The 92,042-nt window shown below is 44.0% G+C and carries 84 protein-coding genes and 1 tRNA gene (1 of these 85 only partly in view); 44 read left to right on the top strand and 41 right to left on the bottom strand.

Features of this window, described 5'->3' with window-relative positions:
* Nucleotides 1-881 precede the first annotated feature (881 nt).
* A complete protein-coding gene (locus PHF18_RS02070) occupies nt 882-1,934 on the bottom strand; it encodes a metal-dependent hydrolase (RefSeq protein ID WP_300097651.1) in 1,053 nt (350 codons plus the stop codon).
* 251 nt (nt 1,935-2,185) lie between these two features.
* Here PHF18_RS02070 and PHF18_RS02065 point away from each other — a divergent pair, with 251 nt between their 5' ends.
* Nucleotides 2,186-2,314: a Fe-Mn family superoxide dismutase gene (locus PHF18_RS02065; protein WP_367279125.1), complete on the top strand. Its 129-nt coding sequence runs from the start codon at nt 2,186-2,188 to the stop codon at nt 2,312-2,314.
* Between the two features lie 203 nt (nt 2,315-2,517).
* On the opposite strand, the gene PHF18_RS02060 is transcribed toward PHF18_RS02065, so the two are convergent.
* From PHF18_RS02060 to PHF18_RS02040, 5 genes are all read right to left on the bottom strand, one after another.
* Nucleotides 2,518-3,666 (bottom strand): RNA-guided endonuclease TnpB family protein, encoded by a 1,149-nt coding sequence (locus tag PHF18_RS02060; protein WP_300097649.1) that lies wholly within the window; start codon nt 3,664-3,666, stop codon nt 2,518-2,520.
* Nucleotides 3,667-3,886: 220 nt separating this feature from the next.
* A complete protein-coding gene (locus PHF18_RS02055; RefSeq protein ID WP_300097648.1) occupies nt 3,887-4,729 on the bottom strand; it encodes a dienelactone hydrolase family protein in 843 nt (280 codons plus the stop codon).
* A gap of 139 nt (nt 4,730-4,868) precedes the next feature.
* Nucleotides 4,869-5,963 (bottom strand): SWIM zinc finger family protein, encoded by a 1,095-nt coding sequence (locus tag PHF18_RS02050; protein ID WP_300097646.1) that lies wholly within the window; start codon nt 5,961-5,963, stop codon nt 4,869-4,871.
* A 2-nt stretch (nt 5,964-5,965) separates the two neighbouring features.
* Entirely contained in the window at nt 5,966-9,217 is a 3,252-nt protein-coding gene (locus tag PHF18_RS02045) for a DEAD/DEAH box helicase (protein WP_300097644.1), read from the bottom strand.
* A gap of 52 nt (nt 9,218-9,269) precedes the next feature.
* Nucleotides 9,270-9,848, bottom strand: a complete 579-nt coding sequence (locus tag PHF18_RS02040) for a hypothetical protein (RefSeq protein WP_300097643.1) — start codon at nt 9,846-9,848, stop codon at nt 9,270-9,272.
* A 381-nt stretch (nt 9,849-10,229) separates the two neighbouring features.
* Between PHF18_RS02040 and PHF18_RS02035 the strand changes: the two genes are divergently transcribed.
* From PHF18_RS02035 to PHF18_RS02020, 4 genes are all read left to right on the top strand, one after another.
* Complete coding sequence (locus PHF18_RS02035) at nt 10,230-11,285, top strand: phosphatase PAP2 family protein (RefSeq protein WP_300097642.1); 1,056 nt, start codon at nt 10,230-10,232, stop codon at nt 11,283-11,285.
* A gap of 1,522 nt (nt 11,286-12,807) precedes the next feature.
* Entirely contained in the window at nt 12,808-13,704 is an 897-nt protein-coding gene (pdxS, locus tag PHF18_RS02030; protein WP_300097640.1) for a pyridoxal 5'-phosphate synthase lyase subunit PdxS, read from the top strand.
* Nucleotides 13,705-13,957: 253 nt separating this feature from the next.
* Entirely contained in the window at nt 13,958-14,557 is a 600-nt protein-coding gene (gene pdxT, locus PHF18_RS02025) for a pyridoxal 5'-phosphate synthase glutaminase subunit PdxT (RefSeq protein ID WP_300097639.1), read from the top strand.
* Nucleotides 14,558-14,745: 188 nt separating this feature from the next.
* Nucleotides 14,746-15,153, top strand: coding sequence for a pyridoxamine 5'-phosphate oxidase family protein (locus PHF18_RS02020; RefSeq protein ID WP_300097637.1), 408 nt, complete (start codon nt 14,746-14,748; stop codon nt 15,151-15,153).
* A 268-nt stretch (nt 15,154-15,421) separates the two neighbouring features.
* On the opposite strand, the gene PHF18_RS02015 is transcribed toward PHF18_RS02020, so the two are convergent.
* From PHF18_RS02015 to rpl7ae, 6 genes are all read right to left on the bottom strand, one after another.
* Nucleotides 15,422-15,829, bottom strand: coding sequence for a 30S ribosomal protein S6e (locus PHF18_RS02015; RefSeq protein ID WP_300097636.1), 408 nt, complete (start codon nt 15,827-15,829; stop codon nt 15,422-15,424).
* Between the two features lie 152 nt (nt 15,830-15,981).
* Complete coding sequence (gene infB, locus PHF18_RS02010; RefSeq protein WP_300097635.1) at nt 15,982-17,757, bottom strand: translation initiation factor IF-2; 1,776 nt, start codon at nt 17,755-17,757, stop codon at nt 15,982-15,984.
* A 159-nt stretch (nt 17,758-17,916) separates the two neighbouring features.
* On the bottom strand, nt 17,917-18,366 hold the full coding sequence (ndk, locus tag PHF18_RS02005) for a nucleoside-diphosphate kinase (protein ID WP_300097633.1): 450 nt from the start codon (nt 18,364-18,366) through the stop codon (nt 17,917-17,919).
* A gap of 37 nt (nt 18,367-18,403) precedes the next feature.
* Nucleotides 18,404-18,610, bottom strand: coding sequence for a 50S ribosomal protein L24e (locus tag PHF18_RS02000; protein WP_048124903.1), 207 nt, complete (start codon nt 18,608-18,610; stop codon nt 18,404-18,406).
* 21 nt (nt 18,611-18,631) lie between these two features.
* Nucleotides 18,632-18,853 carry a 30S ribosomal protein S28e gene (locus tag PHF18_RS01995; RefSeq protein ID WP_048134243.1) on the bottom strand — a complete coding sequence of 74 codons (222 nt, stop codon included), beginning with the start codon at nt 18,851-18,853 and terminating at the stop codon, nt 18,632-18,634.
* A gap of 24 nt (nt 18,854-18,877) precedes the next feature.
* Nucleotides 18,878-19,240, bottom strand: a complete 363-nt coding sequence (rpl7ae, locus tag PHF18_RS01990; RefSeq protein WP_300097620.1) for a 50S ribosomal protein L7Ae — start codon at nt 19,238-19,240, stop codon at nt 18,878-18,880.
* 308 nt (nt 19,241-19,548) lie between these two features.
* On the opposite strand from rpl7ae, the gene PHF18_RS01985 reads away from it, so the two are divergent.
* Entirely contained in the window at nt 19,549-20,202 is a 654-nt protein-coding gene (locus tag PHF18_RS01985) for a TatD family nuclease-associated radical SAM protein (protein WP_300097618.1), read from the top strand.
* A gap of 146 nt (nt 20,203-20,348) precedes the next feature.
* Here the strand turns inward: PHF18_RS01985 and PHF18_RS01980 are convergent, their stop codons facing one another.
* From PHF18_RS01980 to PHF18_RS01960, 5 genes are all read right to left on the bottom strand, one after another.
* Nucleotides 20,349-21,812 carry a DUF5711 family protein gene (locus PHF18_RS01980; RefSeq protein ID WP_300097616.1) on the bottom strand — a complete coding sequence of 488 codons (1,464 nt, stop codon included), beginning with the start codon at nt 21,810-21,812 and terminating at the stop codon, nt 20,349-20,351.
* Nucleotides 21,813-22,159: 347 nt separating this feature from the next.
* The gene (gene nudC / locus PHF18_RS01975) at nt 22,160-23,026 is read right to left on the bottom strand and encodes an NAD(+) diphosphatase (protein WP_300097614.1); all 867 of its coding nucleotides are present in this window, start codon (nt 23,024-23,026) and stop codon (nt 22,160-22,162) included.
* A gap of 456 nt (nt 23,027-23,482) precedes the next feature.
* A complete protein-coding gene (locus tag PHF18_RS01970) occupies nt 23,483-24,091 on the bottom strand; it encodes a HemK2/MTQ2 family protein methyltransferase (RefSeq protein ID WP_300097612.1) in 609 nt (202 codons plus the stop codon).
* 3 nt (nt 24,092-24,094) lie between these two features.
* A complete protein-coding gene (gene rsmA, locus PHF18_RS01965) occupies nt 24,095-24,817 on the bottom strand; it encodes a 16S rRNA (adenine(1518)-N(6)/adenine(1519)-N(6))-dimethyltransferase RsmA (protein ID WP_300097665.1) in 723 nt (240 codons plus the stop codon).
* Nucleotides 24,818-25,194: 377 nt separating this feature from the next.
* Nucleotides 25,195-25,788, bottom strand: a complete 594-nt coding sequence (locus tag PHF18_RS01960) for a DUF655 domain-containing protein (RefSeq protein ID WP_300097610.1) — start codon at nt 25,786-25,788, stop codon at nt 25,195-25,197.
* On the opposite strand from PHF18_RS01960, the gene PHF18_RS01955 reads away from it, so the two are divergent.
* Nucleotides 25,787-26,071, top strand: coding sequence for a hypothetical protein (locus tag PHF18_RS01955; RefSeq protein WP_300097608.1), 285 nt, complete (start codon nt 25,787-25,789; stop codon nt 26,069-26,071). The genes PHF18_RS01960 and PHF18_RS01955 overlap by 2 nt on opposite strands.
* A 215-nt stretch (nt 26,072-26,286) precedes the next feature.
* Here the strand turns inward: PHF18_RS01955 and PHF18_RS01950 are convergent, their stop codons facing one another.
* The 4 genes from PHF18_RS01950 to trmY form a co-directional block, all read right to left on the bottom strand.
* Complete coding sequence (locus PHF18_RS01950; RefSeq protein ID WP_300097606.1) at nt 26,287-26,640, bottom strand: RNA polymerase Rpb4 family protein; 354 nt, start codon at nt 26,638-26,640, stop codon at nt 26,287-26,289.
* A 463-nt stretch (nt 26,641-27,103) separates the two neighbouring features.
* Entirely contained in the window at nt 27,104-27,397 is a 294-nt protein-coding gene (locus tag PHF18_RS01945) for a 50S ribosomal protein L21e (protein ID WP_300097604.1), read from the bottom strand.
* A gap of 295 nt (nt 27,398-27,692) precedes the next feature.
* The gene (locus PHF18_RS01940) at nt 27,693-28,988 is read right to left on the bottom strand and encodes a tRNA pseudouridine(54/55) synthase Pus10 (RefSeq protein ID WP_300097602.1); all 1,296 of its coding nucleotides are present in this window, start codon (nt 28,986-28,988) and stop codon (nt 27,693-27,695) included.
* A gap of 246 nt (nt 28,989-29,234) precedes the next feature.
* Entirely contained in the window at nt 29,235-29,870 is a 636-nt protein-coding gene (gene trmY / locus PHF18_RS01935) for a tRNA (pseudouridine(54)-N(1))-methyltransferase TrmY (protein ID WP_300097601.1), read from the bottom strand.
* 237 nt (nt 29,871-30,107) lie between these two features.
* On the opposite strand from trmY, the gene PHF18_RS01930 reads away from it, so the two are divergent.
* From PHF18_RS01930 to PHF18_RS01895, 8 genes are all read left to right on the top strand, one after another.
* Nucleotides 30,108-30,764, top strand: coding sequence for a metallophosphoesterase (locus PHF18_RS01930; protein ID WP_300097599.1), 657 nt, complete (start codon nt 30,108-30,110; stop codon nt 30,762-30,764).
* A 335-nt stretch (nt 30,765-31,099) separates the two neighbouring features.
* Nucleotides 31,100-32,341, top strand: coding sequence for an MgtC/SapB family protein (locus tag PHF18_RS01925; RefSeq protein ID WP_300097597.1), 1,242 nt, complete (start codon nt 31,100-31,102; stop codon nt 32,339-32,341).
* A gap of 576 nt (nt 32,342-32,917) precedes the next feature.
* Nucleotides 32,918-34,078, top strand: a complete 1,161-nt coding sequence (locus PHF18_RS01920; RefSeq protein WP_300097595.1) for a hypothetical protein — start codon at nt 32,918-32,920, stop codon at nt 34,076-34,078.
* 597 nt (nt 34,079-34,675) lie between these two features.
* The gene (locus PHF18_RS01915; protein ID WP_300097593.1) at nt 34,676-35,203 is read left to right on the top strand and encodes a hypothetical protein; all 528 of its coding nucleotides are present in this window, start codon (nt 34,676-34,678) and stop codon (nt 35,201-35,203) included.
* Nucleotides 35,204-35,602: 399 nt separating this feature from the next.
* Nucleotides 35,603-36,241, top strand: coding sequence for a cell surface lipoprotein (locus PHF18_RS01910; protein ID WP_300097591.1), 639 nt, complete (start codon nt 35,603-35,605; stop codon nt 36,239-36,241).
* A 25-nt stretch (nt 36,242-36,266) separates the two neighbouring features.
* Entirely contained in the window at nt 36,267-37,433 is a 1,167-nt protein-coding gene (locus tag PHF18_RS01905) for a tRNA (guanine(10)-N(2))-dimethyltransferase (protein WP_300097589.1), read from the top strand.
* Between the two features lie 122 nt (nt 37,434-37,555).
* Nucleotides 37,556-38,227 (top strand): MarR family transcriptional regulator, encoded by a 672-nt coding sequence (locus PHF18_RS01900; RefSeq protein WP_300097587.1) that lies wholly within the window; start codon nt 37,556-37,558, stop codon nt 38,225-38,227.
* Nucleotides 38,228-38,271: 44 nt separating this feature from the next.
* Complete coding sequence (locus tag PHF18_RS01895; protein WP_300097585.1) at nt 38,272-38,970, top strand: DUF2110 family protein; 699 nt, start codon at nt 38,272-38,274, stop codon at nt 38,968-38,970.
* 65 nt (nt 38,971-39,035) lie between these two features.
* On the opposite strand, the gene PHF18_RS01890 is transcribed toward PHF18_RS01895, so the two are convergent.
* Nucleotides 39,036-39,776: a V4R domain-containing protein gene (locus PHF18_RS01890; RefSeq protein WP_300097583.1), complete on the bottom strand. Its 741-nt coding sequence runs from the start codon at nt 39,774-39,776 to the stop codon at nt 39,036-39,038.
* Between the two features lie 297 nt (nt 39,777-40,073).
* Between PHF18_RS01890 and PHF18_RS01885 the strand changes: the two genes are divergently transcribed.
* Together PHF18_RS01885 and PHF18_RS01880 are read left to right on the top strand one after the other, a co-directional pair.
* Complete coding sequence (locus tag PHF18_RS01885) at nt 40,074-40,832, top strand: PspA/IM30 family protein (RefSeq protein ID WP_300097581.1); 759 nt, start codon at nt 40,074-40,076, stop codon at nt 40,830-40,832.
* Between the two features lie 2 nt (nt 40,833-40,834).
* Entirely contained in the window at nt 40,835-41,113 is a 279-nt protein-coding gene (locus PHF18_RS01880) for a hypothetical protein (RefSeq protein ID WP_300097579.1), read from the top strand.
* 220 nt (nt 41,114-41,333) lie between these two features.
* Here PHF18_RS01880 and PHF18_RS01875 read toward each other — a convergent pair whose 3' ends face one another.
* Nucleotides 41,334-41,774, bottom strand: a complete 441-nt coding sequence (locus tag PHF18_RS01875) for a universal stress protein (RefSeq protein WP_300097578.1) — start codon at nt 41,772-41,774, stop codon at nt 41,334-41,336.
* Nucleotides 41,775-42,198: 424 nt separating this feature from the next.
* Between PHF18_RS01875 and PHF18_RS01870 the strand changes: the two genes are divergently transcribed.
* A complete protein-coding gene (locus tag PHF18_RS01870) occupies nt 42,199-42,645 on the top strand; it encodes a hypothetical protein (protein ID WP_300097576.1) in 447 nt (148 codons plus the stop codon).
* Nucleotides 42,646-43,155: 510 nt separating this feature from the next.
* On the opposite strand, the gene PHF18_RS01865 is transcribed toward PHF18_RS01870, so the two are convergent.
* Nucleotides 43,156-43,335, bottom strand: coding sequence for a hypothetical protein (locus PHF18_RS01865; RefSeq protein WP_300097574.1), 180 nt, complete (start codon nt 43,333-43,335; stop codon nt 43,156-43,158).
* 493 nt (nt 43,336-43,828) lie between these two features.
* On the opposite strand from PHF18_RS01865, the gene thiI reads away from it, so the two are divergent.
* Complete coding sequence (gene thiI, locus PHF18_RS01860; RefSeq protein WP_300097664.1) at nt 43,829-45,067, top strand: tRNA uracil 4-sulfurtransferase ThiI; 1,239 nt, start codon at nt 43,829-43,831, stop codon at nt 45,065-45,067.
* Between the two features lie 436 nt (nt 45,068-45,503).
* Nucleotides 45,504-45,737: a hypothetical protein gene (locus PHF18_RS01855; protein WP_300097572.1), complete on the top strand. Its 234-nt coding sequence runs from the start codon at nt 45,504-45,506 to the stop codon at nt 45,735-45,737.
* 396 nt (nt 45,738-46,133) lie between these two features.
* Here the strand turns inward: PHF18_RS01855 and PHF18_RS01850 are convergent, their stop codons facing one another.
* The 8 genes from PHF18_RS01850 to PHF18_RS01815 form a co-directional block, all read right to left on the bottom strand.
* Nucleotides 46,134-46,547, bottom strand: coding sequence for a response regulator (locus PHF18_RS01850; protein WP_300097570.1), 414 nt, complete (start codon nt 46,545-46,547; stop codon nt 46,134-46,136).
* 35 nt (nt 46,548-46,582) lie between these two features.
* Nucleotides 46,583-50,086, bottom strand: coding sequence for a PAS domain-containing protein (locus PHF18_RS01845; RefSeq protein ID WP_300097568.1), 3,504 nt, complete (start codon nt 50,084-50,086; stop codon nt 46,583-46,585).
* Nucleotides 50,087-51,036: 950 nt separating this feature from the next.
* Nucleotides 51,037-51,108: transfer RNA gene (locus PHF18_RS01840), tRNA-Ala, on the bottom strand.
* A 66-nt stretch (nt 51,109-51,174) separates the two neighbouring features.
* Nucleotides 51,175-51,444 (bottom strand): elongation factor 1-beta, encoded by a 270-nt coding sequence (locus PHF18_RS01835; protein WP_300097566.1) that lies wholly within the window; start codon nt 51,442-51,444, stop codon nt 51,175-51,177.
* 93 nt (nt 51,445-51,537) lie between these two features.
* Nucleotides 51,538-51,708 carry a zinc finger domain-containing protein gene (locus tag PHF18_RS01830; protein WP_300097564.1) on the bottom strand — a complete coding sequence of 57 codons (171 nt, stop codon included), beginning with the start codon at nt 51,706-51,708 and terminating at the stop codon, nt 51,538-51,540.
* Between the two features lie 206 nt (nt 51,709-51,914).
* A complete protein-coding gene (locus PHF18_RS01825; RefSeq protein WP_367279124.1) occupies nt 51,915-52,592 on the bottom strand; it encodes an amino acid kinase in 678 nt (225 codons plus the stop codon).
* A 94-nt stretch (nt 52,593-52,686) separates the two neighbouring features.
* The gene (locus tag PHF18_RS01820; RefSeq protein ID WP_300097562.1) at nt 52,687-53,667 is read right to left on the bottom strand and encodes a hydantoinase/oxoprolinase family protein; all 981 of its coding nucleotides are present in this window, start codon (nt 53,665-53,667) and stop codon (nt 52,687-52,689) included.
* A gap of 94 nt (nt 53,668-53,761) precedes the next feature.
* Nucleotides 53,762-54,754, bottom strand: coding sequence for an ATP-grasp domain-containing protein (locus tag PHF18_RS01815; RefSeq protein ID WP_300097560.1), 993 nt, complete (start codon nt 54,752-54,754; stop codon nt 53,762-53,764).
* A gap of 502 nt (nt 54,755-55,256) precedes the next feature.
* On the opposite strand from PHF18_RS01815, the gene PHF18_RS01810 reads away from it, so the two are divergent.
* The 8 genes from PHF18_RS01810 (at nt 55,257) to PHF18_RS01775 (ending at nt 64,943) form a co-directional block, all read left to right on the top strand.
* Nucleotides 55,257-55,613 carry a heat-shock protein gene (locus PHF18_RS01810; protein WP_300097558.1) on the top strand — a complete coding sequence of 119 codons (357 nt, stop codon included), beginning with the start codon at nt 55,257-55,259 and terminating at the stop codon, nt 55,611-55,613.
* A 126-nt stretch (nt 55,614-55,739) separates the two neighbouring features.
* Nucleotides 55,740-56,333: a nucleotide exchange factor GrpE gene (gene grpE, locus PHF18_RS01805; RefSeq protein ID WP_300097556.1), complete on the top strand. Its 594-nt coding sequence runs from the start codon at nt 55,740-55,742 to the stop codon at nt 56,331-56,333.
* Between the two features lie 405 nt (nt 56,334-56,738).
* Nucleotides 56,739-58,589: a molecular chaperone DnaK gene (gene dnaK / locus PHF18_RS01800; RefSeq protein WP_300097554.1), complete on the top strand. Its 1,851-nt coding sequence runs from the start codon at nt 56,739-56,741 to the stop codon at nt 58,587-58,589.
* Between the two features lie 112 nt (nt 58,590-58,701).
* A complete protein-coding gene (gene dnaJ, locus PHF18_RS01795) occupies nt 58,702-59,871 on the top strand; it encodes a molecular chaperone DnaJ (RefSeq protein ID WP_300097552.1) in 1,170 nt (389 codons plus the stop codon).
* A gap of 250 nt (nt 59,872-60,121) precedes the next feature.
* A complete protein-coding gene (locus tag PHF18_RS01790) occupies nt 60,122-60,388 on the top strand; it encodes a hypothetical protein (protein ID WP_300097550.1) in 267 nt (88 codons plus the stop codon).
* Nucleotides 60,385-61,731 (top strand): Trk system potassium transporter TrkA, encoded by a 1,347-nt coding sequence (trkA, locus tag PHF18_RS01785; RefSeq protein ID WP_300097548.1) that lies wholly within the window; start codon nt 60,385-60,387, stop codon nt 61,729-61,731. The genes PHF18_RS01790 and trkA (PHF18_RS01785) overlap by 4 nt, the downstream gene beginning before the upstream one ends.
* Nucleotides 61,732-62,085: 354 nt before the next feature.
* The gene (gene trkA, locus PHF18_RS01780) at nt 62,086-63,432 is read left to right on the top strand and encodes a Trk system potassium transporter TrkA (RefSeq protein WP_300097546.1); all 1,347 of its coding nucleotides are present in this window, start codon (nt 62,086-62,088) and stop codon (nt 63,430-63,432) included.
* Between the two features lie 80 nt (nt 63,433-63,512).
* Nucleotides 63,513-64,943, top strand: a complete 1,431-nt coding sequence (locus PHF18_RS01775) for a TrkH family potassium uptake protein (protein WP_300097544.1) — start codon at nt 63,513-63,515, stop codon at nt 64,941-64,943.
* 693 nt (nt 64,944-65,636) lie between these two features.
* On the opposite strand, the gene PHF18_RS01770 is transcribed toward PHF18_RS01775, so the two are convergent.
* The 9 genes from PHF18_RS01770 to PHF18_RS01730 form a co-directional block, all read right to left on the bottom strand.
* Nucleotides 65,637-66,860 carry a digeranylgeranylglycerophospholipid reductase gene (locus PHF18_RS01770; RefSeq protein ID WP_300097542.1) on the bottom strand — a complete coding sequence of 408 codons (1,224 nt, stop codon included), beginning with the start codon at nt 66,858-66,860 and terminating at the stop codon, nt 65,637-65,639.
* Nucleotides 66,857-67,033 (bottom strand): 4Fe-4S binding protein, encoded by a 177-nt coding sequence (locus PHF18_RS01765; RefSeq protein ID WP_048130397.1) that lies wholly within the window; start codon nt 67,031-67,033, stop codon nt 66,857-66,859. Before PHF18_RS01765 ends, PHF18_RS01770 begins: the two co-directional genes overlap by 4 nt.
* Nucleotides 67,034-67,616: 583 nt before the next feature.
* A complete protein-coding gene (locus tag PHF18_RS01760; RefSeq protein ID WP_300097538.1) occupies nt 67,617-68,228 on the bottom strand; it encodes a TetR/AcrR family transcriptional regulator in 612 nt (203 codons plus the stop codon).
* A gap of 380 nt (nt 68,229-68,608) precedes the next feature.
* The gene (gene cofC / locus PHF18_RS01755; RefSeq protein WP_300097536.1) at nt 68,609-69,235 is read right to left on the bottom strand and encodes a 2-phospho-L-lactate guanylyltransferase; all 627 of its coding nucleotides are present in this window, start codon (nt 69,233-69,235) and stop codon (nt 68,609-68,611) included.
* Between the two features lie 54 nt (nt 69,236-69,289).
* Nucleotides 69,290-70,444 (bottom strand): 7,8-didemethyl-8-hydroxy-5-deazariboflavin synthase subunit CofH, encoded by a 1,155-nt coding sequence (gene cofH, locus PHF18_RS01750; RefSeq protein ID WP_300097534.1) that lies wholly within the window; start codon nt 70,442-70,444, stop codon nt 69,290-69,292.
* 58 nt (nt 70,445-70,502) lie between these two features.
* Complete coding sequence (cofH, locus tag PHF18_RS01745; protein WP_300097532.1) at nt 70,503-71,633, bottom strand: 5-amino-6-(D-ribitylamino)uracil--L-tyrosine 4-hydroxyphenyl transferase CofH; 1,131 nt, start codon at nt 71,631-71,633, stop codon at nt 70,503-70,505.
* Nucleotides 71,634-71,659: 26 nt separating this feature from the next.
* Nucleotides 71,660-72,661 (bottom strand): 7,8-didemethyl-8-hydroxy-5-deazariboflavin synthase CofG, encoded by a 1,002-nt coding sequence (gene cofG, locus PHF18_RS01740; RefSeq protein ID WP_300097661.1) that lies wholly within the window; start codon nt 72,659-72,661, stop codon nt 71,660-71,662.
* Between the two features lie 39 nt (nt 72,662-72,700).
* Nucleotides 72,701-73,978: an NAD(P)/FAD-dependent oxidoreductase gene (locus PHF18_RS01735; protein ID WP_300097530.1), complete on the bottom strand. Its 1,278-nt coding sequence runs from the start codon at nt 73,976-73,978 to the stop codon at nt 72,701-72,703.
* Nucleotides 73,975-74,136 carry a DUF362 domain-containing protein gene (locus PHF18_RS01730; RefSeq protein WP_300097528.1) on the bottom strand — a complete coding sequence of 54 codons (162 nt, stop codon included), beginning with the start codon at nt 74,134-74,136 and terminating at the stop codon, nt 73,975-73,977. Before PHF18_RS01730 ends, PHF18_RS01735 begins: the two co-directional genes overlap by 4 nt.
* A gap of 1,163 nt (nt 74,137-75,299) precedes the next feature.
* Between PHF18_RS01730 and fpoA the strand changes: the two genes are divergently transcribed.
* From fpoA to PHF18_RS01650, 16 genes are all read left to right on the top strand, one after another.
* Nucleotides 75,300-75,689, top strand: coding sequence for a F420H2 dehydrogenase subunit FpoA (gene fpoA, locus PHF18_RS01725; protein ID WP_300097659.1), 390 nt, complete (start codon nt 75,300-75,302; stop codon nt 75,687-75,689).
* Nucleotides 75,677-76,228, top strand: a complete 552-nt coding sequence (gene fpoB / locus PHF18_RS01720; protein WP_300097526.1) for a F(420)H(2) dehydrogenase subunit B — start codon at nt 75,677-75,679, stop codon at nt 76,226-76,228. The genes fpoA and fpoB overlap by 13 nt, the downstream gene beginning before the upstream one ends.
* 30 nt (nt 76,229-76,258) lie before the next feature.
* A complete protein-coding gene (gene fpoC, locus PHF18_RS01715) occupies nt 76,259-76,735 on the top strand; it encodes a F420H2 dehydrogenase subunit FpoC (protein WP_300097524.1) in 477 nt (158 codons plus the stop codon).
* 10 nt (nt 76,736-76,745) lie between these two features.
* Nucleotides 76,746-77,870 (top strand): F420H2 dehydrogenase subunit FpoD, encoded by a 1,125-nt coding sequence (gene fpoD, locus PHF18_RS01710; protein WP_300097523.1) that lies wholly within the window; start codon nt 76,746-76,748, stop codon nt 77,868-77,870.
* A gap of 5 nt (nt 77,871-77,875) precedes the next feature.
* Nucleotides 77,876-78,913: a F420H2 dehydrogenase subunit FpoH gene (gene fpoH / locus PHF18_RS01705; RefSeq protein WP_300097521.1), complete on the top strand. Its 1,038-nt coding sequence runs from the start codon at nt 77,876-77,878 to the stop codon at nt 78,911-78,913.
* A 4-nt stretch (nt 78,914-78,917) separates the two neighbouring features.
* Complete coding sequence (fpoI, locus tag PHF18_RS01700; protein ID WP_300097519.1) at nt 78,918-79,328, top strand: F420H2 dehydrogenase subunit FpoI; 411 nt, start codon at nt 78,918-78,920, stop codon at nt 79,326-79,328.
* Nucleotides 79,325-79,615 (top strand): NADH-quinone oxidoreductase subunit J, encoded by a 291-nt coding sequence (locus PHF18_RS01695; protein ID WP_300097517.1) that lies wholly within the window; start codon nt 79,325-79,327, stop codon nt 79,613-79,615. Before fpoI ends, PHF18_RS01695 begins: the two co-directional genes overlap by 4 nt.
* A complete protein-coding gene (gene fpoJ / locus PHF18_RS01690) occupies nt 79,605-79,856 on the top strand; it encodes a F420H2 dehydrogenase subunit FpoJ (RefSeq protein ID WP_300097516.1) in 252 nt (83 codons plus the stop codon). Before PHF18_RS01695 ends, fpoJ begins: the two co-directional genes overlap by 11 nt.
* The gene (gene fpoK, locus PHF18_RS01685) at nt 79,853-80,161 is read left to right on the top strand and encodes a F420H2 dehydrogenase subunit FpoK (protein WP_011021517.1); all 309 of its coding nucleotides are present in this window, start codon (nt 79,853-79,855) and stop codon (nt 80,159-80,161) included. Before fpoJ ends, fpoK begins: the two co-directional genes overlap by 4 nt.
* A complete protein-coding gene (gene fpoL / locus PHF18_RS01680; protein WP_300097508.1) occupies nt 80,155-82,173 on the top strand; it encodes a F420H2 dehydrogenase subunit FpoL in 2,019 nt (672 codons plus the stop codon). The genes fpoK and fpoL overlap by 7 nt, the downstream gene beginning before the upstream one ends.
* Nucleotides 82,173-83,660: a F(420)H(2) dehydrogenase subunit M gene (gene fpoM / locus PHF18_RS01675; protein ID WP_300097506.1), complete on the top strand. Its 1,488-nt coding sequence runs from the start codon at nt 82,173-82,175 to the stop codon at nt 83,658-83,660. The genes fpoL and fpoM overlap by 1 nt, the downstream gene beginning before the upstream one ends.
* A gap of 3 nt (nt 83,661-83,663) precedes the next feature.
* On the top strand, nt 83,664-85,139 hold the full coding sequence (gene fpoN / locus PHF18_RS01670; protein WP_300097504.1) for a F(420)H(2) dehydrogenase subunit N: 1,476 nt from the start codon (nt 83,664-83,666) through the stop codon (nt 85,137-85,139).
* A gap of 13 nt (nt 85,140-85,152) precedes the next feature.
* Nucleotides 85,153-85,515 (top strand): F420H2 dehydrogenase subunit FpoO, encoded by a 363-nt coding sequence (locus tag PHF18_RS01665; protein WP_300097502.1) that lies wholly within the window; start codon nt 85,153-85,155, stop codon nt 85,513-85,515.
* 779 nt (nt 85,516-86,294) lie between these two features.
* Complete coding sequence (locus tag PHF18_RS01660) at nt 86,295-91,280, top strand: PKD domain-containing protein (RefSeq protein ID WP_300097500.1); 4,986 nt, start codon at nt 86,295-86,297, stop codon at nt 91,278-91,280.
* 154 nt (nt 91,281-91,434) lie between these two features.
* On the top strand, nt 91,435-91,674 hold the full coding sequence (locus PHF18_RS01655) for an antitoxin VapB family protein (RefSeq protein WP_300097498.1): 240 nt from the start codon (nt 91,435-91,437) through the stop codon (nt 91,672-91,674).
* Nucleotides 91,661-92,042, top strand: the 5' portion of a protein-coding gene (locus PHF18_RS01650) for a type II toxin-antitoxin system VapC family toxin (RefSeq protein WP_300097497.1). It continues 11 nt past the right edge of the window; 382 of the gene's 393 nt are visible here — the first part of the coding sequence; its start codon is at nt 91,661-91,663; its stop codon lies beyond the right edge, outside the window. The genes PHF18_RS01655 and PHF18_RS01650 overlap by 14 nt, the downstream gene beginning before the upstream one ends.

The raw sequence follows: 92,042 nt of genomic DNA, 5'->3' as shown, positions 1-92,042 counted from the left end.
AAAGGGCTTCACGTTCATCTTCGGTAAGTGTCACAGTGTATCTATTCATGATTGATCCTCTTGGATTCATTATGAACAGTATACAATATATTCTTCACGACATTTCGCTGTTGACTCGACACTAGCTTATTGGTGAAAACGCTTCTTTCATGACTGCTACACTTGAAAGTTTGATTAGCTTTTTGATGAATTTTCCGAATTCTGTTCGACTCAACAATCAGGCACTCAGATAAGAACTTTCCATTATATGATTTCAGATCATCACAAACTTCAAAAGGATAAATTACAATCCCTTCGCTTTCTTTTGAAAACCAACTGATTAGCCCAAGTATAAAAATAAGAACAACAATAATTATAAACAACTCTATAAAAGATACTAGTAAAGAGATTACTTTGTCTAGAAAAAAAGTAAAAGATATAAGTATTCCATTTATGTGTAATATCCAAAACTTTATGGAAATTATTACTAGAAAGATTACTGTGTATAGAAAAGAAGTAACAAAGGTAAATACTCCATTTATATACGATATATTAACCGGAAATGAAATTTGAAGGAATAATCCATTCGAAAAATATACTAAAGTAAATAACCGAGTCAGATATTCGAGAAAACTGTTAGCATAAATAGAGTTCTCAGAAATTGTAAAAAACAGTAGTTCCTCAAACATGTTCCCCACACGAATATATTAATTCATATTTTATAATTGACTGAATCATATATTAAATTATCAGATAATTTTTATAAAAAAAGAAACATTTTTAGGTTTGGCAGGAACGTTTTTTATCTCCACATCCTTTATATATATACTAATCTGAAATCAATGAAACTTTTTTGAGAATATATAATATTTCAGATCGAAAACACATAAACCAATCTTGATTTATCCAAACCAGTTATTCCCCAATTTCTCTTCCTTTTCCCCCTGCATACTTGCATATGCCACATAATCCCCGCTCTCCGTATCAAAAACAAACCTGTAAACCGTTCTAAAATACGCCCACATCCCAACATAGGGATTCCTGGCATCACTCAGCATGACAGTTACCGAGCCGTTTTCTTCCGAAACCGAATAAACAGGATAATCGACTTCCTGAGGGACACCTGTCAGGTACAGATTTTCGGATCTTTCGGTGTAAGCGGAGGCACCGGGGACATCGCCGGTCACGTTGATTTTTTCAATATAATCGCTTCTTTCGATCCCTGACCAGTAGCTGACTTCCATAATCTTGTAGTATGTGGAGTTATAGGAATATGCGGTAAGGAACTTTCCGGGCGAGGAAGGGTAGGTATCCTGATAGCTGATTTTTGTACCCTCTGCGTCGGAAATATTATTCACAAGAAATATTTTTGCCACCGGCAGCACTGTAAGCCAGACCACCAGCACAACTGCAAGGGTTTTATAGAAGCTGCGCCGGTTTTCGGTGACAAAGGTACAGAAGTTCTTGAATTTGCCGTTCCATTTCCCCCGGCTTTTCAAATATCCCACAAATACGACAAAAAGGGGCAGCAGAGGAAGGAGGTTTGCCAGTGGGTCGAAGAAGTAAACTGCTCCCATGATGGACGTATCAGTGCTGAAAGGGTATAAGGGGCGCATTTTCCAGCTGGTGGCGTAATCCAGATAGACGTGGGAGAAGATGGCTGCAAACCCGGCAGCCGTAAAAAGGTGGTCTTTTGTCTTAAGCCAGATAAGAGACGTGACAAGCAGGATGAAAAGAATGGAATGCATGAACTCCCTGTGGCCCAGCAGGTAAAAGAGCTGGTTTCGGGTCTCATGGCTTACGCTGTCGCTGACGAGGGTGAACAGGATGTACGGGATGAAATCCAGGTCAGGGAGGATTGACAGGAATCCCAGAACGTTACGTTTTTTTCCTTTGAAGCCAAGAGCCAGAGCAATCAGAAAGCCGACTCCCAGGTGGGAGAATGTGTTTACCATTTTTTATCCCTGAATGAATTTTCGTTTTCACTTTTTATAAAGCACAATTAGTTGGTGAATAACCCGAATACATTTCTACAAAAGTATCTCATAGTTTGTATCTTTTACCTTTAATCTTTTATCTTTGATCTGTTATCTTTAACATTTTATATTTGATCTTTTATATTTAGACAGATGCGACATACAACTATATTCTTCATTTAAAATTACCGTATGGCGATTTAACATGTATTTGAATCGATAAAACAGTCATGGCTCTTGATGTGTGGGAGCATGCCTACTATATTGATTACAAGAATGATAGGGGCAAATTCATAGAAGGATTCTGGAACATTGTCGACTGGGAAGAACTCGACAAGTACTTTAAAAATATTAAATAATAATCGGAAAGTTATTTTTTAAATATATTTATTCCATTCCGATTACATTTTTTAATTACAGTTTTTTAAAAAGTAATCGGAAATTACATTTATTCGAAAGTGAACTACCCCTCCCTAAAACTTTCGCTTAATAGCTCAAGTTTTTGAGGAAGGAGCTTCCTGCTTCATACTTGACGGTTGCCGTTTTTTCCAAGTCCACAGGCTCAAACTGTAGTCCCTACAGCAATTTTCTTAATATTGATAGCGGCATTAATGTCTCTATCATGGAAAGTTCCACATTCAGGACATTGCCACTCTCTAATATCTAAACTTAATTCGGAATTATGATAACCACAAACATTACAATTTTTAGAGGAAGGTTCCCATTGACCTATCTTTATTATTGTTTTTCCAACCCATTCAGCTTTATACATTAACTTCTGTACGAAACTATACCATGCTGAATCTGATATTGCTTGCGCTAATTTGTGGTTCTTTTTCATTCCACTAATATTTAAAGTTTCTACAGCTATTGCTTGGTTTTCGCTTATTAGCTTAGTTGAAACTTTATGTTGAAAATCATGTCTCTGGTTACTTATTTTCTCATGAATTAACGCCAATTTTCTTACTGCTTTTCTCCGGTTATTTGATCCTATTACTTTCCTTGATACTTCCCTTTGTAAGAATTTTAACCTCTGCAAAGAAGCTTTCAAGAATCTAGGATTATCTATTTTTTCCCCATTAGAACAGGCGGCAAAAGTATTAATTCCTACATCTACCCCTACCATTGTAGCATGAGAATATTCTTGTTTTTCTTGAAGTTTTTCTCCATCCTCAGTTAAAATACTAACATAATATTTCCCTGTAGGAGTTCTGGAAACAGTTAATGTTCTCAGAAATTCAGCATTATTATCATGTTTAATAATATCGCTTTCTAGTTCCATTTCTTTAAAAAGCGGTCTGTGCATCTTAACTTTTATCCAACCCAACTTCGGTAACAATATTTTGGAAGTTGCAAAGTTAATGCTATAGTGTTGAGGAATTTGAAAGGAAAAATGGTGATCTTTCTTGTGTTTCTTTTGAGGATACCTTAATTCATCTTTGAAAAAATGATTAAACGCTGAATTAAGGTTTCTACTTGCTTGTTGCAATGCTCCTGCATTAACTTCTTTCAACCAGGGATACACTTCTTTCAAAACTAAGAGGTAATTATTAAGGTCAAATTCCGAGAGACTTATTCTGAATTTTTTATACATTAACGATTTGATTTCAAGGAGTTTATTATAGACAAAACGACAGCTACCGAAGTGTTTTTCCATAAGAGATTTTTGCTCCTTATTAGGGTAAATTCGGTATCTGTTACCTCGAAGCATCTTTATAATATACTCTTTGTAACTATATGGAGATATACGAAATTATTATCTTCGGATTGTGGGGAAGTTGACGCTCTCATCTACCGGATTGTCCGAGGAAGGAGTCTTCCCGCTTCGGGAGATAAACCTGTAACCCTATTTAAAATAAGCTCGCCAGATAAAATAAATCGATGAGAGGGATTACCCTCTCAGGTCACTGAGATGAATTATCCAGGGTCTCTTAATTCAGCGTCCTGTTAAAGAAATCTGTCATCTCCCCATATGCGTCCTGTGCGACAAAACTCTCTGAAAGCCTGCCGTCTTTGATCATGAAGCCGTGAGGTTCCCCCTGGTAAACTTTCAGTTCGAAGTATTTGTCAGCAGCATCCAGTTCGCCGGCGTATCTGTAGATGTCTGTGATATTGCTTGGTTCGTCACGGGTTCCGTGAATGATAAGCATAGGCACATCAAGCTGGTTTATCAGGCTTGCCGGCTCATTTGGCTGGATCTCAGACCCGCCTGAGTAAGGGAAACCATACCAGGCAACTCCTGACTTGAACTCCTTGATCTGGGGCAGGAAGAGCATAGTATATCTGCCGCCTGCACAAAAGCCGGTAAGGCCCAGTTTCTCCGGATCAACATCATCCCTGCCCTCAAGGTAACTTACGCTGTTTCTGACAAGGGCTTCCACTTCTGAATCAGGAGGAGAACGGGAATAGGTCTGCCACTGAGGAGCGACCACCACAAACCCGTCTGCTGCCAGCATGTCCACCATTTCCTGGTATCCTGCTTCAAACCCGTTAAAGGAATGAATCAGCACCACAGCCGGGTATTTTCCCTCTGCAGCCGGAGCAGCAGTATAGGCAGGATAGGCCTGGCTTTCACCTGTGATGTTGACGGTTTTATTTAGGATTTCAGTTGAAGTGCTCCCTGAAGCTTTGGGAATAGTTGAGACGTCGGAAATGGGTTCAGGAGAATCTGGGTCAGGGACCTCTGGTTCGGAATTCCCCGAGTCTGTACAGCCTGAAATGCCAATAAGGCATACTATAAGCAAAAACATCAGTAATATATATTTTATTTTCAATTGTACCCCCCACGTAAGTATCTTTCCTATAAGGCAATCTAATTCTGATCTGGAAATTTTATCCTGACAATTTGCCTTACCCGTATATTTGTATTCGTTAGCAGAAAACTTTACCCCTTAGGAAAAGGGCAGGAGATATTCATTTCCTCTCCCCTAAAAAGACCCTCATCCCCGCAGGTGAAGCTTTACTGTAGATCTCTTCCAGAACCTCAAGCAAATCCTCTTCCCCACGCCAGAAAGGAAATTTCCCGAGCCTTTTCGGGAGGGCTGCCGGGACCGGAGGGATGTGGGCTTTGAGGCTGGGACCCTTTTCCTCTTCAGGGCTTTCCGGAGATCTGCCCCAGAAGGCTTCCGGCTCAAGGGGCAGGGGCGCTGGGGAAAAAGGAGATGTTTCTGCTTCGGTTCTGGTTCCGGTCTCAGCTATAGTTTTTATTCCACCCCCGATTTCAGCTACAGTTCCAGTTTCTGCTCCGACTCCGGTTCTGGTTCCGGTTCTGGCTCCGGTTCTGGTTTTGGCTCCAGTTCTAGCTTTGGCTCCAGTTCTAGCTTTGGCTCCAGTTTCAGTTTCAATTTCATTGTCGGGTTCTTTGATATATATTCCGGATTCCGATGCCTGTTCCCCGGATTCCAGGTCCGGGCCTCTTCCCAGAAGGGACATGAAATCGTCCATATCCACTCCTCTTAGCTTGAAAATGAGGAAGGGGTCCCTGTCAAACTCTTCCCCGAGCAGGTAGTAGACGGCTGCGATGTGCTTGCACGGGTTGGACCAGTCCGGGCAGGAACAGTCGGTTTCAAGGTCATCGAGCGTTTCGGGAAAGAGGGAAAGTCCGGATTCTTCAAAGACAGCTTCAATGTCTTCCGGCATCTCACCTGCTAGGAGCTTTGCTGCAAAGATGGGTTTCAGGGAAAGTTTTTCGGCAAGGAGATCCCATTCGGAACCGTTCAGGGTCCTGACCTTAATTGTAACGGAATAAGGTTTCGGCTTTGAGCCCTGGACTTTTGCCTTCACAAGCCCCGTTTCTATCTTTATGGATGTTACCTGGCCTTTTCTGGCATAGCTTTTTCCGCGGGTCAACCTGGCCCCGATGTTAAAGCTTTCAAGGGTCTGAATCCAGCGTTTAGCCCACCAGCTCTGGGCAAAGCCTCCACGTTTCGATTTTGCCTTGATCCCACCCTTTACCTCAATGGGTGTTGTGGGCTTGTAATAACCATAATCATCCCGATAAGCTGCCATTTTTATTCACCTACCGCTTCTTCTCTAAGGGCAAACAGGTCCTTCAATTCCTCATTGGAAAGTTCCGTCAGCCAGCCTTCACCTGTGCCGACAACGTTTTCTGCAACCTGTACTTTGCGCTCGATAATCTCGTCGATTCTTTCTTCAAGGGTGCCTGCACAGATGAACTTGTGCACCTCAACGTTTTTCGTCTGCCCGATACGGAACGCCCTATCAGTAGCCTGGTTTTCCACAGCCGGGTTCCACCAGCGGTCAAAGTGGAAGACATGGTTGGCTCCGGTCAGGTTAAGCCCCGTACCTCCGGCTTTGAGGGAGAGGATGAAGATCGGGAGATACTCTTTTCCTTCCTGGAAGCGCTCGACCATCCGGTCCCGCTGCTTTCTGGAAACTTCTCCGTACAGGAAGATTACTTCACAGCCGAAACGTTCCTGCAGGTGCTCTTTTAACATCCTGCCCATCTCCGCAAACTGGGTGAATACAAGGGCTTTTTCCCCGTTTTCAAGGATGGTTTCAAGCATTTCCGAAAGCCTTGCAAGCTTTCCGGACCTATCCGGGATGCTGGAGTTGTCCTTAAGGAACTGGGCAGGGTGGTTGCAGACTTGTTTGAGTCTCATAAGCGTAGAGAGGATGATGTCTCTTCTCTGGATACCCTCGGCTTCATCTATTGCTTCTTCCACATCCTTGAGGACTGCGGCGTAAAGGGAAGCCTGCTCCTTTGTAAGCGTGCAGTAGGTCTTCATCTCCATTTTCTCCGGCAGGTCGGAGATGATCGACTGGTCGGTTTTCAGGCGGCGGAGGATGAAGGGGCCTGTTATATCTTTTAGCCGCTGGGTAGCATCCTGGTCGTGTTCAGCCTGGATAGGGATAAAGAAGTTTCTTTTAAAACTTGCACGGTTTCCAAGGAAGCCCGGGTTTAAAAACTCCATGATGGACCAGAGGTCTCCCACATTGTTCTCGACCGGGGTCCCTGTAAGGGCTATCCGGTAATCCACCTCCAGGGCCCGGGTCGCTTTTGCCTGTTTAGTCTCCGGGTTCTTGATGTTCTGGGCTTCATCAAGCACAACTCCTGCCCAGGGGACATCTTTTAAGAACTTGATATCCCTCTGAAGGAGCCCGTAACTTGAGACAACAATAGCGTGTTTCTGTGCCTCCTCCATAAACTCCATTTCCTTTTTTCGGCTGACGCCGTGGTGAACCATTACAGGAAGTCCCGGAGTAAACTTCGTCGCCTCTTTTCTCCAGTTATTGATCACTGAAGTCGGACAGACAAGCAGGACAGGTTTCCGGTCCCGGGCTTCAACTTGTTCCCAGTCCCGCTGGATAAGGGCAAGGGTCTGGATGGTTTTCCCAAGCCCCATGTCATCTGCAAGGCAGGCGCCAAGCCCCCACTGCCGCAGGAAAGCAAGCCAGGAATACCCGCGGACCTGGTAAGGGCGAAGCGTCCCGGAAAAGGCTTCCGGAGCTTTGAGTTCTTCAAACCCTGCCCTGTCCTTCAGCTGATGGATAAGTTCTTCGATCCAGCCTGTCGCGTTGAGCCCTTCAAAGTCAAAACCTTCGGCTTTTTCGGAAGCTCCAAGCGCCATCTTTACAACATCCCGCAGGCTTGCTTCCCCATGTGGGTTCTTTTTCCAGAACTCAAGGGCAGCCCGGATTTCCTTATCGTTTACCTCGACCCACTGCCCGCGGATCTTCACAAGCGGAGACTTGAGCTCTGCCAGGGCCAGCAGTTCTTCAATGGTCAGCGCCCTGTCCCCGAGGGCAATTTCCCAATCAAAGTCGATTATTTTGTCAAGGGTCAGCCCACTTCCGGGCTGCTGCTGCTTGCCCTGGACCTTTGCCTGGGCTCTTAAATAGGCTTTTGTACCTTTACGGGTCCACCAGCCCGGAAGCAGCATTCCGAAACCAGCCTGGCTCAAAGCCGCTGCTTTTTCGGTCAGGAACTCATACGCTCCCCGGCTGTCCAGGGCATAGCCGGAAGGGTTGGGAACCTCAAGGCTGGCAGCAATTCCTGTACTGATGCAGGCTGCCTGCCCTAGAGATGAGAGAAGGAACTGGCGAATGTTTTTCACGTCATACCTTTTCAATGGGCTTCCCTTTTTTGGCTTCCATGCTTCTTTTACGGGGATCAAGAGGCTTGGGTCTTCATATGGCTGGAGTAGATAGCGGATGTACCACAGACTCTCCGGGACTTCTATGCCCGCAGCTACTTCGGTTTCTTCCCCTCCTTCAGGTACTTCCTCTTCTTCCCCTTCCTCCCCTTCTTCAGGTTCTTCCAGGCGGAAGCAGAGCCTGAAAGGAGAAGTGGTCAGGATGGCGAGGGGGCGCTGCCACTCCAGGGTCCGGGCTGCAAGTTGAATAATCTCATTTTCGTCTCCGTGGATTAGCCTGTCCTGGTTTTGCAGGGCGTAGACCCAGGCATCATGGATGCTGTCAAAAGAAGGAGATGAAGGCTTTTTGTGCTTCTTTTCAGGGAGCTCTTTTTTCTCAAACGCAGAGCGGACAATGTTGTCAAGAGACCCGGCAATAAACTCCCGGAGCACAGAAACTGCAGGCATTTCCGGAGGTTGGGCTGGAAGCTCAGGAGGTTGGGCTGGAAGCTCAGGAGGTTGGGCTGGAAGCTCAGGAGGTTGGGCTAAAAGCTCAGGAGTGGGATTTTGAGTAAGAGCCCTGGCGACAGGGGGCATTTGCTTTGCAAGTTTTACCAGCCTTTCCGCATCCTCTCCGGCAAATACAGGTTCCCAGATAGCCACGTATTTTCCGTCCTCAACCCTGACGCCTGGCAGGTATTTCTGTCCGGTTGCCAGAGAACCTGCAAATTTAAGGGCTTCCGCCCACCAGATGAGGTCATTCCCAGGAATTATGCCGGGGGCCAGGACCTTTTTTCCCATACAGGTGCAGAGAAAGTCCGTAAGCTCGCCGGCTTCCAGAAGGTATGCAGAAACATTCCAGGGAGACAGGGTTAACTTTGCCTTCGAATCCGGAGTGTCGGCAATTAGAGGGCTTGAAGGGATGGGACTTCCGGCGCGGGTTGGCATCCAGACAGTAATATTTTTTGCCTTTCTCCGGCCGATGTCGACTGAAAGTACCTCAAAGGCAGAGGAAAGACCTTCAACACCTGCATCGAAAAGATAGGGTTTTTCCACAGGATTTTTTGGGGGCCTTCCCCGTTTAACTGCTAAATTCTCCTCTTCAGCAGGGCCTTCGCCCCATACAAAAAACTGTTTTTCATCCCTTCCGGCATGCAGGATAATCATAATTGATTAAAAGCAGAAGAGTTATTTAAAATCTAGGGGCATGATACGGTTTTTACATCTCAACGATCTTCTCGATAACGTCCCTTTCCGAGCGGTAAACTCTGAATTTGGCAACCCTGCCTATTTCCAGTATGTTGAAGTCCTCTCTGTTAGCTCTGTATTCCCGGACTTCGTCTTCAACGCAGAGCCGCATTTGGATAACGTACTCGATTTCCGGATACATTGTTTTAAGTTCGGCTTCCACGGACTCGTTGATCTGGAGGTTTTCGGTGCCTTCCGGAAGCAATTGTCCACAGGCTGCATCCTGAACCGAGATCCCTTCAGGGCTGCTCTGGAATATGATAGTCCTTTCTTCCCCTTCAACTCCGACCACTTCTTTCTGGAGAACAAAACCAACACCTACTACAGGGGACAAAAACCCTTTGACCGAGATGAAAATAATGGCGGCAAGGAAAATGATAATTGCTCTTTTCCTTCGGGTGTCGTCTATCTGGTTCAGCTTCAAGCAATTTACCTCGGTTCTTGTGGAATGGACCTTTTCAGGAAGAAGGTTTCTTTTAGATTCAGAGACAGATTCAGAGACAGATTCAGAGACAATGAAATTAAAGCGATCGATAATTTGCTGCCACAATAATAAATACCTTTTTAAGTTTTAAAAGTTTGACAAAACAGAGACATTGCTAAATAGAAAAATCGTTTAATGCAGAGTAAAAACACTGCATAACCAATCAAGCAGGAGCCTCGGGACAGCCTGCAGAAAATACAAAGATAACTTTAGGGGAAGTTTTCAATCTACAGCTTCAAGCTTGAGCTCCGGCTTCCACCGTTTTGAAAAGTAACATTTAAATAACTCAATCTGAAAAATCAACGCAGGCTTTTTACGGCTAAAGGGGTTCTGAGTACAGTGAAGATTTTCCTGGGTACGGTGAAGATTTTTCTGAGTACTGTGAACGATTTCCTGGTGCCGTAAGTGTTCACATTTTATAGTTATGCATATTTGGAGTCAAATCCCTTGTTCCAGACAGAACCTATACTTTACCTTCAATCCCTCGGAACCGAGTGGTTTACTTTCCTCATGGTTTTGATAACTTCCATGGGGTCTTCCGCCTTTTTTGCTTCAGTGATAATTGTGATTACGTTTGGAATTGACTTTCGTAAAGGCTTTCTACTATTCCAGCTGCTGCTCTGGACCGGTGCAGTCACGGAAGTGCTTAAGGGAATTTTTGCCTTTCCCAGGCCCGACTTTGTGGATTCCAGGGTTCTGAACCTTGAATATGGGTTTCCGAATACGTCTCCCTTTTCCGGGATGGGGGCAGACAGGTTTTTCGGGTTTCCAGGTGGAGAGGCGCTTGAGGCATTCAGGCTTCAGGGAATAATTCCCCATTCCATGTTCGGATTCCCATCAGGGCATGTCTCGACAGCAATTGCTTTATGGGGAGGGACTGCCCGGATCTTCGAGAACAGGGCAATAAAATGCCTGGCTCCTGCAGCGATTTTATTGATAGCTTTTTCAAGAATGTACCTGGGAAGGCATTTTTTAGGAGATGTACTGGGAGGAGCAACCCTGGGCTTAATTATCCTGATTGTCTTTACGCGCTTCCTTAAAAGCCCGTTGAAAGATGATCTTTTCAAAAAGGAGAGCTTTGAGCTTGTTTTCAGGCCGAGGAATCTCTTTTTTTACTCCATTATGTTTGTCGTCCCGGTCCTGCTTACAGCCCTGTCCCTTGTAAGTGCCGATGTAGCAGGTTTTTTCCTTGGCACGAACACGGCATATCTCCTCATAATCCGAAAAGGACTCCCTGAAGATACTGGAGGTGCAGGACAGCGAGCTACACGGGTATTTATCGCCCTCATATTTTTTGGAGTGTCCGCCCTTTTTCTTGATGCAGGATTTGCCACAGTGGGCACTGCCAGTTACTTTGGAGTTACCCTCATAGAATTTTTAAAAGCCTTCATCCCTGCGCTTACCATATGGGTTTCTGTAAGTATCTGTACGAAGCTTGATCTGTACGGAATAGACGAAGTAATAGAAAGCCCCGGGGTAGATAAACATCCTGAGGAACACTAAAAACCTGTAAATTGAAAAACTGTAAATTAGGTGGTCCCTGCTGAATCGGTTGATATTTTTTAGATATGTCTTCCTTCTCCAAATAATACTTCCCTTGATCCCGGAAACCTCTTTTTAATCCAACTTTCATAGGGAGCCTCCGCCAGCTTGTCTGGCGGCCCTGCAAAAAAAGCAGAAAGACGTAGGAGAGAAAGAAGATGTTTGAGGAAGTAGTAAAAATCAATAAAAACAGACGTTTAAAGGAGTATTTTCAGGTACAATTTAATCTGTTTGATTGCATTCTCACAGGTTTTTTACTTCAATTTTACTTTCTGGCTTTTATTTATGGTCTTTTTCGACCTCTTTTTTGTTTGAAAGCCGCTCTCCTGCGTCGAGCGTGACAAAAACGACATGATAAAGTGAATGACGTTGTACGGATCAGAAATATATAATTTCGTCCTCTTGAGCGCAGTCTTCAGTATTAACATCCATAAACATCCATAATTAGTCCCCTGAGCAAAGTTCACTGCTAAACTCCATAAGTAGTCCTCTTGAGCGCATCTCAGCTAAAACCCATCAAGTAGTCCTCTTGAGCGCAGCGAAAAGGACCTCGTGCTGTTGCACTTGCAGTGCAACTCTGCCGGGACAAAAAAGACCCAATATAGTGAATATGGTTGCACGGGTCAGAAAGATCTGCAATTGAAAACTTTTGTGTTCACTGGTTAATTGGTTGGTATTATTTCGAGATAGCCTCTTGTTGTATCTCCGGTTACTTCTTTCCACGCGCTGCGCCCTGCTTGAGTCCGCCTGCGAGCAGTAGATAAAGTAGATAAAAACAAAAGAATCAGGCAGGCTGGATATTTTTGAGGGATCGGATTTCTCGACTCCTGATGCAGAGCTCATGGTTCTGAGTTTTTATTTCCTGTGCCTCAGTCCATATGCTGCCGCCAGGCCTGCAACTGCAAACCCGAACTCAAAAGCTGGAGACGATTCTGTCTTACATTCTTCGCTCTGAGCTTTAGGCTTCCAGTTTCTGGAACCGTTTCTATTTTATCTTACTTCCTGTGTCTGATCTCAGGAATCAGATCATACATTACCGGATATAAGATCATACATTACCGGACATTTTATAAAAATTGAAATTATGTGAAGACTGAGATAGTTATATCATACCGAAAAGTTAACTTACAAAAGTGCGTTTTGAAAGTACTGTAAAGAATTTCATTAAGGCTCCAGAGTATATTTGGGATGAATAACCGGAGAAACCGAACAGTTCTTAAAAATATTAACGATCTTTATAAAATATAAAAGATTTTAAATCATTATAATTTAATTTAATCTGTAATCTGGAATTAAGGAATAGCTTAAATAATGCTTTTAACTATTGAGCGTATTCTCAATTCACTAGAGAAACAGCATACTGAAAACCGCAACCTGTTGGTTGTAACTGGTGGAAAGGACTTGATGTCCATTTCACCTGTGGAAAAGATTTCCCACGGCAATATATCTTAGAAATCTGATTGATATAAAGAGGATGACATTCATGGACTTTGAAAAATTGAGACACGGGACCGAACTTATCAAGAGGGGCTTTGCAAGTATGCAGAAGGGGGGTGTGATCATGGATGTGACAACTCCGGAACAGGCCAGGATCGCAGAAGAAGCCGGAGCAGTTGCTGTTATGGCCCTTCAGGCTGTCCCTGCAGATATTAGAAAAGAGGGCGGAGTTGCCCGTATGGCAGATCCCGAAATCGTCCAGCAGATCATTGATACGGTCACTATACCTGTAATGGCAAAAGCAAGGATCGGGCACTTCGTCGAAGCCGAAATCATGGAGGCACTCGGCGTTGACATGGTAGATGAATCCGAAGTCCTTACTCCTGCCGATCCTTTCTATCACATAGACAAGACACAGTTTACAGTGCCCTTTGTCTGTGGCGCCAGGAACCTCGGTGAAGCTCTTCGCAGGATAAATGAAGGGGCGGCCATGATCCGGACGAAAGGAGAAGCCGGAACCGGAGACGTCAGCCAGGCAGTAAAGCACATGAAACAGATACAGGGCGAAATCCGTGCCCTTGCAGGCAAGACAAAAGAAGAACTTATAATGGTTGCCAGGGAAATCGAAGCTCCTATCGAACTTGTAATGGAAACCGCTAAAATGCAGCGCCTGATTGTAGTAAACTTTGCAGCTGGCGGAATTGCAACCCCTGCAGATGCAGCTCTTATGATGCGCCTTGGTGCAGATGGGGTTTTTGTAGGCTCAGGTATTTTCAAAGCCGAAAACCCTGAAAAGATGGCAAAAGCAATCGTTGAAGCCGTCAACAATTACGACAACCCTGCAAAACTTGCCGAGATTTCAAAAGGCATAGGCGCCGGAATGAAAGGCATCAGCACAGACATGATCCCTATCGAGGAAGCCCTTCAGGAACGCGGCTGGTAAAATCCATAATCCCGAGCGGAAATACACGAGTTTCGCTGCCCGAATTGCGACTCGGGAGCCCGCGGTCCTTTTCGCTGCGCTCAAGAGGACTAATTTGTGGGTTCTAGCCGTGAACTCCGCTCAAGCGGACTTATAATTCAATTTTTTAAAAACAGATTTATTCTTGCAGTTTTGTAAGAATTAAATCAATTTATTTTTTTAGGGTTTTTGATTCAAGAAATAAAGGATTAATTTCTGGAAAATGGTGTTTTTCATGAAGATAGGTGTAATCGCTATTCAGGGAGCGGTTTCTGAGCATGTTGATGCTTTGAAGAGAGCCCTTACAGAGAAAGGGGTTGAGGCTGAGGTAGTTGCGATTAAGCACAAAGGGATTGTGCCGGAGTGCAGCGGAATTGTGATTCCTGGCGGGGAGAGTACGACGCTTTGCAGGTTGCTCGCTCGTGAGGGGATTGCAGAGGAGATTAAGGAGGCGGCTGCAAGGGGAATTCCGATTCTCGGGACCTGTGCAGGGCTGATTGTGCTTGCAAAAGAAGGGGATGAGCAGGTGGCAAAGACCAGCCAGGAACTGCTCGGCATCATGGATACGAAAGTTAACAGGAACGCTTTTGGGAGACAGAGAGATTCTTTTGAGGCGGAACTTGAAGTTGATATTCTTGATTCTCCTTTTACCGGGGTGTTTATCCGGGCTCCTGGAATCGTAAGCTGCGGGCCTGGTGTGCGCGTACTTTCCAGGCTTGAAGACATGATTATTGCTGCAGAGCAGGGAAATGTGCTGGCATTGGCGTTCCATCCTGAATTAACTGATGATTTGCGAATCCACCAGTATTTCCTGGATAAGATTTTAAACTGTTGATAGGCACATGGGTCAGGTTCAAGGTTTTGTTTCCGGTAGCTGACCCCTATCTTTTTTCTTTTATCCCTTTTCCTGAAGGTAAAACGCAAAATCGAAATTTTTGAACTTTCTTTGTTTTTGATGCCTTCAAAGTTATATATTGATTGCAGCCATATTAATAAAAAAGATTCAATGAAGGAGTGAAGTTAATGGTCAAATTGAACAACGAAATGACAGAAGATTTTGCAAAAATGAAGATTTTTCCTTTTGCAACTGCCTCCGGAAGTGGAGATCCGAATGTAATACCAATCGGTTTTTGCAAGCTCCAGGAAGATAGAGAGACTATCTGGATTGCAGACAATTATTTCCATAAGACCCACCAGAACCTTGAAGAAAACCCGAGAGGTGCTATCTATGTCTGGGGTCCTGAGGTCAAGGGCTGTTACCAGATAAAAGGGGACTTTGAGATCAAGACCGAAGGGGAAGACTATGAGAAAATGTATAAGATGGTCAAGAGCATGGGAGACAGGTTCCCTGCAAAAGCCCTTGCCGTCATGAAGATCACAGAAGTTTATGAGTGCAAATCCGGAGCAGGAGCCGGAAAGCAGCTTCTCTGACCTTTTTGAGCAATAAAATTATATTTTTCCAACCCAGGGGCTAGCAAAAAAGCCTCATTAACTCTTTTTAAAGTTATTTCCCTGAGAAGCGAAACTATGTTCTTAAAAATTTAACCTGTTGCCTGAGTTAAACTCCATTCCTGATAAATAGCTCTAATATTCCTGAAAAATAGCTATAAGGTCGTAAACAAAAGAAAATCAAAAAACAGCAAAAATCAAAAGGAAAATAAAGAGTATTTTAAATCCCGCCCGAAGGCGGAACTTGAAATCACTCTGCTGGAGCTTCTTCTGCGGTTTCGAGGCCGAGAAGGGCTTTTATGGACTTTTCTCCATATTCAACGATCTTGGCATTGATCTGGACGATGTCGTGGGCAATTTCCTTGCCGCGCATCATCTTTCTCCTGCGCTGTCCCGGATGTTTGGGGACGTAGCCAACACCTGTTGCTGTCAGGATCCTCTGTCTTCTGGGGCCTGGAAGGTCCGGTTTCATAACAAAACCACTGCCATCGCAGCCGCCAGTGATCTTTACCTTGTAGCCGGCGAGCCCGAAAATTGCACCGTCAACAACGTCACCAATCGATTTCCCAATTAATGCGTTTGCTTCAGCGTCTTTAATATCTCTCTGGTAAGCACGCGCTTCTTTTGGGTCAGAAACTACAACTTTGAAATTTGCCATGTGAAATCCTCCAATCAGATTTATCTGTAATAATTCCTTTGCCTTACCTTGCCTTTGTTATCTGAATTTTTACCTGACTTTTTTACCTGACTCTTTAAGTTAAGTGAATCCTTGCTGAATCCGGAATATGCTGCTGCCCTGCATATCAGCCGTTACTTTGCCCAGAAAGGATTATCTTTTCTTTTGAGTTCAAGGAAAATATCAAAAGTTTCCTTTTCATCAGTTGAAAGGGAGTCGTAGATTTCGTGCTCAAGGACTTTGGCATGCCTCTCAGGCACGTTCATATAGAGCACGTCTCCTTCTTTTATCTGCCTGCCTACGGTTGCACCGTCAATAGCCATTGCAACTTCTTTGCCTACCCTTGCAGAAGGAATATTTTCTCCATCGGACTGCAGACCCTTGATCTTGCCCACGACGTTTCCGTTTTCAAGCATGACATCTGCATTTGTCCGCACGACTCCACCAAGAACCCTTACCCCGACGACTGCAGGTTTGCTCTGGCGGAACACGCATCCGGGAAGGATCTTGAACTTGCCGGGACGAATTATCGTTTCGAAAATCTTCTTTTCAGCCAGTTCCTTCTGTTCCTTTACGTATTTCTGGTAATCTTCAACCAGGCGGTAGATCACGTCACTTGTGAGTACCTTTACAGTGCTTTCCTGCAGGAACTCTCTGGCATCAGGGTGAACCTTAACATTGAAACCTATAAGCACAGAATATAGAGGGTCTTCAACTGTTGAAGCCTCAATCGCGTCCCTGTGAGAGATGTCTCCTACTTCAGCTTTCCTTATAGGGACTTCATCTTTCTTGAACTCGTGGACAAGGGCTTCAAGGGAACCGAGGGTATCTGCTTTAATCAGAATTCCAACGGAATCCGTATCAATCCTGACCTCATCGATCTCGGACTTTACCTGGGCTACGATTTCCTCAAGGGTTTCTTCCGTTGCAACCCTTATGGGAGCACCCGCAAGTGCACCTTCCAGGCCGGGAGCAGAAATCTTCACCCCGGCTGCTGCAGTGATTTTATTCACCTGCTGGAACTTGCTCTCGTAACGGATTTCAGAAAGTTCCCTTGGCTTTAAAAGAGCCCTTACCTTTGTCTGGATCGGCTCGCCCAGGCTTCCGATAACAACCGTATCTCCTTTCTTTAATGTGCCGTCGTAGAGAATAACGTCAAGGGTTGCTCCGAGGCCTTTTTCTTCTTTTACCTCAAGGACGGTCCCTACTCCCGGACCTGTGGCGCTGTACTGCAGATTTGCCTCCAGGAACCTCTGAGCAAGACCTAAAAGTACCATGAGAACGTCAGGGATACCTTCGCCTGTAAAAGCACTTACAGGGACTACGCCCAGAGTGTTCTGGAAGTTAGTGACCCGGTCGTACCTTTCTGCGGCAAAGCCCTGATTATAGAGTTCACCTATTACCTCGTAGAGCTTTGTTTCAAGCCGTGCCTGGACATCGCCGGACTGCTTTTTGAAGGTAGCTGCAAAAGGCATATTCTTCTGTGGAACCCAGTTTCCGATCCTGTCGATCTTGTTGGCAACGACAACAAAAGGAGTTTTGAACCTTTTTAAGATCTGCAGGCTTTCAAAGGTCTGGGGTTTAAAGCCTTCGTTTATGTCAACAACAACAATAGCAAGGTCGGCAAGGGCGCCTCCTCTGCTCCTGAGGGTTGTAAAGGCATGGTGTCCCGGAGTATCAATAAAAAGCAGTCCTGGAACCATGAAGCGGTCCTTTAGCCTGGGGTCTCCGAGCTTGTCGACAATCACGTCTATAGGGACTTCGGTTGCTCCGATATGCTGGGTGATAGCCCCGGCTTCTCCACTGACAATTGCAGTACCTCTGATCTTGTCGAGCAGAGTAGTTTTCCCGTGGTCGACGTGCCCCATCACGCAGACTATAGGAGTCCTAAGATTTTTCTTGTCGGTCATAACAAAACCTCTCTCATTCCCGCGTCTTATTTGCTGCAGGTCCAGAAGGGTCCGGGTTTCCCCGGAAGGACCCATTTTGCAGGTACCTGATAAACAAAGGCTTGGAATCGTGCCCCCTAAAAAAATTCATGGACACGAAAAGGCTTTGATGCACCTGCATTACTCGTACAGACAGACCTCATCGACTCTGGAATACTTCCCGATTTCGGAGTCCTTGAAGTGAATTGCGATTTCCCTTGCTGCAGCTTCGGGAGAATCGGAGGCATGAACAATGTTTCTGCCTACATCCAGAGCAAAGTCCCCACGGATAGTTCCCGGAGCTGCTTCAACAGGGTTTGTAGCCCCGTTTACTGCTCTCATAACCTTAACGGCATCCTTTCCGGCAACTACCATCGATACGGAGGGGCCGGAGGTAATGAACTCGATAAGGGATGGGAAAAAGGGCCTTGCTGCGTGTTCACCGTAGTGTTCTTTTGCAGTGGCTTCGGCAATAACGTTCATTCTGAGAGCGACAATCTTTAAGCCTCTCTTTTCAATTCTGGAAATAACATCTCCGACTAGCCCGCGCTGGACTCCGTCAGGTTTCACCATAACGTATGTCTGTTCCATATGCACACCTTAACTATATTTGAACTAATAAAGGCAATTATGCTTTTTTCAACTGGATTGTTTTTTTCAACTGGAGTTTGCCTTTCTCAGTCCATTCGGTGCGGCGCGGAAGCCTGCCAAGGGCGAAGTTGCTCACGCACTTGGAAGAGCACAGGAAATAGGTGGATCCATCTTTTTTGACGTAGAGCTTACCGGTACCAGGCTCCAGCATCTGCCCGCAAAAATAGCATTTTCTCTGTTCCATTTATTTTCACCGCGTATCTTTTTACCTGGTAGTCAATTTCTTTGCTTCTCTTGACGTTTCCAGAAGCATCATAATGTCGCCGATACGGATAGGGCCCACACAGTTCCTTGTGATTACGCGACCCTTGTCTCTGCCTTCCAGTACCCTGCACTGGATCTGGCTGGCTTCACCATGCATACCTGTGTTTCCGATAACGTCAATAACTTCGGCAGCAAAGCCGCCGATTGTGCTTTCTTCAGCCATATTCAGCACCCCATGTTATCAGAATTATTTAAGAGCTTCAAGTTTCTGAGCAATGTCCTGAATCATTTCAGCTGCTTTCCCTGCATCTACAATTGCCACGGTCGCACAGGAGACACCAAGTCCGCTGGCTGCGCCAAGTTCTTTCTGGTTCTTTATGAAGATATAGGGAGCATTCTTCTCCTCGGAAAGAGGGCCGATATGAGCGATAATCTCTGCAGGCTCGATATCTTCGGCAATCAGGACAAGCTTTGCATTGCCTCTTTCGATTGCTTTGGTAGCTTCATTTGTACCTTTTTTAATCTTTCCAGTGTCTCTGGCAAGCTCCAGAGCTTCAAGTGCTTTGTTTGTGAGTTCTTCAGGAACATCGAATTTAGCGAATCGTGCCATTTAAATTTCTCCTTCGAAATTGCGGATCTCGCAATTTTTCATCAATCATAGGTTTTTAACACACATCTGTCAACATTGATGATTCAAATCCCTAAAAAAGAACCTGAAATACTTCAATGCGGAGAGTAAATGAGTTGAAACATAGATACTGCTAGCTAAATGCTGCAGATCGAACCTTACAAGTACATAATCACCTATAAACTTTCTGCTTGATAAGGAGGCAATAAACAGGTACAGGGATAAATCAACAAAAAACGAAATATATAAGGAAAGCCTCAACCCATAAGTCGAAAATTAACAAATGCGTCATGGTTATAAGCAATGTAAGGACTTTGATTCGTATGAACACAATTTACTATGAAGCCCATAATAATCTTTACCTTAACCTTACAAACCGATGCAGTGCGGACTGCGTCTTCTGTATCCGTAACTTTGCAGACGGTGTTTATGGGTACGACCTGAGACTTTCAAAAGAACCCTCAACAGAAGAGCTAATCGAAGCCCTTGAAGGGCTGGACCTTTCAAACTACAGGGAAATTGTGTTTACAGGTCTTGGAGAGCCAACCCTCAGGTTCGATGTCGTGCTGGCAGTCACACGCTGGCTTAAAAACCGGGGTATCAGGGTAAGGCTTGATACCAATGGGCATGCCGCATTGATTAATCCTGAAATGGACGTAGTTTCTGAATTGAAAAAGGCAGGCATGGATTCTGTTTCAGTCAGCCTGAACGCAGAATCCGAAGATAAATATAACAAACTCTGCAGGCCTACCCACAAAAACGCTTACAGATCGATGCTCGATTTTGTAAAGGGAGCAAAAGAAGCCGGAATCTCTACCAGGGTTACAGTGGTTAAGATACCTGAGATAGATGTGGAAAAATGCAGAAAGCTTTCAGAGGAACTTGGTTCGGAATTCCATCTCAGGACACTGTCCGAGGCTGCAAGTAAAGAAATAGGGGACTAAAATTAATAAGTCCGGAAGAAAATCCTGTTCTTTATCATAAGAATTGTATTTGCCCAGTCTATTTTTTCAGTCATCTTTATCTCCGGATAGATTCTGTTTTTGGGGAAACTCCTCTTTCCGGAGTTATCCCCTGGTTACGGATTTACTCAATTATTCCCTGATGTATCGTTTTCTTCAAGGTTTTCAAATTCCTCAAGGATCTCATTCATTTCCTTTTGTTTGAGGATTCTCCTTCTCAAGAAGAAGACTGTACATGCCAGAGCTCCAATTAGAAGAGCCATAGGAAACTTTACCGAATCAAAAATTTCCAAAAGCTTTGAAGATTTTTCTCCGGTTTTTGTATTCCCATCCACGCTGCTTGAGGTAGCTGGGGCGTCTTCCACCCGATTTTCAACTCCCCCCGTAACGGCAGTATCTTCTATGGGCAGGATGACTTTTACTGCAGTAGCGGTATCTGTCTCCCGGGTAGTTTCTTTTGGCAGGAAGCTTTCGTCCCCTAGCAGTATTGCAAAGGCAGTGGAATTTCGTTCAAAAAGATATACTGCTCCTGCATCACTTCCGACAGCAATGGTTGAGCTGTCGCGAGAAACATCCAGGCTATTGATATTTCCCCCGCAGTTGTAGTTCCATAGTTCTTCCCCTGCCATATTAAGGACATAGAGGTTATCGTCCCAGCTTCCGGCTGCAATGAATGACGAGTCTGGGGATATCTCTACAGTATAGACGTCGTCTTTTACCTGGTAATCCCATAGTTTTGCCCCAGTGAGGTTAAACAGGTAAATCTTGTTGTCAAAACTTCCTGCTGCAAGATGCGAGCCATTTGTCGTTAAAGAGACACTGCTGACCCAGTAACCCGGGTTTTTTATCCATGAAAACTCCCCTTTACGGTCAAAAAGATAAACATTATAATTAGATCCCCCGGCAGCCACATAGTGAGCATACGGAGTCATGCTTACGCTATTGATCAAACTTCCGGTTTTTCGTCTCCATATTGTTTTTCCCTCCCCGTCCATGAGGCAGACGTAATTGTTTGCATTTCCGGCAGCTACGTAGCCCCCATCTTTGGAAATGGCAACACTGCGGATAGCGCCCTCGGAATCAAAACTCCATAAAAGTTTTCCTTCCCTGTTTAAGAAATAAATCTTACCGTCTTCGCTGCCTGCCGCAATGTACATACCGTCGGAAGAAACCGCTACACTGTTGATATTGCCTCCGGTTCTTCGGCTCCATAACAGGTCTCCTTCCCGGTTAAAAAGGTAAACTTTTTTATCGTTGCTTCCTGCCGCAACTCTAGACCCATCTGAAGAAATCGATACTGTATAAACAATATCTCCAGTCTTATAATTCCAAAGTTGTGTCCCTTTGGAATTAAAAAAAGAAACGTTTTGATCAAACCCTCCGGCTGCAAGATAGTCCCCGGTTGAAGATATTGATACGGCATTTACTATGCACCCGGTTTCACATCTGCACAACAGGTCAAAAGCCTTGACTTCCGAAAGGTTCACATCTCCGCCATCCTGATCAAGAGGATCTGCAGCTTCTGCTCCTGAAAGAAGACAGAAAAACAGGCCCACTGCCAAAAATACCCTTATTCCCGCTGAATAATTCATATAATTTATAATGAAGTACTTTATTGCACATGAATTTTTTGATACAGTTTCCTTGACAGGGAAATCTCAGGGAATTTATTTAGGCTGCTGCTTTTAGTCCGGATATTATACTATTACTCATCTATCACTCATTTTATTTTTGGAAAAGGCCGGTTGTGCAGGTTCGTCCGGTGTGTAGCTTCCGGGAAAAATAAAGTGAATGAAAAAAGTGAATGAAAAAAGTGAATGAAAAAAGTGAATGAAAAAAGGTTATATCGGCACAAATCTGATTCAAATCAAATACTTCTCAAACCAGACTCACTCCGGATCCGAAACTTTCTTGATCAGACACTTTCCAACTCGGGCTCTTAAACTTCCAGCCCTTTTTCTTTAAGGAAATGGTCAATCAGTTTCCTTGAAATGCTGATCTTTCCGGGCAGGGCAGGTAACTCTTCTACCGAAAACCATTTTGCATCCTCGATTTCAAACCCGTCAGGTCGAATGTCTTCTGAATCATATTCTGCGGTAAAGCCGATCATGAGGGAGTTTGGAAAGGGCCAGGCCTGTGTTCCGAAATATCTGATATTCTTTATTTTGATCCCTACTTCCTCCCAGACCTCTCTGGCAACCGCCGCCTCCGCCGATTCCCCGGGTTCGACAAAACCGGCTACCAGACTGTACATGCCTGGAGGAAAATTTGGGGACCTTGCAAGCAAAATCTCATGTCCTTTTTTTATAAGCACGATGACAGCAGGCGAGATTCTTGGATAAAAAAGTTCCCCGCAGGCAGGGCACTCTTTTCCCCTTTCGCCTGGCTTTTGCAGGGTCTTTGTTCCGCACCTGCTGCAGAACTGGTTTGTCCTGTCCCACTCCATTACCTGCACTGCCTTATTTACAAGCTCAAAGCATCCCTCACTGATTTCCGAATGCGCCTGCCTGAGATCCATAAACTCCATCCCCTCCGGAGCCTTCGTATCTGCAGGAAGCTCCACAGAGTAGCAGTGTGTCCCCTCAAGCATACCAAGGTACTGTTCCCTTACCGCAGGAAGCCCGAAATCCCCAAAGTCCTGAAACTTCGGAATAGCTCCGGGGTTTTTCCTGACTTTGAGAAGAATATCACGGCCCCGGAATATGAACCATAGAGCCTTTTCGGTCCTTCCGGCTGGCGGTTCTATGCCTATGATGAATTTAGGATGCGTGGGATTTTCCCTGTCTATGGGGGTCATAATGCTCATCTATTGGATTTTGTTCTATATATGATTACAGGAGTATCACCCGAGTTTCGCCACCCGAATTGCGCCTCGGGAGTACGCGGTCCTTTTCGCTGCGCTCAAGAGGACTACTTTTTGGTTTTTGAGTACGTGATCCTTTTCGCTGCGCTTAGGAGGACTACTTTTTAGTTTTTAGTAGTGAGCTTTGCTCAGGAGGACTCAATTACAATCTTTGATTCGTAAAACTATATTCACTATGCCTTATCGTTACTATCACGTTAGGCGCAGGAGAGAGGCTTTTCAGATAAAAAAGTGAAAGATGCTGAGGACGCTTGTAAGTAAGAAACCAAAAAACAACAAGTAAAAACTCCCCTTTTTTATTCTTCTTATCTTATACTTTCAATAAGCCGCCAGACAGGTTACGGAGATATTCCATCAATACTATGTGTAAAAAAGTTTAAGATGTTGGGGGGGGAAGTGTTACAGGAGTTTTCCCCTTACCACCATTAACTCCTCAAAAGAAACTTTTTTTCTCCCCACAACATCGACTTCAAATCCCAGTTTCTCCATTTTTGCCGTTACAGCTTCCAGCCCGGTAATCGAAGAGATCAGCACCAGAATTTTTCCTCCGGGTTTCAGGTAGTTCCTGACTTCACTTAAAAACCGGTCAAGGGTTTCCCGGCCGCTGGCTCCGCCGTCAAAAGCATAATTTAACCAGCCTGGGACTTTTTCTTCTTCGGAAGTAGGGAGGTAGGGGGGGTTGAAGAGTATCAGGTCAAAAAAGGCTTTCTGTTTTTCCGGCTTCAGACCCCTGAAAAGGTCTGTGCGGATTACCTCAACCCCGTTTGCTTTTGCACAGCGGGCAGCATGCGGATTGATTTCTGTTGCAAGCACCCGGATGCCCTTAACATTTGCCTTGAGCACTGTAGATACAAAACCCGAGCCTGCCCCTATTTCAAGGATATGCATGCCTGGTTCTGCTTCTTCAAGGGCTGCGTCGGCAAGCAAAAAGGAGTCTTCTGCAGGCTCGTAGACAAGGTCTGAGGCTCCGAGTTTGATCCGGGTGTTTTTGTATTCTATTTCAACCATGTATTATCGGGATTTGAGGTCAAAAATCATGTTTGCAACGAGGGCAAGCTCTTCTGGAGTCAGGTTCTCAGCTCTTTTGTTCATGAGATCTTCAGGGAGCTGGTTTACGACCTCTTTGATTTCCGGGATTTTGAGAATATGATTTGTGTTCAGGATCGAATTTCTCAACTTTTTTCGGCGCTGGCCGAAGACTGCAGTAACAAATTCGAGAAAGAAGGCTTCGTCGCGGACCTCGAATGGGGCTGGGCGGGGAATTAGTTTGACCACAGCAGAATCGACTTCAGGGGCTGGCTGGAAGACGTCTTTTGGGACTTTCATGAGGATGGATGCATCGGCAAAGTAATATGTATCGACCGTAAGGCGGGAGTAGTCCTTGCAGTCAGGGGGAGAGACCATGCGGACTGCAAACTCGTACTGGTACATCAGAATTCCAAGTTTGAATTTATAGCGCAGGAGTTTGAAGGTGATTTCCGAGGAGATGGAATAGGGGAGGTTTGAAACAACTTTGTCAAACTCGGGGAACTCGATTTTAAGGGCGTCGCCTGCAATAATCTCTACATTTTCTACAGTATCGAAGCGGTCGTGCAGGACTGAAACAAGGGCATGGTCAAGTTCGACTGCAATTACCTTTTTTGCTTTCCTTGCAAGCCTTTCGGTAAGGTTTCCGATTCCTGCACCAATCTCAAGAACCGTGTCCTGCGGACTTAGTTCAGCAGCAGCAACTATCCGGTCCAGATAGCCTGTATCAATGAGGAAGTGCTGATCAAAGATGCCTCCCTTTATATTGTACTTTTTAAGAATAGAACGAACCAGGGCTGAAACCTCCTGAATATATTAAGCATTTGGAAGTATTTTGTATTGTTTGTAGTATTTTGTATTGTTTGTAGCATTTTGTATTGTTTGTAGTATTTTGGAAAATACTTCGTAACTCTTTCGTAATTGTTTATTTTGAAGTAAATTAAAGCAGACGAGTTAAAGTTAATAAATCGATTTAGTTAAAGCTAGTAAACCGTTAATAGAACCCTGTAGATTAATTTCAAAAACCGAATGTGTAGAAGCCAGGTGGGCAGAACCCTTATTGAAAAAAAATAGAAGGAAAAGATTCACCTATCATTCGGACCCTGGTGGCGAGGAGGGGCTGTGAACAGCCTGTACTTGATGAAATCATCCTTGAGTTCTTCCGTAATCCTGTGGGAAATCACTTTAGCAGGATCATGAAGGCTCGGGATTCTCTCGCGGATATCCTGAAAGCTCTTAAAGTCCCCTTTCTTGTGTTCATCAATAATAGACCACATGAGTTTTTTCCCTATCCCGGGAAGGAGTTCAAGCATATGCAGGCGGGTTGTGATGGAATGGGCATCGTTGAAGAACTTTACGAACCTTTCTTCTTTGTGCCTGACGCAGGCTTCAAGGATAAAGGGCAATTCCAGGTTTGCTCCGTTAGTAAGGTCTTCATATCCTATCCTTTGCTTTACGTGATCTATTTCATTCCGGTCTCCAGGCCCTATATAGACTCTTGACTGGATTTCAGGAACTACACCGGCTTTAGGAACCAGTTCCATAAGAGTGAACTTTTTATCCCCTACAGCCTGCACAAGAGGTTTTTTCTGGAACGTTGACGTGCCGTCAACAGATTTTCCATAGGGAAGATAATCGAGAACCCATACATATTCCTCTCTGTCCTGTGAACTCTCCATGGCCTTCCCGGATGAGCGCGGAGCTCTTTCTGACTGCCTTTCTGATTGCGGTTTGCCTGCCGGCCTCCTGCCGCCGGAAGAAGGTCTTTCGGCAGATGCTCTGCCAGTGTACGGTCTACCTGATTGCGACTTTTCTACTACCATCAGCACCCATCCTATCGATAAATATGAAACCCCATTAAGATCTGATCTATGTCCAGGGTATGTTCATCCTGAATCTTCCCAGCTTCTTTTAACTCTTTATATCTGGTTCAGGATCTTACCCAGCTACCAGACCTTTTGAACCGTTCCCCTAACACCAGCTTCCAGATACTGGATGTTGACCCGTATCTCAGCATTCTCAGGTTCGGCGATCTAGAGAACCGGAGGATCCTCTGCTGCTAAATTCTTCAGGTCAAGGCACTCCCTATACTTTAAAGTACTTTAACCAGATTTCGGATACTTCCTTCATGAATAACAAGATAAACTGCTATATAGCTTATTCTCTTTACTTTTTAATTATTCCATAGCCGTGAAGACATAGTCCAGAATTTGATCCAGCTCTTCATTGCTCAGGGTGTACTTTTCTTTCGCATAGATTGACCTGAGTTCGTCTCTGGATTGAGGCAGGATGTCCGCTATCCTGATCGCTATAACGGGCTTCATTTTTTCAAGCTCAAGTAACTTATTAACAAGTTCTCTTGCCTTCTCTCCGCTAGTTTTAGAGAACTGTTCCGCATGATGCAGAGCTTTTCTGAAACTGTATGCAACCTCAAGCCCCTGTTCTCTACGCTCGTCAGCGATCCCGGAAAGTATATCCTTGACCTCGGCCAATGTCAATAACTCTTCGTTGATGACTTCCTTAACTATCATTGGAATACACTCTTTTGAATTAAAATTTCAGGTAGTTGTACTTCTTACAGAGCAATCTTTTCTACTGCTTTATTGTGAGCTCTGATTCCTGCTGCTGGCATTTTATGCCTTTCAGTATCCGGCATGCGCCCGATAAGCCGGAACTGTTATTGAATAACGTTATCCTGAACTATCTCAGCTATATGTTATACAAATGATATATAATTATAGATGTTCTTTTGCCAGGATAAGAAATTAATTTTTAAAAAGCAGTTATTCCAGATCCCCTCTAAGCGTGCCCTTTTAGCAGGTTTTGAAGGGGCATTAGCTACGTTATATTCAATCCTTTAGCAGGCCGTTACTCAAGCTGTTATTTGCCAAAATTTCGGGCAGGATTTCAAACCTCCGGTTGGAGGCTTGCATACCTTAAATTCCGGACTAAAGGGGAGATTAGGTTGTAAAAACCTAACTGCCTTGCCCGGAATCAGTACTTCTGAGGTTTCAGGTGCTGGGGAAGAGAAATGACATTCTTTATTGCATTTCCGTTGCGGACTGCCAGCATATATGAGCGGCCGCGCTGCCCGATAACCTTTCCAGTGGATCCCTGGAACTTTGGATTTGGCATACCTTTCTGGACGCTTGGGTCAATGTCAATGTGGACCATCTGTCCTTCTTCGAATTCCTGGATTGCCTTGCTTACAGGGGAAATCCCTCTTTCACGAACCGTCTTCTGTAATTTGTACCTTGTGCAGCGTCTTTCACCGTGAGAATTTGACATCGCATGTTCCTCCGTTAGAATACTCGATTAGATTTTATTTAATAAAGTTTCTGTCTAATAATTGATTTTCCTCTAAATAATATGGATATTATTTAAATGAACCGTTCATAAAATCTCAGCAGAAAACCCGTTATATCTTTAAATTTAACGAGTAGTTGACTAAGCCACTCTTTCCCTTTGGCCCGACTGGCTAATGAAACTGATTCAGATCGAAATCCAGATTGGTTTAGATTAGCTTGATTCAAATTGTTTCGATTAATTCAAATTATTTAAAGCAGATTCAGATGCCTGGGGCTTAAATTTCGACGTTAACTACATCAAGATCTTCCACAAGCGCTTGGAATCCCAACAGCCCTGTCAGGCTCGGGTTTGTCCTGCCCTCATCCCCGGAAACGAGTTCTTTGACGTACAGCCCGCCTTCACAGTTTACGGTTATGCTAGCACGACCGTCATCTGTTAGCTCGTCAAGCGTGATGCTGTGCACGTACCTTTTCCGGACAAGATCTGCCCGTCTGTGAACCACCCGCATTGGAGTTTGCTGGGCAATCTCTGTGCCATTCAAAGACTCAAGGCAGGATTTAAGCTTTTCCTCTGAAACAGGCTCTTTAAATGTAACTTTAAGCTTATAAGTTTTATCCGCCTTTGAGCTCTTCAGGATCTCAATCATACTTTTTTCGACAAAACGAAGATCCCTCACTTCAACTTTTCCTGCAGCATTCTCGTTAATTCTGGCAGTAAGCGCTTCAAGGTCGGTCATGCGCCTTACAGGAGACTTTGCTTCCACCACAAAAGGCCTGCCGCTTCCGAGCATCAGGGCATCTATGTCTTCCCTGCCAGAACCATGAAAAGCCGTATCAACAGCCTCAAATGCTTCGACAACAGGGCCCTTGATAAGCTCGTCTACGGACTCTGGATATTGTTTGCCGGTAAACCCGCACCTTTCGCAGCCTCTGCCCTTACATGCCCTGCAGGGCCAGCGGGTCTGTGGGATTCCACGGACTTTTTTGAGGTAACGCCCGTATATATATACTGAACGGACCTGAAGCTCGAAGCTGGTTGTTGCAAGGTCAAGGGTGATCACAATATCCGGGTTCTCAAAATCCACTTCTTTTTCAACCAGTTCTGCAATCCGCTTGCCTACTTCCCGGTTAAGCTCGGATTTCAACTGCTCTGCATAGGCAGTCCCTGCCTCAGCCCATAGGATCTCTTCGTTTTCACTGAGAAGCCCGCTGACCTTTGTCCCCACGAGGAAAGTAGAGTACTCAAGACCTTCGAGAGCCTTTACAGCTTTGTCTGCCCACTCATCCAGTTTTTTGAACTGGTCAAGGCAGACCCAGCACTGCTCATCTTCTCCCTCAATTTTGAGAGTTTTCCTTGCACGGGCACTGCAGGGAACAAGTTCCTTTAAGAGAGAATCATCATTTTCATTTTTGTAAATGCGGTCCCCTTCAAGAACGAGGGCGAGTTTCATTGCCTCTCCGCGCTCTCTGTTGCTGAGGCCTGTTGATAATTTTGCAAACTGGCGGCCCATGCAGTGGTCACAGATAGGACCTTCGTGCAGAATCTTTTTTGAAATTTCAAGTACATCCATTTTGTTTCACTTTCTCTAAGCTCTTTGTTCGGGAAATAGACATGAGGAGTGGATAATTAAAAGATTATATTGAAAGATATTATTGACAGATGAGATTGAGATATGATATTGAAGGTGATGCGCAATGAAGATGAGGCGCAAATTTAATGCATGTTCCCGAGAAGGTGCATCCGGATAAGTTTCTATTCTGATACAGGGAAATGTGATATAACTTTTTGGATAAAAACCTGATACAAAAACCGCAACTCAATTATCTGCCCCGGAGTTTGCTCCTCCTGGAATTTCTCCTCTTTCCGCTTCAACTCTATCCAGTTCGTTGTGGATAAGGGTTATGCAGTGGTTAGAGTGAAGGGAAATGGGACCAACCGAGATAATCTGTGCTCCTGCGTCAAAAAGCTGTTTTTCCTCTTCTTCGGTAACACCGGTATGGTCTCCCAGAATAAAAACAGGGTCCTGGATTTCACCGGCAAGTTCTCGGATATCCTTGCCGTCTTCTCTAAGATAGAACAAGTTTCTACCTTCAAAAGAAGCCAGCAGGGACTTTAAGTCTCCATTACGAATCCAGACGCCAGGCGTGGACCGGGTATCCAGCTCGGTTGCATTTTTCAGGAGGGCTTTACTGATAAGCGAACCACTGCTTCTTTCGTCCGGGTTCAGGTATCTCAGGTGGAGTCCTTCAAACCTGATAATTTTTCCGGGCTCAGGCTCCCCCAGAAGAAGCAGGTGAACATTCACATCCCTGCGCATTCCGAAAGAGAGAAAAAGGGCAGAGCTTACGCAGCGGCAGAGTATATCCATTCTTCCTGCAGACCCGGGAAGGTCGTTTAAAGAAAAATCGCCGCTCGTCATTGCTTTATGCCCTATGATAATGATATCACGCATGGGGCAGTATATTACATAAGGGATATAAAAGATGTGTGCATGTTCACAGAAAACCACATAACGTAAAGTGTAAAATAACGTAAAATAAAGTAAAGTAAAGTGTAAAAGAGATTGTATATAATAATTCAAACTAGAAATAAAAATCATAATTAACATGTCATAGAATTAAAAATCATAATTAACATGTCATAGAATTAAAAATCATAATTAACATGTCATGATAAGGACGGGATACAGATGAAGATACTCGCTATTTCCGACCCCCATGGGGACTATTCGAAGATTAAAAAGATCATAGAAAGGGCTGGGGACTTCGATCTTGTTGTGGTAGCCGGAGATATTACAAATTTCGGACCTGATGAAAAAGTTGAAGAGCTGACCGAAATGTTTGATAAGCCCGTGCTTGCAATTCCCGGGAACTGCGACCAGAGGAGTATCCTCAAAGCCCTTGATAATTCAAAAGCAGTAAACCTTCATGGAAAAGCCGAGCAGATAGGGAAAATCCGGTTTATCGGGCTTGGAGGCTCAAACCCCACTCCATTTAACACCCCTTTTGAGCTTTCCGAAGAAGAAATCGAAAATGCCCTTGAAGGAATGGTCTGCTCAGCCGAAAATTCAGGCGAATGCGGGACAATAGTGCTCCTGACTCACGCTCCTCCCCACGGAGCAAGGGACGAGCTACCCTTCGGACATGTGGGCAGTAAAGCCATCCAGAAGTTCCTGGACAGGGTTGACCTGATTGTCTGCGGGCATATCCATGAAGCAAAAGGCACTGAAAAGGTCGGAAAAACAATTATTGTAAATCCCGGAGAAGCCTGCAAGGGTTCCTGCGCTCTTATAACTATTGAAGAAACCGAAAACAAACCCATTGAGGTTGAATTCGTGGAAGTGTGAAGCAAGTTTTCGCCAGATTTTAATCAGCCAGAATTTAATCAGTCTGATTTTTTATATCTGGTTTTTATCAGGTTTCCAGAGCCGCCTGTAAAAATAATTACAGGTCCTCCATAATCTGAACCTTTTTCTCCTTCCAGGGGCTATATTCATTAGCAAGAACATCCCTAACTATAGAATAATATTTTGTTTTACCCCATTTTATTTATGTCGTTTCTTATATGTTATATAAATTTCTTTAAGAGTATGATTTTACTTGTGTATGGAATTACAGCCCGAAAAATCTGAGAGGTTAAGCTACGGACATAATTAGCGATTTCGGTTTCGATCCGGTTTTTGTGGATTTCCTGACAAAACTTGCCATTGCCTTTTTGATAGGGATCATGGTAGGGGTGGAAAGGGAACACAGAGGCCTTGAGCATGAGATCTTTGCGGGTGTCAGGAGTTACAGCATAACCTGTATAACAGGCATGCTCGTTGCTCTTGTGAGCGAATCCGCGGGAACAGGCTTCGTTTACGTAGCCACGCTTTTTTTCGCAGCTATATGCTCCATAATTACCTATTCCAAAATATTTCTCTTCAAGCGGATAGGAATTACAAGTCCTATTACTCTCTTCTTTATTTTCGTGATGGGTGTCCTTGTTGGCTATGACTACGGCCTGTTTGCTATTGTTTCTTCAATAGTTGTATCTTTCCTCCTTATTCAGAAGCAGCCCCTTCACCAGTTTGCAGGAAACCTGACAAAAGAAGAGCTTTATAATGCCATACAGTTTCTGGCTGTTGCTTTCATACTTTATCCGGTGATGCCGGAAAAACAGTTCTTCGGGCTTGTAAACCTCAGGTCGGCAATTCTTATTGTTATCCTGGTTTCCCTTATCAGTTTTTTAAGCTATGTTCTCCTGAGAAAGTTCGGGACAAAACGCGGCGTGTGCTATTCAGGCTTTCTTGGAGGCTTTATAAACAGTGAAGCTACCACAGGAGCACTTGCAGGGCTCTCAAAAAAAGCAGAGGCGATGGAAGATCCCGTACTTTCAGGAATTCTGCTCTGCAATATTTCCATGCTCATTCGAAACCTTGTATTAGCCTTTATAGTTGATCCGACAGGCCAGACAACTCTGTTTATGCTTCCTTCTCAGCTTGTACTTATTACCGTTTCCATAGTAATAGTTATCAGGCATAGTAAGAAATTCTGCTCGATAAGCGGGGGCGAGCTTAAGATTCAGTCTCCTTTCTCGCTCAGTCAGGCATTTAAATTTGGCATTGCTTTTACCCTGATTCTCGTCATAGGAAACTTTGCCTATGACATTGCAGGGACTGCCGGAATATACATAACAGCCCTGGGGGCTCTTGTTAGCAGCTCCGGAGTGATAGTCTCTGTAACCCTCCTTGCCGTAAGCGGAAATATCTCTTATGAAGTCGCAGCAAATACTGCAGTGCTTGCAAGCCTTGTAAGTACTGTAAATAAAATTCTGCTTTCAAAGATTTCAGGTTCTGCAAGTCTTTTTCCCCTTGCTAAAAACACATTCGGGATCATTGCAGTCGCAGGGTCCGTGGCTTTGCTTTTATGGAACATCATGTGAGACAAAGCAATATGGGGGAATTCCTCGGGCATGAAAGCACAGTCATAGCACAGTCATATAATATACGGATCTGATGTTGTCTCTTTGTAAAAGAAAGAGTATCCAGTAATAGGATATTTATAAACAGCTACCCATATTAATCTTTAAACGGATATCTATCCGTTAGTGTCAACTACCCGCCACTAAAGTGGCAGGCATGTAATGTGCCCTGGTTGACCAGATCACCGATTGGAGTTAACAAAATCGGTAAACGATAGGAAAGAAATAGTTACCCTTGAATGCCGCCTCAGTTTAAGGCTCTAAGGATGCCGGTTAAACAGTCCTGAGAGGTAGGGACAGTGCTTGCATCGTTAAACCTTTCCATATCAGATCGAGAGGAGGTCGGATTCCGGAATTGACTCCACAATTCGGATACGCATTACCCTACGTATGTAGGTGGGGAGTGTTTTTCTCACTCCCATTACATTAATAAAAAATGAATTCAACAGAGCAGGATGGGGAAGATTACGCATTCCTCCCGCAGCTAAAGCAACGGGTATCCTGCTTATTTTTTCATGAAAGATTTGGAGGGGAGAGATGGTAGCCTATAAATGTTTTACACTCAGGGTACTGGCAGTTTTTGTTTTGATCCTGCTTACGGGCTCGACAGCTGTGGCCCTATCTCAAGGGGAAACTACCGAAACCAGTGAAATGAATCAGATCAGCAACTCTGACGAAAATAAATATGTTTCTCAGACGCATACTATTGTCTTAATCAATAATTCCTTCAGTCCTGAAATAACAGAAATAAACCAGTATGATACTGTTGTATGGCGTAACCTTAACAAGCCAAAAAGGACCTTTGTTCTTGTAGGAGAGGACGATCTCTGGGAAGATTTTAGCCTTGGTTATGGCCGATCTTTTAAGTATACCTTTAATGAAACCGGAACCTTTGACTTCAGTATTAAAGGTGAAAAAGGCCTGCAAGGTTCAGTTGTGGTGAGTGAATCCGGGGAAACTACCGGAGCTCCATTATCGGAAAGAGAAACTAGTCAGATACAGCAAGAGGAAACTACCGAAACCAGTGAAATGGATCCGGGCAACACCTCTGAAGAAAACAAGTCTGTTTCTCAGACACATACTTTTGTCTTAATCAATAATGCCTTCAGTCCTGATATTACCGAAATACACCAGTATGATACAGTTGTATGGCGCAACCTTAACAAGCCAAAAAGGACCTTTGTCCTGGTAAGCAAGGACAGGCTCTGGGAAGATTTTAGCCTTGGTTATGGCCGATCTTATAAGTATACCTTTAATGAAACCGGAACCTTTGACTTTAGCATTAAAGGTGAAAGAGGCCTGGAAGGTACCGTTCTAGTTAAATCCAGGGTAACTGCAGGAGAAACTCCGCTATCGGAAAGAGAAACTATACAACAGGAGGAAGAAGGGGCGACTCCCACACCTACTGAGGGAGTAACTCCTGCGCAAAGGGTAGAAGATATACAGAGTTCCACAGTATTGATACGTGGATCTGTCTTTTACCCGGAGACTCTTGAGCTCAACACGGGGGAAGCCGTAGTCTGGAATAACCTGAACAGGCCCAAACGCACATTCACGCTAATAAGTGAAGAGGGTCTTTTCGAGAACCAGGCCGTTGGCTATGGAAGAATCTTTACATATACCTTTAATGAATCCGGAGAATATACCTTTAAGCTGGAGGAGATTCCTGACTCAGAGTTCATTCTAACAGTGAAATAAGATAAATCGTTCTGTGAAGTAAGAGAAGAACGAATAGCAAATATGGATCCCTGACTGGTAAGCTAGCTCAAACTGAAGCTAATTCAGGTAAAAATGGAGATCAGCCTTTCCAGAAGGGAACCATTTTTTGATAATTTTACTTTTTTTCATTAATCTGCATTCAAAAAATATCTCTCAAAGGTATTGTGCGGGTTGTTTAGAGCCATAAGGAAGATTTTAAGGTAGGAATTTTTTTATTCTAGCTGAAAGTGTGTTTGCAGAAATCTAAAATATCTTTATATGCAAGCAAAGCACTTAAGTTCATTAAGAAGTTTGCTTTGAAAAATAGATAGATATAAAAAGAATATTGCAAAAATATATTTATATGTACTTAAATGGTACATAAAAAGCTAAAAGTTTGAAAAAAGAGAAATTTCTATTAAAGCAATCGATTAAGATTAAATAAAATTAGTTATTACATAAACAAGAATATCTAACTAATATTCCAAACATTTGGTTATTTTACGACCACAGCATCAAAAATAAAACTCGATCTAAATTAGAATTATTTTCGCAGATTTCCTAATTTCATAACCAAAAGATATTGTGGGGAATAAGATGAAAACAAAAATCATTGTTCTACTTCTAGTCTTAGGCGTAGTTTTGTTCTCGGGATGCACTGAAAATGAACAGCCCTCCCCGGAAGAAAACATGACACCTGGAGAAACAGTAACTCCAGAGGAAATTGCAACTCCGGAAGAAACGGAAACCCTGGCAGAGACTGAAACCCCTGTAGTAACGGAGACAGAGGAAGAAGATGTAACTCCGGAAGAAAATGAAACCGAAGAAGGACCAGTAGTTAATACCTCCAGTATAAGGAAAACTCCCTATACTATAAGACTGGACAACTATAGAGCGTATCCTTCAAGCCTTGATATCAAACAAGGAGAAACAGTTGCCTGGATAAACTATCAGGACAGTCCGAGGAGAGTCTTTACCCTTACAAGTGAAGAAGACCTCTTTGAGGATCAGGGTCTTGTGTACAGGCGTTCCTTTGCCTATACATTCAATGAAACCGGGGCTTACAACTTCACCATCATCGGGCAGCCCAGAATGAATGTCAATATAACTGTTAACAAGCCCTGAATAAGTTTCCTTAATAAGTTTTTTGAAGGTACTCATGGATAAAATACCTCAAAAAGCTTACAAAGGCTTCATCTGGAAAGGTGGCAAAACTTTCCAGTAAACTTACTTTTTTTGGATTCTAAATCTTTGCCACTCGTGTCTATTTCTGATAACTTTCTACACCCGTATCCTGAATAAACAGGGCTTAGAGGCAAAAACCCAATTAATAATGCCAAAATCCAATTCATAATGCCAATTAGCCGTACTTCCGGAAATTCGTTTTTTAGGGAAAAAACAGTAAAATCGATTACAAACAAACTATTTTTTAAAATAAAGCTTATTATAATAAAGTGTTATTATTTAATATGGCTTATATTGAATTGGGAGTAAAAAAGTAAAGTTTCGCAGGGGGAAGTAATAGTGATAAAAAAGCTCATTCTGCTCCTCGTAGTCCTGGCAGTGTTAGTGTTTGGTTTCCTGAATTGGGGAGGGGATCAGGGGCAAGAAGAGGACGGCCTGAGGGATTCCGGCAGTTCAGGTGGTTCAGGTGGTTCAGGAGGGACGCAGATACCTGAAGAAGTGCAGACCCCAGAAGAGGCAATAACGTCAGAAGATATGGAAACGCCGGTGGAAACGGAACCATTTGAGGAAGCGGGGACGCCGCAAGAAACAGAAACAGCCGTAGAGGGAGAAACACCTCTAGAAACGTTAACTCCGGGTATGGGGGATGAAATTGAAGAAGAGCAAACCGAAAATGTGACCGATGAAGAAGAAGCCGGGACTGTGCAGCCTGCTGGAACCGAGCCAGAAACGTACCTCGTAAGGCTAAGGAATTATCTATTTATTCCCTCCGAGCTGGAGGTCAATACAGGGGATATAGTTGTGTGGAGAAATTTTGAAGAATCCAGTGTTTTTACTCTGAGCAGCGAGGAAGGGCTTTTTGAGGATCAAAGGCTTGGGTACGGAAACACCCTGAACTATACATTCAGCGAAACCGGAAGCTACAATTTCAATGTACGTGGGTATTCGAACATGCAGATGACCATCACTGTAAAATAATATCCCAAAGTATAGCAGCTTTAAGATGATATGTAGAACTATAGTGGAAGGGACAACAAAAATTTCGGTTCCGGTTCCGCCTCCGGACGCAAATTTCCCTCCCTCGGCAGCGCCGGTGTTCTATAACCCGGAGATGGAACTTAACCGTGATATCAATGTTGCAGCAACTGCAGCATTTGTGGAGAGGCTTCTCTCAAGAAAAGACATACAGAGAGAGGAGATCCGCTACGTTGATGCCTTTTCAGCATCGGGAATCCGGGGGCTCAGGATCGCAGGGGAAGTCGGAATACATGCGACTATGAATGACTGGAGCCCTGAAGCCTTTGAACTGATAAAGGAAAATATAAAAATTAATGGGCTTGAGGAAAAAACTCAGGTTACACGTAAGAATGCAAATGTTCTGCTTCATGAACAGAAATTCCATATCGTGGATGTTGACCCGTTTGGGTCTCCTGCGCCTTACCTTGATGCAGCCGCAACGTCGGCACAGAGTATGCTCTCAGTTACTGCAACAGATACTGCTCCTCTCTGTGGAGCCCACCTGAACTCTGGGATCCGAAAGTATGCAGCCGTACCTCTGAACACGGAATATCATAGCGAGATGGGCTTAAGGGTCCTGCTCGGAGCCTGTGCCAGAGAGCTTGCAAAACACGAAAAAGGGATGCAGCCCTTACTTTCCCATGTCACTCGCCATTATGTCCGTGGTTACCTTGAGGTGCTCCACGGGACTAAAAAGGTTGACAGGACTCTGAAGTCCGTGGGATTCAGTATTCATTGCCCTAAATGTGGGTTCAGAGGGTCTGTCTATGGGCTTGCCGTTCATATTGACCGGGGATGCCCTGCTTGCGGGGCACTGACAAAGATTGCAGGACCTCTGTGGCTTGGACCCTTCAAAGAGCCGGAGTTCTGCAATGAAGTGATTTCTGAGCTTGAAGCTCACCCTCTTAACACGAAAGATAAAGCAAAAAAAATAATTACATTCTGCAGGGACGAACTCGACATTCCCATGTTCTATGATCAGCACGTGATCTGCAAGGAACTTGGAGTTTCTGCAACAGGGATCGAGATTCTGGTAGAGGCCCTTAAAGCCAGCGGGTTTGAAGGCTCAAGGACTCATTTCAGCGGGACCTCTTTCAGAACAGATGCTCCCATAGCTGAAATAAAGAAAATAATCCTGGCACTTTCAGGATGAAAGAACATTCCTTTGAAAACCAGAGGTAGAAAAATGTTCAATTATTATATAAACTATTAAAGAACAATAAACGCCTGAGCTCAGACCCGGAAATAATCCGCTAAAAAACTCAATGTGATATCATGTCCGACGAAGACGCAGAAAAGTTGTTTTTGCAGGAAAAACCCACGCTTGCAATGCTGTTTATAGGTTCTATGGGGAAAACTTATGCCTCAGTTATTTCAAAGGAGATAGATTCGACATTTGCCCATACTACGAGAATCCTTTCGAAAATGGAACATTCCGGACTTATAAGATTCACATTTGAAGGACGGATAAAGTTTGTCGAACTTACGGAGTACGGAAAGAAAGTCGAAATTGCCCTTAAAGAGTTCCGGAATATAATTGCAGAGGGCTATCCTTCAAGAGAAGAAAGCCTGAATGCAGGGGGACAGGGGCCCGAGGGAAAAGGCCGACAAGGCGAAGAAACGAAAGGTAAAGAGATAGATGAATGGGATGAAGAAACCGAAATTGAGCTCGAAAAAGAGCTTGATCCTCTAAGTGTTGAAATCCTTGGAAAAGTAAGGAACCTCAGAACTAAAATAGAGAGCATCCACAGGGAAGCAGTTGAGAAAGGGCAGAGTAAGGAAATGGTTTCAAGAAAACTTGGCCCTTACAGCCGGGACGTCAAAAAACTGCATAGCCAGATTGAAACGGCGGAAACACCTGTTGATGAAACAGTAGATTCAACCCTGGAAGAGACTGAAAGGCTCCTTGAATCTTACCTGAAGAGCTCTATACCGGAAAATACTTAATACGGTAGACACAGGGAGATAAAAAATAAAGTGGCAGGAAAAATATGAAAAAAGTTGTAACCCTCCAGCATATTTATGGAAAAAACCGGGAAAGAATGGCTGAACTCCTGAAAAACCTGGTTGAGAATGAATTGAAAGACCTCGAGGTAAAGGTTGAGGTTTCTATTACCCCGGAAAACTGGGCAGAGTTCTCCCTTGAGGGCGAAGATGACATCGTGTCAGCAAATCTTCTGACATCCAGGTACGGAAGTCCTGCAACAAAAGCCGAAACTGGAAAGGTGTACCTGGGTTTCCTTCAGGCTTTTCCGGAAGACGCTTTTGTGGTTAACATAGGTGTCCCTTTGCGCGTTGAAGCTGAGGAACTCAAAGCACTGGGCAGTGGAAAGCCTAAACAGCTTGCATCGAGATTCGGCCTGGTCCCTCACATGCCGGTTGAAGTTGAGGTATTTGAGGGGAACAAAAAAGCAAAAGCCCGCTTCACCAAAAAACAGCTTGACATCTGGTGGGGCTGGAAAAAAGCAAGTACTGACAGAGTTGTCATTAATGGTGCTACCCGTTCGGAAATAAAAAGCGCAATAAAAAGGACAGGGCACGGCAGGGATATTTACGAAATCGAGCGCCTGGGGCTGCTTGAGCATGCAGTTGTGTGCCGCGAAAAAACAGACGGACCCGGAATCGTGGCAGCAATAGGACCTCGACTTAAATCCGAAATCGGGGTCGTAATAGGAGATTCCGGTAAATAAATAATTAAATAATTAAATAATTAAATAATTAAATAATTAAATAAATAAATAAATAAATAAATAAATCAAATTGTAATCTCAAAAATACAGCGTGTGTGTCCGGTCCCATAACATTCGGTTTCCAGGACGCCGCACTCTTTTCCCAGTTTTTCTTTAAGGATTCCTTCAAGGATGCCTTCTCTGAGGGCACAGAAGGGTTTTCCTATTGCCGGTATGACCCTGGCCTTGAAGTCATCTTCGATCTGAAGAGCAGGAGAACTTCCCATGAATACTGAGACCCGGCAATCTCCATGAAATTCCATAAAATCTGCAATCTCATTAAACAGGTCTTCAGGAGCAATTGATACAAAATTAGCCGAGAGATGTTTCCCAATGTCGATTCCAATCATCCTTACAACTGGGGCATTATCAAGCCCGTATGCTTCAAAACCAAATCGCATCACATGAAAAAGGGCTTCCATAAAGTGGAACCTGTCATTTCCATTTGCAGCGACTGTTTCCAGCAGGCTACTGTAATGGCCGATAAATGGCTCCTGAGAGCAACCCATGTAATGAGAGGTCAGGGAATAAATCTTCTTGCGCCGGTCTTGAGGGTCAGAATTTTCTTCAACAAGCTCGCATGATCTAAGGTTATTAAGATGGACTGAAATGGTTGATTTGGCTTTTGCCGTATATTTTACGATTTCGTCAAACGATTTTGGGCCTTCCCTGAGTAAATTCAAGATCTGGAGTTTAACAGGGCTGTCTACGGTTATGAGCCCTCGTTCAGTATAAAAAAATTCAGTTTTAGTCTCAGGTTTTGCCATAATATCTTTAGGTAAGTTGTATTTTGAATATATAAAACGTTCGCGAGACTACGAATAATTAAACTTTATATATAAAAATGCATATATAATATATTATAAAGAATAAAGAACGTAAAGACAGAAGAAGAGTAAGGCAAAGTAAAACTAAAAATATAACTCCCGCCAAAAGACATAGGAAAAAAAGGGCACTGCGAAAAAAGTGCCAGGATTTTCCAAAAAACAGTACTCCAGAAAAATAAGGCAAAAAATGCCAGCCTGTTTACAGAACAATTTTTGAAAAAGCAACGGGGAAAACACATGGGATTATTCGCAAGGATGGAAACAGTATTCAAATCAAAGATGAGCAAAGTGCTTAACAGAATGGAAGACCCCAGAGAAACGCTTGATTATTCCTATGAAAAGCAGCTGGAACTGCTGCAGAACGTAAAGAGGGGCGTTGCAGAAGTGACAACCTCTAAAAAACGTCTTCAGCTCCAGCGGGCAAAACTGACTCAGAGTAATGAGAAGCTTGGTCAGCAGGCAAAAGAGGCAGTTGCCGCTGATCGGGAAGACCTCGCAAGGATGGCTCTTGAGAGAAAAGCCGCCATCCAGCAGCAGGTAGATGGTATTGACAGGGAAATTTTGGAGCTTGAAAAACAGGAAGAAAAGCTCATTGCCTCGGAAAAGCGACTTTCTACAAAGGTCGAGATCTTCAGGACAAAGAAAGAATCCATTAAAGCCCAGTACTCCGCAGCTGAAGCTCAGGTTAAGATAAACGAGTCCGTTACCGGGATCAGTGAAGAAATGGCAGATGTGGGGCTTGCACTTGAGAGGGCTGAAAATAAAACCGACGAAATGAAAGCCCGCGCCGAGGCAATTGACGAGCTTATGGAAGTCGGCGCACTCGACGACCTCACAGGTAGCAGGGACGACATAGAGCGTGAACTTGCAAAAATTAGTACCCAGAGCAGTGTCGAATCCGAACTTGCAAAGCTTAAAGCCGAAGCTGGAAAGGGGCCTGAACAAGTGAAAACAGGGGGAGAAAGCAAAGGTCCGGATGAAAGAAAGGAGGTCTGAAAATGATAATCAGGATCATGGGAGAGGGCCAGTACCGGGTGCCTGAAGCCCTCTGCGATGAATTAAACAGGATAGATAACAGAATTGTAACCCTTGTTGCGGAAGGAAAAACCAGGGAATTCAGAACCGAATTTATGAAGCTGATTTCCGATATTAAGGGAAAAGGGGAAGCACTTGGCGCGGAGGAATTTCTGGAATCCGACATCATTGTACCCCCGGAAGATCTGAGCTTTGAGGAAGCAAAAGCCATATTTACAGGGGAAGGGATTTTTGAGGATTAAGGCTTCGATTTTCCATTAAAAAATGGATCTGGAGTCTCTGTTCAATCAAAAACCTGATTTTGGTCGGGTACCTTTCTTTACCTGAGGTACCCCATCCCTGCCCCTTCAAAAAAGTAGTTGACTGGATACAATGAGCAGTTTTCAGATAATGCTGGATTCTGCTCTGGAAAATTAGTAATCCGAATGGCAAAAGGTAACTGGCAATTTTTTTGGACCTGTATTACCTGATAATCATTACAGGGATTTTTGAGTGCCTGAGCACATTTTCTGCCACACTGCCGATAAGGAATCTCTGGATTCCTGTTAGACCCTGTGTACCCATTACTATCAGGTCAATATTGCTTTCCTCTGCATATTCAAGGATTTTTTCAGCCGGGCTGCCTTTCAGATACATAGGCTCCACTTTAACTCCGGCTTCTTTTCCAAGCTTTTCTACATAGGCAGTTGCAACTCCTCCCTGATTTGCAAGATATTCTTCAAATGCCCCGGCCCAGCCCATAACTGTTCGTGCGGTTCCGGCGTTCTCGGTAGAAACAACATACAGGGCACATACTTCAGCTCCTGTTGCCCTAGCAATGTTTATTCCATAAGCAACTGCTTTTTTGGCGTTTTCTGAACCATCCGTTGGGATCAAGATTTTTTTGAAAAGATTTTCATTCATTTAATTTGCCCCCTTTAATATTATAATCTAAAGTATGCAGGTATACTATTAAAATTTCATCTTGAATGGAAGTGACCTGAATGGAACAGGTTAGTAAAAAGGAAATAATCCAGGGGTGAGAATCATTTCTGGTTGTTTTCCTGATTTTGTCCCTGAATTTACAGGTTAATTGCTGAGAATTTCTCTTTTCCCTGCAAATAGCCTGATATTAAATGGATAATAGAATAATTTTTATGGGTCGCATCTAATATTAACTTGGAAATGAAAACTTGCGAGATAAAACTCTTATAGAAAACGAAAACTCTATTCTAATTTAAAATTTCACCACATTTAAAAGTCTTATATTTTAGAGTCCTTTATTGTTTAGAATTCTTAGAAAAGTTTTGATAAAAATAAGATTTTGATAAAATTCAGGTGGTATAATTTGTCAAAAAAACAGGTACTGATACTATTACTTCTCACAGCCGCCCTTCTTGCTTCAGGCTGTATGGGTGAAGACGGAACAAAACTATCAATTTCAGGCAATGATACCGAAATAAATATCAGCCTCCCTGAGCAATCCGAAGGCAACTGGTGCCCTGTAGGTTCTCAGGCCCAGGTTAAAACCCCCACCACCGGAAAAACCCTTAATATGAAAATTACCGGCACCGAAGAGTTCGAAAACAAAACTCTTTGCAGAGCCATGATCGAAACCGGGACCGAAGAGAACACCACCAGATACGAGTACATGTGGTCACAGGACAAAAACACCACCATCTGGACAAAGTACGGGGAGGACGGGAATATCTCAATAAGATACATCTATGTGGATGGAAAAAAGACCATCATTTATGGAGAGGGAAGAACGTTTGATTTCGGGATAAAGGCATAAATAAACGAAATTATCCCTCTTCAATTTATATTTCTAATCCTTAAAAACGATATAGTCTCTAATGCCCATAACCACGAATATATATTTGTAATGAATCTATTAGACGTCTATAATAAATACTAATAACTGATTAAAACTCCTGAAAACTAATAAAAACTCCTGAAAACTAATAAAAACAGAACAAAACAATAGTGTAATAAAAAAAAGTGGGTTGCCTGAATGTTGCCAGAAACTGCTGTTTCCTCTTAACCTTCCGGTTTCTTACAGATCCGCCTCTCGATCTGAAATGTAGCCGGAGAGCTTTCCTGAAACTGCTAGTTCTTTGTTTGTTTCCGACACCCGCTTGAAACCAGTTTTCAGATTGCAAGAGGGTGGTGCGAATGTTGGCAAGAAGCCTTGAGAGCTCCCTTGTTTGTTTCGACACCTTGTTGGGCGGCTAGAATGTTCTCCAGAAACCCCTGGTGGGCTTCCTTGTTTGTTTCTGACACCCATGCCTTCTTTCTCGGGGTTTCAGACTTCGAGGTCTGCCCCAAGGATTCTCGCTTCTACAGATCCCTTCTCAGCGTTCGGTTTACCTATTGTGGTCCCGAGCAAAACGATCCAACCTACAGGAAATAGCAGAAGCAGAAGGCTATATGCAGCAATTGCTGTTACTATTGATTTTCCTACAAGCTTTTTCAGAGCATCCATTGGTAATCCACCCCTGGCGTGGTTGTCTTTTTTTTGTTTTTTTCGTTTCGATAGATGGGTAATTTTTATCCAGTATTATTTTTATCCAGTCTTACCCAATGTCTTCTATATTGTGCATAGTACACAATAGCATATAATAATATACAATTCCTGATTTATATAGATTTTCCAAAAATAATATTACTGTATGTATATATTTCTGCTTATTAATAATGATAGACTAACGGGACAATTTTTCATGTTTTTTAATATTCTTTCATATATCTCTCTGCAATTACTATATAAGCAAAACATAGTATATTTAAAGGACTTTCATTGATCTCCAATAAGTTGTTGCAAAGGTTCCTTTTTTCCTGAAAAAAATTCTTTTTCCTGAAAACTTTAAACGCCATGTCGCCCTAACCGTTAAGTACACATGACAGGCAATTCTGATGAGATCGAAGCAAAAAATGCATCTGATATTGATAGAAAGACTAAAAGAGACATCAAGACCATGCCAGATACTTTTACCAATAATATGGATAACCAGGACTCTGTTCCTTCTCACCAGGGCTTTGAAAGCCAGGCAAACGTTGTTATAGTTAGATATGGGGAGCTTGCTCTTAAAAGCACAGGCGTTCGGAACTGGTATGAGAAAATTCTCATGAAGAACATTGCCGCAATGCTGGACTCAAGGAGCATTCCATATTCCCTTATACGGAGAGAATGGGGCAGGATATTTATTGAGACAACAGACTCGCGTGCGGCTGGAGCGGCAGCAGACGTTTTTGGGGTTGTCTCAACCTCGTCTGCATTAATAACAGAACCGGACCTTGAGAGTGCAGCCAGGACCTGTGCTCTTCTTGGAACACGCCTCATTCGGGAAGGGGAGTCTTTTGCTATCCGGGCCAGAAGAAGTGGAAATCATTCTTTCACTTCAGCGGATTTAGGGCGAAACTGCGGAGATGCTGTCTGGAATGCACTTGAAAAAGAAGGAATAAATCCAAAGGTTGACCTGAGTTCTCCTGATAAGGAAATTTTTGTTGAGATGCGGCAGAATCTGGCTTATGTTTATCTGGAGACGGTTAAAGGGGTGGGGGGGCTTCCTCTCGGTACACAGGGCAGTATGGTAGTGCTGATGTCAGGAGGCATCGATTCTCCTGTTGCGGCATGGCTAATGATGAAGCGTGGTGTAATGATTATCCCTGTTTATTGCAATACCTCTCCTTACGCAGGGGATACTGCAAAGGAACGTGCTTTTGACTGCATCCGCCAGCTCCAGGCCTGGGCTCCAGGGTATCAGTTCACAACTTATGAGCTCCCTCATGGTCTAAATCTACAGGCTTTTATCGAAACTTGCGACCGAAAAAACACATGCCTCCTCTGCAAACGCATGATGTACAGGGAAGCCTACGAAGTTATGAAAAAAGAAGGTGCAAGTGGGATTATTACTGGCTCTTCTCTCGGGCAGGTAGCCTCCCAGACTGCTGCCAACATGCATGCCGAAATCTACCAGCTTGCTATCCCGATTTATCATCCTTTAATTGCCTTTGACAAAAGCGAGATCGTGGATCTTGCCCGCAGAATTGGAACTTATGATATCTCTATAAGGCCTGCCGGAGGTTGTACTGCAGTTCCGGAGCGTCCCGAAGTCAAGGCAAACTATGACCTCATAGTTCTTGAGGAAAAAAAGCTTGGTATTGAGACTATGGTTAACGATGCGTTAAAAGCTGTAAAGGTCCTCAAGCTCTGATTAGAGCCCCAGTATTTAGAATCGAGAATTTTGGCATTGAGCATAGCTTTAATTCTCCTCTCTATTTTTAAGTCAGTTATCTTACAAATAATATATTATTTCGATATATACTTTGAAAATTATATAAAATTGAAATGGTTTATATAAGATTTCTTACTTTTAATATTCCGGGCGTTATACTTCTAATGGAGTTCATAATCCAACCTCCAGTTCAATCCACAGGTTCAATCTAAAATCACAGCTTTTATAATGCAGTTAACGCCCCAATCCACAGTCACAATTTTTATGATTTAGTTAATTCCCTTTTCTTCATCCAGGCATTATTTAAATCATTATTCAAACCATACATGTGTATATTTTGTATACAGAAGCGGGACTTCTTCTAAAACGAACTAATTTAAAAAATTATTTATTTCTTCTCCTGCTAATCTATTATATGAACGGTTTTTCTCGCTCTGATCCAAAACCCCCCATAATAAGAGCCATCTTACTTTTATTTACTATCACAAGTTTCCTACTTCTGACTGTAGGTTCGCTGTATATCGATATGTACCCTGATAATCCGGAAACAGGTGAGTTTCTCGTAAACACCGCAGGGCCTGTATTCTGGTTTTTCTGCGGAATCTGGATCCTTTTTAATGTAGTTACTATCCTTAACTCCAGGCGCTAGAAATCTCTAGAACTATTTAAACAGGTTGCTCCAGGTAAGTTGGCAGAGCCACCTTATTTGTTAGGTTGAAAAGCGGTTTCCGGAGAAGGGGAAAATGTTTCTTAGATCATGCGCAGGTTGTATAATATTCAGGGTTGCCTGAAAATATGTCCAACCTGTATTTCCTGAACAACTATTCGTGAAAAATTCTCAGCCCTGAAGGTATAAGAGCAGAAAAATCCAGTTAAAAAACGAATCGTATAACTTCTAAGAAAGCCGATCCCATTTATGGGGAAAATGTATCCGTTTTAACAATAAGGAGGGAAGTTTCTTTCCTCTAAACTGACCTTAAGGCGAAGAATTCAGGGAGCTGGAGTTCCCCGGATACAGGCATTATTTAAGATGGATTGACGAATTTTATTCGTCATTACCGGAACTTTCAATCTCTTTTTTTTTGGCTCTGTGTTTATGGAGTGCCATCTCAATATTGCTGTGCAAGTCTTCTTCTTTGAAAGGCTTAGAAATATATCCTGCTGGTTCTGTCATTTTAGCCCTTTCAAGGGTTTCATCGTCAGTATAAGCTGTCAGGTATAGTACAGGAATTCGAAGGCGAGTTTTTATTTCACGGGCAGCTTCAATTCCATCCATATCCCCTTTCAACATGATATCCATCAAAACAAGATCCGCATTCGTCAGCTCTGCTTTTCTTATTGCTTCCTCTCCTGTGGACGCAGTACCTGGTACAGTATAACCCAGGTTTTTGAGCTTGTTTCTTATGTTTAGAGCGACGATGTTCTGGTCTTCAACAACCAGAATTTTTGCCTTTTTCATTGTATCTCCCCTTTGATACTGGATACTTTTTCAGATTACTGGCAGGACTCCTTAAACCAGATCTTGAACTTAGTCCCCGAACTTTTCTCAAGTTCAATCGTGCCGTCCAGTTGCTCTACAAGTATATTTACCAGCTGTAGACCCAGAGAGCTCGTGTTCCTGAAATCAACATTTTCCGGAAAACCCAATCCATTGTCCGAAACTACCAGTGTGTACTGGATATTTTTATCAACTGAACTCTTAGAACTACTATTACTAATGATATTACTTATACTTTTATTCTCATTATTTCCTTCTGTTCTGCAGAGTTTGATGCAAACTTCACCTTTCCAGCCTGATGGAAATGCGTGTTTTAGAGAATTGGATACAAGCTCATTGATAATTATCCCGAGAGGAATTGCAGTATCCATTCCCAGAAAAACCTCTTCGATGTCAAGCTGCATATTGACATCTCCTTTTCTTACAGTGTATGAGTGGAACAGGTCCGTTGTCAGTTTTTGAAGGTAAGCTGAAAAATCCATGGTCTCGTTATTTTTTGACCTGTAAAGCTCCTCATGAATTATTGCCATTGTAGCAACACGGTTCTGACTCTCACGGAAAGCTTCGAGAACTTCCATGTCGCTAAATTTCTCTGCCTGAAGTTCAAGGAGGCTTGAGATTACCTGCAGGTTATTCTTTATCCGGTGATGTATTTCCTTTTTACGGATTTCTTCCACTTTTGCAAGAGATTCTTCAGCTTCTTTTTGTTTGCTAATATCATAGACTGTCCCCTGCATAATTCTCTTTTTGTTCGCAGGATCAGAAACATTCTGGAGAATCTCACGGACCCACCTTAGTTTTTCATCCCTGTGCCTTATCCGGTACTCGTGTTCTATAAAGAGTAAGGGGTCGTTTGCCAACCTCTCCCTATTCTCAAAAAGCTTTTCCCTGTCTGCAGGATAAACAAGCTGATACCAGTCAACTTTTCCGGAGATGAAGTCCTCTTTTCTGTATCCTGTAGTTTCTTCTATATTACCGTCTATGAGAATCAGGGTGAAGTCAAGTCCCATCTGAAAAGCAATTCCTCTGAAGTTTTTCATGAAGGACCTGTAGCGCGCTTCGCTTTCTTGCAGTTTTTCCGAAGCCAGTTTAATACCTGTTATATCTTTCATTACCCCGAAAGCTTTTCGAATGTTCCCGTTTTCATCTTTCAGATAGACTCCACTGTCTTCCAGATAAATATAATTTCCATCCTTCTTCCTGAACCTGTACTCAACATGGAACTTATTTTCCTTTTCTTGAAATGTCCTGAGTTTTTCCAGGGCTCTTTTCCTATCTTCAGGATGAATATGGTTTGTCCATAAAACATTCTCGAATTTGTTAAATTCTTCTACTGTATATCCCGTGACATCCTGAATAGCTCCTGCCCAATTGACAATATTCTCTCTGATGTCATGTTCAAACACTATCTGTCCTGTCTGTTCGGCAGCTATTCTGAACCTCTCTTCATTTTCAAGGAATTTTTCCTGGGCAGATCTCTTCTCTGTGATATCTTTTACTACTCCGACTGCCATATACACACAGCCTTTTTCATCTTTCAGGTAAACTCCCTCATCCTCTACATAGAAGTAACTTCCGTCCTTTCTCCTGAGCCTGTAGTTCTGATGGAAATCCCCCCCCTGATGCAAACAATATTCATGAGCATACCTTACCTTCTGGAGATCTTCCGGGTGGATCAGGTTAATCCATTCATTAACCCTAATTTTCTGGAACTCCTCATAACTATACCCTGTAATCTGAGGAATTGCTCCTGCCCAGTCAATTTTGCCTTCTGTAAAATTATCGTAATATAAAAGCATTTTAGTTTTTTCTGCGATCATACGATAGCGTCTCTCACTCTCTGCCAGTTCCTCGTGGGCAAGTTTTCGATCAGTGATATCTTTTATTACCCCAAGAACCCTGCATATATCTCTGTTTTCGGCTTGCAGGTAAACACCTCCGTCTTCAACGAAGATGTAGCTTCCATCTTTTCTTCTGAACCTGTACTCTTCAGAGTATTTCCCCCCATTTTTTATGCACTTTTCATGGGCTTTTACCGCTTTTTCGCGGTCTTCCGGATGGACGTGCTGAGCCCACACTTCGGGAGTGAAGCCCTGAAACTTTTCAAAGCTATATCCTGTAAGTTCTTCAACTGCTCCTGCCCAGTAACTGTGATTATTTTTAATGTCATAATCATAAACGAGTTGCCCGGTCTGTTCGGCTATTATGCGGAACCTTTCCTCGCTTCTTTCAAGGATTTCCCGAGCAAGTTTTCTTTCTGTAATATCCTTTATTACTCCGACAATCCGGTAAACCTGGGAAAGGTCGTCCTTAAGGTACACGCCGCTATCTTCTACATGGAAGTAGCTTCCGTTTTTCCTTCTGAACCTGTATTCTTCAAGGTATTTCCCTCCGTTTTTCATACCCTTTTTATGTGTTTCCCAGGCCTTTTTGCTGTCTTCGGGATGTATATGTTTCCTCCAGCCTTCCAGGTTTACCTGCCTGAATTCTTCAGGGCTGTAGCCTGTAAGCTGTGGGATTGCTCCAGCCCAGTCAGTTTGTTTTGATCCTATCTCATAATCATAAATTAACTGCCCTGTCTGCTCGACAGCAATCCTGTATCTCTCCTTACTTTTTCTGAAAATTTTTTCAGCTTCTTTGCGCGAGGTAATATCCAGCATTACACCCACAATTCCGGCAACTTCTCCGGAACTATCTGCATAAATGGCTTTATGGAACAGGAAGTCTCTAATTACACCATCAGCACAGATAACCCTGGTTTCGTAGTAATGGTTTCCCCCTTTATTGAGAAGCTTCCTGTCATGATTGTAATATATCTCAACCAGTTCTTTTGGAATTCTCTTCTGAAACTCAGAGAATGATTCCCCTATAACCATCTCTTTTGGAAGCCCCATGATTTGCCGGGCAAAACTCTCGTTACAGTTCGCATAAGTTTCATTCAGGTCTCTCTGGAATACAGGGCTTGGAATGCTGTCAAGAAGGGTCTCAAGAAACTGTACATTGTTCTGAAGGGTTTTTTCAATCCTTGTTCTCTTGGTTGCTTCCTGATCAAGTTTTTTGTTTGCTTCCATATACTCAAAGGTCTTTAGCTCAACAAGTTTTTCCAGTCTCTCATGACTTGACCTGAATTTCTCTTCAGCCCGTACTCTGTAACTTATGTCAAACCCATAGATGTCTGTGCACTCATCTTTCGAATGAGGACAAAGTTTGAGGGCATACGTAGCATTCCCTATGTTGATTTCAAGGGTCTCGGGTGTTTTATGTGAAAATATCCTTATTATACTGTGCCTCAGTGATTGAGGAAGCTCTTCTCCTTCTTTTATACCCCAGTGTTCAAGAAGACAGCAGGCTGCTCTGTTGGCATAAAGAACCTTTCCATTCTTTTCTACTCTGAGAACCGGGTTAGGGTTCTCCGAAGGAAAAGGCTCTATTATTTTTTCGCGCAATTCTATTGAGTTTTCAAGGTCTAATTCCCCAGCCTCTTCTTTTTTCTCGGGCAAGGTGTTACTTTTAATAACTTCCAGTCCCCCATTTTTTACTTTTTGCCTTAGTCTCTTTAATCTCGTAGCTATAATCGTATTTTCGCTTAAAAACAGGGTTAAAAATAGCCTTTTGCGGATTTCCCCATTTTTCCGCTATTTGTCCCCTTTAATCCGACGTATCGGGGTTTTATTGTAAAAAATATACGTGGCTGTTAGGTATCCATTATTTAAAAAGTATATGATATGTTCCCGGATTTTATGAAGTTAGATCGGGATCTTATGAAACCAGATGCTTTGTAGACATCGTTTTCCAGGCAAAACTTCAACGAACTTTTCGGAGAATTATTGATTTTCCGTATGTCACTTCTTCTGCTAAAGGTAAACTTCAGGAAAGCAAAAGCACAGGAAATAGTAGGAGAGCACAGGAAATAGTAGGAGAGCACAGGAAATAGTAGGAGAGCACAGGAAATAGTAGGAAATAAACATAGGTGTAAAATACTACATCAAAAAAGAAGTTTAACTAAGAGATTCTCCCTTTAAATAAATTTTGTATTTTATAGTTGGCCAGGAGAGTTTTAACTTCCCCCGGCCATCTGAGGGGGTTATTCTAGCGTGGGATTACCCCACGAATATTTAAAAAGAGTTATTTGTATTTAATTCTTTGCATTTTTTATACTGTCATCCGGTGTATCGTTGTCATTTTCGGCAATATAAAGGGTCATTGTTTCTTCATAATCGGAGGACTATTTTATCATTTACCTAAAATAATTAGTAATGTAATCGGGTTATATTAATTACCATTTTTATCAATTTGAGCCCACAGTGAATAGCAAACAAGGTGAAATATCGATCATATCTCTTAAGGGATCAATATAATTATAATCAATATACTTATAAAAGAAAATTAAAAATAAATTCCCTTCTTGAAAGGCAGAATCAAAAAGTGCGGGTATTTTTAAAGATTTTAGTGGACTCGGCGGGATTTGAACCCGCGGCCTTTACGTTGCGAACGTAACGATCTACCCCTGATCTACGAGCCCTTTTACGAAAAAGAGAATAGTGAAAAAAGATTTTCCGAACACATGTGTCCGGTTCTTTTTTCCTTCTCAGATACGGTAGGCTTCCAGAACCTGAACATTCTCGACGCCGGAAACTTTTGCAAAGGCTTCTTCTGCAGGTTCAGTTCCGCCTTCTTCGTCATTAACGATCAGCGTAACAATCAGGGCCTTTAATCCAAAGGCTATTGGCTCTTCCACTATGTCCCCGTGAAGCTGGGCTCCTGCCGGAATTACGGTTATGAGCTTCTCTTTCAGCCCTAAAAGGTCGGTTTCAACGCTTTCTGGCATTATTTTTATTTTTGCTGCAACATCACCCATTTCAATCTCTCTTGTAATTTATATGATTCTATTGACTAATTTCAAGCTGTTTTCATAATACTCTTCTGGATCTTTCGGAACTTTGCCCAAAAATCAAGGAGCTTTGAATCCACATTTAGGACAGGTATATACGTTACCCTGCTGCCTGCAGCTTGTACATCTTCCGATCTCTTCTCCGCACTGGGGGCAGGGAAACTTCACATAGCCTTTTTCCACAAGACGGATTCCGCATGAGGTACAGTATTCTATTTTATGTGACGACATTTTACTTCTCCTTAATATTCCTTCTTCCTTATAGTGAACTAATGAATTTTACAATGAATTAACCGGTGAATCAGGCACTTTCCTTAAGCTTCAGTATCCTGCTTTTTTCTGCACCTGTATTAACATCAACAAGTCTGATGAACTGAATATAATGATGCTTTTTGGACACGGTTTGCTTCTCTCCCTAGTCATATACGATATACAATTTAAATATTCCCCTTTACCGCCGTACAGGGCACAGGCTTTCCGTACACTGCCTGAATCACTCTTTCCGGATATTTCCCATTTATAATTCTGCATCCCATTCTGTTTCTTTGAAGGAATCCGGGCAGGAAAGGGTCGATACAGCTTTCAAAGTTTTCTGAAAAGTCGGAGGTAAAAATTTCCCTGACCAGTTTTCCTTCCCTGAAAATCCCGTCAACATCCGTAGCCTTAATGAACAGGGCTCCAGTCTGCTTCGCAACCCAGGCAGCGATCGTGTCCGAAGTTACGTTCCAGGAATGGGGTAGAGGATCTTCTGCCTTCAGCAGCCTGTAGGGAAAAAGAATCGAAACGCCTGGAGGCAGTTCTGTTATTGAATCCGTGCCCATTGCATCGCTTTTGTCCTGAAGGTAACAGGCGTACTGCTCCATACCAAGTACAGCCATCCAGTGAGCTGCATCATCTCCAATTCCGAACCTCTCGTCAGCTCTCCTTACGGCATCTGCAAATACTCCTCCCCCGGACACGATAAGGATGGAATAAAGACTTTTTTCGGGAACCTGCTTATCAGAATCAGCCCCCGAATGTCCTGAGCCAAATTCTTTTACGAGCCTGTCAATAAGTTCCGGAGCTTCGCTGATAAGGCTTCCTCCTACTTTAATAACTACCCGCATGGTTTTCATTGATATATCTCATCAGTTAAGGTTTTTCTCAATTAATGGTTTTTCAGTTGCTGTTTTTCTTCAGGGAAACAGATCTTTTGGAGTTTTAGTTTCCTTATTTTTCGGTGTCCAGCAAGCGGGCGGCAGCATATGCCGGAAAGACCTTTGAGATCTCTTCTCCCCATCGCCCTGATACAGAAATGCATTCAAATCCGAGCCTTTCTGCAGCTTCCTTAATCATAAATTCTCCCAGGCCCGCTGATGCAATCTTCTTAAGTCCATTTCTTTCCGCAACTTCGAAGATCGCTTCAGCCAGGACAGAGATCTGTTTTTCTTTCACCTGCTCTGTGATCTCGTATATTTCCCTATCCTCCACCTCTGAAAGGTCTGCACAGACAAGCCTTGCAATTCTGCGCATGGCATCTATTTTGCTCCTGCCTGCTCCGTCGGCAGTCTCACATGTGTACGCATCTTCATCGATTTTCCCCAGTATAAGATACGCATCTGCTGTCGTTGCAAAGAGTTCCGAGGATGTCCTGCACATGCCTTTCTCAAGCTTTACCTTTTCAAGAAGTACGGCGAGGTTTGTTCTTAGGGTGCCTGCGTATACAAGTTCGCTCCTGAGCAGACGTTCAAAGTCTGTAAGTCCTGCCCTGTGCTCCCCTGATATGATCGGAATAATATCACTTGTGGTACTGCCAACATCAACAAAAATGCAGTCTCCTACCTCTTCTCCTATCAGCCTGGCGGAAGCTGCCCAGTTTGCTGCAGCAAGCTCCCTCAGGGAATTAGCTTCACTCTGGAACCTTCCCTGGCTGTTTATATACGAAACTCTTTCAGAGCCGAAAGCAGAATCAACTGTTTCTTTTATGAACCGGATGCCCTGCTCTTTGTCTTCAAAACAGTCCGCAAGCTCTCCGGTCATCACAACAGCAACTCTTTCAGGGTTTAGCCTTTGCGCAATCTCTTTTAATATTTCCGGAAGCCTTGTGTTTTTCCAGAGAGGCAGGTAGTGAAGTTCCACAAGAGTCCCGTCCGAGGAAGCAAGCTTTGTGTTTGCTCCTCCAATGTCAAGCCCTATAATTTTTGAATACATTTCGATTCCTTTCCGTGTTTTTCCAGGTCTGTAATTATTCACATTTATTCACATTTTCTTTGGTTTCAAGACATTAAGCAGGATTCCCGTCACTTCAGTGGCAGGTAGTTGACTTCCTTCCGAAAAGCTCGCCAAGCATATCTTTTGAGAAGTGATATTCCCCTTCGATTCGCACTGAATCAGGGAGTTCTCCGAATCTATTTTTGAGAAGAAGTTCGCCTATTTCCTCCTTCATGACTCTGCTAATCCCGAATAATGAGGCTGTAGGTCTTGGATTTACATCCACGACATAAGGAAAATCCGATAGTACGATATCCACACCCACATACCCAAAACAACCCAGACATTTTACTGCAGAGATCGCAGTCTCATAGAGTTCCTCTTCTCTGGGAGTCTGGTAAGGAGTAAGGCTGCCGTTATATTTTATGCCCGAAACTCCGGTTTTCGGAGAGGTTTCTCCTTCCCTGTCCTTGTTTTCTTCAAACTCGATGAACTGGCGGTTTACCGTCAGTGGTAGCGGTTTTTTTCCTGCAATAAGGCTTACGCTCAAATGTTTTCCTTCAATATATTCACTTGCGATGTACTCCCTTGCAATGAAATCTTCTGTCTTTTTGAATTCCGTAACAAGAGATGTTGCCTCTGCCCCACATCCGAATCTTGGTTTTATAACATACCTTTTGCCCTTTTCAGCTCTTTCCGCAATCTCAGGAGCCTTAATTCCGGCTTTTTTCAGGACTTCTGTGCACAGGACTTTATCCGCACAGCAGGCTGCCGATTCCGGTGAACACCCCAGGTTTACGGTGTTTTCTTCAAGGATCCGGTTCAGTTCGGGAAGCATTCCGTCTGGAGCAATAAGCAGTCCGGCATCACACTTCTTTGCCTCCTTTTCAACTACCTGCCTGAAGCTTTCAGCCGTGGATTCCAATGGTGTACCTGCACCTATTTCTGTACTTGCAGCCGGGTAGTACACCTCATGCCCCACCCGGATAAAGCTTTCTGCGAGTGTTTTTAACATAGCTGCCCCTTCCGGGATCAGGGACTTTTCAATATCCGTGCCGACAGCGAATTCTGCAACCAGGATTTTCATCGGAGAAGAAAAACCCGGTCATTTTATATTACTTTTTGTCTTGCACGGAATGACAAATATCCCTGAAAAATGCCGTTCCTCATTTTCCACTGTTTCTGAACAGTCAGCGGGAAAATAGGGTTCTAAAGTTAGGTAAATAAGTTGGCAGTTTCCCGAATCTGCTGTAAATTCGGAGTCAAGTTTTTGTAGACGGTACATGAAACTGGTCTACTAATATCGAGTTTCCGATTCGATAACTTTTTAAAATATGTAGTTTTACAGAAAAATTGGCACACTGTCAATAAGTTAATAAAGAAATCTGAAGGAAAAATGGAAAGTAGGAAATTAATCCGATTACGTAAGTAAAGATTTATATAATTTATATAGTTTATAGATTAAAAGGTAAGCATTATGGTAAATATTATAATACTTGATGGTGGCTGGTAAAATCAACAGCAAAAACCCAAATTCTCAGTCTTTGTTTGAAAATCCTTTTGTCAAAACCCTCTCTATTTCGGTTCTCATGGGTATATTCCTGGTTGATATGGGGCTCGGGCTATTTGAGATATTTTCTTCTAAATCAAGTCCTTTGCCTTCTGCATTTGTATTCATGATCTTTGCAGTGATGTTTATCGGGGGAATGGTCTTCTACGAGAAACAGGGTCTGGACACTATGAGTTCCCTTATGGGAGGAACACTTGCAGGTTTTGGGCTTTCCTTCGTATTTGTTTCTCTTGTAGGAGGCGTGCAGTTTGCGTTAGGAGGGGGAATTTCCGTCCTTGGATGGGAACAGGTAATTTCAGCAGTTGCGGCTTGCATGATTGCAGGTGTTGTAATGCTCAAAGCACTATCTTATAAACTTCAGAACCACTTTTACTGATTTTTCTTTTTTTTACTTTTGCAGGAATATATGCCATATACATCTCCGAAAACTATTTATAGAATTACAAACAATCACAGATCAATATGAGTGTAACAGTTGCAATAATCTAATGGGGATCGATAAATGAAGAAGTCCAGTAAAAAGGAAAACATGCACTCTAACGAAGATAGCCAGGAACAGGCTGAAAATTCCGAGGAAACAACATTAAGTCCTGAAAATGAACCTGTAAGTTCCAAAGATGAAAAAAGTCAGGAAGTTACCTGCAGGGAGGAAAACAAACTTCTTAAGGACCAGCTTTTCCGGCTTGCAGCTGATTTTGATAATTTCAGGAAACGGACCTCTCGTCAGATGGAAGAAAATCGAACAGCTGTGCTTGAGCAAGTGCTTCTGGACTTTGTTGAAGTGACAGATAACTTCGATCGTGCCATAAAATCTGCAAGAACTGCAGAAGATATGGGGTCGATTGTAAGTGGAATTGAGCAGCTTTCAAAGCAGTTTTTTTCCATCCTGGAAAAGTACGGGCTTGAAAGGATTAAATGCGAAAAGGCAGGCGAGTTTGACCCTCACAGGCATGAGGCTGTCCAGCATATCGAAACCTCCGAAGTTCCGGATAATTCCATAGTTGAGGTTTACAAACATGGATATGTTTTGAAAGAAAAAGTTGTCAGGCCTGCCATGGTTTCGGTGTCTAAAACCCCTGAAGAGATAAAGAAATAAAGACTGAATAATTCAAAATCAAACTTATGTTTAAACTGAATTTACGTTTAAATCAATATTGAATAAATCAATATTAAATAACTACCTAAATATTAAATTCAAAATATGTCAATTTACTAAACGTGAATCAAAAATATTGAAATCCTGTCAGTAACATGACAACTTTATTAAATAACTTGTCTAAGTAGGCTTAATTGATAAGTAACTTGACTAACCCTTTGACTAAGTAATTTCACTAAATAATAGAATTTAACTAAATAATAGAGCCGATTGGTCAGATTGAATAAGCTTGTTAAGTATCTTCCAGGTAACTTAACCAGGAATTTAACTGACTAATCTAACAAACAACTTAACCAGTTAATCTAACTAAATAATTTAATTGATAATTTACTGTGAGGATATAACATGGCAAAAATACTGGGTATTGACCTTGGTACTACTAACTCATGTATGGCAGTGATGGAAGGCGGGGAAGCTGTCGTGATCCCGAATGCAGAAGGTGCTAGAACAACTCCTTCAGTCGTTGGATTCTCTAAGAAAGGGGAGAAACTTGTGGGTCAGGTCGCAAAGCGGCAGGCCATTTCAAACCCGGATAACACCGTATACTCCATTAAAAGACACATGGGAGAAGCCAGCTACAAAGTCACACTTAATGGGAAGGCATACGCTCCGCAGGAAATTTCTGCAATGATTCTCCAGAAGCTCAAATCCGATGCAGAGGCTTATCTTGGAGAGTCAATAACGCAGGCGGTTATCACAGTTCCCGCTTATTTCAACGATTCACAGAGGCAGGCTACAAAAGATGCAGGTTCAGTTGCAGGGCTTGAAGTCCTGAGGATTATCAACGAGCCGACTGCTGCATCCCTGGCTTACGGGCTTGACAAAGGGGATGTAGAGCACAAGATCCTTGTCTACGACCTTGGAGGCGGAACCTTTGACGTATCCATTCTGGAACTTGGAGGCGGAGTCTTTGAGGTAAAGTCCACAAGTGGAGACACTCACCTTGGAGGCGACGACTTCGACCAGCGCATTATCGATTACCTGCTCGCAGAATTTAAGAAAACAGAAGGAATTGACCTTTCCAAAGACAGGGCCGTACTCCAGCGCCTGAAAGATGCTGCTGAAAAAGCCAAGATAGAGCTTTCAGGAGTTGCCAGCACCAACGTCAACCTTCCCTTCCTGACAGTCAGTTCTGATGGGGAACCAAAGCACATGGATGTTGACCTGACCAGAGCCCAGTTCCAGAAGATGACTGAAGACCTCCTGGAAAAGACTCTTGTATCCATGCGCCGTGCACTCAGCGATTCAAAGCTTACATCAAAGGACCTTGAAAAAGTGATCCTTGTCGGAGGCGCAACAAGGATGCCTGCCGTGGTTGAACTTGTGGAAAATTTCACCGGCAAGAAGCCCTACAAGAACATCAACCCTGATGAGGCAGTTGCAATCGGTGCAGCTATCCAGGCAGGAGTCCTGGGCGGAGAGGTAAAAGATATCCTTCTGCTCGACGTTAACCCCCTTACCCTGGGTATCGAGACCCTTGGAGGCATTGCAACCCCGCTCATCCAGAGGAACACCACCATTCCTACTAAAAAGAGCCAGATCTTCTCAACTGCTGCTAATAACCAGCCCTCAGTCGAGATCCATGTCCTGCAGGGAGAGCGCGGGATAGCTTCCGAAAACAAGACCCTTGGGAGATTCACCCTTGACGGTATACCTCCGGCTCCGAGAGGCATCCCTCAGATTGAGGTTACCTTTGACATTGATGCAAACGGGATTCTGCACGTCAGTGCAAAGGACCTGGGGACAGGCAAGAAGCAGTCCATTTCCATCCAGAAACCTGGCGGACTTTCTGACGACGAAATCGAGCGCATGGTAAAGGATGCGGAACTTCATGCTGAAGAGGACAAGAAGCGCAAGGAAGAAGTCGAGACAAGAAATAACGCCGAAGCCCTAATCAATGCCTCAGAAAAGACTATCAAGGAAGCTGGAGATGTAGCAACCGAAGACCAGAAGTCAAAGGTCAATGCTGCAATCGAAGACCTGAAGAAAGCCCTTGAAGGCAAGGACATTGAAGACGTCAAGGCAAAGACAGAGGCTCTTCAGGAAGCCGTATATCCGATATCGACAGCCATGTATCAGAAAGCTCAGGAGGCACAGCAGGCTGCAGGCGGAGAAGGAAGCACGGATGCCAGAGACCCTGATGAAACGGTCGTTGATGCAGACTACGAGGTAGTTGACGACGAAAAGCGTAAGTAATTAAAGAAGAATTAATATCTAACAACAGGCGCCTGATAATTTGCAGGCATGACCGGTAACCTGTCTGCAGGTTCCGGATTTTTATCCTTTTTTAAAATAACAGGGAATCCTGATGGCTACAACACGTGATTATTACGAAATTCTCGGAGTATCTAAAGACGCCTCAGTCGAAGATATAAAGAAGACGTATCGAAAGCTTGCACTGCAATACCATCCTGACAAGAACAAGGAAGCAGGGGCTGAGGAAAAGTTCAAGGAGATCTCTGAGGCTTACGCTATTCTTTCAGACACTGAAAAACGAGCTCAGTACGACCGCTTTGGGCATGCCGGAATTGATGGGCAGTACAGTGCAGAGGACATCTTCCGGGGCGCGGACTTCAGCGGGTTCGGAGACATTTTTGAAATGTTTTTCGGGGGTGGCAGAAGAGGTGGCCCTATGGGACCAAGGAGAGGTGGAGACCTCCAGTACGACCTCTATATAACCTTCGAGGAAGCTGCTTTTGGAGTCCGTAAAGACATTGATATTCCAAGGACAGAAAGGTGTTCTGCCTGCTCGGGAACAGGAGCAAAAGTGGGCACAAGCCCAAAGCGCTGCCCTACCTGTGGCGGCACAGGGCAGGTCCGTACCACTCGTTCAACTTTAGGGATGCAGTTCGTGAGCACCACTTCCTGCAGTACCTGTCACGGCAGAGGCCAGATAATTGAGTCACCATGTCAGGTCTGCGGCGGCGCAGGTAGAGTCCGGAGCAGAAAAACAATATCAGTCAACGTACCTGCAGGGGCAGACTCAGGCATGACCCTCAGGCTCAGTGGAGAAGGAGATGCAGGAGAACCGGGAGCGCCTTCCGGAGACCTTTATATAATCACCCATGTGATGGAACACAAGCATTTCAAGAGGGTCGATTACGATGTAATCTCCGAACTGTCAATACCTTTCACCCAGGCTGCACTCGGAGCAGACGTTATGGTTGATACCCTCTACGGCAAGGTCAAAATGAACATCCCGGCTGGGACCCAGACCCATTCCGTCTTCAGGCTCAAGGACAAGGGCATACAGCACCTGCAAAGTCACGGCAAAGGAGACCAGCTCATAAGATTAATAATCAAGACTCCCACAAAACTTACTCAGGAACAGAAAGAACTTCTTCGCCAGTTCGAATACCTGAGTAATGGAAAGAAGCCCGAAGGAGGGGGAAAGAGTAACGCTGAAAAGCAAAAAGGTGATAAGTCCAGCAAGAGTAAGGGATTTTTTGACAAGGTAAAAGATGCCTTAGAGGGTTGAAAATAGAGTTTCTGGCTCAATTTTCACTTTTTTTCAAGTATTTTTCTAATTTCCTTTTTCTTTTCCTTTTTATCTCTATTTTAATTAATAATTTTCTTTATATAATTCTTTTTTTATTTAGATCTTTTCTATACAGGAAGCTTGAAAACATTTATATATACCTGTTTAATTCTATGGCTAGGAATCATATTTAATCCGCAAAAGTATAGGTTTGAGAAATTCTGGTTTGCAAAACGTTTAATTTCCAGAGATGGTAAACACGCTGATTTATTTTACTACAACTGATCATGTATCGAGCAGCCTTTTACGCTTCAACATTATGCCTGGTATCTTTTTTATGTTTATTTTAGCTTTGATCCCTTTTACTTTGACTACTTTAACTTTGGTTATTTTTACTTTGATTATTTTCGCTTTAATTACTTTTATTTTAATCCGCCCTATGCTCATTGCATCTGGTTCAATAATTCCTGAAGTGGTAGATTCATTAAAAACAGTTTATTTTGAAGGTGTTCTATGAAGGCTGTAATTATTGGTGCAGGGGAAGTAGGCTATCATATTGCAAAAGCCCTCTCTCCTAAAAATGATGTGGTAATTATAGAGAAAGACGAGGAAGCAGCAAGAAGAGTAGATGAACTTGATGTGCTCGTAATTGAAGGAAACGGCGCAAACGCGGATATTCTTTCAAAAGTCTTGCAGAATGCTGACCTTCTCGTGGCTGTTACAGGCGTTGATGAAATCAACATCGTTGCCTGCATGACCACCAAGCTGATTACAAAGAGCAAACCCGGCTGGAAGGCCACAAAGACCATAGCAAGGGTTAGCAATCCCGATTACATAGATTCTCCAGTTACTTCAAGGGCTCAGGTTGGCGTTGACCTTATGATCTGCCCTGAACTTGCTCTCGCATCGGAAATTGCTGATGTACTCTCAAGCCCTTCTGCCATAGATGCGGAGATGTTTGCCGAGGGGAAAGTAAAGATGACTGAGTTTGCAATAAGTTCGGAAAGCAGACTTGTGGGAAAGAAGATACAGGACCTTCAGCTTGCTGACTGCTGCATCGTCAGTGCGGTTTTCCGGGAAAACGAAATAATAATTCCTCACGGAGACGATTTAATCAAGGTAAACGACCACATGGTAGTTGTGGGAAAGCCAGAAGCTATGGAAAACCTTGAAGCTGTTTTCGGAAGTCAGGTGCCTCACAGAACCAGAATTCTCCTTATTGGCTGCGGAATTGTAGGTATCTATCTGGCAAAACTGATAGACAAAGAAGAAAACGTTGACCTGAAGATTATTGAGAATAGGAAGAGCCGTTGCATAGAAGTGGTTGAGATGCTTGAAAACGCCCTTGTGCTCAACGGGGACGGGACTGATGTTAGCCTTCTCAGGGAAGAGAATATTGAGGATATGGATGTTGTTGTTGCGGTTACGAACAGTGATGAAAAGAACCTTCTCTGTGCCCTGCTCGCAAAGCAGCTCGGGGCAAAGAAGGTAATTGCAAGAGCTGACCGCTCGGACTACCTGCCTCTTTTTGAGATGGTCGGAATAGACATGGCAGTAAGTCCCAGGGAAGCAACCGTAAATGAGGTCCTAAAACTTACCATGGGCAAAGGAATACAGACGCTCACGACTATCGAAGGTGAAAAAGCTGAAATCATAGAATATACGGCTTCTGAGAAGTGCAGGATTGTCGGCAAGCCTTTAAACAAAGTAAAGTTCCCTAAAGGAGCCCTTATCAACATGGTAGTACGCGGAAAAGATACTATAATTCCAAGAGGGGATTTCGTAATCAACAAAGGGGACCGTGTAGTTATTTTTTCCATGGCTTCTGCTGTTTCTGAAGTGGAAAAAATTTTCAGGTAAGTTTTACGAGCTAAGATGTTTTTCCTCTGAATAATAAAACATCTTTTAATTCATTCATTATTTTGTTTTCATACACATAACTGGTGCTTAAATGCACCACCAGGATTCTTTTTTGCAGGAATATCTCTTTTTTTGATTTGATCTACATATGTGTCTTTGATATCTTTGTCTTCATTTTGTTTTATATATTATTTTCAGTTATCTCAGTGAATTTTGAGCCAATAAATTCCAAATTTCATAAGGTGGAGAGTATATTTCTTAAATATCTGCCCGTTTACGTTTTCTTATTTCCAAAGACTACTTAAGCAAGCAGGATAATCTATTTGGAAACAGTCTTTTCTTTGAGGGAATCTTATGAAAGCAGTGGTTATCGGAGCAGGCGAAGTTGGATATCATATCGCAAAGTTTCTTTCCCTCACACACGATGTGGTTGTTATCGATAACGATGAGGACGCTCTTAGACGGGCCGATGAACTGGATGTTCAGGTTGTGGAAGGGAACGGCGCAAACGCCGATGTTCTTGCAAGCATTCTTCCTGATGCGGATATTCTCGTTGCTGTTACCGGGGTCGATGAAGTTAATATCGTTGCCTGTATGACCGCAAAGCTGATCATAAAATCTCATGTCGGCTGGGGAGAAACAAAAACCATTGCCCGGGTGAGCAATCCTGATTATATAGATGTACCCGTTACTTCCAGAGCACAGGTGGGGGTAGACGTTATGATCTGCCCTGAACTCGCGCTCGCTTCAGAGGTTGCCGAGGTGCTTTCAAACCCTTCTGCAATAGATGCGGAAATGTTTGCCGGGGGTAAAGTTCAGATGATGGAATTTGCCATCCGCCCTAACAACAGGTATGTAGGGAAGCATTTGCAGGACCTCAAGCTTGAAGACTGCTGTATTGTCAGTGCTATCTTTCGGGAAAACGAAATACTCATCCCTCGTGGGGACGATATAATCAAAAAAAATGATCACATGGTGATCATTGGCAAGCCCAGGTCCATGGAAGGTCTCAAGAGCATTTTCGGAGACGAAGAATCCCACAGAAACAGAATTCTCCTTATTGGCTGCGGAATTGTGGGTTTTTACCTTGCCAAAATTATCGATAAGGATGAGAACGCCGACCTCAAAATTATTGAGTACCGGAAAAGCCGCTGCATAGAAGTGGCCGAGGTGCTGGAAAATGCTCTTATACTCAATGGGGACGGCACTGATGTCAGCCTTCTCAGGGAAGAAAATATCGAGGACATGGATGTTGTTATTGCAGTTACGGACAGCGACGAAAAGAACCTTCTCTGTGCCCTGCTTGCAAAGCAAATGGGCGCCAAAAAAGTGATTGCAAGAGCTGACCGCTCGGACTATGTGCCTCTTTTCGAGATGGTGGGAATCGATATTGCAGTAAGCCCGAGAGCAGCAACCGTAAACGAAGTCCTCAAACTTACTATGGGGAAAGGCATAGAAACTCTTGCAACTCTTGAGGGTGAAAAAGCAGAAATTATCGAATATACGGCATCATTGCAGTCAAAAATCGTAGGAAAACCGCTCAACAAGGTCAAATTTCCAAAAGGTGCAATCATTACCATGGTGGTTCATAATGGTGATGTTGTTGTTCCCAGAGGGGAGTTTATCATCCGGGAAGGAGACAAAGTCATCGTTTTTGCTCTTTCTTCCGCTGTCCCACATGTTGATAAATTGTTCAGGTAAGCAATAAATATGAATACTTTAAATGGATCATAAGCTGAATACATTAAAAGGATCATAAGCTGCAAAAACAGAGGATATGCATGAATTTTAAGATTGTTTTTTATGTGCTTGGCGGTTTACTCAGGCTTCTTGGAATGCTTATGGTTATTCCTCTTGGAGTCGCTTACTATTACGGAGAAAGCCTGACGCCTTTTCTTGTTTCTATAGTAATAACCGTCCTTACCGGCTTAATCCTGCTTTCCTACAAAACCGATGAAGACTGGATGCGCAAAGAAGGCTTTGCAATCGTTGCTCTGGGTTGGCTTGCTGCTGCTGTTTTCGGGGCAATTCCTTTCATGCTGGACGGGATTTCTCCCCTCAATTCTCTTTTTGAATCCATGTCGGCCTTTACCACCACAGGTTCGACAATCCTTACTGATATCGGAAGCCATCCTAAAGGCATTCTCTTCTGGCGGTGTATGATGCAGTGGCTGGGCGGTATGGGCATTATTGTGCTCTTCATTGCTATCCTGCCAAAACTCGGAGTTGCCGGCCGCCAGCTTTTCCGGGCTGAAGCCCCGGGGCCCACGGAAGATAAGCTAAAACCAAGAATAAGGGAAACTGCAAAGATCCTGTGGATGGTCTATTTTGTCATCTCATTTGCGCAGGTTGTCGCTCTCATGCTTGCAGGTCTTTCGCTATATGATGCAATCACTCATACTTTTACCACAATGGCCTGTGGAGGTTTCTCGCCTTATGGGGCGAGCATTGAAGCTTTTCACAGCCCTCTGGTCGAATTCATAATAACTTTCTTTATGTTCGTCGCAGGCGCAAACTTTGCCCTTCATTACAGAGCGATTTATGTTGACAAGGACTTCCTTCTAAAAGACGATGAATTCCGCTTCTATACAGCCCTCACCCTAGCAGCAACCGGACTTTTGACCCTTCTGCTCTATCGCGACCTTGGTACAGGTCTTTTTGATTCTTTCAGGCTTTCCATCTTTCAGGTAGTTTCCATCATGACCACGACGGGGTTTGCCACAACGGACTTTAACCTCTGGTCCGAATCGGGAAAGATGGTTCTTCTTCTCGTTATGTTTATTGGCGGGTGTGCCGGTTCTACAGGTGGAGGCATTAAGGTTGTGCGCATCCTTATGCTCCTCAGGCACGGAAGAGTAGAACTTTTCAAGTCCCTTCATCCGAGAGCCATAAGAAGTGTAAAATTCAACAATAAAACCGTGCCAGATGAGGTTATAAACTCTATTTTCTCTTTTGTAGTGATCTATCTCCTTATTTTTATCTCAAGCGCCCTTCTCCTCTCGGTATTGGGTATGGACATCATAACTTCAATTACTGCTTCCATAGCCACTCTCGGGAACATAGGTCCAGGCCTGAATGTGGTAGGCCCTATGGGTACTTTTGACCCCATCCCTCCTCTCGGAAAATTAATAATGATTTCAAATATGTGGATTGGAAGGCTTGAAGTCTACACCGTTATCGTGCTCTTTACGCCGGAGTTCTGGAACAAGTGATTTTTTGAGTACCATCCTTTTCAGCTTTAAGCAAAACATGGGTGGGGTCTGATTAACTGTTGATCTATTCCAGAGCCCCGGGGGAGAGGATCTTTCATTTTTCACTCCCTGCGCTGCCAATGGGCCTGGACCAGCCACCAACCAGATAAAAAGCGACCAACAAAACGACATCTCATTAAGAGAGACAATAAGCTGAAGAAATGCCCACGGGCCGAGAGAGCACTTTCCTTTACCTCGGGGTTGGTTTTTAATTCACAGGTAATACAGGCGCTTCCGCCAGCTTATCTCGCGGCCCGGCAAAAAAAGAAGTGAAAAAGAGACTTGAAAAAGAATGAGTTAAATATCCATTTAATTCTATTTTGTTCTCATTAGTACCGGTTTTTCTATCTTTTTTAGTATTTGCTCTGTTTATGTCACTTTTACTTTATGGCTTTTATTTTCGGTTATTTTGTCCTTCGTAATACCGCTCTCCTGCGTCGAGTGTGACAAAAACGACACGATAAAGTGAATGAGGTTGTACTGGTCATAAATATTTCTCAGTAGTCCTCTTGAGCGCAGCGAAAAGGACCGCGGGCTGTTGCACTTGCAGTGCAACTCCCAGAAAATCTCCGATTTCCTGAGATCCCGAATCGCAACTCGGGCAAAAAGTCTAAAAAAAGAACAATAAAAAGAAAAAGACCTGTTTTTCAGGCATTATGTTCTGTTCTTTACCACTTCTTTTGCTGCGTCCTTGAAAAGTATGCGAAGGTCCCAGAGCAGTTTTTTATTGGCTTTGAAGAGTGCCTGCAGGAGGTCAAAAAGTCTCATTCTCTCAAACTTTACTTCCTTGAGGGAATAGGCAAGGGCGTCCAGGTCCTCGTCCCCCAGGTTGATAAAACAGTTCTTTACTATGAGGCTCATGTCTATGGCATAACCTGTGGTTTCTCTCCAGCGTTTTTCATAGACTTCTTCAAGCTTTCCAAAAGATACGTCCTCTGCGGATATAGCTTCGTAAGCAGCCTCTCCGGCAAGCTTTCCTGCATCCATCGCATTAAGGATCCCGCCACCTGTGATCGGGTCGGACTGACGTGCAGCATCTCCAACAAGCATTAACCCGTTTGTAGAGGTTTTTTCAATGCTTCCCGAGACCGGGACTCCTCCGAATACCATTTCTACGATACTGGCGTTGGGGAAGTTTTTCTCCATAAATCTATTGAGGTAATCGATAGGTCTGGGCTTGAATTTTCCTGTCTTGCTTCCGAGAAGTCCGACTCCTACGTTGGCTTTGCCTTCGCCCTTCGGGAAGATCCAGATGTAGCCTCCAGGAGCTAGCTCACTTCCTATATAAAATTCACAGTATTCCTGGTCTATGTCCACGCCTGATATCAGGTACTGGGCGCAGGTTTCAATATCTACAGGTTTCAGGGCGGTATCTATCCCTGCCCACCTGCCTACCTTGGACTCGACTCCGTCTGCACCTATGACTATTTTGGCCCGTACCTCATACTCTTTTCCCAGGTGCATTAGCCTGGCTCCCTTCACAAAGTCATCTTCAATGATCAGGCCTGTTGCCCTTGTCTTTACCCTGACCTCTGCTCCGGCTTTTGCAGCATGTTCAGCGAGAGCGCGGTCAAATATTTTTCTTTCAAGGACATACCCAACCTCTCCACCGGAGATTTCCTGTGCCATTTCGATCTTCGTGCCATTAGGGGAGAAAATACGGGAACCTTTAAGGTCGGCGCAGATCCAGCTGTTGTCAATTTCAATGTGTTTTTTAAGATATTCTTTATTCACACCTTCGGCGCAGCGTACAGGATCCCCTATTTCCTGGCGCTTTTCAATTAAAAGCACATCAAGTCCCTTTTCAGCTGCTGTTTTTGCTGCAATGGAACCTCCGGGCCCTGCTCCTATCACCAGAACATCATACATATCCTTCATTTCATTACCTCAATTGCTCCCACAGGGCAGATGCGATCACATATCCCGCATTGTATGCACATACTTTCATCTACTTCAATCCAGGTTTCCACAAGTTCGAGTGCTCCCTTAGGGCAGACTCCCACACAGGCACCACAGTATCCACATTTGTATCTATTTATGTTGATGCTCACCAGCTCACCTGTCAGTTTTAAAGGTAAATCATGATCTTTAACCAGCAGAGATAGTCTTTTGCAAATAATATGGCATGAATATAAAGGCTCGCCAATGTAATGCCATATTATTTAATCCAATGACTTTTATATAATTTCCTGACACGTCTCTTTTTTGATGACAATGTTTTCGGAAATTATATTCTGTTAATGAATCTTTTTCGGCTCTTAAGGTCTATATTTTATTATTTGAGTTTCTTTTTGAGAAAGGTAATGTTCAAATTCAGATTTATCCGTTTAATATAATTTTTCTAATCAGTTTCCACATAATTGTATTTATCTACTTTAAAGTTATTGGCTACCATGCCTATTTAATCAGTATGAATTTTATTACAGGCCCTTTTTCAGGTGTTTTTCTTATATTGCTTATGGTACACTTCTTAGTATGTGAACTCTTTCCAGAAAGTACCATTTGATGTGATCGTTCTAGTATAAAATTATTTAGAGAATATCCACACATTTGGTTTTTGGCCTTTCACAAAAATTTTTATTAATTTACTTTTAAATCGGAGCCTTTTATCCCATCAAACTCCTGCCTGGGATATCATATCTTTTTTTTTACGATGTTGTTTGCCAGCATGTCAATTAAGATATTCATAATCTCTGAAAAATCATCATCTACAATTTTGTCTTTGAAGTGTATCAGGAAAATGACAGCCTGGGTAGTTTCTGCAAGAATTTTAGCAGGTTTATCGATAAGAAGCCCCTTTTTCGACCACTCTTCAAAAAAAGGCAGAATTATTGCCACGGAATCTTCATGAATATTTTTTATTTCTTCCTCGGAGAACCGGGAAATTGTCAGTTCAAGGCTCTCGTTTTCAATGACAAATTTTCTCCAGATCGGGTTGTTATCTACTATCTTCAATACATGCCTGAGATAAGCCTTGATAGCTTTATCGGGTTCTGTTCTATACTTCAGGAAGGAATTTTCAAGTATGCTGTTCTTTAGAGCTTCCTTCTCTTCCTTAAAGATCTGCAGAAAGAGATCTTCTTTGCTGTTAAAAAAGGAATAAAAAGAACTCTTTGCAATTCCCAGATCCTCGGTAAGGTCCTCAATACCGGTTTTCTTAATCCCATATCTGGCAAAACACTCCTTTCCTCGGTCAATTATTTTTCGTTTTATGACCTCTCTTTCTTCATCTGTAAAAGACCTCACAGCTTACCTCTTTTGGAAATGCTCTTTCCGAATTTTGTAGACTTTATACAAACTTGAGCTTATCTGTTCAAGGACCAAAAATGAAAATCTCAATGAATAATTCGGTTTTTTATTCATAGCTAAATGTATACTCCACATATTTATAATTTTTGGATATTACGCAGTCATGTCTAAAAATTCCTTCACAAATTCCGAACGAAGAGGTGAACAATGAATGAGAAAACGAGGACGAAAGAAAGAGAAAACAAGGAAGAATGAAAGAGAAAACAAGGAAGAATGAAAGAGAAAACAAGGAAGAATGAAAGAGAAAACAAGGAAGAACTGGAGTTAGAGACAGATGCACAACTTTTCCCTGTCCTTCCATTTAACCTTACAGGGCTTCAAAGAGGGACCAGTCCAACCCTTCCTCTGCTGACTCCCAGCCTGAATTTTTGTTTAATGTAATCTCTTGCAGTTCCTTTCCCATGGATAAGAAGTTCCACCAGGTCTTCGGGTTCATCTATATCCGTGCCTGCAAAGAAGGAGTCATAGATTTCAAAAGTCTGTCCCGCATCTGTTGCAATCGAACAGTGGGTTAGAAAACTTGATCCGTAATATCTTACCCTGTAGCTGGAAGGGTTCTTTATAAAAAGGGCATTCGTACCCCCGCCTTTCCCGGGGACGATGCATATATCCTTTTTAGTTGAAGTTATCCCTTTTATATGGTCCGGGGAGAGTAAAGGCAGGTCAGCCATAACAATCAGGACAGGCTCTTCTGCCTCTTCGAGGTACCTGTTAAGGGCTTCATTCAGGTCTTTTTCGTCCAGCAGAACTCTCGCTTTTGTCATGCCCTCAAGCCCGTAGCCCGAAGGGCTGAGAATGTCGATTTTTTCAATTCCGGCTTCCTCAAGGGACTCGATTACCTGGTTTAACATCAGTTCTACAAACTCTTCCCTTTCTTCCAGGCTCAGGACAGGGGATAATCGGGATTTTGCACCGGTTTTCTTGTAGGGGATGACGGCTCTCATCTGGACTCCTGAAAATAGTACTCTTTTTATTTTTTTCCTGAAACTCTTTTTTCCTTATTCCTTGCTGCCTATTCGAGTTCTTCTGCAATTCGGCAGTGAGCCTTCCCGGTCAGGAAACCTGGGTTCTGCCTTCCGGTACAGGGTGTCCCTCTGCATGGGGATTCTTCCGGCACCTTTTATCATCCATTCAAACTCCGCAGGAGATACGTATTCTCCATAGTTGCCCCCTGAAGCTGTTGAGATCTGGTCTTCCATAAGTGTGCCTCCAAGGTCGTTTGCACCGCACTGCAGGGCAAATTGGGCAAGTTTTTTCCCAAGCTTTACCCAGGTGGACTGGATGTTGTTTACATGGGTGTGCAGGATCACGCGAGAAATTGCAATCAATTGCAGGTCTTCAAGCCCTGTACTTGAGAATTTTCCAGATGCGAGCATCTTTTCCCCTACAGGGTTGTTGTAGGGCAAAAATGACATTGGGATGAGTTCCGAAAACCCGCCGGTTTCCTGCTGGATTTTGCGAATGGTAAAGACATGGTCAAGGCGCTCTTCCAGAGTTTCCACATGTCCGTACATGATGGTTGCATTGGTAGAAATCCCTGCCCTGTGTGCCGCAGTTACTATATCGATCCACTGCTGTGTATTGATTTTTCTAGGGCAGATAATTTTTCTTACCCTGTCGGAAAGAATTTCAGCCGAGGTCCCGGTAAGAGAATCAAGCCCGCTTTTTTTAAGTTTGCGCATTGCTTCTTCTACGGACATGCCGGAAATTCCTGCTGCGTAGTTTACTTCCATCGGGGACAGGGCGTGGATGCAGATATCGGGGAAACTGGATTTTATGGACTCTATAATTTCCAGGTAGAACTCCATATCAGCTTCCGGGGTGTACCCTCCCTGGACGCAGACCTCCACGGCTCCGGCTTCTCTTGCATCTTCTGTTTTTTTCAGGATTTCTTCCACACTCAGTATATACCCGGTATCGGTTTTGTAGGCGCAGAACCCACAGTTTCCGATGCATTTGTTTGTGATGTAGATATTCCTGTTTACAACGTAACTTACAATGTCACCTACAGCATTGGCTCGAAGTTCATTTGCAAGCTCAAAAAGCTCAAACGGGTTTCCATCAAGCAGGAGAATGGCGTCTTCTTTAGTGCATTTTCCCTGATGTGCTCTCTCAATGACAGCGTCGGAGATTGCCGGTTTTTTCGTGTACATCCCAATCATTCCTTTTAATTTTCACACATTTTTTTGCCTATTCCCTTACTGGCTCGGTTTATTCGGAAACTCCGCACCCGGACATTCTTCGGGAGTTTCCGGAAGCCAGCCCATTCGCTCCCCTGTACAGGGTAGTCCTCTCTTTAGGGACCCTGCCGGCTCCGTGAATCATCCATTCCAGTTCTTCGGCCGTGATCATTTCCCCGTGACAGGCTCCTGCCGATCTGGAGATGCTTTCTTCCATAAGGGTTCCGCCAAGGTCATTGACTCCGCAGTGGAGGGCAAACTGGGCAAGTTTTTTCCCGAGTTTCACCCAGCTTGCCTGGATATTGTCCACGTGCCCGTGGAAGAGGATGCGTGAGATTGCATAGATTTTCAGGTCTTCCAGACCCGGAGTGGCATATCTGCCTTCTTTGATCATTTTTTCCCCTACAGGGTTGTTGTAGGGCATAAAAGGCAGGGGCACAAATTCGGTAATCCCTCCGGTTTCTTTCTGGATATCCCTTATGATCAGCATGTGATCTATCCTTTCCTCCGGAGTTTCAACGTGTCCGTACATCATGGTTGCAGTGGTTGGGATTCCCGCTGCATGCGCCTGCCTGACAACTTCTATCCATTCTCCAGTCTTGATTTTTAAGGGGCAGATTATTTCTCTCACCCTGTCAGAGAGGATTTCGGCTGCAGTCCCCGGCATGGTGTCAAGCCCGCTCCTTTTGAGCCTTCTTAAGGCTTCACTTACCGGAATTCCGCTGATGTGGGCGGCATGGTAGACTTCCATTGGCGAAAAAGAGTGAATATGCATTTCCGGAAATTCGGCTTTTATGGCTTCGACAATCCCCTGGTAAAATTCCAGGCCCACATCGGGAAGCAGTCCTCCCTGGATGCAAACTTCAGTGGCATTGGCCTTTTCTGCCTCTCTTACCTTTTCCATAATTTCTTCGATGCTCAGGACTTTGCCGTTGTTAGTCCGAAATGCACAAAATCCACAGGTACCAACACAGCGGCTTGTGAAATTTATGTTCCTGTTCACGACGTAAGTTACTGTGTCCCCTACGGCAAGAGAGCGGAGTTCGTCCGCAAACTTGAAGAGTTCGAAAGGGGGTATCTCCAGGAGCAGGAGAGCATCTTCTTTTGTACTCTTCCCCTGGTATGCGCGTTCTATGAGGTCTTTGGGAATTTTACTGTTCATTTTTCAGACTCCTTCGCGTGCTCTGTTTAGGGTAGTTTCCTGTAACCTTCTCCTTCAGAGAGCTGCTCTATAAGCTCTCCTATCCTGTCCGAGTACCACCTTTTTTTCACGTACTGCGGGTAGATTGGAAGGCGTTCTCTGAGCGGGACTGCCCCGAGCTTTTCCTGCAGGTCCTTTACGTCCGGCCATTCGGCTTCAGGGTTGATCCAGTCAATGGTCAGGGGGGATATTCCTCCCAGGTCCGTTACCCCTTTTACTATCAAGGCTTTTGGATCAATGAGGTTTGGAGCAACCTGTATTGCCACATCATGCGGCAGGACCTGCCTGGCAAGGGCTACGGTATCCATCATCTCTTCTACTGAAGGTTCAGGGAATTTTTCCATTGGGGTCCCGGCTTTTGGGGAAAAGTTCTGGATAATGACTTCCTGAATGTGCCCGTACTCCCTGTGCAGGCCTGCAATGGCTTCAAGGGACTCCCCCCTGTCCTCCAGGCTCTCTCCGATCCCTACAAGGATACCGGTTGTATAGGGAATCTCAAGTTTCCCGGCTTCCCGGATAGTCTCAAGCCTGCGTTCCGGAACTTTGCCGGGGCAGTCTTTATGGGCTTCCAGAATCGCTGTGGTCTCAAGCATCAGCCCCATGCTCGCGTTTAAGGGTTTGAGGACTTTCAATTCGGAACGTGTCATAATCCCCGCGTTCGTGTGAGGGAGAATCCCTATGTCGATTGCGGTTTCACATAGAAAAATAAGGTATTCCAGGGTTGAAGAATATCCAAGCTCTTTAAGCCATTCCCTGTACTCCGGTACCTCTTCTGCATACTCCCCAAAGGTGAAGAGGGCTTCAGTGCACCCTGCCCTTGCTCCTTTTTCAAGGATATAAACTACTTCTTCGGGCTTCATTAGCCGGGCTCCGGGTTGTCCGGGCTCCCGTTTGAAACCGCAGTAGCCGCAGTGGTTCCTGCATATATTGGTTACCGGGATGAAGACGTTTTTCGAGTAGGTTACGAAAGAAGGGTTTTCCTGTGGAATGGTAAAACACCTGCTGAGTTTTGTTTTTTTCTCCCGGGTTTAGCCGAGGATTTTTTTCATGGTTGCAGCCACACCGAGGGCTACTCCTTCTACTTCTACGCCTCCTTTTCCCTTGGCTCCGTCCCCTACGACGTAGAGCCCTGGGATCGGGGTCTCGTTGCCAGGATCCATACCTGAGGCTGCCCTGTTTACGGGCCAGTCGTCGTGGTAGGACTGGATAAGAAGAACTTCATATTTTTTTCCAGGAAAAACCTCTTTGAGGTCTGCAAGGCCCATCTCAATTTCAGATTCGAGGTTCTTTACGTTCTCAGGGGACACATACTGGTGGCACATGGTAAGATGCTTCCCCGGAGGTGCCAGTTTCGGGTCAACCTGAGTTACCTCGTTGACCCCATTTATGCGCCTGGTATAGGGGGTTAGCAGGACTCCTGAGTGCCCTACCAGAGGCTCATCTGCAGCAAGGCAAATCTTTATGCCTGCAGACGGCTGAAGGGTCTCAAGCATTTTAAGGTAACCTGCATGCCCTTCTCCTGAGAGGGCTTCACTGCAGAGCAAAGCAGTTGCAGCATGCCCGAGATTGCTGATAACAATGTCAGCTTCATGTTTCTCGCTTTCAACAATTACCCCTGCAGCTTTTCCATTTTCAACCAGGATTTTTGAAACTTCCTTTCCGGTATATATTTTCCCCCCGTTTTTCCGAATCACGGCTTCAAGGGCGTCAATAACTCCTTTACATCCTCCGATCGGGATGCCTGTGCCTCCGAACCGGTACATGTTTTCAATTATCTCAAAAACCTCTTCTACCGGGACTTCATCACTTTTCAGGCTGAGCGCCCAGCCGCAGAAAGAGTCGGCAAACCTTACCAGCCATTCGTCCTTAACCTGAGCTTTTATCCAGGCCTCAAGAGTAACCCCTGAAGGGTGATTTTTCCTTGTGCTCACGATCAAAAAAGCAATTTTAAGGCGGTCCATATGCGAAAGTAATGATGGAAATTCGATAAAAGGGATATCTTTGAAGCCTTTAGCATAATCGGGGTTTCCTTTTATCAGAGGCACGCGTATAATGGTCTGTTCTGACCGTACGATCCTCACTTCAGCTCCGATCTCTCCGAGAAGCCGGGCAAGTGGGCCTCCAGGTCCGTGAGGCAGCATGTGGAAAGCTCCGCTCGAGAGCTGGAACCCTTTATAGTTGAGATTTGTAAACCTGCCTCCTGTAATAGGAAGCCTTTCGAAAACTTCAACCTCATGCCCTGCTTTCGAGAGCCTGGCAGCGCTTAAGAGCCCTCCAAGGCCTGCACCGATTACAATCGTTTTCATGCTGATACCTCGATGGCTTTTACAGGGCAGTAAGGGGCGCACATCCCACATTCCACGCAGGCATCGGTAGCCCGCGCTCTTCCCCTTACTTCTATTGCTCCCTTTTTGCAAAAAGAAGCGCACTGGCCGCATCCTACACAGTTATCGTTTATCTTCATGCGATCCACCGCTTTTCTATCGTGAAAGGACTTATTATAATGTGTTGGTATAGCATGTCGCTCATATTATTTTCTCAGGTCAATGGGAAAACGGGATTCCCTGATGATAATGCATCGGTTTTAATATATAATGGGTAGCATATGATTGATATATTCCTCTCTGAATATAATATGGCTTCAAAGAAAGCTGTCAAATGGACAGGAATACCCGGTTTCCTCATGAATATATAGATTATCAAGGGTTCTCTGAAAACTTCAACAGTACACCATTGCCTATAAGCTACTATGATATTTTTGATCTGCCACATGTATTTCTGATAGCAATTATATTTCTTATAGCCAGGTATCTGATAGTCATTCTTTATGTGATACCCCTTACCGCATATTTGAATGAAATGAGGTGCTGCCGTTTCCGCGCTTACGCAGGAAATTTTCAGCACTTTCAGTTCCTTATTATTTTTATTTTAAAGGTTGCCTCAAGAGCTCTTTGCCCCTCAGATTCATCATTATTAATTATGTTGTATTCAAAGGTTTTTTATGGGAACTAAAATAATTAATTGATATATATAATTCCTTGCCATTCCCGGAGAAAACTTTATGATCGTAGAAAATCAATTTCCAGGATTTTTTGGCTGTTCAAAGATAATAACATATTTATGGTGTATATATAATTTCGTAAGCAGGTCAAGGCTTTTCCCATAATTTATTTCAACATATATATATTCTAAAAACAGACCTTTAATTATTTAGACTTAATATTTATATAATATTAATTATCTAGCAAATAGCTATAAATAACCCCTGATTCATTTGCAGAACTAGCATAGCTACCTGGAATCTTAATTATTAATTATACTACTTTCACAGTAATTGAATCCACATCTCCGGAAGAAGGGCTTTTCCCTGACTTTCGGCAATTTATTGCATAACCTGGGCAACGAAAAAGTAAATTTTTCAGAGCCCGGCAGTCAGATGTCTGTATTCAGAGAGCTCTATTCATAGGAAGAGAGGTACCCGGGTACAGGCATTCTTTACAGGACCTGTGTTCGGGCCATAGTGGTTTTTCTAAAGAACCGGGGAATCCGGATGCAGTTTTTTGTCTGCTTATCTTAAAAAACATAAAATCAGGATCATGCGACGCTGCAGTTTCAGATTGCTGCACTCTGATAGGTGATACAATGTCTGGAATAATTGATAATTATATACCGGTTGCAATATTTCTTGCCGTGGGACTGGTTATGCCTCCCATGACAATGTTCATCGTAAAGCAACTGAGTCCGAGGAGCAAGGCAGCCAGCAAATACACGACATACGAATCGGGTTCTGTTCCTATAGGAACTGCCAGGATCCAGTTCAATGTTGAGTATTATCTCTATGCGATTGCTTTTGTTCTCTTTGATATTGAAGTGCTTTTCCTTTACCCCTGGGCTACAGTCTATAAGGGGCATGGAATTACCTCAATTGCAGTAATTGAGATGTTTGCATTTATCTTCATACTGCTCTTCGGATATGTTTACCTCTGGAAGAAGGAGGCCCTTACATGGGTGAAGTGAAGGAGAAAAAAACGAATTACTCAACAGAAACTCCGGAAGAAATCCCCGGCGTTATCACAACAACCACCAGTGCAATCCACAATTTCCTTAAGAAAACCAAGGCTCAGGATCTTATCAACTGGGGGCGGAAAAACTCGCTCTGGTTCATGACCCAGCCAATGGGCTGCTGCGGCGTGGAAATGATCGCTACGGGCTGTGCCCACTATGATACTGACCGCTTCGGGATCATTCCCCGAAACTCCCCAAGGCATGCGGATGTCATGATCATCAGTGGTTATGTGACAAAAAAATACCTGCCAGCCCTGAAGAGGCTATGGGAACAGATGCCTGCTCCGAAATGGGTTCTCGCTATGGGAGACTGTTCGATCAGCGGCGGTCCCTTCTATGAGTCCTACAGCACGGTGCAGAATATCGATGAGGTCTTTCCTATCGATGTCTTCATTCCCGGATGTCCCCCCAGGCCCGAAGCCCTGATCCAGGGGTTTGTGGAACTGCAGGAAAAGATAACAGCCAAAAAAGACCGGGGAACGGACTACTGAGGAGATATCAGGCTTATTTGAGGGAATACAATGGATGCCAGAACAATTATAGAATCATTAACCGGCAAATTTCCGGAGGCAATTTCCGAAGCCGGGATTGAATCCCCGATCCGTATCCAGGCATATGTGGATAAGGATAAAGCAAAAGAGGTCTGCCAGTACCTTAAAGACTCCCTTCAGTTCGACCACCTCTGTTCCGTTTGCGGAGTGGACTATCCTCAGAGGAACGAGCTGGAAGCGGTGTATCATATAGCTTCATATGACCATGCTGTAGTTCTGACACTGAAAGCAAGGTTGCCCAGGGATTCTCCGGAAATAGAGTCTATTGTACCGGTATACTGGAATGCAAACTGGTATGAAAGAGAGACCTACGAACTCTACGGGATTGTGTTTAAAAACCACCCGAATCTGAAACCTCTGGTGCTTCCTGAAGAAATGCTGGGGGAGTGGCCTCTTCGAAAAGACTACGAGGGTTTCCCGAACAAGACCGCAAGAAACCTGGTGTGAGGGGTGAAAAATGGAAGAAATGCTTGAATCAAATGAAATGATCATACACCTGGGCCCCCAGCATCCCATGCAGCCCGGACCTTTCAGGTTAAACCTGAGGTTGAAAGGGGAAACTGTGATGGATGCTGAAGTGGAACTGGGTTATATCCACAAAGGCATTGAAAAGATCCTGGAGAACAAGACTTACCTTCAGGGAATCACGATAGTTGACAGGATCTGTTACCTTGTAGCCCTGACAAACGAAGAATGTTTTGTTGGCTGCGCCGAAAAGCTGTTAGGCATCGAACCCCCTGCGAGGTCTCAGTATATCAGGGTTATTTTAGAAGAACTCTCCAGGCTCCAGAGCCACCTGCTAGGTCTGGGAGAGTTCGGGGAGTTCATCGGCTTCGTGTCCATGTTCATGTATACTATTAAGGAAAGGGAAGAAATTGTCGGCCTTATCGATATGGTCACAGGGGCAAGGGTTACCCACAGCTACCTGAGGTTCGGAGGGGTGCGCGACGACCTGCCAGCCGGGTTTAAGGAAAAAACTCTCCCGGTCCTGAACAACCTCAAGAAAGTTATTAGCGATTACGAGGAAATGTTCCAGTCGGACCGAATTTACAGGGAACGGACCGCAGGAGTCGGAATCCTGACTGCAGACGTTGCAAAGAGCCTCGGGGTTTCCGGGCCTGCTCTGCGGGCAACGGGTGTTCCCTTCGATATCCGGAAGAACGAGCCCTACCTTGTGTATAAAGACCTGGACTTTAAGGTCTGCACGGAAACTGCAGGAGACTGTGCTGCGAGGGTGCAGGTCAGGCTTAACGAGATGCGGGAAAGTATCTACATCCTCGAACAGTGCTTTGACCAGATCCCGAACGGACCTCTATTTCCCGAAGGAACCCCTTACGGTAGAAGGACTCCTGTAATGAGAGTTCCTGCAGGTGAGGTATTCCACAGGGTCGAAGACCCAAGAGGGGAGATGGGAATGTACATGATCTCCGATGGCACTGACAAACCTTACAGGGTAAAAGTCAGAGGACCCTACTTCCCGACTCTTCAGGCCCTGCCCCCTCTCATTATAGGCACGACAGTTGCAGATGTTGCAGCGATTTCAGGCAGTATGGACGGCTGCACCAGTGAAGCGGACAGGTGAGTATAATGATAGAAATCCCTGAATTAATAATTCCCTTTATCCCCTGGATCCGCGGACTTGTGGGCCTGTCTCTTGTAGGGGTCATCTTCCTTGGAGCAATGGGTGCGGTCTGGATTGAGCGTAAACTCTCAGCCGCCATCCAGTTCAGGTACGGGCCTTCAAGGGTAGGCAAGTTCGGGCTTCTGCAGCTGGTGGCTGACGCTATTAAGCTTTTTACGAAAGAAGACCTGAGGCCGAAGAATGCTGATCGCATGCTCTTTGACAACGCTACGATCTTTATGATGAGCTCGGTTTTCCTGATGCTTGTCGCAATTCCTGTAGGTGCAGTCTTCATCAACGGGGTCGAGTACCCTCTGGCTGTAACCGAGATGGATATCAGTGTTCTTTATATCGAGGCAATGTCTGCGCTTACTATTTTCGGAATTTTTATGATTGCCTACGGTTCTAACAACAAGTATTCTCTTCTTGGAGCTTTCAGGAACTTTGCCCGGATGGTCGGGTATGAAGTGCCCCTCGGGATCACTGTTGTCAGTGTTGGCATAATGACAGGTTCCCTGAATATAGTGGAAATTGCCAGCGCCCAGGGGCTTCACTGGAACATATTCATGCAGCCTATTGGATTCATTGTCTTCTTTATTGCACTTATGGCTGATATGGGGAGGCTTCCTTTCGACCAGAATGAGTCTGAAGAAGAACTGGTCGCAGGATGGATTACCGAATACAGTGGAATGCGTTTCGGTCTCGGTTTCTTTGCCGAGTATATCCACATGATCCTTGGTTCCTTCCTTGTTGCACTCCTTTTCCTTGGTGGCTGGAACGTGCCGGTTTTTGTCTCAAACAACCCGGTGCTTGGCTTTATTGTCCCCACAGGTTTCTTGCTTCTTAAAACCGTGCTTGTGCTGATGACGATCATCGGAATGAGATGGGCTGTCCCAAGGTTCAGGATCGACCAGGTTGTAGACCTGAGCTGGAAGAAACTTTTGCCCCTATCTCTTTTGAACCTTGTCTGGGCAGTGGGCCTTGGGCTCTATCTGGGGGCTTAAAAGTATGGTTCTTAAAAACATCAGATATGCGCTTAAAAACATCCCTAAAAAACGCGTGACCAGGCTGTGCCCGGAAGTGGAAACCCCGCTTTCCGACAGGTTCAGAGGGCTTCAGATCCTCGACAAAAGCAAATGCATAGGCTGTGGGATCTGTGCCAACACCTGCCCTAACAGCACGATTAAGATCATTAAAGCCCCGATTGCTCCCGGAAGCAGCAAACAGAGGTGGTTCCCAGAAATCGATATAGGCCACTGCCTCTTCTGCGGGCTCTGCATTGACCAGTGCCCCAAAGGTGCTCTTTCAAGCGGAAAAGAATACACCAGAGGCGTGGTTAAATGGGCTCATAAAGACATGCTCATGACTCCTGACAAACTTGCAAGGGAAGTAGATATCGATGAAGGTGATGAAAAATGATCGGAATTGAAACTATTGGAGCAGCTCTGGAAATAGCTGTCTTCGGACTCCTTGCGGTTGTCACAGTCTTCTTTGCAATCTTTGTAGTTATTGCAAAGGACGTTGTAAGAGCCGGGCTTTCCCTGATCATGTGCATGTTCGGCGTTGCAGCTCTCTACATCCTCTTAAACGCTCAGTTCCTGGGAGTCGTCCAGGTGCTGGTCTATATCGGGGCAATCGGAGTACTGATCCTCTTTGCAGTTATGCTGACAAAGCGCGAACTGGGGGGTGGGTCCGGTGCGAATTAACAGACTCCCGGCTCTTCTCGTAGCCCTGCTCTTTGTTGCTGTTGTTGTTACAGGGATTTTTGGGACTTCCTGGAATACGGTTTCAGAACTCCCTGAGAACCTGGCTGACCCGAGCAATATTGAGGGCATAGGTATGTTGATCTTCACCCAGTACGTGGTGCCTTTCGAGGTCCTATCAATTGTCCTGCTCGCATCCCTTATAGGAGCAATTTACATGGCAAAAGGAGAGGGCAACAGATGACTGCTATTCCATTAACGTTTTATCTCGGCCTTGCAGCCCTGCTCTTTTCAATCGGGCTTTATGGCGTAATGACCCATAAAAGCGGTATCAGGATGATCATGTGTATCGAGCTCATGCTGAACTCCGCAAACCTGAACCTTGTGGCTTTTTCAAGCTATACGGACACCCTGAACGGGCAGGTTTTTGCCATTTTCTCGATTGCCCTTGCAGCTGCTGAAGCAGCAGTCGGGTTTGCAATTTTCATGGCAATCTACAGAATGCACGACAAAATTAACCTTGATGAGCTTAACATCCTGAGGTGGTAAAAACGGCTCTGGAAGAATTTGCATTTTTGATCCCCCTGCTTCCGGCACTGGCTTTTGCGATCACCTTCTTCTTTGGCAGGAAAATGCCATCAGGAGGGGCAATCGTCCCCATCCTTGCCATTGCCGCCTCCTTTGTAATCTCTTTTGCGATTACTCTTGGGCTGCTGGCAAATCCCGAAGAGGTCGTAAGCCAGTCCTATTCCTGGTTTGCAGTGCTCAATCTCGGAGTGTTAATTGACCCTCTGGCTGCAGTCATGCTGTCAATGGTTTCCTTCGTGAGCCTGCTGATCCACATCTACGCAGTTAGCTACATGTCTCATGATACCGGGAAGGCCAGGTATTTTGCAGAAACCGCACTTTTCACCGCGGCAATGCTTTCTCTGGTCCTCTCGGACAATATTCTGCAGTTCTTTGTTTCCTGGGAACTTGTCGGGCTTTGTTCTTATCTCCTGATCGGTTTCTGGTTCGAAAAACCCTCAGCTGCAGCCGCAGCCAAGAAAGCTTTCCTCACAACCAGGATCGGAGACGTAATGTTCCTTACAGGAATTATCGTGCTCACTTCCGATCTTCTTAAGGTTGCAGGCGGATTCCAGGAAGGAGTATACCTGCTTCGTTTTGACGAAATCTTCAGTTATATCCCCCAGCTTTCTGCTCTGCAGTTAAATGTCTTCGGCTTTGAAATAAGCCACCTTACTATTATCACCCTGCTTTTCTTCGGAGGAGCAGTAGGAAAGTCCGGGCAGTTCCCGCTACATGTGTGGCTGCCTGACGCAATGGAAGGTCCAACAACCGTCTCAGCTCTCATCCATGCAGCAACAATGGTTACTGCCGGTGTTTACCTGGTCGCAAGGACCTTCCCGATGTTTATTGCAGCCCCTGACTCCCTTATGGTAGTCGCTTACTTCGGAGGCTTTACTGCTCTCTTTGCAGGCACAATGGGCATTGTAATGAACGATCTCAAGCGTGTGCTTGCGTTCTCAACCATCAGCCAGCTCGGATACATGATGCTGGGTCTGGGTCTCGGTTCGGCAATAGGGCTTGAAGCAGTTGGGATTTCCCTTTTCCACCTGATTAACCATGCTTTCTTCAAGGCTCTCCTTTTCCTCTGTGCAGGCAGTGTAATCCATGCAGTCGGCACCCAGGATATGAGGGAACTCGGAGGCGTAGGAAAGGTAATGCCAATTACTGCTGCCACTATGACTATTGCAGCTCTGGCCCTGGCAGGTTTCGGTATCCCTGGGACCTCAATAGGGACAAGCGGCTTCATTTCAAAGGATGCAATTATTGAAGCTGCATACCTCTTCGGAGAACACAGCAACAACTGGATCCCGTACATATTCTCAATTGCAGCCGCCTTCCTGACATCCCTCTACATCTTCAGGCTTATCTTCATGACCTTTACAGGGAAGCCGAGAAGCGATTATCACGGGCATGAGTCCTCTGCAATTATGACCATACCCCTCTCCATTCTGGCATTCCTTGCCCTTGTTTTCGGAGCGCTGACCCATACAGGATTCATGAAATTCCTTGAAGAGACCTTTACCAACAGTTTCGTGAGCCTTGACATAGGAAGCCTTGCCAACATAGGTGGAAACGAACTTGTAGAGGCAGCCGGTCCCGAGCCTTTCTTTATTCTATGGCTCCCGTTAATAGTCGCCCTTGCGGGCTTTGCAATTGCTTTCGTGATCTATTACCTCAGAGCAGTGAAACTCGGGCCGCTTGCTTCCATGAAGAATCCTATTTACAAACTGCTCTACAAGCGTTACTACCAGCACGAAATCTATACCGAGTTTTTCTCTATCGGAATAGTTTACGGAGTTATTGCTTTCCTCACGCAGGTAGTTGATGTGATCGTTGACAGCATTGTGGAAGGAATCGGAATTATCACAGTTGGTGCAGGCGAAGAACTCAGGAAGATCCAGACAGGGGTTGTCCAGACCTATGCAACTGTCATAATTGTAGGTGTGAGCCTGCTAATTATATTAATTAAATTAATGATGGAGGTACTCTGATGCTGCCGGTCGCATCATTGTTGATTCTGGTGCCGCTGATTTTCGCAGTCGTGACCTTTTTCACAAAAACAAAAGACCAGGCTGCAGGATTGGGCTTTCTAGGGTCTCTTGTGACTCTGGGCCTTACCCTTTACGCCTATTTGAACTTTGATAGCAGTACTGCTGCAATGCAGTTCTATGAATCTGTGAAGTGGATCCCCTTCCTCGGGGTCAACTATTCAGTTGGAATTGACGGCATTTCCATGCCCCTTATCCTCCTGAATACGATTGTTATCCCACTTCTGATCCTCTTCAGCTGGAAAGAGGACAGGGAAGCCCCAAACAGGTTTTACGGGCTGATCCTTACCATGCAGGCCGCAGTCATAGGGGTTTTTGTATCCCTTGACTTTGTTGTCTTCTATATATTCTGGGAGCTGACTCTTGTCCCTCTCTTCTTCATCGTAAATATCTGGGGTGGAGAAAAGCGGGCTCATGCGTCCTACAAGTTCTTTATCTACACGCATGTTGCATCTCTCGTGATGCTGCTCGGGATCTTCGGGCTCTTCTACGCAGCCCTGAATCAGACCGGCGTTGCTACATTTGACATCAGAGAACTGGTCACACAGTTCCAGTTCTTCGAATCCGGCCTGATGAAAGATGGAATATTCCTTGCAATCCTCTTCGGGTTCCTGGCAAAGATGCCGACTTTCCCCTTCCACTCGTGGCTTCCGGATGCATATTCCGAGGCTCCTACTGCAGGCAGTGTACTCTTTATCCTGCTCAAAATCGGAGGGTACGGGCTTTTCAGGATCTCACTCCCGATGCTCCCTAACACCGGGAACCCCCATCTGATGATCATGATGCTGGGCCTGCTTGGCTCTGTCAGCATACTTTATGGGGCTCTTCTGGCTCTGCGGCAAAAAGACCTCAAGCGCATGATCGCTTACTCCAGTTTGAGCCATATGGGATATGTTACCCTGGGGGCAGCCGGCCTTGTTACCCTTTCGGTTGCAGGCGCAATGTTCCAGCAGTTTTCCCACGGGCTTATCATGAGCATCCTGTTCATGTCCGCCGGCGCAATCCAGACCGGCACAGGCACCAGAATCATTAACAATCTCGGTGGGCTTGCAAAGAAGATGCCAATGCTCACTGTGGTTATGATGGTCGGGTTTATGGCATCTCTTGGCCTTCCGGGGTTGACAGGTTTTATTGCCGAGTTCCTGGTCCTGACCTTCACCTTCGCGAACCTGCCTGTCTTTGTCTTAATTGCCCTGCTGGCAATAGTGATTACTGCAGGTTATCACCTCTGGGCAATGCAGAGGGCAATGTTCGGAGTGTACAATGAGAAGCTCGGAGATGTCAGGGACATAAATTCCCTGCAGGTCTTTTCAATGGCAGCTATTGCCCTTCTTGTGCTCTATTTCGGCCTGAACCCGAGCCCGGTGCTTGATATGATGATTACGAATTCGGAAGCAATAGTCAGCCTTGCGGCTGTCCTGGGGGTGTGAGATATGAATGAATTAATGTATCTTGCACCTGAAATTGTATTAGTTGCAACTGGACTGGTCGTACTTCTGACTGGAGTCTTCCTGTCCCCCAAGTCTAAGAATGTACTGGGTTACCTGGCAACCCTGGGAATCCTTGCAGCTCTTGCTCTGACGGTTAAAAGCTTCGGGCTTCTGACGATGGAAGGCTTCCAGGTTGAATATGCTATTTTCTCAGACACCCTGAGTATCGATGCCCTCTCCCAGTTTTTCAAACTGGTCTTCCTGGTAGTTGCTCTGATCGTTTCTCTTGCTGCAATCAAGTATACTGAAAACAGTGAGCACACAGAAGAGTTCTACACCCTGATGCTCTTTGCAACCTTCGGAATGATGGTTGTGGCATCGGCAAACGACCTTATCGTGCTCTTCTGTGCCTTTGAGCTGGCAAGTCTTGCAACCTACGCTCTTGCAGGCTTTGAAAAGCAGAACGCAAGGTCTCTCGAAGGAGCCATGAAATACTTCGTGATCGGCTCGGTTTCCGCAGCGCTCATGCTCTTCGGGATTTCCTTTGTCTACGGGGCAACCGGCACTACCAGCATCCCCATGATTGCTGCAAACTCCGGCCTCCTTACACAAAACCCTATAGGGCTTGTCGCAGTCGTGCTGCTGCTTGCAGGTTTCGGCTTCAAGATGGCGCTTGTGCCCTTCCATATGTGGGCTCCGGATACCTATCAGGGGTCCCCTTCAGTTGTTTCCGCCCTGCTTGCAGCCGGGTCCAAGAAGATGGGATTCGTGGCAGCCTTCAGGATTTTCATTGTGGCTCTTGCAGCCCTTCAGCCTGACTGGCAGCTTGCTTTCACCATCCTTGCAGTGGTCACCATGACCTTCGGAAACGTGGTCGCAGTTGCTCAGACCAGCGTAAAAAGGATGCTTGCCTACTCCTCCCTGGCACAGGCAGGATACATTGCAATGGCTTTTGCCGTCATGACCCCGGTAGCTCTTACCGGCGGTATCATGTACGCCCTTGCCCATGCCTTTATGAAAGCAGGAGCTTTTATCGCAGCCGGAGTAGTTGTCTGGATGGTTACCTCGGAAAAGACGGGCAACCTCGATATTCCCGATCATCTTGACAGCTTCAGGGGCCTTGGGAAGAGAATGCCTCTGGCAGCCCTTTCCATGACGATTTTCGTCTTTGCCCTTGCAGGCATCCCCCCGACTGCAGGTTTCATGGCCAAGTTCGTGCTCTTCTCCTCAACCATTCAGGCAGGCATGACCTGGCTTGCAGTGATTGCAATCCTGAACAGTGCCCTTTCACTGTTCTACTACGCACGGCTTGTGAAATACATGTACTTCATGCCCCCCGAGGGTAAAAAGGTCAGCATTCCTCTCCCATACGCAGCAGCCCTTCTGGTTGCAGTGGCCGGCGTGCTGGCAATGGGCCTCTGGCCCGAACCCTTCGTGGAGATGGCTATGAAAGCAGCAATGGTACTAATGCCATTATAAGGAGGTATGAGAAATGACAGATTGTGATCTTTGCGGGCGTGCAATCCCGACCGTCATCCCGGTCCGGGCTATCCGCCCCCTCCTCAAATTCGCTTACCCCAACGGGGTCTGGAAAGGGCTCTGTGAGACCTGTCTCGATTCCGCCCAGAAAACCCACTTAACTGTAGACAAAAACCAGAATTCATGCAGAAAAAACAGATGCGCCCTCTGCGGAGATAAAACCGGGGTTTTCCCTGTGAAACTGCAGATCCCTGATTTCTCAAAAGGGGTCGTAAAAAAAGATGTATACGTCTGCAAAAAGTGCCTGAAGGCGGTCGATGAGGCTTATATAGGATACAAGAGAGAGCAGATCGAGCAGAAACACGCACATCATTAAGTAAATTGAAGCTGCTTTTTAAAGGCGGCTTTATTTCTTTTCTATTTTTGGCGGGTGCTTTCTTCTGGAGGTGCCTGCGGATTGATTTTTTGCTTCTTTTTTTCAACTGCTTTTTATATTCAATATTTGGTACCTCTTCATAAATTAAATTTTTTCATAAATAGCTCTTCCAGATTTCTATGTGTTCATATCTCGATAAGCTAGTTTTTTCCCCGCATAATTTATATGTTTTTTTCAAACATGCCCTCATATTTTATCATATCTTAATTACAAAAAGAAATGTTTATCTATTGTTCTTTCTTTTTAACTTTGACTAATATTTTACTTAGTATATATATTTTATTCACATATTTATTATATGTCTACTGTAAGCGGGGTTCGCAAAAGTATCATAATATAAAGGCGAGGTCGGGAAAGAAATCTGATTCTATAGAGTTCACGGTTCAGTGGGAAAAACAGGTACGGTTTTTCGGGATGAATCTCGAATAAGAAAGTTTCAGTGAGTTATGGGTTTGATTAGTTTTAAAAATGCGAGGATGAGGATTGGAAATCTTAGTGGTAAGAGGACTTAAGATTCTCTTAATTTTTGGAAAAAATACTGCGGAATATAGATTCAAGGTCTCCATTTTACGGTTTTTGTAACGAAAAACCTAGGCTATTTCTATGTAGATTTGTTTCGATCAGACCTATGTCTTTGGATAAATCGCTTCATATTATTTAATTTTTGTAAAGTATATATTTGAAAAAATATTCAAAATTTGAGAATAGGAGAAGAATAAATGAAATTTAAGGAAAAATTGTATTCACTGGCTTTAGTTTCAACAGCCATGATTTTATTTTTAATTCTCATTTCATCTACGGCATCGGCAGCTCCTGTACAAAGTGCTTCTCCCACGGTGCAATATGCATATGTGACGAACTGGAACAACATTGTCTTTGTAATTGACACAGCCACAAACAATGTTACAGCCACGGTGCCTGTAGGAATGAATTCTACCGGAGTTGCAGTTGCTACCGATGGATCAAAGGTATATGTGGCGAATTCAGTCAGCAACACTGTCTCTGTAATTAGCACATCCACGAACAATGTTACAGCCACAGTGGATGTAGGAAACGGTCCAGCTGGAGTTGCAGTCAGCCCGGATGGAACAAAGGTATATGTAACGAACGATTTTGACGACAATGTCTCTATAATTGACACAGCAACTAATACTGTCACAGCCACAGTGAACGTAGGAGACAATCCTCAGGGGGTTGCAGTTGTTCCCGATGGATCAAAGGTATATGTAGCGAACTGGTACACCAACATCGTCTCTGTAATTGATACAGCCACAAACGCTGTCGCCGAGGTGCTTGTAGGAAGCGGTCCAATTGGAGTTGCAGTCAGCCCGGATGGAACAAAGGTATATGTGACGAACTCAGGCAGCAAAACTGTCTCTGTAATTGACACAGCCACAAACACTGTTACAGCCACAACGCCTGTAGGAAATAATCCCGTGGGGGTTTCAGTCACTCCAGATGGAACAAAGGTATATGTGGTGAATGCAGGTAGCTCCACTGTCTCTGTAATTAACACAACAACCAACAATGTTACAGCCACGGTGCCTGTAGGAAGCTATCCTTCTGGAGTTGCAGTCAACCCGGATGGAACAAAGGTATATGTAGCGAACTGGGGCAGCAACAGTGTCTCTGTGATTAACACAACAACCAACAATGTTACAGCCACGGTGCCTGTAGATGCTCCTACTGGAATTGCAGTGGGCCCAGCACTAGAACTATCTACCATAACAGTAGGTCAAAATGCCACTACACCAGATATTACACAGAAGTTTATTGAAGCCTACAAAAATAATGGTGGAATACTCCCTGGTGAAATTGGTCCAAGCGCATTGGGAGATCCAACTACTGAAGTTCATTATGCATTCGGATTTCAAGTACAGGACTTTCCTGATTTACCTGGAGTTCCAGGTGGCGTAATCATGTACAATCCCATTAAAAATTCTGCATTTTATATTCATGGGGCAATCTGGCAGAAGTATCGTTATTTGGAGGCTGAGGATAAAGATAAATTAGGATCTGTTGCAAGCGATGAGGGAGAAGCAGCGATACAGCCTGGGAAAACAACAGGAAGATATACAAAGTTTGAAACAGGCACTATACACTGGATTAGCGATAAAGATGGAGAAAATGTAGGTCACTTGCAAAGGGGAGAATCATTTGTCACTTATGGAGAATTAGATGAATTATATACTGAGATGAAAGGAACATATAGCGATTTAGGTTTCCCGATTAAGGATCAGATCACAAACACAGATGGACATGATTACTGTGAGTTTGAAGGCGGGAATATTTATTGGGATGGAAATTCTTATCAAGTGGAGTATAAAAATGCTTTACCTACCATTATAAATACGACATTCAGACCTAACCCTAATGGGTATCAGTTTGAGAATTTTGATTCATGGCCCTCTGTGTTATCATGGGAAATGTTTCATTATAGGTACGGGGACTTGGCAAGTGGTGATATAGCAAATAAATTTTACGATCAGAACTACGCCACTACGATATGGGGGGGGTGCTGTTTCGGCATGTCTGCAAGTAGTCTGATGTTATACAAAAATAATTTAAGAAGTTGGGATCTTTGCGGAAAAAGTACCTTGCCATCCTTCGGGAGGTACCGTGATTTAGATGGCGCGGACGTATTCAATGAATTAGTTACAATTGATTATAATGGTAACGGCGAATGGGATCCTTCACCAAGAACATGGGAAGTATTTCCATCTATCTTCTCGACTCCAACTGATTGGACTACTTATTATCAGGGGACATGGTATTGCCCAGATATCATTAAGGAGGCAGATAGTTATGAGGATCAAAACGATGTTTACAATACCATAAAAAACCGTATGTCTAGTGGGAATTGGATAAATGATCCAATGGTTTTAGTGTTTAACTGGTGTAGTTATCCATATACAGACACAGACGGAAACGGTAAATACGATGAAGGGGAACCATATCAAGGTAAAGAAACGAAAATGGTTATGAAATCGCACGCAGTTGTTCCCTATAGGATAGAAGAATCTCAGAGTCATAATACCGCTAAAGTATTTGTGTACGATTGCAATAATCCTGATAATAACAACTTGTGTTTTATTTTTAACTTAAAACAACACACTGTGTTTCCATTACGGGATCAAGCTAAGGGGGAATATGTAGACGGGGAATATGATAACTATTTTAGAATCAATGCAATGACCGCTGTGAGCTTGTCCTCGATTGAACAAAAACCGGATAAATTTCTGGAAATAGAAGAGGTATCTTCTTATGCACATTTGCTATATACTAATGTATTCGGTAATCGTCTCGGATATGCTGGTAAAGAATATATTAATGACATCGAAGGTGCATATAAAGTTTGGCCAGTCCCTTGGCAGGATGAATCGTTAGATTCATCAGAAATGTATCTGATACCGGATATGAACCTCAAAAGAGAAATTATTGGGTTAGACGATGGTATTGTTACTGTAACTGTCTTTAAGACAAATAGCTTGGTAATTGCAGATGCCCAAGTTTCTCCGGGTTCTATTGATGAACTGAATATTCCTGAAGGTGGTTCAAGCGTTGAATTCGTTTCCGGCAGTGGAACGTCCACACTTAGCCTCATGCTGGAAAAACAAGAAACGGGGGTTGCACAAATAGCGCGTCTCAATCTTTCAAATATTGAGGTAAATGGTGCTATTAACTTATCAAACGTTGATGGAATCATTATTGTGCAAAATCATGGTCTGCCAAGAACATGCAGTTTATATCTTGAACAGGCAGGAGTCAGTCAGAATTCAGATGATAGTCTAAAAAATATTGTCGTTGAAGGAGACTCTACTGTATTCATAAAGCCTTCAAGCTGGAATGATATTTCTAATACAGAGGTCGTAATTGATCACGATTTGGGAAGTGACGGAAGCGTTGATTCCACAGAAACTATTAGACAGAAAGATACTACGCCTCCGTCAACTGTTATGTATCTCCAATCAACAGCAGACTCTAGCTGGGTCAATTGGACATGGCAGAACCCCACTGATCCCGATTTTAACCACACTGAAATCTACCTCAATAACATCTTCCAGACCAACACCTCTACAGAATACTTCAACACCACCGGCCTCCAACCCGAAACAGATTACACCATCGGTACGCGCACGGTGGATATTCACGGGAATGTGAATGAGACGTGGGTTAATGACAGTGCAAAAACAGGATCTTTGCCAGACACTGATTCTCCTGTAATTGAATCTGTAATATTATTGCCGACCAGTACCACAACCGGCTCTACGATTAACGTTACAGTCAATGTTACGGATAATGTTGGAGTCAGCGGTGTAAAAGCAAATGATATTCCACTCCTCAATCAGGATGGAAGTCTATGGAAAGGAAGTATTACAGCGATTGAAGGTACTCATTTTGTAAATGTATCCGCTGTTGATGAAGCAGGTAATGTTGCCTGGGATAATTCTACTTCATATACTGCTCTAACGCCCGATAATTTACCGCCTTCGAGCATTACCGATCTCCAATCCACCAACGGTACTACATGGGTCAACTGGACATGGATAAACCCCACAGATGCCGATTTCAACCACACCGAGATCTACCTGAACGGCACCTTCCGGACCAACACCTCTGCCGAATACTTCAACGCCACCGGCCTAGAGCCCGAAACGGATTACACTATCGGTACGCGCACGGTGGATATCAACGGGAACGTGAATGAGACGTGGGTCAACTTAACTGCGACAACCAAAAAAGCACCTATAATGGTTAAAGCAGGATCTAACCAGACTGTCGAGGAAGGAACCACTGTAAACTTTGAAGGGAGCTTTACAGCTTCAGGGTCGCATACCTATTCTTACCACTGGGACTTTGGTGACGGGTCTGTAGAAGATAGTTCCCTTACAACTTCCCATGCCTACGCCGATGATGGAATCTATACAGTCAACTTAACTGTAACTGACGAAGAAGGGGATTTAGGAAACGACACACTGTTGGTTACTGTAAATAATGCTATACCAGTTGTGGACTCAGGCTCTGATATTACAGTTACAGCCGGCGATCTTGTCCCCTTTACAGGCACTTTCTCAGACCCCGGTTGGCTGGACACACACACCGCCGAATGGAACTTCGGGGAAGGAACTGTCAAAGCTGGTTCTGTCTCTGAAGAAAACGAGTATCCTGATTCTACAGGTACGGTTTCAGGGAATTTCAATTATTTCGATGCCGGGGAGTATACCGTATTCCTCAATATCACAGAAGATGACGGTGGAATCGGGGAGGACCAGCTAACAGTCACGGTTCTTCCGATTGTGGCAACAGTTGATTTCGACCCCGATACCCTGAACCTGGGAAGCGGCGGGGAATGGGTCACTGCTTACATCGAACTTCCTGATGGGTATGATGTCGCCGGAATCAATGCATCCAGCGTGTCCCTGAATGGTGAAGTTTCGGCAGTTACGGATCCGAAGTACGGCTTTGTCAAGGATAAAAGCGAATATCTGATGGATCGGGATGGCGACGGGATTCCCGAGAGAATGCTCAAATTTGACCGGAAAACAGTTGAAGGCATCCTTAAAGCCGGAGATCAGGTAAAAGTCACCTTCACGGGCAAAGTAGAGTATGATAATGGAATTTCTTCAGATATGGCAAGTTTTGAAGGGAGTGATTTAATAAAGGTGATTGAAAAGGACAGCAAAAAGGATAAACCGAAAAAATGAGCGTTAGTTTAAACGCATCTTTTTGATGCACAGCTCTTTTTGGTATAAAATGCGGGTTCAAGCAACCCGCTCCTTCTTTTTTTGTTCAGCTTCTTTTCAGGTCACACATTTCCTATTGAAAATCTTAAATACACATACATACACAGATATTATCATGCCAACCAGAACGATCAGCATAAGTGATGAGGCTTATGAGAAGCTAAAAAGCCTCAAAATTTCAGAAAAAGATAGCTTCTCAGACGTGATCATTAAGTACTATCCTAAAAAAAGAAAGCTCTCGGAAGTGCTCGCAGAAATAGGCTCCAACCCCGAACTCGCCGATGCAATCGAAAAAGCTTCAAGGGACATGAGAGCGGCAAAGATGAGGGAAGTTGATTTTGATGCCGGTGCTTGATACCTCTTTTATTGTGGACCTCTTAAGGGGAAAGACGGAAGCCCATCAAAAACTGGCTGAAATGGAAGCCGAAGGAGTTTCTTTCAGCACGACCGAGATTAATGTACTTGAACTGTACAGGGGAGCATACCTGTCCGGAAAGACGCACCAGAATCTGGAAGAAATCAGGAAGCTTCTGGAATGTTTTCAGGTTCTGGAGCTTGAAGAATCGGTCTATGAAGTCTTTGCTTCCCTTTCTGCAAGTTTGCTCTCAAAAGGAAGAGTCATTGGGGCATTCGATGAACTCATAGCTGCTATAGTACTGTGTTATGATGAGAAAATAGTTACCAGAGATAACCATTTCAAAGAAGTGCCAGAACTTGAAGTTA

The organism is Methanosarcina sp. (genome assembly GCF_028693135.1).
GTDB lineage: Archaea > Halobacteriota > Methanosarcinia > Methanosarcinales > Methanosarcinaceae > Methanosarcina.
This window is presented reverse-complemented; position numbering and strand designations above follow the sequence as displayed.

What these genes read in the sequence shown, in the direction of transcription:
- PHF18_RS01730 (WP_300097528.1), bottom strand. Translation starts at nt 74,136, where the DNA reads ATGAAGATAAACGATAACTGTGTAGGATGCGGCCAGTGCGCTTCTTTT.
- fpoM (WP_300097506.1), top strand. Translation starts at nt 82,173, where the DNA reads ATGCTGCCGGTCGCATCATTGTTGATTCTGGTGCCGCTGATTTTCGCA.
- trmY (WP_300097601.1), bottom strand. Translation starts at nt 29,870, where the DNA reads ATGCGTGATATCATTATCATAGGGCATAAAGCAATGACGAGCGGCGAT.
- thiI (WP_300097664.1), top strand. Translation starts at nt 43,829, where the DNA reads ATGCCAGATACTTTTACCAATAATATGGATAACCAGGACTCTGTTCCT.
- PHF18_RS01970 (WP_300097612.1), bottom strand. Translation starts at nt 24,091, where the DNA reads ATGGTTGAAATAGAATACAAAAACACCCGGATCAAACTCGGAGCCTCA.
- PHF18_RS01835 (WP_300097566.1), bottom strand. Translation starts at nt 51,444, where the DNA reads ATGGGTGATGTTGCAGCAAAAATAAAAATAATGCCAGAAAGCGTTGAA.
- PHF18_RS01955 (WP_300097608.1), top strand. Translation starts at nt 25,787, where the DNA reads ATGGCCTTCCCGGATGAGCGCGGAGCTCTTTCTGACTGCCTTTCTGAT.
- PHF18_RS01825 (WP_367279124.1), bottom strand. Translation starts at nt 52,592, where the DNA reads ATGAAAACCATGCGGGTAGTTATTAAAGTAGGAGGAAGCCTTATCAGC.
- PHF18_RS01960 (WP_300097610.1), bottom strand. Translation starts at nt 25,788, where the DNA reads ATGGAGAGTTCACAGGACAGAGAGGAATATGTATGGGTTCTCGATTAT.
- cofH (WP_300097534.1), bottom strand. Translation starts at nt 70,444, where the DNA reads ATGTACACGAAAAAACCGGCAATCTCCGACGCTGTCATTGAGAGAGCA.
- PHF18_RS01900 (WP_300097587.1), top strand. Translation starts at nt 37,556, where the DNA reads ATGTCCGACGAAGACGCAGAAAAGTTGTTTTTGCAGGAAAAACCCACG.
- PHF18_RS01855 (WP_300097572.1), top strand. Translation starts at nt 45,504, where the DNA reads ATGAACGGTTTTTCTCGCTCTGATCCAAAACCCCCCATAATAAGAGCC.
- PHF18_RS02020 (WP_300097637.1), top strand. Translation starts at nt 14,746, where the DNA reads ATGGTCAAATTGAACAACGAAATGACAGAAGATTTTGCAAAAATGAAG.
- PHF18_RS02050 (WP_300097646.1), bottom strand. Translation starts at nt 5,963, where the DNA reads ATGGCAGCTTATCGGGATGATTATGGTTATTACAAGCCCACAACACCC.
- PHF18_RS01815 (WP_300097560.1), bottom strand. Translation starts at nt 54,754, where the DNA reads ATGAAAATCCTGGTTGCAGAATTCGCTGTCGGCACGGATATTGAAAAG.
- PHF18_RS01850 (WP_300097570.1), bottom strand. Translation starts at nt 46,547, where the DNA reads ATGAAAAAGGCAAAAATTCTGGTTGTTGAAGACCAGAACATCGTCGCT.
- pdxS (WP_300097640.1), top strand. Translation starts at nt 12,808, where the DNA reads ATGGACTTTGAAAAATTGAGACACGGGACCGAACTTATCAAGAGGGGC.
- PHF18_RS01830 (WP_300097564.1), bottom strand. Translation starts at nt 51,708, where the DNA reads ATGTCGTCACATAAAATAGAATACTGTACCTCATGCGGAATCCGTCTT.
- ndk (WP_300097633.1), bottom strand. Translation starts at nt 18,366, where the DNA reads ATGGAACAGACATACGTTATGGTGAAACCTGACGGAGTCCAGCGCGGG.
- PHF18_RS01820 (WP_300097562.1), bottom strand. Translation starts at nt 53,667, where the DNA reads ATGTATTCAAAAATTATAGGGCTTGACATTGGAGGAGCAAACACAAAG.
- PHF18_RS01980 (WP_300097616.1), bottom strand. Translation starts at nt 21,812, where the DNA reads ATGAATTATTCAGCGGGAATAAGGGTATTTTTGGCAGTGGGCCTGTTT.
- PHF18_RS02015 (WP_300097636.1), bottom strand. Translation starts at nt 15,829, where the DNA reads ATGGCAAATTTCAAAGTTGTAGTTTCTGACCCAAAAGAAGCGCGTGCT.
- trkA (WP_300097548.1), top strand. Translation starts at nt 60,385, where the DNA reads ATGAAGGCTGTAATTATTGGTGCAGGGGAAGTAGGCTATCATATTGCA.
- fpoD (WP_300097523.1), top strand. Translation starts at nt 76,746, where the DNA reads ATGGAAGAAATGCTTGAATCAAATGAAATGATCATACACCTGGGCCCC.
- PHF18_RS01940 (WP_300097602.1), bottom strand. Translation starts at nt 28,988, where the DNA reads ATGGATGTACTTGAAATTTCAAAAAAGATTCTGCACGAAGGTCCTATC.
- PHF18_RS01695 (WP_300097517.1), top strand. Translation starts at nt 79,325, where the DNA reads ATGATCGGAATTGAAACTATTGGAGCAGCTCTGGAAATAGCTGTCTTC.
- PHF18_RS02000 (WP_048124903.1), bottom strand. Translation starts at nt 18,610, where the DNA reads ATGGAACAGAGAAAATGCTATTTTTGCGGGCAGATGCTGGAGCCTGGT.
- fpoH (WP_300097521.1), top strand. Translation starts at nt 77,876, where the DNA reads ATGATAGAAATCCCTGAATTAATAATTCCCTTTATCCCCTGGATCCGC.
- pdxT (WP_300097639.1), top strand. Translation starts at nt 13,958, where the DNA reads ATGAAGATAGGTGTAATCGCTATTCAGGGAGCGGTTTCTGAGCATGTT.
- PHF18_RS02060 (WP_300097649.1), bottom strand. Translation starts at nt 3,666, where the DNA reads ATGCTTCGAGGTAACAGATACCGAATTTACCCTAATAAGGAGCAAAAA.
- cofH (WP_300097532.1), bottom strand. Translation starts at nt 71,633, where the DNA reads ATGAACAGTAAAATTCCCAAAGACCTCATAGAACGCGCATACCAGGGG.
- PHF18_RS02070 (WP_300097651.1), bottom strand. Translation starts at nt 1,934, where the DNA reads ATGGTAAACACATTCTCCCACCTGGGAGTCGGCTTTCTGATTGCTCTG.
- PHF18_RS01905 (WP_300097589.1), top strand. Translation starts at nt 36,267, where the DNA reads ATGATATGTAGAACTATAGTGGAAGGGACAACAAAAATTTCGGTTCCG.
- PHF18_RS01890 (WP_300097583.1), bottom strand. Translation starts at nt 39,776, where the DNA reads ATGGCAAAACCTGAGACTAAAACTGAATTTTTTTATACTGAACGAGGG.
- trkA (WP_300097546.1), top strand. Translation starts at nt 62,086, where the DNA reads ATGAAAGCAGTGGTTATCGGAGCAGGCGAAGTTGGATATCATATCGCA.
- cofC (WP_300097536.1), bottom strand. Translation starts at nt 69,235, where the DNA reads ATGAGAGCCGTCATCCCCTACAAGAAAACCGGTGCAAAATCCCGATTA.
- PHF18_RS01660 (WP_300097500.1), top strand. Translation starts at nt 86,295, where the DNA reads ATGAAATTTAAGGAAAAATTGTATTCACTGGCTTTAGTTTCAACAGCC.
- PHF18_RS01915 (WP_300097593.1), top strand. Translation starts at nt 34,676, where the DNA reads ATGAAAACAAAAATCATTGTTCTACTTCTAGTCTTAGGCGTAGTTTTG.
- fpoK (WP_011021517.1), top strand. Translation starts at nt 79,853, where the DNA reads ATGACTGCTATTCCATTAACGTTTTATCTCGGCCTTGCAGCCCTGCTC.
- PHF18_RS01735 (WP_300097530.1), bottom strand. Translation starts at nt 73,978, where the DNA reads ATGAAAACGATTGTAATCGGTGCAGGCCTTGGAGGGCTCTTAAGCGCT.
- fpoN (WP_300097504.1), top strand. Translation starts at nt 83,664, where the DNA reads ATGAATGAATTAATGTATCTTGCACCTGAAATTGTATTAGTTGCAACT.
- fpoI (WP_300097519.1), top strand. Translation starts at nt 78,918, where the DNA reads ATGGTTCTTAAAAACATCAGATATGCGCTTAAAAACATCCCTAAAAAA.
- PHF18_RS01950 (WP_300097606.1), bottom strand. Translation starts at nt 26,640, where the DNA reads ATGATAGTTAAGGAAGTCATCAACGAAGAGTTATTGACATTGGCCGAG.
- grpE (WP_300097556.1), top strand. Translation starts at nt 55,740, where the DNA reads ATGAAGAAGTCCAGTAAAAAGGAAAACATGCACTCTAACGAAGATAGC.
- PHF18_RS01865 (WP_300097574.1), bottom strand. Translation starts at nt 43,335, where the DNA reads ATGGATGCTCTGAAAAAGCTTGTAGGAAAATCAATAGTAACAGCAATT.
- PHF18_RS01770 (WP_300097542.1), bottom strand. Translation starts at nt 66,860, where the DNA reads ATGAAGGATATGTATGATGTTCTGGTGATAGGAGCAGGGCCCGGAGGT.
- rpl7ae (WP_300097620.1), bottom strand. Translation starts at nt 19,240, where the DNA reads ATGGCACGATTCGCTAAATTCGATGTTCCTGAAGAACTCACAAACAAA.
- PHF18_RS01885 (WP_300097581.1), top strand. Translation starts at nt 40,074, where the DNA reads ATGGGATTATTCGCAAGGATGGAAACAGTATTCAAATCAAAGATGAGC.
- PHF18_RS01930 (WP_300097599.1), top strand. Translation starts at nt 30,108, where the DNA reads ATGAAGATACTCGCTATTTCCGACCCCCATGGGGACTATTCGAAGATT.
- fpoC (WP_300097524.1), top strand. Translation starts at nt 76,259, where the DNA reads ATGGATGCCAGAACAATTATAGAATCATTAACCGGCAAATTTCCGGAG.
- PHF18_RS01985 (WP_300097618.1), top strand. Translation starts at nt 19,549, where the DNA reads ATGGTTATAAGCAATGTAAGGACTTTGATTCGTATGAACACAATTTAC.
- PHF18_RS01665 (WP_300097502.1), top strand. Translation starts at nt 85,153, where the DNA reads ATGACAGATTGTGATCTTTGCGGGCGTGCAATCCCGACCGTCATCCCG.
- PHF18_RS01895 (WP_300097585.1), top strand. Translation starts at nt 38,272, where the DNA reads ATGAAAAAAGTTGTAACCCTCCAGCATATTTATGGAAAAAACCGGGAA.
- PHF18_RS01920 (WP_300097595.1), top strand. Translation starts at nt 32,918, where the DNA reads ATGGTAGCCTATAAATGTTTTACACTCAGGGTACTGGCAGTTTTTGTT.
- fpoB (WP_300097526.1), top strand. Translation starts at nt 75,677, where the DNA reads ATGGGTGAAGTGAAGGAGAAAAAAACGAATTACTCAACAGAAACTCCG.
- PHF18_RS01655 (WP_300097498.1), top strand. Translation starts at nt 91,435, where the DNA reads ATGCCAACCAGAACGATCAGCATAAGTGATGAGGCTTATGAGAAGCTA.
- PHF18_RS02045 (WP_300097644.1), bottom strand. Translation starts at nt 9,217, where the DNA reads ATGATTATCCTGCATGCCGGAAGGGATGAAAAACAGTTTTTTGTATGG.
- nudC (WP_300097614.1), bottom strand. Translation starts at nt 23,026, where the DNA reads ATGAGCATTATGACCCCCATAGACAGGGAAAATCCCACGCATCCTAAA.
- infB (WP_300097635.1), bottom strand. Translation starts at nt 17,757, where the DNA reads ATGACCGACAAGAAAAATCTTAGGACTCCTATAGTCTGCGTGATGGGG.
- PHF18_RS01810 (WP_300097558.1), top strand. Translation starts at nt 55,257, where the DNA reads ATGGGTATATTCCTGGTTGATATGGGGCTCGGGCTATTTGAGATATTT.
- dnaJ (WP_300097552.1), top strand. Translation starts at nt 58,702, where the DNA reads ATGGCTACAACACGTGATTATTACGAAATTCTCGGAGTATCTAAAGAC.
- PHF18_RS01875 (WP_300097578.1), bottom strand. Translation starts at nt 41,774, where the DNA reads ATGAATGAAAATCTTTTCAAAAAAATCTTGATCCCAACGGATGGTTCA.
- PHF18_RS01995 (WP_048134243.1), bottom strand. Translation starts at nt 18,853, where the DNA reads ATGGCTGAAGAAAGCACAATCGGCGGCTTTGCTGCCGAAGTTATTGAC.
- PHF18_RS01790 (WP_300097550.1), top strand. Translation starts at nt 60,122, where the DNA reads ATGGTAAACACGCTGATTTATTTTACTACAACTGATCATGTATCGAGC.
- PHF18_RS01775 (WP_300097544.1), top strand. Translation starts at nt 63,513, where the DNA reads ATGAATTTTAAGATTGTTTTTTATGTGCTTGGCGGTTTACTCAGGCTT.
- PHF18_RS02065 (WP_367279125.1), top strand. Translation starts at nt 2,186, where the DNA reads ATGGCTCTTGATGTGTGGGAGCATGCCTACTATATTGATTACAAGAAT.
- dnaK (WP_300097554.1), top strand. Translation starts at nt 56,739, where the DNA reads ATGGCAAAAATACTGGGTATTGACCTTGGTACTACTAACTCATGTATG.
- PHF18_RS01945 (WP_300097604.1), bottom strand. Translation starts at nt 27,397, where the DNA reads ATGTCAAATTCTCACGGTGAAAGACGCTGCACAAGGTACAAATTACAG.
- PHF18_RS01880 (WP_300097579.1), top strand. Translation starts at nt 40,835, where the DNA reads ATGATAATCAGGATCATGGGAGAGGGCCAGTACCGGGTGCCTGAAGCC.